Raw genomic sequence first — 115,343 nt, forward strand, 5'->3', positions numbered from 1 at the left:
TTGTTATTATAGGCCAAACGTTTGTGAGCACTTGCAAATAAAGCATATTCGGGAGCGTCAACGGCTTCGAGGTTTACATATGCAGCTTTATCTGACAGCTGTACACAAGAGGTATTGACATTCATACCAACATAATTGTCTTTTCCACCAATAGAAGTCAACATAGCATACTTCTCAGCGTTAGCATCAGAAATGAACGTGAATGATAAAGCAGACTTCGATTTAGAAAATTTCAGACTATCTGATTGAGCAGTTATCGTATCACTGTTAAACAAACCCTTCAGTTTATAAGAAATAACGAAAAGCTCATCTCCCAGTGTTGTTGCACCACCAGCAAGAACTGTATCGCTCGGAATCAGTTTAAAGATTGCTGCATCTTTAGCATCACCGGCTTTACCTTTTAAAATAGAATCTGTAGTATAAGCATAAATGTCACTTACTCCTGTTGTTCCTGAAACCAAGTTCAGCACATAACCGTTAGCATTCAATTCGTCTTCAGTAAAGTAGAGAGATCCTAAATATTTGTCTTTCAAATTGACAGCCTGCCAAGAAATCTTCACAGAGTCTTTACCAAACAAATAAGTATTTTCTTTTCCCTGTACAGCAAACACTTCACTATCTATGATCATCTTAGAATTTGATTGACGATCAACAACAGAATATTTACCGTTATTTTCCTTAATATACCACTGACCTCTCGCCAAATTAAGAGAAGGAACACTATCACCTCCCATAAAGGTATTCTCAGTCACATAATATTTACCATTATCAGCACCGGTACTTACCTTTTGCAAGAAGTAGACACCAGTACCAGTCGGGATTGTAACAGGAGTACCCTTTGATACTTTAATCAAAGGAAGTTTACCCTGCAATGGCTGAGCATCTGCGTCAAACTTAGAAACTGTTAAAACTTTTGTGCTACCGGTTTGAGCATAAACAACACGAACAGTATCACCCGCTGCTGTATTAACGTCTAAATTGTCATCAAAATCAGGGGCACCTGCTACAAACATCGCAATTGAATCATTCTGCAAATTGACAACAAACTTGAAATGCTGGCAAAGTTCATTCGGACGTAAAACTTTACGAGTCGAATCTAATGCAAATCCAGCGCCAAATACATTCTGCTGATTGTTAATCGTTGTTTTGAGCGTATCAACACCTAAAAACTTCTTAACCCCATTCGGATATGCTTCATCACCTTTAACCTGCAAAGTCATAAAACCTTTATCTCCAACAGAATTGGCAATTAGATCTTCACCTGTAAAGATATTTCCTTCATATTTCTCGCCGAAATTTAACTGAAAAGTACTGAAACCATCGCCAAGATCTTGTGGAGTCATCGTCATTGTATCAGGCTTAGTCACCGTTAGTTTCAATACTGAACCACCTTTAAATACAATACCTTTATCTGTATCTAAAGCCAATGTCATCGTTTTATCACCGTCTATAGAAGCACTTAAACTTTCACCATCAGTAAACTTCCATTTATTGATACCAGAAGCTAAAACAGGAGTTGTTTCCTGAGAAGCAGCAAAAGACAGAACTGCATTTGTCTTTTTATTCTTAAATTGATAAACTGTTCCAGCAGTTTCTGTTATCCCCGTAATTTCCCAAAGAGCAGAATCACGAGCTGCTTTATCTACTTTTTCAAACGAAGTGATTTCTTTCACTATTACAGAATCAGCCTTGTTTCCATCCAGAGACAAGTAATTATCGCCAGTCTTCAAGTAATAATAATTACCTGCAGTCCAATCTTTACTCGGAACATCACCTGCCGCACTTGCCGCAGTAAAAGTTCCTACCGTCATTAAGGCCGCAGCCAAAAGTGTAAATTTTTTATTCATATGCAAATTGTTTAATTATTCAATTCTTTAACAGAGGCAAAGATAGAAAAGTTCAGTTTTACAAAGTTATAATCTAATATAAAAGATACTTACATCCGGGCTTAATGTACAAAAACGTCACTATCCATGCCATAATAAAAAAGGCTCGCCACCAAAGTGACGAGCCGGGAATCATTTTCTCTTATAATCAAATAATAATACTAAAGTAATGAAATAAAGTTCTTAATATCTTATACTTATATCTTCCTTATTAATTATTATAATAATTGACAAAGATAAATCTTTTTGTTTAAAGTTCTATCCTTCAAAAGGACTCCTAACAAAACCTGTCGATTATTGAACGAATCCTTTTCTTTTCAGGACAAATCAGTTATCAGCCCGATGCACAGTAAGTTGCGGGAACGGGAAGTTGATGCCTTTTTCATTAAATGTAGCATAAACAGCCTGATTTATTCCGAAATAGACATCCCAATAATCCGAGCTTTCCACCCATACACGGACGACAACATTCACACTGCTGTCCGCCAATGCATGTAAGGCAATGAAAGGAGCCGGATCAGCCAAAATGCGGGAGTCACGGGCAAGGATCGTTTCGATCACCGCCTTTACCTTATCATAGTCTTCGCCATAATCGACACCGAACGTCCAGTCCACGCGGCGGGTAGCCTGCCGGCTGAAGTTCGTAACCGCTCCGCTACTCAACGATCCGTTCGGGATATACACCATTTTATTATCGGGTGTCGCCAGAATCGTGTGGAAAATCTGGATTTCCTTCACCGTACCGCCTGTGCCCTGTGCCTCAATATAGTCACCAACCTTGAAAGGCTTAAACAACAGGATGATCAATCCGCCCGCAAAGTTCGCCAGGTTGCCGCTCAAAGCCATACCGACAGCGACACCGGCAGAAGCGAGCAGAGCGGCAAACGAAGTGGTCTGCACACCCAGTGCACCGACAACCGAGATGATCAATAAAATAGTCAGGACAACATTTACCAAACTTCCGACAAAGGTCTTCACCGAAGGTTCGATATCCCGTTTCAGCAAAACCCGTTTTATCAGTTTGTTCACCAAGTTAATCAGGAGACGCCCGACTATAAAAACCAAAAACGCCTTGATAAGCGTCCATCCCAATGCCGCCCCTTGCGTCATCAGGGAATTAAAAATACCTTCCAAACCATGTGAAAAGTCTATTGCTGCTACAATCATAATTATTTGTATTTATGGAAATTCATACTTATTACATAACAGTCATTCTTTCTAAAAGTATTAGAAATTGTAGCAAAGGTATAAAGTTTTTTTATTCTAATAAAGAACCGATTTTATTATGTAGTTTTGCAATCGGTCAGATAACAGATATAAACGATAGAGAATGAGGACTTTCTTGATTATTATAGGTTTGTTCCTATTTATAGGGAATAGCTTTGCGCAATCATACGAAGAATTAATAGAGAAAAGCTACGACTTCGTAGATAAAGGCGACTTAGTGTCCGCAGAGGAGAGCCTGAAAACGGCCATGCGCAAAGAACCGGCCAACCCGCTGAACTATGCCCTGCTCACGAACCTCGGAACCATACAGCGCCGGCAGGGGAAGTTGCAGGACGCGCTCATCTCCTACACTTCCGCGTTGAGCGGCCATACCAAGAACATCACCATTCTCGAAAACCGGGCTTCCCTTTACACCGAACTGGGAGAAACGGAAAAAGCGTTGAACGATTATAACACGCTACTGATAGAAGATCCGGAACATCAAGAGGCGCTTTATTGTCGCGGGCTGCTCTATATACAGTTACAAAATTATATGTGGGCGGAACAGGACTTCGACAAGATCTTGGAAGTAAACGAGAAATCAGTCCGTGCCCGCCTCGGCCATGCCATCCTGGAAAAGATGCGCGGGAACTTTGACGAAAGCGAACGGATATTCAACTACCTCATCAGCGAAATGCCCCGCGACTGGGTGCTCTACGAAGGGCGTGCAGACCTGTATTTCATGATGGGCAAGAACGCACGCGCCATGGCGGATATAGAGAAAGTCTTTACCGAAAGCAAACCGACAGCCAACCTCTATGTACTGAGAGGCAAGATCAAACTGGCACAATACGAAAAAGAACGGGCAGCCATCGATTTCAAGAAAGCCGAATCGATGGGATATAATAAGGAAGTAATCAAGGAGTTGATGAAACTGGCCCAATAATAAGCAAACAAATATTTTCTAACAAACTTAAATCATCTTACTTATTATGCAGAAAGACGCTAAACGCAATTTTGCGCTCGATGTACTGCGGGTTCTGGCCTGCTACATGGTAATCCAGGTACACACCGGAGAGTTTTATTATATCGGTCCGGTCGGGGATGTGATAAAAGGGGAGAATGCTTTTTGGGTAGACCTTTATAACTCGGTCTGCCGTTCGGCTGTCCCTCTGTTCGTAATGCTGACCGGCTATTTCCTCCTTCCCGTAAAAGACGAACCGGCGCAATTCTTCCGCAGACGCTTCACCCGCGTAGTCATACCTTTTATATTCTGGTGCATCGCTTATTCATTCTATCAGTTCTTCCGGGGACAGGTCGACTTTGCAACCGCCTGTGTAAACATCCTCAAAATCCCTGTAAACTTCGGGACACAGGTGGGACATCTCTGGTACGTCTATATGCTGATGGGGTTGTATCTCTTCGCCCCTATCATTTCGCCCTGGTTAAAGACGGCTTCGCGAAAGAGCATCGAGCTGTATCTCGGTATATGGGCGTTTTCTTTGTGTGTGCCTTACATCCATCTGGTATTCCCGGAAGTATTAGGAGAATGTTTCTGGAACGGGACTCCGATGTTATATTACTTCTCCGGCCTGTTGGGATATATGATACTGGCTTATTACTTGCGGGTATACGCTTCCGAACGGAAAAGCTGGAACCTGCCGGTCGGCATCGCTTTGCTGGCAGTGGGTTATTTCATTACCTGGTACGGTTTCCACGAACGGTTATCGACAGCCGAATATGTCCCGCAGCTGGAAATCACCTGGGGATACGAGACTATTAATGTCGCAATGGTGGCAACGGGGATTTTCCTGTTGATTAAGAACATCCGGATCAAGAACCCGGATTCATCCTGCGGAAGGTTGGTTACGGATATATCGATTAAGAGTTACGGGATTTATCTGGTACATATCATGTTGCTGAATCTGTTTTATGACCTGTTGAACAGCCTGTTCGACAGCGCCATGATCAAGATACCGTTAATCGCGATCTGCACTTTCATCACTTCTTATTTAGTTATTAAGGCCCTTTCTTATCTGCCGAAGAGCAAATACATAATCGGATAAATATCTTTAGGCACGGATTTCACAGAGTTAGTAATCCGTGCCTAAATTATGTCAATTAGCAAGCGGGATTTAGTCTTGTCCCCTTACTTCTTCCCGATATAGTCGACAATCCATGCGCCGACCTCTTTCGTGCCATATTTTGCACCGCCTTCCACCTGGATTTCGGGAGTACGCACATTAGCGTCCAGCGAAGCATCCACAGCCTCGCGGATCAAAGCGCCCTCCGCCTTGCAACCGAAATACTCGAACAACATGGCTACCGAAAGGATCTGTGCCAACGGGTTGGCGATATTCAGTCCTTTAGCCTGCGGCCATGAGCCATGAATCGGTTCGAATACCGGAGTGCTTTCGCCTGTCGAAGCAGAAGGGAGCAAGCCCATGGAACCACTGATGCAAGAGCCTTCGTCGGTAAGGATATCGCCAAACGTATTCTCCGTCACCATGACATCGAAGAATTTGGGTTCCTGGATCATACGCATAGCCGCATTGTCGACATACATATAGTCGGTCTGAACCTCCGGATATAAGGGAGCCATCTCCTGCGCAATCTGGCGCCACAGGCGTGAAGAGGCCAGGACGTTCGCCTTATCGACCACTGTCAGATGTTTCTTACGCTGCATGGCATATTCGAAACCGACTTTCAAGATGCGCTCGATCTCTGGGCGAGTGTACATATTGGTATCGTAAGCCTTATCGTTATCCTGATATTTTTCTCCGAAATACATCCCCCCGGTCAGTTCACGGATGCACAAGAAATCCGCCCCGTCCACCAAGTCGGCCCGAAGCGGTGATTTGTGCAGCAGGCACTTAAAGGTTTGTACGGGCCGGATATTGGCAAACAAGCCCAGTTTCTTACGCATAGCCAACAATCCCTGTTCGGGACGCACTTTGGCTGTCGGATCGTTATCGAACTTCGGATCACCTACAGCAGAGAACAGCACGGCATCGGCCTTTTCACAAATCCGGTACGTTTCTTCCGGGAAAGGGTCGCCCACCTTGTCGATCGCATCAGCCCCGCAAAGAGCATATTCATAACGGACTTCGTGTCCGAATTTCTTACAAACGGCACTCATCACATCCACACCTTGTGCAGATATTTCAGGACCGATCCCGTCGCCGGGAAGTACTGCAATATTCAATTTCATATTCGTTTGTTATGTTATTAATCTCTTTTAAAATAGACATATTTAGGTTCTGTCGGGACGTAGTTCTCATCATCCCACAGCGAACTTGTAATCATCAGGTCGGCGCTATACCGATTACAAGCGATAGGCACGTTATGGACACGGCATTGGCGAAGCAACATCTGAATGTCGGCCTCGTGCGGTTGCGGGTTCAGGTCATCGATCAGGAATACGGCAAGGTCTATTTCCTTCCGCACGACCATCGCAGCGATTTCAGCATCTCCACCCAGCGGGCCGGAGTGCATGCAGGTGATATCCGCCGGAACCCCCTTTTCTTCCATTGCCTGGCGAACGAGGTTTCCGGTTGTTCCGGTACATACAATGTGATGATGGGAAAGAAATTCAGCATTGTGAACCGCCCATTCTACCATGTCAGCCTTCCGGTTGTCGTGCGCTACAAGCGCAATTGTTAACTTCTTCATAACTTCAATATTTAATAATTTGCCAATGTGCCAATGTACCGATGTGCTGATGTAGCAATTTTTCTTTCATTGGCACATTAGCAAATTGGCACATTATTATTGTTCTATCTTGTTCAGCATCTTCAAAGTCGCCTTGATGGCAGCTTCCGTCTGGTCCGCATCGAGGCCGCGGGTCTTAAAGTCCACTCCTGCATAATTCCAGCTGATGATGGTCTGCACGAAAGCATCGGTTCGTCCGCCGGGGGGTATGGAAACGGAGTAGTTGGTCAGCATCGGGAAAGGACGGCCCAGATCGGTATAGATCTTCCGGAGGGCACGCACGAAAGCATCGTACTGTCCGTCACCGGAAGCCGATTCCTGATAGGCTTCGCCGTTGATCTCTATCTTCAGGGTGGCGACCGGTTTCAGCCCCTGCGCCAAAGACAGGGAATAATTCAAGATGCGGATGCGCTGGTCGGCCATCGTATCGTGATGGAGCACATCGCTGATAATATACGGAAGATCTTCCGTCGTAACCATTTCTTTCTTATCACCCAGCTCGATGATCCGCTCGGTCACTTTACGCATGGAGTTCTCGTCGATGTCGATCCCCAGCGATTCGAGGTTCTTGCGGATATTCGCCTTGCCGGAGGTTTTGCCGAGTGCATATTCGCGGACACGGCCGAAACGTTCGGGCAGGAGGTCGTTGCAATACAAGTTGTTCTTGCTGTCTCCGTCGGCATGGACACCGGCGCATTGCGTAAAGACATGTTCGCCGATAATCGGTTTGTTAGGCGGGATATGGACACCGGAGAAGGTTTCCACAAGGCGGCTGGCGTAATTAATCCGCTCTTCCCTGAGCGTCGTCTCCATTCCCAACTGGTCTTTCAATACGGCAAGCACGCTGCTGAGCGGGGCATTTCCGGCGCGTTCACCGAGTCCGTTCAACGTGGTATGAAGGCCTTCTATGCCGGCACGGACGGCGGAGTAAACGTTCGCAACCGCCAGGTCGTAGTCGTTATGGGCATGGAAATCGAACTTCAGGTCCGGATAGCGTGTAACCATTGCCTTGCAATACTCGTAGGTGTTGCCGGGGTTCAGGATGCCGAGCGTATCGGGCAACATGAAACGGCTGATCGGCAGGTCGCGGAGCGAATCGACGAACTGATAAACATATTCGGGCGAGTTCTTGATACCGTTCGACCAGTCTTCCAGATAGACGTTCACGGCGATTCCCCGTTCGGTAGCCAGGTTGATGACGGAGCGAATATCGGCGAAATGCTGTTCGGGAGTCTTACGGAGCTGCTCAGTCACATGCTTGTAAGAGCCTTTGCAAAGCAGGTTTACCACACGGCATCCGGCCGCTTCGATCCAGTCGAGCGAGACGTTGCCATCCACAAAGCCGAGCACTTCGAGCTTCTGAATGTTCCCGGTACGTTCCGCCCAGGAAGCCACGCGCTTCACGGCCTCGAACTCGCCGTCCGAGACACGCGCAGAGGCGATCTCCAGACGGTTCACGCCCAGGTCGAGCAATGCCTGTGCAATGCTCAGCTTCTCATGCGCCGCAAAAGAAACGCCCGATGTCTGTTCCCCGTCGCGCAGGGTGGTATCCATTATTTCTATCATAATTCTTTATTACTGCGTTCCCTTTCGAATGCTTCGATCTTCGCTTTATTGGATAACAAGTAGTCGATGTCGTCGAGGCCGTTCACCAAGCAGTCTTTTTTATAGGCATTGATGTCGAAGTGCTCGCTCTTACCGGTCGCCTTATTGGTGATGGTTTGGGCGGGCAGATTGACTTCGACTTCTGTTTTCGGATCGGCAAAAATCGATTCGAAAAGTTCGGCTAAGAACGGTTCGCTAACCACTACAGGAAGAACAAAATTGTTCAATTCATTGTTTTTGTGGATATCCGCAAAGAAGCTGGACACGACAACCCGGAACCCGTAATCAGCAATCGCCCATGCCGCGTGCTCACGGCTGGAGCCCGAACCGAAGTTCTTCCCTGCCACTAAGATCTGTCCGCCGTAGGTCGGATCGTTCAGGACAAACGATTCGATTTTGTTACCCTGCTTGTCGTACCGCCAGTCGCGGAACAGGTTTTCACCGAACCCCTTCTTGTCGGTAGCCTTCAGGAAGCGGGCAGGAATGATCTGGTCCGTATCCACATTCTCAAGGGGAAGAGGGACGCAGGTCGATGTTATGATGTTGAATTTCTGTTTCATTTCTCTTTATCAATTTTATTGTTTTACTATTTCGTTTCGGACAAATCCTCTGTGCCGGGTTACACAGGGTGTCTGTGTAACGTTACCCTCGAGGCATGTGTAACGTTACCCACGATGCATGTGTAGCGTTACACAGGGCGTCGGTGTAGCACGGTACATCCGGCCTTATCCAATCAAGGTCCTCGGATCGGTGATTTCCCCTGTCACCGCTGCTGCCGCTGCCACTAACGGACCGGCCAGGATCGTACGGGCACCCGGTCCCTGGCGTCCTTCGAAGTTACGATTGCTTGTCGAGACGGCATATTTTCCTGCCGGGATCTTATCATCGTTCATCGCCAGGCAAGCCGAACATCCCGGTTGGCGGAGTTGGAAGCCAGCCTCTTCAAATATCTTGTCCAACCCCTCTTCGCGAATCTGCGCATCTACCATCCAGGAGCCGGGAACCAGCCAGGCGATCACATGATCGGCTTTCTTCCGTCCCTTTACAATAGAAGCGAAAGCGCGGAAATCTTCGATACGTCCATTGGTGCAAGAACCTAAGAACACATAATCGATCTTCTTGCCGAGCAACGATTCACCCGGTTCGAAGCCCATATATCCCATCGATTTCATAAAAGACGTTTTAGCCACCTCGTTCATGCCTTCGACAGTCGGGATCGTTTGCGTGACGCCCATGCCCATACCCGGATTGGTTCCATAGGTCACCATCGGCTCGATATCGGCCGCATTAAACAGGATTTCTTTGTCAAACACGGCATCATCGCCGCTCTTCAACGTTTTCCAATAGGCAACCGCCTTGTCCCATTCTTCGCCTACCGGAGCATTTTCACGTCCTTTGAGATAGGCAAAGGTTGTTTCATCGGGCGCGATCATCCCGCCGCGTGCCCCCATTTCGATAGACAGGTTGCACAAAGTCAGACGGCCTTCCATCGTCAGGCTGCGGATCGCCGATCCGCCATATTCGATGAAATATCCGGTGGCGCCGCTGGTCGTCACTTTCGACATGATATAGAGAGCGACATCCTTTGCCGTCACCCCTTTTCCAAGATTACCTTCCACACGGATACGCATGGTTTTCGGCTTTGCCTGCAAGATACACTGTGAAGCCATCACCATTTCCACTTCACTGGTCCCGATACCGAAAGCGACCGCTCCGACCGCTCCGTGGGTAGAGGTGTGCGAGTCGCCGCAAACGATCGTCATCCCCGGCAAGGTCAGTCCGCGTTCCGGACCTACCACGTGGATGATGCCGTTGCGTTCATCCATCATCCCATAATGCGTCAACCCGAATTCGAAAGCATTCTTAGCCAACGTATCGACCTGATTCTTCGAAACAGGATCTTCGATCGGTTTGTCCTGATCGTGTGTCGGCGTGTTATGGTCCGGCATACAATAGATACGTTCCGGACGGAGCGGTTTCAAACCACGTGCACGCATACCGGCAAAGGCTTGCGGACTGGTTACTTCATGACAGTACAACCTGTCGATGTAAAGCTGTGTGGGTCCCTCTTCGATCGTTGTCACCACGTGGGAATCCCAGATTTTGTCGAATAATGTATTCATATTTATCAGTTCATTTTACAAATTTATTAATTGCATCGATAAATGCCTCAACAGAAGCGGCAATAATATCGGTATTGGCAGCAAAACCGTAATAACGGTTTCCTTCGTATTCGACCTGCATGTGTACCTTACCCATGTCGTCGCTGCCTTTGTTGATCGCCTGGATCAGGAATTCCTGGATCGTCATCGTACGGTGGATAATGGATTTCACCGCCTTGATGGCCGCATCGACAGGGCCGTTACCGGAAGCGGCCGCTTCGAACTTCTCGCCTGCGATATTCAGGCAGACGCTGGCCACGGATTGCAGGCCGACACCCGAAGTCACTTGCAGATACTCCAGCTTGATGCGATGCATAGCCGTACGATCCTTGCCGGCAAGCATCAATACGTCGTCGTCGTTGATATCTTTCTTGCGGTCGGCCAGTTTCAGGAATTCGTCATAGACCTTATCCAACTTTTCCTGCGACAGCTCGACGCCCAATACCTGTAAGCGGTGCTTCAGCGCTGCCCGTCCGCTACGGGCAGTCAGCACGATCGCGTTATCGTCGATTCCCACATCCTTCGGGTCGATAATTTCATAACTTTCACGGTTCTTCAGAACGCCGTCCTGGTGGATACCGGAAGAATGGGCGAACGCGTTACGTCCGACAATCGCCTTGTTCGGCTGGATCGGCATGTTCATCAGGCTGGACACCATGCGGCTGACACCGTATATCTTGGTCGTATTGATATTAGTGATAATGCCGCGTTCTTTATGGCTTTTGAAGATCATCGCTATTTCTTCCAGAGACGTATTACCGGCACGTTCACCGATACCGTTCATGGTGACTTCCACCTGGCGCGCTCCGTTCAAGACGCCCTGCACAGTGTTGGCAGTCGCCATCCCCAGGTCGTTATGGCAATGGGTCGAAAGGATCGCGTTTTCGATACCGTTCACATGTTCCATCAGATATTTGATTTTCGCACCATACTCGTCCGGCAGGCAATAACCGGTCGTATCGGGGATATTCACCACCGTAGCCCCTGCTTTGATGACAGCTTCTACCACACGTGCCAGGTATTCGTTGTCCGTACGTCCGGCATCCTCACAGTAGAACTCGATATCTTCCACATATCTCTTGGCGTATTTGGTAGCTGCAATGGCACGTTCCAGAATTTCTTCGCGGTTGGAATTGAATTTGTATTTGATATGTGAATCAGAAGTCCCGATCCCGGTATGGATACGTCCGTGCTTCGCATATTTCAGGGCTTCGGCAGCCACATCGATGTCTTTTTCCACCGCGCGGGTAAGCGCACAGATCGTAGGCCAGGTTACGGCTTTCGATATTTCGACAACGCTATTGAAATCGCCCGGGCTCGATACGGGGAAGCCGGCTTCTATCACGTCTACCCCCAGTTCTTCCAATGCTCTGGCAACCTGAATCTTTTCAATACTGTTCAACTGGCAACCCGGCACTTGCTCACCGTCGCGCAATGTCGTGTCGAAAATAAATAATCTGTCTGACATAGTTCTTATCGTCTTAAATTTGTTAATACCTTTTCGTAAGTTGGTTGAATAAAAAAAGCCTCTCTCACAAGGAAGTGAGAAAGGCTTTTTCATATCTTAATGCCCAGCAAAGCATACACAGTCTCACTTCCTATCCCGTTCCCAGAGTAGAATAATGTTTAGAGAAATAATGAGACTATTTAGCATTGCCTGTTTCATGTTGTCCTTTTAACTTGTTTTTGTTTGAACGCTGCAAAGATACAGCCTTTTTTCAAACCGCCAAATATAATTCGAAGTTTTTTAATGATATTTTCTTATAAAACGTAAGGCGAATACATGCAGGCAACTTCAATTCATAACCTAAACCGACTTATCGAGCCGCACCTGCTATTCTTTAAGGCTTCTTTATATCACTGCCGTACATATACGGAAGCCTTAATGCCAAATGACGCTTTTTTATAGTCATCCAACGATACCGACCGGTGCAGACTGCTGGTGGAGTAGAGCGGGAAGATAAGTTTCCCGTCTCCGTCGACGCGAACAATTTCAAACCCTACCCGGATGTTTCCCGCCGGTATCAGGGGAGGCGTATCGTAGGTAAACAGTATCTTCTCTTTCTTATCCGTTTTCCGGATAGTCCGGTAAAGGGGTTGTACGGGCAATCGCTCCGGATTCAACTCATCAGAAAGAAGATACAGATTCACGCGTACCAGAACGCTGTCATACGTGCATTGGGAAATGGGTAGCCGTATTTGTTCCAGCAACCCGTCTTTTCCGAGCTTAACAGAAATGCCTATTTCTTCCCCCAGACTGCCGGCCTTATCGGTAGTCATGACACCACCGGGCACACGCATTCCCTTATTACTGACCCATTTCCCTTTCATAGGAGAGATATTCACTTCCGGGAGCGTCAACAAACTATCTTCCAATACGATGTTCAGAGGGGAAGATGCAACTTTGCGGATCCCGCAGGCATACTTTTTATAGGCAATGTGCGATATGGTCAACTGTTCGTTCAGCAGAGAGTCCGGCACAAGCAAACGGAACGTTCCGGCATCGTCAGTCATCCCTCCGAAACCTTTCCCCATCACGCCTATATTCACAAAAGCGACAGGTATTCCCTTCGAATCCTTCACCGTTCCGCTTATCTCGGTCTTATGTTCCTGCGCGCTTACCAGAGGCAAAGACAGCAACAGGAATAATAAAAAACTTCTCATGATATTATTTTTTTATGGAGAATTGATCCAACACTTTCCCGTCCACATCCACAACCTGCATCTTCAGTTCTTTCGGATCGGCAGTTGCTTTCAGGACAGCCGTGTTGGAGTTGATAATGATCGGGAACGGAGTCTTGGCATTCGCATCCTGATGGATGAAACGGTGCAGGTGACCACAAAGCATCACGTCCGGCTTGGCTTCACGCAGTAACGGCATGAATTTATTTTCCACTTCCAGATTTCCATGCCAGCCACCTATCGGCGGAATATGGGCGACAATGACTTTAAAAGGAGCTTCCTGATATTCTTTGCTATTCAATACCTGGCGCAACCATTCCGCCTGTTCTGTCCGGTATTCGTCATAAACCGTTATGCCGGCATATTCGATGTCGGAATCCGGTTTATCCTCTCCCGTATCCAGGATAACGAAACAGATCGGACCTTGCCGGAAAGTATAGTAGATATTTTCCTCTTTCGGAGAAAAGTAGCGTTGGAATTCGGTTGCAAAAGCGCCGCGTGTTTCGTGGTTACCCCGCGTATAGTACATCGGGATCTCGGAGGCAAACAGTTTGGTCGCCGTGTCCATGAAACCGTCGAAGATATGGTTTTCTTCGTTGAAGACGGAAACCATATCGCCGTTAAAGAGGAAGAAGTCCGTCTTCTTCAGATCGCATTTGGAAACAAGGTTCGCCAGCACGTCGTTCTTACCATGTATGTCGTTCACCATCGCGAATGAGACGGTTTTGTCTGCAGGATCGCTAGTCTTGAAGACTAACGGCTTACGGGAGTAGACATCCGTAGAGGCATAATTCCCATAGATGACCTTATGCCCGACATGGCTCAACACTTCCTGTGCGAAAACGCGGTAGCGGTAGTTTGTACCCGGTTTCAATCCTTTAATCTTCACGGTATGGATTGTCGATGTATTCTTTACCCCGTTACGGGCGTCATAATATTTGGGACGTTCGGCAGCATAAAAGTTCGTATCATCATCCGGCGCCAGTTCCACCCAACCGACAGACGGCTTATCCGACAACCAAACGATCGTCACTTCATCAGGCCCCAGATTCTGCAAATAAGGGCCATGCACTAATTGAATCTTTGATTCTACCGCTCCTGCCAAACAAACTGACAACCAGAGAAACACCATTAAAACCTGAAATCTTTTCATGATATAATAAATTAAGTTATTCAGACTGCGAAGATACCGCTTCCTGCCCATAGCCACTTTACAAAAATGATACTTTTCCTTCAATAAAAGGGAAACAAAAAGCTACCCGTTCAAAAGTAGCAAAAAAACAAACACAGATATACAAGGCAAGGATGAATTCAACCCTTATAGCCTTATATATCTGTGTCTAAATTTATCCGGGAAGTGTAATCTTCCCGTTACTTATCAATTGTTTTCCGGACGCAATTTACGAACGACTGCACCTGCACGCCACATTTCGCTTTCGCGTAATGCCGCCAGTTCTTTTTCCAATCCTTCGCGATAATCCGGTTTGCTGTTCGTATCGATAGAACGCTGTGCTTCGTTGCCACAGGCGACCTCCCGGTATAATTTCTCAAACACAGGCTTGACAGCATCGTGGAACGGGCCCATCCAATCCAAAGCGCCGCGCTGTGCAGTTGTCGAACAGTTTGCATACATCCAGTCCATGCCGTTTTCTGCGAACAGCGGCATCAAAGACTGTGTCAGTTCTTCCACTGTTTCGTTGAACGCTTCGGAAGGTTCGTGGCCGTTTTCACGCAATGTTTCGTATTGAGCCAACAACAAACCCTGGATAGCACCCATCAAAGTACCGCGTTCGCCGGTCAAGTCGGAATACACTTCCTTTTTGAATGTCGTTTCGAACAGATAACCGGAACCGACACCGATACCCAGTGCGATTACCCGATCCCATGCTTTACCCGTTGCATCCTGGAAGATTGCGTAGCTGGAGTTCAAGCCACGTCCCTGCAGGAACATACGGCGCAATGAAGTGCCCGAACCTTTCGGAGCGATCAGGATCACGTCTACATCAGCAGGAGGGATGATGTTGGTACGTTCCTTGTAAGTGATAGCGAAACCGTGGGAGAAATACAACGCCTTGCCCGGAGTCAGGTATTTCTTGATGCGCGGCCAGCATTCGATCTGAGCGGCGTCGGAAAGCAGGACCTGTATGATGGTTGCTTTTTCGCAAGCTTCTTCGATACCGAACAATGTTTCGCCCGGCACCCAACCGTCGGCAACAGCCTTGTCGTACGTCTTGCCCGGACGTTGTCCTACGATCACATTGAAACCGTTGTCACGCAAGTTCAAACTCTGTCCAGGACCCTGAACACCGTAACCGATCACTGCGATTACTTCATCTTTCAACACTTCTCTTGCTTTTTCCAACGGAAATTCTTCGCGGGTTACTACGTTTTCGTCAACACCGCCAAAATTCATTACTGCCATTTTCTTTTTATTTTAAAATGTATTTAATATAGTTGTTTCTATTTCCACGTAACGGCGGCGCGGCAGATCGCTTTGCCTTCGTTACTGATTGCCATATCGTATTTTCCGGTATCTGCCTCTTTCTTGTGCAACCTGAGTTCCATCCCATACTTGCCTTCGGACTGGTAAGCGATTTCGAAACGTTTGATATCATTTGTTTTAAACAGGTCCAGATCGAACAAGTCAAGCAGATGCTCCATATACTTAATGCTGTTCAGATGACCATTGATGTCGAGGTCGCTGTATTTGATGATATAAGGGATTCCTTCCGTATCATTCTCCACGGCCGCAATCTTTCCCGGCTTTTCGATCGGGCAGGGACGGTCGGTGACGTAGGCGCTCAGCCCGGCGACGTCCAGCAAGGTCGGCCGACGTGTCTCCACATCGATAGCCGCCCAGATGGAGCGGGCGTAACCGAATGTCTTCCCGTTACTGTCCACCAGCTCGAAACAACGGCTGGTAAAGAGGCGACCGACTTCGTCCACCCAAGTATAGAGAGTTATGGGTTCGGACATGGCGGGATATTCGATCATTTCGATCGCCAGGCGGGAAAGTACCCAGGCCGTATGCCGCTCCGACATATCGTTGAAGCCGAACCCGCGCTCGGCGGCATGGGCGGAGGCGACATGGATCAGGTAGTTCCCGATCATCGGGATCGTGACACGTCCACGGAAATCCAACAAGTACGGTTCTGTGACGAAATGAAATTCTCCCACTTTGTTTTTGTCCATAATTCTATCGTTTATGGGGGCGGGCAGACCCCGCCCCTACGTTATTATTGTCTGTTTTGTTTTTCCTGTAACTTGCGTTCCATTTCGGCCAGCATGTCGCTCAGGCGTTCCACACGGCTCTTGGTGATCGCAACGCGGCCGGAACGGATGAACTGGAGGACACCGATCGATTCGCTCAACTCTTTGAACAGCGCTTGCGTCTCGTCGTAGTGCCCGCTCTTTTCCAAGACGACACAGGTTTCGTTCATTTCCAGAATACGGGCGTTATACTTACGGATCAGATCCTCGACCGTACCCATCTTGATGAACAATTCGGTACTCAGCTTATAGAGGGCGATCTCCTGGAAAACCAGGTCCTCATCCGTATTGTAATAGGCCTTCAGGATGTCCACACGCTTGTCGATCTGCTTCACGACTTTGTCGATCATATCTTCGTCGGCAAATGTGGTGATCGTAAACTTGTGTATGCCCTGTATGGCAGAAGGTGAAACGGAAAGCGTCTCGATGTTCAACTGCCGGCGCGTAAAGATAATCGTAATCTGGTTCAGAAGACCTACTGTATTCTCTGAAAAGATAATAACGGTATATAATTTTTTTGTTGTCATAGCTTCGCCTCCTTACTTATCTCCTAATATCATGTTTGTCACGCTTGCCCCTGCTGGAACCATCGGATATACCATGCCGCACGTCTCCACGTTGGCAACCAGCACATACGCCCCGTCGTGGTTCAACATCTCGGCGATTGCCTCATCCAGTTCCTCCCGTTTTTCCACGGCGCGGCTGGCAATGCCGTACGCTTTCGCGATCGCAACGAAATCGGGATTCTCCATGATCGTATTCGAGTAGCGTTCGTGGAAGAACAGTTCCTGCCACTGGCGTACCATCCCTAAGAAGTTATTATTGAGGATAATGATTTTCACATCCAGTTTTTCCTGCATGATGGTTCCCAGCTCCTGGATCGTCATCTGCATCCCGCCGTCGCCGGTAAAGAAGCAGACCGTACGGTCGGGCGCACCGAACTTGGCTCCCATGGCGGCGGGAAGGCCAAAGCCCATCGTCCCCAGGCCGCCCGAAGTAACTACGCTGCGGGTCCGTTTATATTTGAAGTAGCGGACGCCCATCATCTGGTTCTGTCCGACATCCGTCACTAAGATGGCATCGTTGCCGGTTGCTTCGGATACTTTCCGGACGACTTCGCCCATTTTCAACTGTCCGCCGGCCGGACACAATTCCTTTTCGATCACCTTTTCATACTCTTCCTGTGCATCCGGTTCGAACTCGGCATTCCACTCCGGGCGTTTCCGTTCTTCCAGCAAGGCTGTTATCATCGGGATGGTATGTTTGGCATTTCCGAGGACCTTCACATCGACCGGCACGTTCTTCCCGATCTCCGAGTTATCGATATCCAGATGAATCACTTTCGCCTGCTTGGCATATGTCTTCAGATCACCGGTCACACGGTCGTCGAAACGCATCCCGATAGCGATCAGCACGTCGCATTCGTTGGTTTTCCTGTTCGGGCCTACATTACCGTGCATACCGAGCATACCTTTATTCAAAGGAAAATCGGTTGGCAACGCCGACAGTCCGAGAACGGTCGAGCCGGCAGGGATGTCATTCTTCAACAGGAATGCCTTCAGCTCCTCTTCGGCGCCTCCCAGCAGGACACCTTGTCCGACTAAGCAGAACGGTTTCTCCGCTTTATTAATCAGTGCGGCAGCCGTTTTGATGCGATCCCGGTTGATGTCCGGTTCCGGTTGGTAGCTGCGTACGAAATCCACCTTCTTATATTCGTAGTCCACCAATCCCACCTGGGCATCCTTTGCCAGGTCGAGCACGACAGGTCCCGGACGTCCGGTAGAAGCGATATAGAAAGCACGCGAAACAGCCCACGCAATCTCTTCCGGTTTGCGGATCTGATATGCCCATTTGGTGATCGGTTGCGTAATACCGATCACATCGACTTCCTGGAAAGCGTCGGTTCCGAGCAATGGAGAAGGAACCTGGCCGGCGATGACCACCATAGGCGTGCTGTCCATCAACGCATCGGCAATACCGGTGATGGTATTCGTCGCACCGGGACCTGAAGTAACCAACGTCACCCCTACTTTGCCCGACACGCGGGCATATCCCTGTGCAGCATGCGTCGCCCCTTGTTCATGACGCACCAAAACATGTTTCAATTTATCCCTGTAGTCATACAAACTGTCGTAAATAGGGATCGCCTGTCCGCCGGGGTAACCGAAGATCGTATCTACGCCTTCAGCTATCAGTGACTTTAACAAAGCCTCCGAACCGGTTATCATCTGTTTCTCCATATCTCTTTATTTTAGTCTTGTGTTTAATCTTCTACTATCCTCACTCCACCCTTATCGGCCGAACTGACCATCTTGCCGTAGGCTCTCAAGGCTTTCGAGACGACTCGCTGGCGATGAGGAGGCGTAAAGGCTTTTGTGCCGCGGGCCTCTTCCGCTTTACGGCGCTCTGCCAGTTCTTCATCGCTAACCTTCACGTTAATCGTACGTTCGGGGATATCGATTTCGATTATATCGCCGTCTTTCACCAGACCGATCGCTCCGCCTGCCGCAGCTTCGGGAGAGACGTGGCCGATGGAAAGGCCGGAAGTACCGCCGCTGAAACGGCCGTCTGTGATCAGCGCACATTCCTTGCCTAAATGGCGGCTCTTTATATAAGAGGTAGGATAAAGCATTTCCTGCATGCCCGGACCGCCCTTCGGCCCTTCGTGTGTGATCACCACCACATCGCCCGAGACGACTTTTCCGCCGAGGATGCCTTCGCAAGCCGCATCCTGCGAATCGAATACTTTTGCTGGGCCAGCAAACTTCCAGATGCTTTCATCCACACCGGCGGTCTTGACCACACATCCGTCTAATGCGATATTCCCTTTCAGGACGGCCAGGCCGCCGTCTTTGGAATAGGCATGTTCGATGTCACGGATACATCCGACGGCACGGTCGGTATCCAGTTCTTTATAATAGGTCTCCTGCGATCCCATCTGAATACTGAAACGGTGGGCAGGGGCACTCTTATATTTCTTAACCGCCTCGTCCGTTACATTCGGGGAGGTGATGGCAAATTTATCTACGGCTTCGGCAAGTGTCATGCCGTCCACACGTTTCACATTTCCGTCCACCAAGCCCCCTTTCAGCAGTTCGTTCATGATCCCCATGATGCCACCGGCGCGGTTTACATCCTGGACATGATACGTATGTGTGTTGGGAGCGACCTTGCAAAGGCAGGGAGTCTTGCGGGAGAGCATATCGATATCGTCCATCGTGAAGTCCGCTTCCGCCTCCTGTGCAACTGCGAGCAGGTGGAGAACCGTATTGGTGGAACCACCCATTGCAATATCCAATGACATGGCATTCAGGAAAGCCTGACGGGTGGCGATACTGCGGGGAAGAACCGATTCATCGCCATCACGATAGTATTTATAGGCATTTTCTACAATCTGCCGGGCAGCATCGCGGAACAGTTGCGTACGGCCCACATGCGTGGCGACAATCGTCCCGTTGCCCGGAAGTGCCAGGCCGATCGCTTCGTTCAGGCAGTTCATCGAATTGGCCGTAAACATACCGGAACAGCAACCGCATCCCGGACAGGCATTCCGTTCCACCTGCGCGATCCGTTCATCGCTAACCGAAGTATCGGCCGATTCGATCATGGCATCGATCAAATCCAGATGGCGGTTATCCAGCTCGCCGGCTTCCATCGGACCGCCGGAAACAAAGATAGTCGGGATATTGAGCCGCATGGATGCCATCAGCATACCCGGAGTGATCTTGTCGCAATTGCTGATGCAAACCATTGCATCGGCTTTGTGGGCATTCACCATATACTCGACGCTGTCTGCAATAATATCACGTGAAGGGAGCGAATAGAGCATTCCGTCGTGTCCCATAGCGATACCGTCGTCAATAGCAATCGTATTGAACTCGGCAGCAAAGCAACCCAGCTTTTCGATCTCCGCTTTTACCTGCTGCCCGATCTCATGCAAATGGACATGACCGGGTACAAACTGGGTAAATGAATTCACAATGGCTATAATCGGTTTGCCGAACTGCTCTTCTTTCAGGCCGTTGGCGCGCCACAAAGCACGGGCTCCGGCCATGCGTCTGCCCTCTGTGCTGTATGAACTTCTTAACGGATTCTTCATCATATTATTTGTTATTTTCGAACGGCTCACAAACCGCTCCTATATTTACTTTCTTACATTATATATATTAAAAAAGCCCTTCTCTGTAAGGAGAAAGGCTTAAGAAATATCTTTATACGACTTCACAACTTCTTGCACACCTTTCTCCTTACCTGCTAATGACTAGAAGGACCACCACGAGAATAATATGCAATACGTTGTTCATCATCTTTTCTTACGTCTTTATTTTTGTTTGACGCTGCAAATGTAGAACAATAATTCGTATCACCAAAGAAATTAAAAGAAAAATATCATTTTATCTTACATTTATCAAGCAAAGAAAGGAGATAGGCTTGCAGTTTAATACTTTCAAGTAATCTTCTATGATCATATTTCATCTTAATTCATTTGGATGCTTTTGATAGTTTTCATTCAGATAGCATCCTTATTGCTTCTTTGATTTTATTGGGAATTCGCTGTTCATCTGTCTTCTCTAAATGAAAAGCATGATAAACATTTTCACTTTCTCTTTTGAATTCGATATAATGATTATAATTCGTATCGTAAAAATACAATGTCTTTAAGTCTTCGCCTATCGCCTTCTTTAATAAGTTACTCGCTTCACCCCTGCTACACATTAAGACAGATACTTTTTCACCTTTATTTGAAGGATGAGCCCCTTTACCCAACTCACCATGTTTAGGATTTAATCTAAAACATCTTTGGGGAATCCGATTGCTTTCAAACCATTGGGCAATAGACTTGATTTCAGCTTTCCTGACTTCAATCTCAAAATCATCATCATTACATTTTGTCCTAATCCTATCTTCATAGCAAGAAAACGCTTCTTGATTGATCAACAGAAACGCACATTCATCACCAGAATCCTTTTTACGTTTTGTCAATTCACAGAGGGTATCATCTTTTATTTCCATATGATAATAATAATACTTTTCCGTATCACTTTGTTTCCTATCATTACGCCAATTCTCACCCCATTGTTTCATCATTACACGAAAACGAGTTTGCATATTCGGATAATAATCTTCGGCTATTTCTAATGGACATAAAAATGCTTGTACATTCTTTCCATCGTAATAACCATCATAATTCTCATTCTGAAAAAAACAAATTATTTCCTCCAGACGACTAACCATTTTACTGAGTTCTTCCACAGACATTACATCTACGGATTTTATATAATGCGGCTTCTCCTCTACTTCTTCATAAGAAGGAAACATTATAAAAAGTTCGCTATGCCCCATTTTAGAATCCTGTCAAAGTTTTCAAATCAATATCTATCTGATCAAAGAAACCTTTTGGAGGGCGTTTGATATGACCTTTTTTTGAAATCTCTAACGGGTAAGAAATAGCCACATGCAGATGCTCCTCTCTATTAAAATAATAAATTGATAAGGACTCAGGACTAATCAGCCCCTTATTCACAGCTACAAGACTACCATTGATAATATGATCACTATGTGACTCCAAGATAATTTGTATACCATTAGCAACCGCTTTTGCCATCAGTTCCATCAATATAGCTTGGCCTTTGGGATGAATATGGGCTTCCGGATTTTCTATAAGGATGATAGAATCTTTACGTGCACTAAGTATAGCAACTAAAATTGGTAATACATAAGTAACACCAAAACCAGTATTTAATGCAGTTATATCTTCCGTAATCGTATTTTCTTCTCGATTGAACTTATATTTTAGTTTGAAATCTTCACCCGACTGTTCGATATTAATCTTTATATTAGGAGAAATCATACGTAGCCATCGCTCTACTTGTACGACTAATCTAAAGTCCGGCGTTATATCATTTTCATCTGTTATCGCTAATTCTTTGACTGGAATATCCGTATTCTTATATTGCTCCAAAAAATGAACAGCATACTCACACTGCCCCATAATTTTGGAAATCTGTTTTTTACTTACCACTAAAGAGGTATCCCGATTATAACTTTTTTGAGGACCAAATCGGAAAGCACTTAAATATTGGAAATATTCATTGAATAATGAATACTTCAATAAAACATTTTTATCTGTAACATTGCTTTTTACCCCCGGCAACAACGTATCCATTATATTTTCCGGATAATCAAAAACATATATCAAATCATCTTGCTGCGAAAACTTCAATTCAATCCTTAATGAATGTTCATCTGATGATTGGCAAGCCAATTCTCCGGATATTCCTGCATCACACAAATCTCCTTTCAAATTGAGACCTGCATCCAAATCATTCATCAAAAATGATTGACGCAATAAAATCAATGACTGTATAACAGTTGATTTTCCCATCCCGTTCATACCTGTCAGGATAGTTAGTCCCTTTACATCGAGCTGTGTCTGTTTATGCAGTTTAAAGTTATGAATATTTAAATTCGTAATCATGATTCGATTATTTTTTTGATTAATTCTTTTACTCGTGTAAAACGCAACTCTACACTTGATTTTTTACCTGTACCTGCGGAACTTGCAAAGTTAAATGATTTATCATTAAATAGTTTCATCATGCCTTCTTTGAATATATCCGCCTTAGCTACTAATTTATTTCTTTCTTCATCTGTCAGCCAAGCTACATTCACGCTCAACGTATCATATACAGCTTTAGAAATTGGCTTTCTGGAATCCTCCTTGTTGAGTCTTCTTCTAAACGAATCATCACCGAAAATTTGATAGCAACATACCATTGATTTATCAAAAGCTTGCCGTATGGATTCTCTTTGTTCCTGACTCATTCTATTCAGTTCACCCATCTGATCGTTTAAGAATGCATCCAATTCTCCATTGTACCCTTCATAACCCATATAGAAGGCAATAAAGCGATTGGCAAAATCACGGTCTTCCATCCTTTTTGTTTTTACCGAATGCTTGGTCGCTTTTATAAAAGAATCCATTTCAGCCAGTTCCTTTATAAACGAAGCCGCATCTCCTTGATTTAAAGCATGACGCATCTCTTGCTGCGTCAACGGTTCCCCTGCGGTATTGACACGTTGGAATATAATAAACTTTACTTCGTTGGGTGTAGTCTTACGAAGTACATTCATAGTTATCTTCAATGCTTTTATACGTCTTATATCGGGGCGTTCCAGTTCCGAGTAAGTTTTCCCCTCAAAGTTTTTCAAGAATTGCAAATTCTGTAACACCAAAGGATTCTCATCTTTAGATTTTAGGATAAAATCACGAATGGCACACAGACGCTGTAATCCATCGATGACGGATAACTTTTTAGTCACAGCATCCTCACTAAAATAAAAAGAAGGTAAAGGTAATCCCAATAAGATAGATTCTATCAATCGACTTTTCTTTGTGTTATCCCACACATCGGTTGCACGTTGGAAATCAGGCTGAAAATCTATTTCTTCATTTTCCAACTGTTCTATAACAGAACCAAGATTGACCGTAGCAATATCTACATCAATATCATCAGGTTTAAATGGCTTGGTTATAACATCAACATCCACTTCCCCATTTATGTCTTCTTTCTCTACATCATCAATATCTAATTGATTTAGTATAATATTTTTTTTACCTTTCATATTCTATTTCTTTTTTATTTCAGTTTTACCAATACATCCCCAACTTAGCACAATTCACCACTACGCCATAGTCAACATCAAGCAGGATGGTTTGTTCAGCAACTACCATCAAACGGTCGTGATATTTACGACACTTTTTGAGCGTCTTGTTCAACATACAAGTTTATTACGTTTAACAGTGCTAAAATCAGTGGTACGGGTGATGATCCCAACAATCTTTCGCCTCTGCATTTCTAAATTCTCTCTTTTACAAAATAGTGATTTCATCCAAAGTGCATCAAGCACAAATTTCATGTACAACATTACACCTCTTGCAAATTTAATAGAATTCTTTGGTCGAACCACGAATTTGCGTCTCTTTTTTTATGCGATATGTATATCATCTCCCGAGCCCAAAAAGTGGTTATACTTTCCACTTTCTCCAATACATCATGGGGATCGGCATATTACCACATATCGATTTTGACAATAAGCCCCCTTCTTTCCCTGTTTTTTCTATTTCGGATAAAAAAAGAAACCGCTTCGGGCTGACATTTATCCACAAGAACGGCTTTTTATATAACTATCCGGTGAACCATCCGCCGATGCCGGAAAAATGATCTGTCGTTTGTCAATCTATTTTCCAGTATTTGCGACATTCGGGAAAAGCCGAACTCCCGGAGAATCGAATATTTGAGAAGATATAGGGGATGATACAGGAATGCGGCAAGGAATTAAAGGGCTTTTTTTGAATATCCGGCACTTCGCTCTCATGACGACCGTCTTCATCGCCGCAACGACCGTCTTCATTGCTCCGAGCTGCCGAGTTCACCCTATACGAAGACGGTCGTCGTGGCAATGAAGACGGTCGTCACGGAAATTTTCTGCGCAACTCACGGCAACAATCGTTTTTTTTCTTTATTTTCCGACTTGAAAACCGTTAACCCCAAAAGGAATAACAGGGGTTTTCCGTGATTTTTTATCCGATTTATACAATAAGTACCTTTGTTGGATTATCAATCCGGGGATCTTACAGTCTTGTTTCGACTTACTAATACTATTTGTTTCCTTTAAGGGAAGCCGTTCAAGCAATCTAATAGGTTCACATTTTCCTCAAAACGAACCTTATTGTCATTCCCGGCTTATTGTACAATTTCCCCAATTATCCGTTGGTCCAAATCGAAACAGTAGCGCATCTAATTTGATTTTCTACCCCATATATTTCAAATTACACTTGCGAGTAATATTTTTTAAGAAACTCTCAATAATGTAAATTGCTAAATAATAAGCAAATATAAACATCTCCTATTTTAGGAGACTTATTGTGCGATTTAACATATCAAAAGACAAATTTACCTTAGTAAGAAATGAGTTTTTTGATGTAGGTTGCCCTGATAACCGATAGGGAGTTATTTTAAATCAAGAAAGTAACAAAACTGTCGATTTTTGAATTACTATGGCTCTGCCTATTCCCAACAAAGGAGCAATGGCACTTAGGAACAGAACTAAAAGTCCGGTAGTATATTAAAGGAGATAAACAAGCTTTTACAGGCAATAACTAGCTAAAAAAAATCGAAGCAGTTTCTAAATATAATTCGTATCTTTGGCCCCTATCAATAGACAGAACTTATAGATAATGAAACAATACAACTTTGACGAGATCATCGAGCGCAGGGGTACGAACTGTGTCAAGTTCGACAACCTGAAAGAACGTTTCGGAAATGAAGACCTTACTCCACTTTGGGTAGCCGATATGGATTTCCGGACACCGGACTTTATTGTCAATGCAATCAAGAAACGTTGTGAACATGAGATTTTCGGGTACACATACGATTCGGACTCTTATTATAATAGTATCATCGAGTGGGTACATTATAAACATAACTGGAAAATCCAGCGTGAATGGCTTAGCTACATTCCCGGTATTGTAAAGGGAATCGGTTTCGTTCTGCAATGTTTTACCAAACCGGGCGACAAAGTAATTATACAGCCACCGGTTTACCATCCCTTCCGCATCGTTCCGGAAAGCATGCATCGCGAGGTTGTTTACAATCCGCTTAAAATGGTAGACGGCGTTTACGAGATGGATTTTGAAAATCTCGAATCGGTTATCGATGAACATTGTAAGGTCCTGATCCTTTGCAACCCTCATAATCCGGGCGGTATTGTCTGGAAAAAAGACACATTGGTCAAGCTGGCGGAGGTTTGCGCCCAACATGATATACTCGTCATCTCGGATGAAATCCATGCAGAGATGGCTTATCCGCAATATACGCATCATCCGTTTGCGACCGTTTCGGAAACGGCGGCAAATTGCAGCATTACTTTTATGGCTCCGAGCAAGACATTCAACATTGCCGGTATCGTCACCTCCTATTCGATCATCCCCAATGCGGAAATACGCGAGAAATTCTATTCCTTCATGGAAGCGGGAGAATTCAATGCCGGAACGATCTTTGCCTATACAGCGACAGAAGCAGCCTATACGTACGGAGCCGAATGGCTGCAACAGATGCGGATGTATATCACGGAAAATGTCCGCTTCGTGGATGACTATTGCAAATCCAAACTACCGAAGATCAAGGTCTATCCACCACAAGCTTCATTCCTTGTATGGTTGGATTGCCGCGACCTGAAACTGAGCCAAGCTGATTTGGTGAGCCTGTTCCAGGATAAAGCCGGTTTGCTGCTGAATGACGGAAGTATGTTCGGCCCCGGAGGTGAAGGGCACATGCGTTTGAACATCGGTTGCCCGCGTTCTGTCCTCTCTTCGGCATTAGACGCATTAAAGAAAGCTATAGATAAGAAATAAAGCTGTTTGCCTATTTAATTATTGAGATTAGGCAGACAAGTCGGAAATTATACGTAAATTTGTCATCGTTTTATTTATCACAAATACAATTACAAATGAAAATTACAGCAAATAAGTTCGTTGCAGTTACTTACGATCTGAACGTAGGCGAAGGCGAAGAACGCGAATTGATGGAAAGAGCAACAGCCGAGACACCTCTGAAATTCATCTTTGGTACAGGCGCAATGCTCCCCGCTTTTGAAGACGCTCTGAAAGGACTGGAAGTAGGCGACAAATTTAACTTCTCTATAGCTCCGGCTGATGCATACGGCGAGTATGTGGAGGAACACGTACTGGATCTTCCGAAAAATATTTTCGAGGTAGAAGGAAAGTTCGACTCGGAAATGATCAAAGAAGGTAACACGGTTCCGATGATGGATTCGAACGGCAACCGTATGAACGGTTCTGTCCTGGAAGTAAAAGATGATGTAGTCGTTATGGACTTCAACCATCCGTTGGCTGGTGAAATGTTGCATTTCAGCGGTGAAGTTATTGACGTACACGAACCGACAGCTGAAGAAATCGCAGCTCTTTCTGCTCCGGCAGGCGGATGCAATTGCGGATGTGACGACTGCGGTAGCGATTGCGGCGACCACAAACACGAAGGTGGATGCGGATGCGGAAGCTGCCACTAAATAATTGAAAATTGATAATTGAAAATGGAAAATTATCTGTAACAGGATGCTTTTCCATTTTTTATATTATTGGTTTTCTTCTCTTTCATTTTCTATTCTCAACTTTCAATTTTCAATTCTCATAGTGAATACATTCGGAAACATATACAGACTGACCTCTTTCGGTGAATCGCATGGTCCCGGAATCGGAGGCGTAATAGACGGATGCCCTGCCGGTATCGAATTGGATACGGCTTTTATCCAGAGTGAACTGAACCGCCGTAAACCGGGACAATCCAAAATCACAACCCCACGCAAGGAGGACGACGAAGTACAGTTCCTTTCCGGTATTTACGAAGGAAAGACGACAGGTACTCCGATCGGTTTTATCATCTGGAACAAGAACCAGCACTCGTCGGACTATGACAATATGAAGAGTGTCTACCGTCCTTCCCATGCCGACTTCACCTATCAGACCAAATACGGAATACGCGACCCGCGCGGTGGTGGACGTTCGTCTGCCCGTGAAACGATCGCCCGTTGCGTAGCCGGGGCTATTGCTAAGTTAGCCCTTCGCCAGAAAGGTATCCGGATCCAGGCATTTACCTCGCAGGTTGGGAATATCAAACTAAACGGCTCCTATACGGATTACGATTTAAGCAAGGTGGAAGACACAGCCGTACGTTGTCCGGACCCGGCCGTAGCCGCAGAAATGGAAGCTTTGATTGCCGAAGTGAAATCCAAAGGAGATACGATCGGTGGCGTGATCACCTGTGTAGCACAGGGGGTTCCCGTAGGGTTGGGCGAACCGGTATTCGGGAAGCTGCATGCGGCATTGGGACATGCGATGCTGACAATCAATGCAGTAAAAGGTTTCGAATATGGCGACGGCTTCGAAGCTGCCTTATATCGTGGCTCGGAGCGGAACGACCGTTTCTTCAATGACAACGGGCACATCAACACCCATACGAATCATTCCGGTGGCATACAGGGAGGCATCTCGAACGGACAGGATATTTATTTCCGTGTCGCCTTCAAATCGGTTGCCACCATCCTGATGGAACAGGAAACCGTCAATATGGAAGGCGAAGACACGATCCTGAAAGCCCGCGGCCGTCATGACCCGTGTGTTTTACCGCGCGCCGTCCCTATCGTCGAATCGATGACGGCGATGACACTGCTTGATTACTTGCTGATACAAAAAACAAGAGAATAAATAATGTGCCAATTGTTCAATATTGGCACATTATTCATGATGATACGGTTCGTTATTCAGGATCGTCATCGCCCGGTAGATCTGTTCGATAAAGATCAGCCGGATCATCTGGTGGGAGAAAGTCATTTTGCTTAAGGATATTTTCTCGGCGGCGGCTTTATAAACCGCATCGCTGAAACCGTACGGGCCTCCGACAACAAAAACTAAGCGTTTCGGGACCGTATGCGTCTTCCTTTCTATATAAGTAGAAAACTGCATCGAGGTGAATTCTTTTCCTTTCTCATCCAACAAAACCAAATAGTCGCCCGGCTGTAATGTTTTCAAAATCAATTCACCTTCTTTCTCTTTCTGCTGCGATTCGGAAAGGTTCCTGACGTTCTTAATGTCAGGGATCACTTCCATTTCAAAAGGGATATAATGGACCAGGCGGTTCTTGTATTCATTGATCGCTTCCACAAAATAACCGGCATCCGTCTTGCCGATCACAACCAGTGCAATTTTCATTCGTTTACATTTTAGAGATTGAGGACGCTAAATTACAGGAAAAAATACATACCTTTGCATGATAATACTCACAAAAAGAGGAGAAAGCTTATGAAACGATTATTTCTTACGTTGGCATTGGTTCTCTCGGTACTGAGTGTAATGGCTGCCGATATAGTTCCTATATCGAACGCTTTTAAAGGAGGTAACGCCTCGTCGCTCAGCGGATCAATGGACAAAGAAGTCGACATGGCCCTACCGGGCTCATCCAAAAAGTGCAACGCAAACGACGCTGTTTCAATGCTGAATGCCTTCTTCGGAGGGAACAAACCGACAGGATTCACAGTCGTCCACCATGCTGATAAAAAAGAGAACGGTTTCTTTGTCGGCAAACTGCCTACTTCGACCGGCGAATATCGCGTAAACGTGACATACCGCGCAGAAGGAAGCAAAGCGGTTATACAGTCTATCAGAATTGAATAAACAAAAGATATGAACGTAAAAGAAACAAAAGAACAACTGATTGCGGAACTGATCCGCCTGGCATTTGCAGAAGACATAGGCGATGGCGACCATACGACTTTATGTTGCATCCCGGCAACGGAGATGGGTAAGAGCCAGCTGATCGTGAAGGAAGACGGCGTACTGGCCGGCGTCGAAATGGCCGAACGTATTTTCCATACATTCGACCCGGATCTGAAAATGACGACATTTATCCATGACGGAGCCGAAGTGAAAAAAGGCGATATCGCTTTCGTTGTCGAAGGCAAGGTACAGTCGTTGTTACAGACGGAACGCCTGATGCTCAATGTTATGCAGCGCATGAGCGGTATTGCAACCACAACACGCAAATATGTCAAGGCTCTGGAAGGGACGAAAACGCGCGTGCTGGATACACGTAAAACGACTCCGGGCTTGCGTATGGTCGAGAAAGAAGCGGTAAAAATCGGCGGCGGCGTCAACCATCGTATCGGGTTGTTCGATATGATCCTGCTGAAGGACAACCATGTGGACTTTGCCGGCGGCATCGAAGCAGCCATCACACGTTGCCATCAGTATCTGAAAGAGAATAACAAGGATCTGAAGATTGAAATCGAAGTCCGTAACTTCGACGAATTGCAGGAAGCGATGCGTGTCGGGGGTATCGACCGTATCATGCTGGACAACTTCAATACAGAGAATACAAAGAAAGCTGTCGAAATGGTTGCCGGACGTTATGAGCTGGAATCTTCAGGTGGCATCACATTTGCCACGCTTCGCGATTATGCGGAATGCGGTGTGGATTATATCTCGGTCGGGGCACTGACACACTCTGTCAAGGGACTGGATATGAGCTTTAAGGCTTGCTAAAGATATTTATTCCGATAAAGTAGATGGCGTAAGGATTTTTACTTATCTTTACGCCATTATTAACATCTAATCAGAACAACTATGAAACAATTGCAGAAAAATTCGTATTCTTACAGGAAGAAGCATCCGAAAGAGATCTCTCCCAAAGTACTAAAAGCGATTTACTTAGAAATGAGTAAATATTCTTTGGATCTTTCAAAACTAACCTTCGGCGGGATAATATTAACAATGATCACAAATGCAGATATGAATAGAATCATTACATTTGCAATTGGATGTATATCTATTATAGTATTAACAATAATAGGATTTGTCCTATACAAAAAAGGAAAGGAATAATTATGATAGAAAGTTATTTATTAGCAGGTCTATTCGGAGTTATCTCTTTAGCAGGGATTATTTTCCTCATCTTTATCCGGACTCCGAAAGGAAAGAGATGGTTCAACGGGGAATATTAAACCTTCATCATACATATTCCGGGGCAAGCGGACCTCGCCCCTACGAAATACGCGTTACGACGTCACCCTCTAATTGGTATTGCTGATTGCTCTCCGGGCATGTGGCGATACCTTTTTCATTGAAGGATAGGCGATGCCCGTATTCGCTTACCCAACCGATCCGGCGGGAGGGGTTGCCGACAACCAGAGCATAGGGCGGGATGTCTTTGGTGACAACGGCTCCTGCACCGATCATGGCATATTCGCCGATCGTATGGCCGCAAACGATCGTTGCGTTCGCACCGACAGTAGCCCCTTTGCCGACATACGTTTTCAGGTACTGGTCTTTGCGGGAAACGGCACTGCGTGGATTGACCACGTTGGTAAAGACACAACCGGGTCCCAGAAAGACATCATCCCCGCAAGTCACGCCGGTATAGACGGAGACATTGTTCTGTACCTTCACATTATTTCCCAGAACCACCTCCGGGGAAATCACTACATTCTGCCCGATATTGCAGCCCCGTCCGATCGTACATCCCGGCATGATATGGGAAAAATGCCAGATACGGGTACCGTCGCCGATCGTACATCCGGGATCGATAACGGCTGTTTCGTGTGCCTGATAGGTTGCCATTTATTTATAGATTAAGAAGATTGTCGGTTTCTTGCTCAGATCGGGGATCTTGCCGGCCCATTCCTTGACGGGGCGGGTGCGGATATATTCGTCTTCGCAGGTGATATTCGAAGCGATGCACAATTTGGTCGAAGGGCGGCACGTGCGGACCAGCTCCTCCGCCAACTTATTATTGCGGTAAGGCGTTTCGATGAACAACTGCGTCTGGTTCTCGGAATAGATGCGGCCCTCTAACTTTTTGATCGTATTCGTACGTTCCGAAGCATCGATCGGCAGATAGCCATGAAAGGCGAAACTCTGCCCGTTAAAACCGGAGCCCATCACCGACATCAGGATCGAAGAAGGGCCGACCAGCGGGACCACCTTGTAGTTTTTACGCTGTGCGATCGCCACCACATCCGCACCCGGATCGGCAACAGCCGGACAACCGGCCTCCGAGATCACGCCAACCGGTTCGCCTTTCGCCAAAGGAGCCAGATAACCGGCGACTTCTTCTGGCGACGTATGCTTGTTCAATTCATAAAAGACAAGATCGTCTATCACGATGGAAAATTCCGTCTTTTTCAGGAAACGGCGTGCCGTTCGCACATTTTCGACAATGAAATGACGGATGGAAAGGATGACTTCCCGGTTGTATTCGGGAAGCACCCGGCGATGTTCGACGTCGCCAAGCGTGACGGGGATAAGGTAGAGAGCGGACATGAATTTATGATTTATGATTTATGATTTATGATTTATGATTTATGATAAAAAGGGCGACATGGCCATAAATCATAAATCATAAATCATAAATCTTACGCAAAAGTAGTATTTTTGCCGGAAACAAGTAAAAAAAGATGGCACTTCCGATAGATTTTATCACACGTACCCGTGCATTGCTGGGAAATGAGTTCGACAGTTTCGAAGCGGCGTTGCAGGCCGACGTCCCCGTCAGTATCCGTATCAACGAGAAGAAAGGGACGCCTGCTCCATGTGCCGGACAACCGGACAGCCGGGTTGCCTGGTGCGGGACAGGCTATTATCTGCCCGAAAGGCTTTCGTTTACCTTCGACCCACTGTTCCACGCCGGGGCCTACTATGTGCAGGAAGCATCGTCCATGTTTCTCGAACAGGCGATCCGCAGGTATGTGGAGAAGCCTGTCCGCTGCCTCGACCTTTGTGCCGCGCCGGGGGGCAAATCGACCCACCTCAGCAGCCTCTTGCCGGAAGGCAGCCTGCTTGTCAGCAACGAGGTGATCCGCAGCCGCAGTAATATACTGGCCGAGAATATCGCCAAATGGGGAAATCCGAACTGCATCGTGACGGGCAACGATCCGGAAGAGATCGGCCGCCTCACGCACCTCTTCGACGTGGTCGTGGCTGATGTGCCCTGTTCCGGCGAAGGTATGTTCCGCAAAGACACCGACAGCACAGGCGAATGGAGCATCGCCAACGTCGAACTCTGTGCCGGACGCGGACGCCGCATCATCCACGACATCTGGAACGCACTGAAACCCGGCGGCCTGTTGATCTACAGCACCTGCACCTACAACACGGAGGAAGACGAAGAGAACATTCATTATATCATAGAAGAATTAGGAGCCGAAGCATTGCCCATTCCGGTCGAGGACGAATGGCAGATCACCGGCCCGCTCAAATATGACCATCCGGCCTATCGCTTTTTCCCGCACAAGACAAAGGGTGAAGGCTTCTTCCTGGCCGTCCTGCGCAAGGCGAACACCGAAACAGAGGAGCTCCGGTTCAAAAGCAAGAACAAGAAAGAAAAGGGGAAAGCAGCGCCGACCATCCCGGAAACGGTCAAATCCTATCTGTCGGATGCGCCCTCTTTTTCTCCCGAATGGACCGGGAATATCCTCCGGATGCACCCCGAACCGGTCCGGGAGGTTTATCCTTTGCTTCGCGAGCACCTGCGCATTCTTTCGGCCGGGATCTGTATCGGCGAGGTGAAAGGGAAAGATTTTATCCCCGCCGAGGAGCTGGCGCTCAGCACGGCGTTGCGCCCGGATGCTTTCCCTGTGGCAGATTTAGATTGGAACGATGCTATCCGGTATCTGAAAAAAGAAGCCCTTCTCCTGCCTGCCGGCACTGAGAAAGGCTACGTATTAATCCGTTACAAAGGATTTCCGCTCGGTTTCGTCAAACATCTCGGCAACCGCGCCAACAATCTTTATCCGCAAGAATGGCGCATCCGCACAGGGTATGTGCCGGAACGGGTGAGGACCATTCTATCTCCCTTATAAAGAAAGGATCACCTCTTTGCTCAGTCCGGTACTATTTACGATAGTAGCAATATCCATGCCCATACGTTTCAGATTGGCTGCGACTTGGCACAAACCTTTTTCTATACCTTCTTTCATGCCTTTCTCCATTCCGTCTTCAAAACTGGTGTCGAGGGCGGCAGAGAGATCGCGTTCGACGGAAAGGCTCAACTCGTATTCCAGGCGCTGATCGGGAGTCATACGCTCTACCTCCACGATGCTTTTCAGCTTCCGGAATATCTGATTGTTCAGTTCTTTAGGTAATCGTTCCATGATCTCGATGTTGTTTAAGACATATAACCACTTCTTATAAAGCGTATCACACTCATGCAAAGGTAATACAAATTTCGGCATTTCAAGATAGATTTCATTGAGCGTTTCACTAAAAGGAATCTTCAACTCACGATCCATGCGGACGATGTCCCAACGGTATTTGTCTGGCAACGACGGTTCCATGACGTAATTCAAGATACAGACAACGTACACCTTGCTGATCTGGTAGTTCCAGCGCCTACGGATCGTCTCGTCGGATTCCTTCTCCAACTTTTCCTTTACGATCATAGACTGTTGCTGGATAGCGAATGAGGCATAATATAACACTCTGTCGGAAAAATACTTCTGACGGCTTTTCTGCATCTCGCAAATAAAGACTTCGCCTTTTTCGTTTTCACAGAAAATATCAAAAACAGCCCGACGCTGATCCTGTTTCAGACCGAGCATCTCCACATTGCGAAACGTTATATCAACGATTACTTCCTGCTGAATGACTTCATTAAGAAAACTGATGATAAGATCTTTGCTCACTTCACTGCCGAAAATTTTCTTCCAGCCGTAATCCGAGAAGGGATTGACAAATTTGTTCATAATTAAATGTTTTAGTTATGCCTAATGGCAGGCATCCCCCAAATGTAGGCATTTATATTTAGATGAAGTGCATATTGGATAGGTTTGTTTCACATTTTGGCAGAGGTGAATCACAAATAATGATTTGCCGATATATTTAAGGTGTCGCTGTAGGGGCGGGTTCTAAACCCGCCCGATTGCAACATGTCTATTTGTCGATATCGGGCAGGTTTAGAACCTGCCCCGACAGAACGACAATCATTTCGACAACGATGTCATTCCATTACACCCATAAATCATCATTTAATTGGCTCATTATTTCCCCGTTTTGAATGCGAGTCATGTATGTTAAAAAAGAATGCCTACCCCTATCCAAAAAGGTCGGCACTTCTTCCGAAAAAGGTTAGCGCCTTTTGGGAGACGGCCTATAACCTTTTTACCAATAGGATATAGGCTGTAATTTTTACCCTTTAGGCCATATTTTACAGGTCGGGAGCCAATAATTACCGGATACCTCCCATTATCAGAAAAAACAAATGGGGTTCACCCTCCCGTAAAACGATAAATTTCAAGAGTTTGCAGTGAAGGAAAAAAAATAGAGCTGCTCAGAACTATTTTTCCCGGAAAAACGAACGGCATTCACAGCATTCACTGTAAAACAAAGATTTAACCGGACTTACAATAGTGTGAACCCAATCCTGCCATGACAAAGACACCACATACAGATAAAAATCCTTACCAAACCCCGAAAATAATTAATCCAGCCGTAACATTCTTTTTGTAAACTCCATCAAATATTCTATCTTTGCCATCGTTACCGAAGAGAAATGCGGTAATTGTTATAGGACATTTAATTATCTAAGAGTAAAACTGGAAATTTTAGGCAACTGATATTTAAATGTTCGTGCTCTGCTTATGTAATTTTTGTTACGATAAGCGGGGGTACGGACATTTTATGTATTCTCAGTTGTCGGGTGTTCCAGTACCTACTCTTAGGGTTTATGTATATGTTACGTGCCCCTTTTTTATGCGGTCGCGGAACATATCTAACTTAAAAAAACAGTAGGATATGGAAAAAAGCCTTGAATCTCTACGTTGCATTGCTAACCTCATCCCGGAACAATGTGCATGCGAGATCGTAGCGTCTCTTCGCCCCGCTCTTGACGAGTGGGAAATTATTTGTTTCGGCGGTTGCCTGATATTCGCGATGGATGATGATCCCGACCTCGTCATACCGTTGGCCACCATACACGGGACATATATCACAAACGATACCTTTTACATCCTTTGCCGGAACAGGGCTTTGCACTATTTTGACCGCGAAAAGCACCTCCACAAAGTCAAATTCCTCGACGATACCGACGAAGATATCTTTTGCAGGATGTGGAATTGATGCGCAGTGCTTTTCAAAAAGTTTATTCACTCTTCACCACTTCGGCCGGATTGCTGTTGGCCGCCCTCAACACTTGCCCCAGGACGGTGAGAAGCACCACTGCGACCACTCCCGTTATCACTCCTGCCAACAACCATACGGGGATATCCGTGCGATAGGCGTACCCTTGCAGCCAACGGCTCATGGCTATGTAAGCCAACGGGAGGGCTACCACGCCGGCAAGCATCACTTGCACCGTATATTCACGGAAGAACATACGGACGATATCGCCCACTTTGGCCCCTACGACTTTACGGACAGCTATTTCCTTGCGCCGGCGCTGCGTGGCGGCGGAGGCCACGGCATAAATACCGAACAACGAAATCAGCAGGCAAACGACCGCCAGAACGGAAAACATTTTCAGGCCGGCTTGCTCCGAGCGGTTGAGGTCGTCGTACAGGTCGCCTATGGGTGTCAGGCGGGCATCAGCCAACGTAACATCGACTTCGGGAAGGATAGCTGTGATCCGCTGCATGGCTTCCTGTTCCTGGCCGGGTACAACGTGGATATACAGAATGTTGTCTGTCACAATCTCATTCTGCGAATCCGGTTGCCTGAAGATAGTCGGCAAGATTTGGCTACGGAGTGACAACGTATGAAAATCTTTAACTACGCCTACGACCTTGTATTCTTCTATATAATCAGGATCTCCCATAAAGACAGACATCCGGATGGTGGTACCTACCGGTTCGCCGAGTCCCATGACCCGGACAGCCTCCTCGTTGAGAACGATTTTATGATCCCCGCCCTCATCTATCCATTTCCCCTTAAGCATATTCAACTTGAATGCTTCGGCAAAATAGTTGTCAGCCGGGATAACATTGAAGGCGGGCTTTTCGCCGGCCGGTTTACCCGCCCATTCCACCAATGTGACCATCTCATCGAGTTTGGCATCGTGGCGGGGTTCAAAAGTGGTAGTCGTGACATCTACAACTTGCGGTATCGTTTTCAGTCTATCGATCAGAGCGGTCCGTACAGTCTTCTTGATATGGGGAAGCAAACCGGACAACTGGATGATACAATTGCGGTCGAACCCTAAATCTTTGTGATTGACAAAATGCATTTGCATCATCACGACTAAGGCAGAAATAATAAACACCATACTGACGGCAAGCTGCATGGTGACGGCCATACGCCGCAAGACAGGCTGCCCCGTCGCCTTCTTTTCCGCACCGGCGCGCATGGCCAAATGGCTCAACCGCCAGAACAGCATAAAACCGACGAACAATATCAACACCATCATCCCTATTCCACAAACAACAAACAACAGCATCAACCGGGACAATTCCATCTCGATATCCAACAACCCGGAGAATGCAGGGCGAGCGGCAAAAACAAAATAGCAGGCCGGCAACAGCGCCAGAAAGATTGCACAAGACAATTCGAACAGCATCTGCCGGATAAGCTGGCCGCCCGAAGCACCGTGAACCGCACGTAAACGCAATTCCCGCAGACGCTGACGGAAAAGGTCGAGATACAAGTTCAGAAAGTTGAACAGGGCACTGAACAGCAACAGTATTCCGAAAGCGACAAACAAGCGGATAAAATTCAACGTAAACATCAAATTGGTGTTCAACTGGTGGCGGACATCGCCCACGGGTAATATACGCAACTCGATATTGTCGTTCACACCCAGCCGGGAAATATAATCACGCAACTGTTCCCCCAACTCGCCGATATCTGTTTGAGGGTGTAACTTCACATAGGCTTGTGTGTTAAAAAGAGTCCAGAACATCTTATTCGTGTCACCGGGTGCCAGATCATAGAAAATGAGAGCATCAAACGGCAAATTGGTGTTGGCTGGCGGATCTTTTACTACGGCAGTGACAGTGTAAGGCGGATAAAAGAAATAATACAGGCTTTGTATCTGCTGCCCAATGGCTTTCTCTGCATCACCGAACAAACGGATGGCCATCGACTCCGTAAGGATTATATTATACATAACAGCCAACGGATGTTCGGAATTACCGCAAACAAATTCCTGCGGAAAGACACCGAAAAAAGTACGATTGGTAAGCAACGTACGCAAGCGGATATAGGGCATCCCCTCGGTGCTGCAAATATTCGTTTCGGGATAAAAACCGGTGGAGGCTTCGGTTGCCGGAAACTCTTCGCGAAGTTTCGACACCAACGGTTCCTGAACCATTTCATTCACCTTGCCCGATTGCTTTTCCACAGCATAGACACGGTAAATATCCTTGGCACCGGGATAAAAGCTGTCGTAAGTCGTTTCATAACGCATCCAATAGAGTGCCGGCACGAAACAGGCAAGACTAAACGCCAAACTGAAAATTCCTGTCAGCGACTGCGTTCTGTATTTCCACATATTGCGGAAAGCGATTTTCAGATAAAGTGCAAGCATGATACTATCAAATTAAAATTACGACTTTAGAAATAAAAGCAAAAAGGATGATACAGCCTCTTGCCTATTCACTCTTCACCACCTCGGCCGGATTACCGTTGGCCGCCCTCAACACTTGCCCCAAGACGGTGAGCAGCACCACTGCGATCACTCCCGTGAGTACTCCCGCCAACAACCATCCGGGGATATCCGTGCGATAGGCGTACCCTTGCAGCCAGTTGTTCATGGTAAAATAGGCCAGCGGAAGTGCAAAGACACCGGCAATGACCACCTGTAGCGTATATTCGCGGAAGAACATACGAACGATCGTTCCCGCTTCGGCACCGACCACCTTGCGGATTGCAATCTCTTTACGGCGACGGCGGGAAGCGGCGGAGGCCACGGCATAGATACCGAACAACGAAATCAGCAGGCAAACGACCGCCAGGACGGAAAACATTTTCAGGCCGGCTTGCTCCGAGCGGTTGAGGCGGTCGAACAGGTCGCCTATGGGTGTCAGGCGGGCATCGGCCAACGTAACATCGACTTCGGGAAGGATTTCCATAACCCGGCGGATCACCTCCATCTCCTGTCCGGGAACAATACGCAAATACAAGACATTACACAACCGTGACGAAGGGAAGAAAAGGGCAGGCTGGATACGGTTGCGAAGCGACAACAAATGGAAGTCTTTTACCACACCCGCCACTTCATAATCGGCAACGGAATCCTCTTCGAACAGAGGCATACGGATAACCGTCCCCACCGGGTCACGAAGCCCCATCACCCGGACCGCCTCCTCGTTGAGGACCACCTTTCGCATCTGTCCTTCCTCCCACCACTTTCCATGAAGCAGTTTCAAACGGAACGTCGAAGCAAAACGCTCGTCTGCGGGAACCAGATAAAAAGAGCTGTTCGCAGATGATTGCTCCCCTGGCCATTCCACCCGGTTCGACAGATGATAGGGAGGCACCTCATGGCGAGGTTCAAAATAAGCATCGGTCAGCGTTTCGACCTGGGGAACAGCCTTCAACTTCTCTATCAAGGCGGCTTCCACTTTTCCTGAATAATCCTGAAACCCGGACAACTGTATGACTCCGTTACGATCAAACCCCAAATCTTTGTGATTGACAAAACGCATCTGCATCATTACGACGGATGCGGCAAGGATAAACACGACACTGACAGCAAGTTGCAAGGTGACAGCCATACGCCTCAACACCGGCTGCCTCGTATTCTCCCTTTCCGACACCGGCAGCATGGTCAAACGGCTTAATCGCCAAAAAGCAACAATACCGACAAGGAGTATCGAAGCCAGCAATACGGCACTACAAGCCAGGAAGAACAAAACCAATTGCGACACCCCTATTTCAATGTCCAACAACCCTGAAAAGGCAGGACGGACAAGTATTACCAGAAGACATGCCAACAATAAGGCGATCAGAGTCGAACAAGCCAGTTCGAAAAGCATCTGCCGGATCAGCTGGCCACCCGTAGCTCCGTTCACCCTGCGCAAATACAACTCCCGGAGACGCTGGCGGAAAAAGTCGAGATGCAAGTTCAGGAAATTGAATACCGTCGATAACAACAACAATATCCCGGAAGCGACAAACAGACCTATGAAATTCAGCGTAAAGGGCGCATCCGAGTTCAGGTGGTGACGGATATCGCCGATGGGCAACATCCGCAACTCGACATTGGCGTTAGTTCCCAACCGGGAAGTCAGATCACGCACTTGCCCTGCCAGTGCACCGGCATCTGCATGTGGATTCAGTTTCACATACAAATCAAAGAAGAAAAGGCCCCACTGTTGTTTTTCATCTATTTCAGCAAATTGCTTGACCATATTGCTGTAAATAATCGCGTCGAACGAGAAATTCGAGTTGGCCGGCGGGTCTTCCACCACTGCCGTGACCGTATAGGGCGGCCAATCCGCCCTTATCGTATTCTGCACCTGTTGCCCGATCGCCTTTTCCGGATCGCCGAACAAGCGGGTAGCCATCGTTTCCGTAAGCACGATATTATCTATCACTTGCAGCGGACGTTCGGCATCGCCGCAAATAAACTTCTGCGGAAAAACATCGAAGAAAGCGTTCTCGGCATAAAGCATGCTCAACCGGACATACGGGATGTTATCGGTACGGCAGTTCTCCTCCTGCCCGGTTATGCAAACGGCAGAGGCTTCTACTGCCGGAAACTGCTCACACAATGTCTTCTCATAAACTTTCGAAAGGCTTTTGTTGACATTGCCGGACTGTTTATCTACGCCATAAATACGGTAGATATTCTCCGCTTCCGGGTAAGAACTGTCGTAAGACGTTTCGTAATACATCCAATAAAGGGCGGGGACGAAACAGGCAAGGCCAAATGCCAAACCAAAGATACCGGTCAGCGACTGCGTCCTGTATTTCCACATATTGCGAAAAGCGATTTTCAGATAAAGTGCCAACATAATACGATCAAATTTAAAGTATAAACAATTCAATTCATGCAAAACGTATGAAGCGCCGCCTCCGCGCGCCGGATCAGTTTCGCCTTCTTTGTGTTCGGGGCATAGACGAAAGTTTCGGCTACGACAACCCGCTGGTTCTTTTTGTCAAGATGGGCGTGGCTGACAAAGGGACCGCCCATCATATCGCCTTCCATCTCCCACAATCCCCTTACGACGCCGCAATATTCCCCGTTCTTCGAAATAGCTTCATAAGAGGGGGTGAAACGTTTTTCGGTCGTCATATAAGAGCCTGGAAATGCACCCGGTATATGTTCTCCCAAAATGGAATCCCGCATCGCGACTAAGTAATCCAATGTAAACGCGCGCTCGCTGACATAAGGGAAACTATATACGACCATATCGATCCGTCCCCGCAAACCATGATCGGTCACCCAAAAGAAGTCCGTCGTATCTTTATAAGAACACATCTCTTCCGGAGCGTACAACTGCGCATTGAAGCGGGCCTTTACTTTGTCATTCACCCAGGCGCTATGCGAACCCGCTAAATAAGCAGCTTGCCGTTCCCGCTCTTTCTCTCCTAACCAGGCGACCAATGCCGTCCCCTGCTTTGCTAAATATTCAGTCAGAAGTTGGGAGGAAGGTGCATTGATCGTGATCACTTCCTGCCCGGTCGCCCACAGGTCTTTTTCCTTATGTACGGACACCTTCGTGTAAAGGGATTCATCTACCCGGACATTAATAATGTTGCGGACATAATGCAGCAGGCCGTCAAACTGTCCGGGCTCGGCGTAGGTCACCCGCATGGTCGGCTCGTTCTGGGGCAATCCCGGAATTGGAGCCGTCAACTGGCCGTACAACAGCCGGCCTGCTTCCCCTTCCCACATATTTTTGTCCATTACCACCAACACTTCATAAGTAAAACCGGTCGCCCGTTTCATAAAGATGGACTGTTTAGCCGTCTTGGAAGACCGGTTGCAGGCTGTCCCTCCTACCAGAACGACCAGCATCAAAAGTAATAAAAATCGTGTTCTCATACCATTCTACGATTAGATTTCTTAAAAACTAAATTCACACGAAGCAAAGGTAGGGAGGAGGGAAGAATAGAGAAAGGAATGATGCCGGACAAATAAAACTATTCCTAACAGACTAAATTACAAAAAGATAAATAAGAAGAACAACCGCTAATAAGCAATTAAGCGGACAATCCGCCTCTTTCCTTCCGTTAATAAAGGCGGATAAATTGATCCAAATCGACCTTTTCATCCAACCCGAGCTTCTTCTTCAACCGGTTTTTCGATTTGGTCAGAGCCTCGGATGTATTATTGAAGACGGCCAACTGCTCCTTCCGCGAGAAGTCCCATTTTACCAGGCAACAGATTTCCTGTTCATGGCGGGTGATTCCTTGCTTCTCCTTCATGCCGGAAAGGATATGATTGAAAAGGATATCGGTCAGATGGAACAGGTCATTCCATTCCTCGCGGGTGAGGTTCGTATGAAGCGGGTCTTCTTTCAGCTGGATCAGCATAGACAACACATTGGCATCGGACAGGTCCGTGTTTTCGGCGGATAAAGAGGCAATCGTCCGCTCACTCTCGCGCAGCTTCTGGCGATAGAATTCCAAATCGGAGAGCCGTTCCCGGTACTGTCCGGATTCGGATGCGAGGTGCAGCAGCTCTTCTTCCAGTTGTTTCACCTGCCTGGCATATTCGTAACGTTCCTTTTGCTGCCTGCACATCGTCGCCTTGTTCCGTTTCAGCTTCTCCTTTACCTGGCGGAAGCGTTCCTGCCTGCCGCCCGTACGATAGCCAATGCCGAATCCGAGCAGAGCACCTGCTATCAGTGCGACAAAGCCCAGGCTGAATAGTACGAATGTCCAGGAAGAAGGAAGTTCCATACGGCTTACATTTTGTTTTTCAGATATTCATAAATAGCTAATTGCGCCCGGACCTTCACCGGGTTGTCGTCCCGCTTGAAGTTGTTATGCAAGTGTTCGTCGAGCAAGCAGGCTTTCACGTTGTCCTGCAACTGGATGTTCAGGATGTCGATAATACTTTGCTTGATCTCCGCATTCAGGATCGGGAAAGCCGTCTCTATCCGGCGGTTCAGGTTCCGGCGCATCCAATCGGCGGAGGTCAGGAACAAATCTTCGTTGCCGTCATTATAAAAATACCAGATACGGGAATGTTCCAGAAACATATCCACGATACGGGTAACCCGGATATTCGCACTGAACGGCCGGTTGGGAACCAGGCAACAAATGCCCCGGACAATCAGGTCGATCTCTACGCCGTTCTCGCTCGCATAATATAGTTCGTTGATCATATTCTGGTCATGCAGGCCGTTCATCTTCAAAACAATGCGGCCTTTACGCCCGGCCTTCGCATGCTCGACCTCCCGATGGATCATACGCGTCAGTTCAGGAACCATATTAAAACGGGCGACTAATAGATGGCGGAACGTCGGTTCGTTCATCTTTCCTTCCAATACAGCAAACACCTTGTTGATGTCGGTTATCAGTTCGGCATTCGAAGTCAACAGCGCCATATCCGAATAGATACGCGCCGTCTTCTCATTGAAGTTACCGGTGCTCAGATAGGCAAAGTCCCGCCGCTTGGCACCCTCTTCCGTATCTTTCCGCAAGATAACCGCCACCTTGGCATGCACTTTCAAGCCGGGGATGCTATAGATGATGCGGATTCCAGCCTGCTCCATCCGTTCGGCGGTACTCATATTGTTCTCTTCGTCGAAGCGGGCTTTCAGCTCGACAAAGACCGTCACCTTCTTCCCGTTCTGCGCCGCACTGATCAGCGTGTTGATCACGGCCGAGTTTTCCGCCACCCGGTATTGCGTAATCTTGATTTCATCCACTTTCGGATCAAAAGCCGCCTCCATCAGGAAACGGATCAGGTAGTCGAAAGACTGGTACGGGAAATGCAACAGGATATCCCGCTTCTTCACCGCCCGGAAGACGGAACCCGTCTCGTCGAGGAAGGGCACACGCATAGGAGACGGGATTTGCTGCTCCAACTCTTTTCCTTTCGGATTCGGCAGCTTGGCCAGGTCCTGCAGGTTATTATACCGCCCGCCCAGTACCAGATCGTCTGTGGTGATGCCAAAAGCATTGCATACAAACGCCAGGAAATCATCGGGCATATTGCTGTCATACATAAAACGGCTCAAGGCGCCGATCTTGCGCTTCTTTACTTTCTTGCGGATATTCTCGACGATATTCCCGCCTTTCTCGTCATCCAAATAGATATCGGCATCGCGCGAGATCTTGATGCTGTAACAGCTCTCCACCACATAACCGGGAAAGATGCTGGACAGGTTGGCCCGGATAATATCGTCGATAAACATAATATAGTGTTTCCCTTCGTGCGTAGGCAACTCGATAAAACGGGGTACTTTGGCATACGGGATCTTCATCAAGGCATAATAATACTCCGGCACATAATCCGGCTCCGCCATCCGTTTGCTCTTCTTCATCATCCGGATTACCAAATAGAGGCGGCGGTCCCGTATGAACGTACGGATATCCCCCGCCTGTATCATGACTGGCGAAAGGAAAGGGAACACCTCTTCATTGAAGAAATTATGCACAAACTCTTCGTGAAAGGGTTCGGGCCGGCTGTCCTGGTAGAGGTAGATGTCCTGCCGGTTCAATTCCTGCAACACTTTGGAGAATATACGATAATATTCGCGTTGCTGCCGGTTCACCTCTTCCGTGATCTCGGCAAGCGTCTCTTCCGCCTCCGCCCCGCTCTCTTCGGTGAAATTCTTTTTCATGATCACCCCCCGGTGCTCGGCAACCCTTATTTCGTAAAACTCTTCGAGATTGGACGAATAGATCGAAAGAAACTTGATACGCTCATAGATAGGGAGCGTTTCATCCTCCGCCTCCAGCAAAACGCGATAGTTGAAGGACAACCAGCTAATATCGCGCTTAAAGTATTTATGTGAATTCTCCATCGTATTATTATCTTCGGTCGGTAAATATAAATACTTTTGCGGGATAAAAGAAATTGTTATGCTTAAAATAGGACTTCTTTCAGATACCCACGCCTGGTGGGACGACAAGTATGCAGAATATTTCTCCGAATGTGACGAAATCTGGCATGCAGGCGATATCGGTTCGGACGGACTGGCGGCACGGCTGGCAGCCTTGAAACCGTTCCGCGCCGTATATGGCAACATTGACGGGCAATCGCTTCGCCTGCAATATCCACAGGTCGCACACTTCAAAGCCGAGGAAGTAAACGTGATGATGACGCATATAGGAGGCTATCCCGGACGCTACAACCCGCTTATCCGGAAAGAGTTGTACGACACCCGGCCCAATCTTTTCATTGCCGGGCATTCACATATCCTGAAAGTTGCGTTCGATAGAAGTTTAAATTGCTTGTATATGAATCCGGGAGCAGCCGGTAAGAGCGGGTTTCATCAGATAAGGACACTGGTACGCTTCATAATAGACGGGAAACAAATTAAAGATTTGGAAGTTATTGAATTAGGCAATCGGTAAGAGTGCAAACGTTTGCACCCTTACCGATTTTAACAATCAGCACAGCAGAAATTTTCTGCCAGCAGAACCGTGTTTTGCAAATAAGCAAATTCCTGTTCGAAGTACTCGCTGAAAACACCTGAACTCAGATTTTCTTCAATCTGTTTGGAGGTCCAGAGTTTCCCGCCAGGTTGCTTAATCTGATTCATAACCTCTTCTGAGCGCACACACATCACATACAAGTTCACCAAATGTTTCACCTTGTCGTTTTCAAATGTGTACCGAATCAGGAAGCGGGGCATGACATCTTCTTTTTCACCTAAATCGCCCATTGTTTCACGTACCGTACTTTCTATACTATGGCGGAACAAAACATAGCTGTAAAACGGATAATCGATCGCATCAGGAGATACAAAAGATTTTTTACTTCTGCTTACCAGATAAAGCATTCCCTGGTAAATAACAGCTACACGTACGACCGGATGATAATACTTCTTTGGTAACGAACGGCTTACGGAACGAGCTATACACCCGATCACTTTCCCTCCATCATTCAATACTGGCAACCACATTTCCTTGCGAAGGCTGCCTTGCATCATCGAGATTCTTATCTGCTCATACAGAATCAGAAATACTCCGATAACGATCCCAAGCTCCCTGTATAAAAAACGTTCTATACGCACACTCTGCATTGTTTCGGGCAGAATACTGTATACCAAAATGATAAACAGATGCAATGTATAGAGGTTCTGGATGAGCTGGGCAACAAAAAAGAATTCATTTAACGTAGTACGCATCAATGTCCGCTTGTAGGTCGGATGCTGAGAGGTCCGGATTCGTCGTAATATTGTCCGTTTGGCAAACCCCAAAAACGCCAATACAACTACCAGTAAAACTTCTGTTATCAACGGAGAATAAATGAACAACACCGGCTCGAGCCGAAGGCAAAGAAAAATCGAATAAAGAACTAATGTTGTCGCAGCCGGTAATAACAAAAATTGATAAACCTTATCCTTACTCAGGATCTGAAACAAAAAAATACAAACGAAACAAAAGGTAACGCCGATTATGAAGGACAACAAATACGAAAAATAATTATCCAAAAACATAAACAGCAACAACGGCACTAAGCCAATGGCCTGATTATCCAAGCCTCTCTTCACTTTGTTCATACCCTTTCCCCCTTTTTTCCCTTTATAACATAACAAACAGCACAGAGAAATGTTCTCGCCCTCATACGTGTTTTTCAGCGTGATAAGAGGAGCGGACCAGCGGAGCACTCTCCACCTTCTTGAACCCTTTTTGTAAAGCAATTGATTTATAAGACTCAAACTGCCCGGGTGTAACATATTCCTTCACCGGAATATTTTTGCGGCTGGGTTGCAAATATTGTCCTATTGTCAGGACGGAAACGCCGGCAGCCCGCACGTCATCCATTAATTCACAAACCTCCCCGACCGTTTCGCCCAGCCCTACCATAATGCCGGTTTTAGCGACAACGCCTTGTTCTGCGATGCGTGCAAGCACAGAAAGGCTTACATCGTATTTCGCGGCACTGCGCACTTCGGGACTGATGCGGCGTACGGTTTCCATATTATGGGATATAATCTCGGGAGCGGCTGCCACCACTTTGTCTACCAGTTCAAGCCGTCCCTGAAAGTCGGGGATCAGAACCTCGACCGTCGTTTCAGGATTGACCGTTTTTATCGTACGAATCGTATCGACCCAATGCTGCGCACCCAGATCAGGCAAATCATCCCGGTCGACAGAGGTTATAACCGCATGTTTCAGCTTCATCAGCCGGATGCTTTCCGCTACATTCGCCGGTTCTTTCGGGTCTAACGGGAGCGGCTTACCGGTCAACGTATTGCAGAAACGGCAGGAGCGCGTACAGATATCTCCGGCAATCATAAAGGTAGCTGTTCCCCTACTCCAGCATTCTCCCATATTCGGACATTTCCCGCTGGTGCAGATCGTATGCAGGCAGTGGGATTCAACGATGCTCTTTGTCCGTGTGAACTGTTCGTTCCCACCCAGCCGGATCTTTAACCAATCCGGCTTTCTCAAATGTTCTGACATTATAAGTTACAAATTATCAAATAAAAAGTTAGACATTCTGGTATACAGGTGATAGCGGGTATTTCCACCATAGATGCTATGGTTACGGTCTTTGTAAACCTGCATTTCAAACTGTTTACCGGCTTGTACCAAGCTTTCAGCATAATCCATTGTCTGCTGGAAATGCACATTATCGTCGGCTGTGCCGTGAATCAGCAACAGCTTTCCTTGCAGGTCCTTTGCCAGACGGATCGGTGAAGTAGCGGCATAGCCTTCAAAATTTTCTTTTGGCGTACGCATAAAGCGTTCCGTATAAACTGAATCGTAATATTTCCAATCGGTAGGAGGTGCAACAGCGATACCGGCTTTAAAAGTACCGTTACCGACACTCATGGACATCAGCGTATTGTAACCGCCGAAGCTCCATCCCCAGATAGCCATACGGTTCTTATCGACAAACGGCAACTTGCCTAAAGCCTGTGCCGCTTCCACCTGGTCCTTAGATTCCAGTTCACCCATCCGCAGATACGTGCATTTACGAAAAGCTTCTCCACGGGCACCTGTTCCACGTCCGTCCACACAGACCGTTATGATTCCGTTAGCTGCCAAATATTGTTCCCAGTCAAAACCGTATTTATCCAGCACTTGCTGGGAGTTCGGACCGCTGTACTGGAACATCAGAACCGGATACTTCTTCGATTCATCGAAGTCGGCAGGTTTCACAATCCAGGCATTCAACTCATAATCAGAGGCTGTACGCACCTTGATAAACTCTTTCTTGGCGTACGAATAGCCTGCCAACTTGTCGATCAACCGGGCGTTATCCTGCAGGACACGCAACACTTTATTCGACTTCGTCTCGTTCACGGTAATCTTTACCGGTGTATTCGCATTTGAATACTGATTTACATAATAAGCGAAGTTTTCGCTGAACGTAGCATTGTTCGTTCCTTCTTGCGACGATAGTTTAGTCTTTACCCCTTTCGCATCGATCTTATATATGGCGCGGCGGATCGGGCTTTCTTCAGCCGATTCATAATAAACCGTCTTTGTAGCTTCGTCATAACCCAAGAAAGCCGTCACATCCCAATTGCCTTTCGTCACCTGACGCTGCATGACGCCTGTAGGAGAATACAGGTAAATGTGTGCATAGCCATCCTGTTCATTTACATACGAAAAACTGTTCGCATAGAACCGGATAGAGTTCAACCACTCCGAATCGACATACGCCTTGTTCTCATCACGCAGGATCAAACGGAAAACGCCGCTTTTCGGATTCGCATAATACATATTGAAAACATTCTGATGACGGTTCAAAGTCATAACAGCCAGCTGATCGTCATTATTGGTGAAAACGATCCGCGGAATATAGCTGTCCGCTTCCACCGGAACTTTTAATTCTTTCGTATCTTTCGTCGCCACGTCATACGCATGCAACGTGACTTTCGAATTCTTCTCGCCGGCCTTCGGATATTTATAATTATAATAGCCGGGGTATAATCCCTCTCCGAACATCTGCATCGAATATTCGGGCACTTCCGATTCATCGAAACGCACAAATGCCAACTGCTCGCTGTTCGGCGACCAGGCCATCAGGTTGGTTACGGCAAACTCTTCTTCATATACCCAATCGGTAATACCGTTCAGGATTTTATTCAGCTCCCCGTCTTTCGTTACCTGGACTTCCGTATCGTAATCGAATTTACGGATCCAGATATTATTGTCGCTCACATAAGCGACCATCCTTCCATCCGGTGAGAAAGTCGGGATCATCTGCTTGCTTTTCGAATCGGAAATAGGTTTCACGTAATTGCGACGCACGTCATAGTCGTACACATTCGCCTTGAACGAACGGCGGTAGATCGGTTCCACATCGCGCCATACGAGAATATGGTGCCCCGTGCTGCTGATCGTATATCCGTCGAACTTGTCAAACGTACATTCACGCGCTTTCCCTGTGTAGAACAGGGTATCGACCGGATTTCCGGTACGATAGGAATATTTTATAATCATGTTACGGGCATCGTTCATCGCCGTATAATGCTCGCCGTCAGGCATAGAACGCATTTCCCCTATGTTAGTCACCTGGCGGAACTGGCCATCTGTAATTTCCTTTAAATCGACGCGTTTGCTCCCATTCTGTGCTGCCAGGCTCCCAACCAGCAGGAACGAAAGTAAAGCACCAAACCCTAATCGTTTCATGTATGATTCTATTTTTATCTTAATAATTCAGTTAGAACGGATTGCAAAGTTACTACATTCTTGCCGTATTTGGCAGAAAAACGTCAATGATTAAAGGATATTTGTGTAGAATAAAGGCATCCGGATATCATTTTATCAAATTATTAACCACCGGACATTGCCCTTTAACCATTATAAATTACCTTTGCCCGCATGGAAAACAGCAAACCATATCGTGATTTCGGAGATTTCCTGCGGGAAGTATTCCCTTATAAAGTACAAAAGATATCGATCAACGCCGGTTTCACCTGTCCGAACCGGGACGGGACGAAAGGTTTCGGCGGTTGTACCTACTGCAACAACCAGACATTCAGCCCGGAATATTGCCATACCGAAAAAAGCGTGACGGAACAACTGGAGGAAGGCGTCCGCTTCTTCTCACGCAAATATCCGGAGATGAAATATCTGGCCTATTTCCAGGCATATACAAACACGTATGACGAACCGGATTCACTGATTGCGAAATATGAGGAAGCCCTCGCCTATCCGGGCGTCGTCGGGCTGATCGTCGGGACACGGCCGGACTGTATGCCGGACGCGCTATTAGATTATTTCGCTGCTTTGTCCAAAGTAAAGTTCGTCATGATCGAATACGGCTTGGAGAGTACGCTGGACCGCACCTTAACCCGTATCAACCGCGGACATACGCATGCCGAATCGGAAGAGGCCGTTCGTCGCACGGCTTCCCAAAACATCTACACGGGAGTCCACTTGATCTTAGGCCTTCCCGGAGAAAGCCGGGAAGAAATACTGCACCATGCCGACATCCTGTCTACCCTTCCGATCACGACGCTGAAGCTCCACCAGTTGCAGCTTATCCGAGGGACACGCATGGCCAGGGAACAGGCGGAACACCCCGAACAGTTCCATCTCTATACCGCCGATGAATACATCGATCTGGTCATAGACTTCATTGAACGACTAAACCCCTCTATTGTCGTAGAGAGGTTTGTATCGCAATCCCCAAAAGAGCTGCTGATTGCACCGGATTGGGGACTTAAGAATTTTGAATTTACGGCTAAGGTAAATAAACGAATTTCCGAACGAAATGCGCGGCAGGGGCGTCTGTTCAATCCTCCTTCTTCGGAGCCAGTTCTCCCTGGTATGTGATATTCTGTCTATTAGTCGGCGTTACGCTTATGATCGCGGAACCATTTGAAAATACTTGCACATCGAAACGGAAAGTATCTTCTTTGGTACGAGCTACGAATTTAATTCGAGCGGTTCCCTTCTTATCGAAGGTTGATTGATAATCGGTAATTGATTCTTCAAAACGCATCCCGTCACCTCCTCCATACGGCAAAGAATAGGCCCTACCGAAATAAGGCAGATAAGAAATCGCCGAGTCACCGCGCATTTCAAGAGAATAAGGAGTAGTCAGATTAACCGTACGTCCTCCCATTGGCAACGCCCGATCCACATCTATGGTGAACCGGCCGTCTTCTATCATTTCTTTTATCTCTTTTGCTTTTTGTTCTTTCCTTTCCTTCTTACTTTGAGAATAAAGGGATTGCCCTCCAATAAGAAGGACAATCCCCATCAAAAAGAATAACCTAATGTTCCTCATATAACCTTAAATAACTAAACACTATTATTTGCCTTTGTATATATAAGACAGTTCATCGCCTCAAAAAGTTTATTCCAACAATATTAAAATACATTAAAGCGGCCCTTTTTAGTAATAAGTATAAACCATAGTCTACCGCTTTTACAGATCAGACCCCAAGTAGACAACCAAAATCATTAAACTACACTACAGGCAATGACTTTTCTCATTAGCATGAGAAAAATTTCCCACGTGGATGAGAATTTATTCTCACCATGTTGAGAATTTTTTCTCACAACTAAAAGAATAGTGAGAAAAACAAACGAATTATTCGTAACGCAGGTTAAACCGTAGGACTAACCGCCTTATTTCAAACATTAACACCTTGTATTTGTATATGTCCCATAACTTTGCGTAATTTGTTCCCTCAATTTTCTGAAACAGATTAATAAATTTATGGAGAAAAAACATCAGTATCAAGGATTAACCAAACAAGAAGTTGAAGAAAGTAGGCGCCTTCACGGCGAAAATATCCTCACACCTCCCGAGAAAGCCTCTCTGTGGAGCCAATTCCTCGAAAAATTCAACGATCCGATTATCAAGATTCTGTTGGTAGCATGGTTCTTGTCCATGATTATCGCGGGTGTACATTGCTGGGGGCCGGAGGCTAAAGGCTTCACCGCCTTCCTCGAACCGATCGGCATATTCTTTGCAATCATGCTGGCATCTTGTGTCGGCTTCTTTTTCGAAGTCAAGGCGAACAGGGCTTTTGACGTACTGAATACGGTCAACGACGATATATTCGTGAAGGTGATCCGCGCAGGGAATATCTGCCAGATTCCACGAAAAGAAGTCGTTGTCGGCGACATCGTCGTGCTGGAAACAGGAGAAGAAGTCCCAGCCGACGGACATTTATTGGAAGCGATCTCCCTGCAAATCAATGAATCGACACTGACCGGCGAGCCTATTATCAGTAAGACGACGAACGAGGCTGACTTCGATGAAGAAGCGACCTACCCTTCCAACGTAGTCATGCGCGGGACGACTGTCGTCGACGGACATGGCGTGATGGCTGTGGAAAAAGTCGGCGACGAGACCGGATATGGAAAGGTGTATGAAGGCTCGCAGATAGAAAACAATATCGACACGCCGTTGCAGATGCAGCTGGCCGGGCTGGCCAAGGTGATCAGCAAAGCCGGCTATGCGATTGCCGCCATCACATTCATCGCACTGCTGACAAAAGTATTGTTGTCTTCATCCGGAATGCCGGTCATGGATCTGATCTCCCATATCCTGAATATTTTTATGGTAGCGGTTACGCTGATCGTCGTATCCGTACCGGAAGGGCTGCCGATGAGTGTGACTCTCAGCCTTGCACTCAGCATGAACCGTATGCTGAAAACAAATAACCTGGTCCGCAAAATGCATGCCTGCGAAACAATGGGCGCCACCACCGTTATCTGTACCGACAAGACCGGGACGCTTACACAAAACCAGATGCAGGTGTACCAAACGAACTTTTACAACCTGAAAGACCAGAAATTAGGAGATGACGAAATCAGTAACCTGATAAAAGAAGGGATATCGGTCAATTCGACCGCTTTCCTCGATTTCTCCGAAGAGAAGATAAAAACATTAGGGAACCCGACGGAAGCAGCTCTGTTGCTATGGTTGAACAGCCAACATCAGAATTATCTGGAAATACGGGAAAACGACCGGATACTGGACCAGCTGACATTCTCCACCGAACGGAAATATATGGCGACAGTCGTACAATCTTCCTTACTGGGCAAACGTGTGCTCTATGTCAAAGGCGCCCCGGAAATCGTATTGGCAAACAGCAAGCGGGTTGCAATCGACGGGAGCTATAAACCGGTAGAGGAGTGCAAAGCAGGCATCGAAAAACAACTGCTGGACTACCAGAATCAGGCCATGCGTACGTTGGGATTCGCCTACCAGATACTGGAAGACGGGCAGGATGCTGCGTTCTTTGTGAACGGGCGGCTGCACAACACGGATCTCACCTTCTTAGGTATCGTCGCCATCTCCGACCCTGTACGTGCCGATGTTCCGGCAGCCGTCCAGAGCTGCCTGGATGCCGGTATCGACATCAAGATCGTGACCGGCGACACTCCGGGAACGGCCAAAGAGATCGGACGGCAGATCGGGATCTGGAAAGCCGGAGACACCGAACGCAACATCATCACCGGACCGGGCTTCGAGGCCTTGACAGACGAGGAAGCGCTGGACCGTGTGCTCGACCTGAAGATCATGTGCCGCGCCCGTCCGACCGACAAGCAACGCCTGGTACAGTTGTTACAGCAAAAAGGTTCCGTAGTTGCCGTAACAGGTGACGGGACCAACGATGCACCCGCCCTGAAAGCGGCACAAGTCGGCCTGTCTATGGGAGACGGAACCTCCGTGGCTAAAGAGGCAAGCGACATCACGATTATAGACAACTCGTTCAGCAGCATCACCCGTGCGGTGATGTGGGGACGCTCGCTGTACCGGAACATCCAGAAATTCCTGTTGTTCCAGTTGACGATCAATGTGGCGGCCTGCCTGATCGTATTGTTAGGTTCCTTGTTGGGCACCGAATCTCCGCTTACGATCACACAGATGCTTTGGGTGAACCTGATCATGGACACATTTGCCGCCGGGGCACTGGCTTCGCTGCCGCCTAACGAACGGGTGATGAAAGACAAACCCCGCCGAAGCGGCAAGGATGGCGATTTTATCATTACCCGCCCGATGGCGTACAACATTTTCGGTGTCGGCCTCGCATTCGTGATCGTTTTGATGGGGTTATTGCTCCACTTTCATGCGCAGGACGGACTGACGCCGCACGACTTATCCTGGTTCTTCAGTTTCTTCGTGATGCTTCAGTTCTGGAATATGTTCAATGCAAAAGCGTTCATGGAAGGACGTTCGGCATTCGCCAACCTGAAAGGTAGCAAGAGCTTCTTGCTGGTTGCTTTGCTTATCATCGTCGGACAGTACCTGATCGTGACGTTCGGCGGCGAGATGTTCAGTGTCATCCCGTTATCCTGGAAGGACTGGGGAATCATCATCGGCTCGACTTCGCTGGTTCTCTGGATCGGAGAGATCGGGCGGCTGATCGGAAGGTTGAGAAAATAAGAAAAAAGAAAAGCGCTGTCAAAATCGACAGCGCTTTTCTTTTTTCTTATTTTCCTCTTCCTCCTATTCTTTTCTCAATTCATAGTTCCGAATCAAAAGTACAATAATAAGGCCAGAGGTTTCATCATACTTTTTTATCTTCTTTATGTTCAATCCGATACTTATAGATAAGAAGTGCAATCAAGCCAATCGTACTACCTATAGCCAAACTTCCAAATAAAACTACTGCAGGTTCCATACTCTTTACTTTTTATGTTTTAAATTATAAATAACAAATCCAGTGGCCACAAACATAACAGTAGACCAAACTCCTACAAACAACACAAACCCTTTACTTTCCGCCATATCCAACAGCGTACTTAGCACTACACCCACAAAGATAAATGAAATATTCGTACCGATAACACAAATCGTCACAAATAACTTGCTCACGTAAAGGATTATCTATACTTTTGCTTGAATGAAAATCAGAATAGAAAACAGATTATGAAGATAACAATAGAAAACGGAAAAGAGACCGTCATCAGTCTTTCCGGGCAGTTAGATACGTTAACCTCCATCGACCTCGAAAAAGAGATCGTTCCCATCCTCCAGGGAGAAGCGCAAACGGTAGTGCTCGACGGAGCAGAGCTGACCTACATCAGCAGTGCCGGACTCCGCCTGCTCCTTACGCTGCAAAAAGGGATGAAGGGTAAAGGAGGTTCCTTCCGGCTGAAGAATATCCAGAGCGAGATCATGGAAATTTTGAATATCACCGGATTCTCCCACATCCTCACGATCGAATAACAAGCGTCCTTATCCCGGCAGATGACAAATACGCTATATATAAAAAACGAACTGGAACAGTTAACCCGTCTATACGCGTTTCTGGAACAGCAAGCCGGTGTTTACAAACTGGAAGAACTACAGTCGATGCAGATCAAACTGGCACTCGAAGAAGCCGTGACCAACGTCATCCTGTATGCCTATCCCGACAAGAAAGATCAGGACATCCGCATCGACATGAGCTATGAGGACAAACGGCTGACAATCGTCATAACCGATACCGGCCTGGACTTCAACCCGCTTGAACGGCAGGAACCGGATCTGACACTTTCGCTGGAAGAGCGCCCTGTCGGCGGACTCGGAATCTATCTGGTCAAACAACTGATGACGGAAGTCACCTACAAACGTTCAGCCGGAAAAAATATACTCACAATGACAAAAGACATTCTTTGATATGGCAGACTTCGACATTAAAGATATAGCAGCACTCAAAGTGAAGCTGCAAATCATAGAGAAGCTCGTATTAGCCGACTGGATCCTGATTATCCTATCGATGTATTACGACTGGGGAGGGTGGATCGCCAGCCTGATCATCGCCCAAATCATCCTGTATATCTACAAGGCGAAGCTGCGCAAGCAACTGAAACAGAAAGAATACCTCGCCAAAGTGGTGGAAGAGCGGACGATCGAACTCCGCATCCAGCGCGACCAGGTGCTGAATGAATCCAAGAAACTGTCCGACGCCCTTGACGCCCTGGCGAAAGCACAGGACGAACTGGTCCGCAAGGAGAAGCTGGCAACAGTCGGACAATTGACGCAGGGCCTGGTCGACCGCATCCTGAACCCGATCAACTACATCAACAATTTCGCCGGCCTTTCCGTCAACCTGATCAATGACCTGAAGGACAATATCACAGACGAGCAGGCGATCATGTCAAAAGAGAACTATGCCGACAGCATCGAGATTCTCGATATGATCAACAGCAACCTCCAGAAGATAAACGAGCACGGCTGCAACACCGTCCGGATCGTCAAAGCGATGGAAGAGCTGTTGAAAGACCGTCATGGCGACGTCACTCCGACCGACATCTGCAACCTCTGCAAGGTGAACGTGGACGTGATCCGCAAGCAGTTCAAAGATGATATCGAGAACAAGCAGATACAGATCAAAATCGACTGTCCGGAAGAACCCGCAACCGCAGAGATCAACATCGAGCAGATGAACAAAGTGATGCTCAGCCTGCTCAAGAACAGTGTCTATGCGTTGCTGAAGAAGTTACAGAAAGAGGACTTCACACCAGTCATCAACATCCACGTGGAAAAGAGGCTGAACGGAACGGTTTTCCTCAGCATCCGCGACAACGGCATCGGCATTGAGGACAGCATAAAAGCCAAGATATTCGAACCGTTCTTCACCACCAAGCCCACTGCCGAGGCAGCCGGCGTCGGGCTGTACCTCTGTCGCGAGGTGATCCTGAACCACCAGGGTTCCATCATCGTAAAGAGCGAGAAAGACAATTTTACCGAGTTTATGATTACGATTCCTATTTATCAAAAAAGCAACAACAATGAATGATGACAGCATGAAAGAGTTAGAACGTCTGAGAAAACAGATCAGCCAGCAGGAAAAGATGGCTTCACTCGGACTGTTGAGCGCCGGTATCGCACATGAGATACAGAACCCGCTCAACTTCGTGATCAACTTCAGCAAACTATCGTGCAAGTTGCTGCAAGATATGGAAGACGTATTGGACGAACTGGAAAACAAACTCCCTGCCGATACGGACGAGGAAATCCGGGAGATCATGGACGACCTGAAAGGCAACATGAGCAAGATCGAGGAAAACGGGAACCGCGCGTCGAGCATCGTCCGCGGCATCCTGCTCTATTCCCGCGGCAAGGACGACGAATATATCCCGTCCGACCTCTGCCAGTTGACAAAAGAATACGTGTGGCTTTCCTACCACGCCGTCCGCGCCAATAACAAGAGCTTCAACGTCTCGATCATCGAGGAATACGATGAGACGCTCCCGCTGGTCAAAGTGATCCCGCAGGATTTCAGCCGCGCCGTCCTCAACCTGATGAATAACGCCTGCTATGCCGTCTTCAACAAGTCAAAAGGCATCACCGAAAGCCCTTATAAACCGACGATCAAGGTCAGTCTGACGAAAGACGGCGACCGGGTACGGTTAGTTATCGAAGACAACGGTTCAGGGATCACGAAGGAAGTCGAAGAGAAACTCTATACGCCGTTCTTCACCACCAAGCCGGTAGGCGAAGGAACCGGACTGGGCCTCTCCATCACTAAATCGATCATCGAACAAAAACATAACGGAACGATCGAAATGGAATCCGAGCCGAACGAGTTCACCCGTTTCACCATCACCATTCCGATTCAATAATTAGAGAAACAACGCTACTATGGCTATAAAAATATTAAGTGTAGACGACGAACTGGACCTGGAAATACTGTTGACTCAATATTTCCGGCGCAAGATAAAGAAAGGCGAATATGAATTCCATTTCGCCCACAACGGGCTGGAAGCGCTCCAGATGATGCTTGCCATGCCGGACTTCGACGTGATCCTGAGCGACATCAACATGCCGGAGATGGACGGGTTGACACTGCTCACGAAGATCAACGAAATGCGCAACCCGGCACTCAAATGCATCATGGTATCGGCTTACGGCGATATGGAGAATATCCGCAGCGCCATGAACCAGGGGGCTTTCGACTTCACGACCAAGCCGATCAACCTCGAAGACCTCGAGCGAACCATCGAAAAGGCGGCCGAACAAATCGCCTTCATCAAGCAGGCACAAAAGGAACACACGCAGCTCGAATCCATCCAAAACGACCTGCACGTCGCCCAGGAGATCCAGCAAACGATCCTGCCCAAGACATTCCCTCCGTTCCCGGAGCTGCAATCGTTCGACCTGTATGCATACATGAATGCGGCCAAATATGTGGGAGGCGACTTCTACGATTTCTTCCGCATCGGCCATGACCGCTTAGGCTTCGTCATTGCCGACGTATCGGGCAAAGGCGTTCCCGCCGCCATCTTCATGGCGATCAGCCGGACGGTGATACGGGCTATCGCGCTGACCGAAAACTCGGCTTCGATGTGTATGCAACGTTCCAACAACATCCTCTGCCAGGAAAGTGTGAATGACATGTTCGTGACCGTATTCTACGGAATCCTGAATATCCATACGGGCGTAGTCACCTATTGCAATGCGGGTCACAACCCGCCTGTCCTGATGAAAAAGGACGGTTCCGTTTCCAAAGTACCGACCACAGGCGATATGATACTGGGAGCAATCAACGATGCCAGCTACCACGAAAAGGAATTGAAGCTGTCGCCTGGCGATAACCTCTTTCTCTATACCGACGGGGTGACGGAGGCGATGAACACGAAACATGAGCTGTACAGCGAACAACGGCTGCTCGAAAACTGCCGCGCGCTGGCCGGCAAAAACCCGAAAGAGGTGGTGGAAAAGATTACCGAAACGGTTGGCGAGTTTGTCGTCGGCGCTGTCCAATCGGACGATATTACATTGCTTTCGATCAGCTACAAAGGGTGACGGAAGGGAGTCGCCCAACCCGAAACCGGGAGTTGCCCAACTCGAAGTCGTGAGTTGCCCAACTCAGAGAGGCGAGTTGCCCAACCGGGAAAAGCGGGTTGCCCAACCCCCATAAATAAGTAGCCCGGCTTCCTTTTGGAGGCCGGGCTACTTATTATATTAATGTATAGAGAATCTTATTTCAACAAAGCATCACGGATACCCATGATCTCTGCATTCGCTTCACGGGCGCTCTGGATGGAAGTAACCTTTTCTTTCAGCGGAGCGATTGTTTCGCCTAACTGTTTCAAGTCAGGATAGTAAGCAGCCAGATCGGCAACCACTTCTTCCAACATGCTGACGCGTTTTTCCATATTAGCAGAAAGACCTGCAGATGTGGCATCACCCTTGACAACCAATGTCGGGTTGGCAACGAGGCAAGCATATTCGGCAGATGCAGCACCCAACATTTCCACTTCAGCATCCATCTTGTTCTCGGCAGCCATCTTTTCGATGATCTTGTCTTCCTGTGCATTCAGGAATGCCTGCAACTGTTCCTTAGTAGCATCTTTCGGAGCCTGTTCTTTCAGGATATCCAAAACGAACGATACATTGAGGTCTGTAGCCAACTTGGCGATTACACCTTCCACTTCGGCTGTCGGCTGACCGATCGCTTTCAGTACGTTATAATCGGCCATGTACATGCCCAATGCGCGGGCTTTCTGTGTCGGAGTGCTCAGTTCGGCAGCCTTACTGACCGGAACCATGTATTTGACATCACCGACATTTACTTTTACTTCACCTGTGGAAAGACGGTAAGGGATATCGGAATCCGGCATATCCTTCAACAATTGAATTGTCTCTTGTTTCAACTCCTCTGTCAACAGATCTTTCGGGGCCTTACCTGCTATAACAGCAGCTTCTTCAGTCTTTTCGGCTTCTTCGCTTGTTTTCTTGGCTCCGTTGCAGGAAGTCATTCCAAACACTAATGCTGCTACGGCGAGCATGCTTAATACACTCTTTTTCATATTGTATAATTTAATAATTTATTATTTCGGACCTCAAAATTCGTCCCTTTTCAGGAAACGTCCCGGAAACTCTGCGAATATAGCGATAATCGCCAATAATGCAAAGAAACCTATAACCAATAAATTAAATTTATAAGTAGAAATATGATATCCGGCCCAATTTTTCTCATGACTGTAGAAAGCGGCACGTCCCAGACAGTTGTCGGGCTCCACATAGATCTGCCCGATCGCCGGGTAGATACGATGGTTCGCCACCTTATACAGATGGCGCGCTCCGGTCCCCATAACCAAGTCTTCGATCGCCGTATTGTGATGGGCTTTCTTCATTTCCGTCAATTGTCCGGCTCCTTCTTTCCGGCTGCGTTCCTGCTGGACCTGGTCGAGATAGGCCGTGAAGTTGTGCGCCCGCTCGTGCAGGGCGGCATCCACTTTGTCGAGATACGCCAGGTAGCTCTCTCCCTCCGTGCGGGGAGCGATGCGGGCGGCACGGCTCAATACGGCCAGTTCGTTCTCGACTGTTTTCCGTTTATCGGGATCGTCTTTTGCCGTGACCTGCTCTGCCAGGTTGCGCACTTCCGGGGAATGCACGTTCTCATAATATTGCGCCAGATATTTTTCTTTCTCGATCGGGAAATACGGACTATTATAAGCATTATCCCGAAATTGCTCCACCATCAACGCCTCGAAGGCCCAACGCGACGGGATCACCTCGCCGATCAGCGGCACGATGTTCTCGTCCGAAGCCCGCATATTCAGGTCGTCAAACTTGATGACCAGGCCGCAAAGCAATATCTGGGGAATCAGCAGAAGCGGGATCGTAATATAGATGGAGACAACCGAACTCATCGTCTGCGAAAGCATCAACCCGGTCAGGTTCGCCAGGAACGACGTAGCCCACAGGATGCTCCACCACGTGCCGAACATTTCGCTCCCCACCCCGATGATGGCGTTACCCACCCCGATGAACAGAAGCGATTGCAACCCCGACACAGCCAACAGATACACCATCTTGGAGGTCAGATAGCTGCTCCTGCTCAACCGGAGGAAATGTTCGCGCTTCAGGATCGTCCGGTCCTTTATGATCTCCTCGGCACTGATGCTCAACCCCATAAAGGTGACAACGATAACCGACATAAAGATATAAGACACAAAGTTCTTGTTGGCAAGCAACGTATATTCATCCCCGTCCATGTAGCGGGTCAAGAGGGCGACGATGAGCGCGAGCAAGGGGGCTTCCAGCAGGGTGATAGCCAAATATTGCTTGTTCGTCAGCTTCGTGCGTATATTTCTTTCCAGGAAAATCAGGAATTGTTTGAACCAGGAAGGTTTCTTCTGCTGGTTCTCCGGCAATGCTTCCTCCCCGACGGGCGGGAAAGCGGGACGGGAAGCGAGGTATTCGGCATGCCATTCCTCCGGCGTGAACTTCCGGATGTTCGTCTGGTTACCGGAATCGTCGATCTTTTTGGAGTCGATGATGTTCAGGATCAGTTCGGGATTCACATTACCACAGACGCTGCACACGCTGATATCGGGGTCGGTGTACTTGGCGGCCTGCTTGAAGTAGGTAATCGCCTCTATCGGGTTCCCGTCATAGATCGGATAGCCTCCCCGGTCAAGCAGCCACAGACGGTCGAACAGTTTATAGATTTCGGACGAAGGTTGGTGTATGTTCACCACCACCAGTTTCCCCCGGTGGGTTTGTTCTTTCAAAAGCATGATCACCTTTTCGGAGTCGGACGACGATAAGCCCGACGTCGGTTCGTCGAGATACAGGATAGCCGGCTCACGTATCAGTTCGAGAGCGATATTCAGGCGCTTCCGCTGCCCTCCGCTGATCGTCTTACGGATAGGGGAACCGACTTCGAGGTCTTTGATCTCTTCCAGGTCCAACTCCTTCAATACCTTTTCCACGCGCTGCCCGATCTCCTCGTCCGTCAGACGGGCGAAGCAAAGCCGCGCCGTGTACAAAAGGTTCTGATAGACGGTCAATTCCTCGATCAGCAAATCATCCTGCGGGACAAAGCCGATCAACTGGCGCGCCTCCGGAGAGTCGAGCGGATGACCGTTAACGGTAATCATCCCCTTGTCCGGGCGGATATTGCCGTTCATGATACCCAGCAAGGTCGACTTCCCTACTCCGCTACCGCCCATGATGGCTACAAGTTGTCCGGATTCGAGGTTGAAAGAGAAGTTATGCAGTCCGTTATGGCTATTCTTAAATGTAAAATCAATATCACGCCCGGCCAGATGGATGACCTCCTTGCGTTCGTTCTTATTAAAAACGGCCAGCAGGTTGCTGTAATAGACCGGCAGGAACAAAGGTCCCTTCAACACGCTGCTATGCTGCCAGGCATAAAACATATCCGACGAGAGCGGAATATCGTTCATAAAGACCTGCCCGCTTCCATGATAAGTAAAAATATGCTTGTCGAACCGACGGATATAGAACACACGGATGAGACCTTCCATCCCCTTCCGCGTAATGTGGTTGGCCTCCTCTTCCTCCTCCCCGCTGATCGTCAGCAAGGACGGAGAAGGTTTTCCCGTGATAAAGGCAAGCGCATCGTCAAACTCTTCCCGGGGAATCGAAAAGATATCGGCCACCAGGCGGAACAGGTCCAGGTGTTGGTCCGCCTCCTCGCTGTTCGTATAGGCAAACTCCACGAAGCGGATCAGCAAGAGCAACTGCTCTTCAGCCCGCAACTTCACTTTCATCTGTTCGCAGATATTCCGGACAATCTGTTCTTTGTCGAGCACAAAGAGCGAATCGTCGTACATCTCGCGCAACGCATTGTAGAGTTCGATATATTCTTTATGGGAACGTACCCCGAAGTGACTGGAGAGATAGGAATGAACGGCACGACTTGCCTGCACCCTTTCGATCCGTACGGAGGAAGCGAAAATAGCAAATAGATTTAATAAGCCGTTTAGTATGGTCTCATTCATTTATTTTGTCGGTGTAAGATGAATTACCTGCAAAGATAGTAAAGATTCAAAGGAATATTTCATTGTTTTGCATCTAAACGATTACTTTCTTCCGTCAAAAAAGGTAAGATTCGATAATTATCACACGTGCCTTCACCCTTCACACTTATGTGTATAGAATGTAATTCAAGGCATACAGGGTGAAGGCTCATACAAAGACAGGGTTCACCTTATATCACCTATATTTCAAGGTGTACATAGGAATGTGAAGGGTGAAGGCTATTTATAAAAAACGATTCCCATCCGGAAATTTATTGCTCTTATCCCGCATTTTACGGCTCCCGTCCGGCAAAGCCTTATCCTTATAAGGGGAAGGGTACACGCTTTCCGGAAAAAGGATGCATGCTATTCGTTAAGAGCATACGTCCTCTCTAAAAAAAGGTGCTATACTTTCACGTGGAAGTATAGCACCTTTCGGAACAAAGACTATTGCCTCTGATCGCGAAAGCTATTGCTTCTGAAAGCAAACACTATTACTTTCTATAGCGATGCCTGTTGCTTTCGGAAACAATAACCGGTAACGTTCCTACATGGCCATCACATCATTGACAAATTCTTCTGTTGTATACACTTTTTCCGCCAGTAAAGTAAAGTTGATGATTGTTTTTGGTTCTCCCTAAGTCGGAACCGCCCTGATGCAGGGCTTATTGGAAAAGATTGTAATCCGTTCTGCAACGCTTATTAATAATTCAATCACATCTTCTCCAGTCGAAAACATAACTTTCCCCCAATAAAAAAGACAGCCACTAAAAAGCGACTGCCTCTTCCTTTCCAGAGCCGAAAGCCGGACTTGAACCGGCGACCTACGCATTACGAATGCGTTGCTCTACCAACTGAGCTATTTCGGCAACATTTACTTCCTGAATGCGGGCGCAAAGATAATAACTCTATTCGACATCTGAAAGAAGTTTTGCCAAAAAATCATCCAAATCTGCATCCAAATCTTTCAACAAAGGATCATCCAAACGCAGATTTTCATCATCCACGAATAGAAGTTCCTCTATAACAGCGAAATCCTCATCCGTCAAGCTTACCGAGAACGGTTTCAGAAAACAAGGGTTATCAAACACTTTTTTCGTAACCAGAACAGCAAGCACGGCTTTCAAAGTTGCAGAAACCTGCTGAATGAACTGATCGTCATCACATGTCGTATTCACCCAATCGAAAATGATAGTCTTTTCTACCAGCGCATCCCCTTCGTCATAAATAAGCAACTCCCCGCTCTCGGCATCCACCTGCACGTATAAATCGCTGTAACAGTTGCCTGCTTCGTTCGCTGCAAGTTTATTGATGGCCGAATTGAAAGTAGTTTCTATGACAGCCTGAACCTTTGCATTATTTGCACTCATATCTTATTATTTATTCTTTATTCGAAACGTCTGCCAAAAGTAATAATAATTCAGAGAATATAAGATTATTATTCTCCAAATTGCTTATTTAGTTTTTGGTCCGAACGAATACGCTTGCCAAGAGCCTCTACATACATCCGTTGCATTTTCGTATAATTGTATTCGTCTCCCTTCTTACTTTTAAATATCTCATAGGATTTAGCAGCCCAATTGTAGGCCTCCTTCAACTGAGTATTCATTTCGTAGTATAAAGCCAGATTGGATGCTGCTTTTGCCCGTGCCTTCCAACTCGAAGAATTTTCATACACATGTTTCCAACGCGAAGCCGCTTCCTCCCATTTATCAGACAAGGCATAGGCGGTCGCTTCTTTCCAACGTGCCCCCTCTCCTTTGTAAAACCAGCGGCTTTCATTGTCCCAGTGAGGAACAAAGTTCGGAGTAACTTTCGTACCGATAAACTGCCCGGCAGCCCGCAAGGCCTCATCCGGCGACGGCAGGTAAAGTTTCAGTTGTTCCATATTATCCGCACTTTCCGACCAGAAAACGCTATCCTGCACATAAACGGTAGCCAACGGCTTGTCGCGTCCGGGAAGATAACTGCGGACAACTCCCGTAATCTCGACATCGACACCCCCTACCACAAAACCTTCTGCAAAAGCGACAACATTCTTTTCCATCCGGAACAACAGGCGATCAAACGAAATAATCGCATCCGTCCCCGTCTCCCGACATAATTCTTTCACCGCTTCGGGTGTCAACTTTTCATCCACCAAATATTTCGTATCCTGACGGGTGCCATCATGATAAAGAAGGACATCATTGAAAAAAGAAACATCCACTATCGATTTGCCCATGGAACGGCAAGCATCATACAAGGCGCTATCCGCACGGGCGCGGGCCGTATCTTGTACAGTTCCAAACAGATTATAGGTATAGCCGACATCGTCGGGCTGGGGAATGGCGTTATTAACAATCAAAATCTTGTCGACATTCTTCGGGAAAGTAATCTCGGCAGGATTATAAGTTTCTATTCCGATATATTCAACGGTGCTGCACGCCGAAAGCAGGCAGACCATTAACAGGTACAACGTTGTTCTCATCTTTACATTTATGATTTATAATTTATGAATTATGTTTCACAACTTGTGCTTCATAAATCATAAATCACAAATCATAAATCATAACTCTTATCATGCCAGATCACTAACGGCTTTGAAATAGCCTATAGACTCTGCGATTCCGAGGAAAGGATCTTTCATATCCTTCTCGAATTCAAGACTACACATTCCTGTATAGTTCACTTCGCGCATCATACGAATCAATGCGGGGAAGTCTATCTTTCCGCGTCCGATCTCGATACCGCGTCCAGCCTTGGAAGAATCCGTCACATCCTTAATGTGCATATCGAACACACGGGTATGATATTTCTTCAAGTCGGCAACAGGATCGCAACCATTACGCAGGTCGTGACCAACATCCAGACACATGCCGATACGCGGATCCAGATCTTTCGTATGTTCCCAAACATCCGTTGCATCCGGATATGTCTTGATATCGGGTCCGTGCAAGTGGATTGCATAATTGAAGTCGTACTCTTTTACTTTCTTGTCCACATAAGGCAAAAGCTCGTAATTCGGTACGCCGACAATCGTTTTCACTCCTACCCGCTTCGCATATTCAAAACCACGATCGATTTCAGCCTCGCTCTTCATATAGATAGGACCGACAGCATATCCGGTCACACCGTAAGAAGCGCATTTGTCATGGAAAGCCTTGATCTGTTCGTCATTGCTATCCAACGGCAGGTGGAAATCCTTGATACAAAGATAATGAATATCCAGACGCTGCAAAGTTTTTAACGTAGTTTCCAAGTCAAAGTTTACAAATGTATACCCGGCCACACCCAAATGAAAAGGATTTACGGCCTTGGCAGCCTTAGGCTTCACGGGATCGGGCAATCCGGCCTTAGCCACGCTTGCCGCGCCCAGCAGGATAGCTCCTGCCAGCCCTTTTTTAAAAAAGGATCTTCTTGATTTCTCCATGATATTAAATTAAAATATGTGTTTGTTTATATGACAGCAAATATAATCTTTTTTTGGTGTGTTCGATAACATTTGAAAAGAAAATAGAAAACTTTGCTATAATTCATATTATACACGGGGCAACTTTACATAAAAGACAGAACCTTCACCGACTTTCGAAGTCACACGGATGGATCCGTTCATTTTCTCAAGCAAGCCTTTACAAATGGCCAAGCCGAGCCCGACACCCTTGCTCCAGTCGTCAAGCTGGACAAAACGGCTGAATATCTGATCCTGCTGTTCTTCCGGAATCCCTTCTCCCGTATCTTGCACAAAGAAACAGACTTCGGATTCCGCCACTTCATAACCGAAACGGATAAAGCCGGCTTTCGTGTGTTTAATCGCATTCGTCAATAAGTTTGTCAGTACTTGTGTCAGGCGGTTACGGTCAGTATACAGCATACAGGGAGGGCTATCCGCCCGTTGCAGTTCCACCCCTTCAGGCATCCTGAGCAGGATGACATTATAAATCTCACTCATCAGGACAGACAGGTCGGATTCAGCATAATGAAGCGATATCGTGTTCGATTCGATCTTCGAAATATCCAACACATCCGAAATCAATCGTTGTAACAAATCATTGTTGCTTTGGATAATATCAGCAAACTGCTTGCGTGCCTCCTGGTCTTCCTCATCGATCAACACTTGGGAAAAACCGACAATTGCATTCAATGGCGTACGAATCTCGTGGTTCATATTAGCCAGGAAAGCAGATTTCAGCCGATCCGACTCCTCGGCTTTTTCTTTCGCCTTTTTCAATTGCATACTATGCCGACGGTGCAGATACACAAGAAAAAACAACAGGCAACAGACGAACACAAGAGCGATCACACCGGTCCAAAGATAAAACATCTGGGTACGGTCGCGCAACGCTTCCAACTCCAGTTTCCGGTTAGCCAGTTCCAATTGGTCGACATTGTGCCGGGTTCGCATATTAGCCAACTCCTTGTAGTAGTTAGCGGTAGACAATGAGTCATTCTTCATCGCATATAACCGGAAGACCTCCGCCGCCTCCTGAAAACGCCGGGCTTTAACCAGCAAGTCCCCTTTACTGTTCAGTAAATTAATATAAGCAGACGTTCTGTTCAGATGCTCATAGCACTGCAATAATTCATCGTACAAGGCTATCGACTTATCCAGTTCCCCGATGTTTTTATAATACACGGCATAGATCGTTTTTATCTCCAACTGCCTATTGGCTATATTATACTCTTTCAGCAGGGCTTCGGCCCGTTTTAAATATTTCAGAGCCAGATCATTCTTGCCCAGATGGAGATAGGTCATGGCAAATCCGCGATTCATCGTATATTTAAGAGTGCTGACCGGATTCTCGTCATCCAGTTTTACGATACCATCCCGGTCGCACTGATCGAGATACTTTTTCAACAATCCTAAATATTCCAGTTTCTTTTCCTCTCCCGGCGCTTTATTCAGAAGCTGGCGGATAATATTGATACGTTTGACAAGTGGAGCGTTTTTCTTTTCCATTCCGGTCAGGATATCTTCATACAAAGCCAGCCCCTCCTGCTTCAAATTGTTGGACATATAGTAATCGGCCAGTGCCTGGTTAGCCATATCTATTCCATCCGGATAATCGAGTTCCAAAGCCAACCGCTTCAGAGAATTGATGCTATCCAGCGCCGCCTTATTGTTTTTTCCTCTTGTCAAGGCATAAACGTACCAGGCTTTCATGCGGAAAAGTTCTTCCAATCTGTTTTGCCTATATAATAAAGGTATAGCTTGTTGTATGTAATAAACCATGCTATCGACTTCACCGCTGTAATAATATTTCGCAAGCAGGAAAAGGGCTGTTCCTTCATAATAGGTATTCCGACGCTTACGGGACTCGTCCAGCAACCTCTTGAAAAGCACTTGACTGTCGCTTTTATCCTGTTTACTCATAACGGTGTCACACAATTGTCGCAAAAACAACGAATCCGCACCCAATTGACGACCTACAGACTGAGCCTTACAAGTACAACAATAGCTCCATGATAATAATAAAATTACCCTCAATAATAGTCTTTTCATCCACTACTTATTTTCCAAAATCACACTTATGCTTTCTGAATGGGTAAAGTAACGTAAAAGACAGAGCCAACTCCCAATCTGGAAGTCACGGCAATCGTACCCCCCATTTTTGAAATCAACCCCTTACAGATAGCAAGTCCCAGCCCGACTCCTTTGCTCCAGTCACTCAACTGTACAAAGCGGCTGAAAATACTTTCCAACTTATCCTCCGGTATGCCCTCGCCCGTATCTTCGACAAAGAACTTAATCTCCGTCTCCAATACATCATACCCAAAACGGATAAAACCTTTTTCCGTATGCTTTATCGCATTGTTCAGCAAGTTAGTAATAATTTGCGTAAGGCGTATACGATCTGTATAAAAATTTATCGCGGGACATTCTTTTAACTCCAAAACGACCTTTTCAGGCATACGAAGCTGCGTCGAACGATAAATCTCATCCATCATTTCCGGCAAATAGATATTGAAAAAGGAGAACGTCATCGAGTTGGATTCGATCTTCGATAAATCCAACACATCATTTACCAACCGTTGCAACAGTTCATTGTTGTTCTGGATAATCTTCAAGTATTCCTGTCGTACCTCCATATCCTCTTCATCGACCAGCACCTGGGAAAAGCCGACTATGGCGTTCAGAGGTGTCCGTATCTCATGGTTCATATTGGCAAGGAAAGCAGACTTCATCCGATCGGCTTCTTCCGCTTTCTCCTTAGCTACCTGTAACTGCTTGCTGTATTTATGCCGGGAGTAGGAAATAAAGCCAAGCGTACTGCAGGCCAACAACAAAAGAATCAGTCCGCCCCCCATTATCAAGATCTGCGAATGTGTCTCCGAGGCTTCCAGCTCCATCTGCTTATTTTTCAGTTCCAACTTATCCACATCGTGCTGAGTACGCAGATTTGCCAGCTCGTCATAGTATTTGGCCGAGGTAAACGAATCTTTCAAAGCGACAAACTGCTGGTAAGTTCCGGCGGAAGCCATCCCGTTACCCATCAGGTAATACAATTTGGCTTTTTGTTCCATGATGTTCAAAACCCCAGCAAACTTGTTCGCTTTCTGCATACATTGCAACAACTCATCCGCAACAGCCAGAGCCTCCGCATATCGTCCGGTCAGTTGAAAATAATAGAATTTGATATTATCAATTGTTATCTTTTCCCTGATCCAATTATGTTTTTTCACAAGATATTCAGCTTGCTCCAGGTTCTCTTTTGCCTCTTTTGCATTTTTGTCGCTACATGCATCCGCAGCCCTTGTACGGAAATAAACATACCAACCGTAATCAAGACTTGTCTCGGCATCCAACTCGGCCACCCCTTTTTCCTCACATTCCAACAGACAAGCCTTCAGTAACTCCAGTGCGCGATCGTGGTCTCCTTCCGAAATACTGGCATTCACCAATTGCCGAAGAATATTAAAACGCTTGATAACAGGTGCATTCCTCCGTTCCATCCGGGAGAGGACTTCTTCGTACAAAGCAACACCCTCTTTCTTCAAGCCATGTTTCAAATAGAAATTAGCCAAAGCCTGGTTCGCCATCTCCTCTCCTTCCGGAAAGTCGATCTTCTTTGCCAGCTGCACCAGCTCACGAGCCGAAGGCAACACAGCATCCTGTTTTCCTTCCGCCGAAAGCGAATAAATATTCCAAGCCTTCATCCGACACAAATCTTCATATCGTCCCTCAGACAAGAACAAAGGCTCCGATTCCTTTATATAATAACGCATACTATCGGGATTCGTCCCGTAATAATGCCTGACAAGCAGATATAACGCATCCGACTTGTATTTGTCGCCCTTACCGTCAAAAGCCTCCCGATAAAACCATTTCGGATAAAACCCATTTTCGTCATCGAGCCGCCTCAAAGCCAACTCACTCAACCGCTCCATTCTTTCCTCGGCAGGAAGAGCCACTAAAACAGAACGCAAACTATCTGTCTCGTTACTTGCGTTCAACGAGACAGTAGTTTGCGTCAATAATAATAAGGTTAACCAGAAGATACACTTCATCTGATTCTATTTTTTGAAGCCTACTTCTTCAAAGCAGCGATACTTTCTTCGATAGACTTGATTTTACTTTCTGCATCAGCCTGTTTCTTGCGTTCCATTTCAATGACTTTGGCCGGAGCTTTGCTTACAAAACTTTCGTTACTTAGTTTTTTCATGACAGAAGTCAGGAAGCCTTGCTGGTATTTCAGTTCATCCTGAAGCTTCGCCAACTCTTCTTCCACGTTGATCATGCTACCCAACGGAACGGCATATTCTGTCGTACGCACCAGGAAAGAAGCGGAACCGGCTGCTTTTTCTTCCGTACGGACAATAGACGACAAGCTACACATCTTGGCAATTACGGCATTGAAATGGTCGTTGTGTTCACCCAATACCTGCAATTCCAGTGTTTCTTTGTTCGGTATATTTTTCTGGAGACGTATCGTACGCACTCCACCCACAATTTCTTTTGCAATTTCGAAGTTCTCCAAATATGCGTTATCAACAGGAGCGACCTCCGGTAACAAGGCTACCATCAAGCTCTCGCCTTCCTTACGCGGTTCCAATGCCTGCCACAACTCTTCTGTTATAAAAGGCATAAACGGATGAAGCAGGCGAAGCAGGGCATCGAAGAAGCCAAGTGTTGATAAGTAGGTCGACTTATCAACAGGTTGTTGATAACCCGGTTTAACCATCTCCAGATACCAGGAAGAGAATTCATCCCAGAAGAGTTTGTAAACAGCCATCATCGCTTCGCTGAGGCGGTATTTGCCGAACAGATCGTCCATTTCGGCAATCGTCTTGTCCAGCTGCATCTTAAACCACTTAACAGCTATAGCTGCAGCTTCGGGCTGTTCGATAGTTGAATCGACCGTCCATCCCTTGATCAGGCGGAAGGCGTTCCATATCTTATTGTTGAAGTTACGACCCTGTTCGCACAACGCATCGTCGAAAGGAATATCGTTTCCGGCAGGCGCCGCCATCATCAATCCCATACGCACACCGTCAGCACCGTACTGTTCGATAAGTTGCAACGGATCGGGAGAGTTTCCTAATGATTTGGACATCTTACGGCCCAGTTTGTCGCGCACGATACCGGTGAAATATACATTCTTGAACGGCATCTTTCCGCGATATTCGTATCCGGCCATAATCATACGGGCTACCCAGAAGAAGATAATATCCGGACCGGTCACCAGATCGCTCGTCGGATAGTAATAGTTGATCTCCTCATTATCCGGATCGTTAATACCATTGAACAAAGAGATCGGCCATAACCAAGAAGAGAACCAAGTATCCAGCACATCCTCGTCCTGACGCAGATCGGCCATCGTCAGAGAAGCGTTACCGGTCTTTTCCTTGGCCATTTCCAAAGCTTTCTCTGCCGTTTCGGCTACAACATAACCGCCTTCGGGCAGAAAATAAGCCGGAATACGGTGTCCCCACCACAACTGGCGGCTGATGCACCAGTCCTTGATGTTTTCCATCCAATGGCGATAGGTATTCTTGAACTTCGGAGGATAGAACTTGATGTCGTCCTTCATCACCGGTTCCAAGGCAATCTGTGCGAGGTGTTCCATCTTCAGGAACCATTGCATAGACAACTTCGGTTCGATAGGCACATTGGTGCGTTCGGAGAAACCGACTTTATTTTCATAAGCTTCCACCTTTTCCATCAGGCCGGCAGCTTCCAAGTCTTTTTCGATCTGCTTGCGGACGTCGAAACGGTCCATACCGACATACAAACCGCCGGCTTCGCTGATCGTACCGTTATCATTGAAGATGTCGATAGAAGGCAAGTTATATTTCTCGCCCAACATATAGTCGTTCACATCGTGTGCCGGAGTAACTTTCAGGCAACCGGTACCGAACTCGATATCCACATAATCGTCTTCAATCACGGGAATCACGCGGTTCACCAACGGAACAATCACTTTCTTCCCTTTCAACCAGGTGTTCTTCGGGTCGTTCGGATTGATACACATGGCCGTATCTCCCATGATCGTTTCGGGACGGGTTGTTGCGACAACCGCATAACGGCCTTCCGGATCACCTTCCACCTTATAACGAAGATAATACAGTTTGCTGTGCTCTTCCTTATATATAACTTCTTCGTCGGACAGGGCAGTCAGTGCTTTCGGGTCCCAGTTCACCATACGGACACCGCGATAGATCAGTCCTTTCTCATAGAGATCGACAAAAACCTTGATCACACTTTCGGAACGCAGTTCGTCCATCGTGAAAGCCGTACGGTCCCAGTCACAAGACGCTCCCAACTTACGCAACTGTTTAAGGATGATACCTCCGTGCTCTTCCTTCCATTCCCAAGCATGTTTCAGGAAGTCTTCGCGTGTCAGGTCTGTCTTCTTAATTCCCTGCTGTGCAAGGCGATTCACGACTTTTGCTTCGGTTGCAATAGAAGCATGGTCCGTTCCCGGCACCCAGCAAGCGTTCTTCCCCTGCATACGGGCACGGCGGATCAGAATATCCTGAATGGTATTGTTAAGCATGTGTCCCATATGAAGCACGCCGGTTACGTTTGGGGGCGGAATGACGATCGTATACGGCTCACGGCCGTCGGGTTTCGACTTGAAAAAGCCGTTATCCAACCAATACTGATACCACTTACCCTCAACTTCTGCGGGGTTGTACTTACTTGCAATTTCCATATTGTTTCGTTATAATTATATCTATGTTCGGCACAAACAAACAAAGTCCGCCATTTTTCAGACGCAAAAGTACAAAAATATAATCACAAATAGCAAGTCACCTCCAATTTGTGCCAGATAAACCTTATCAGTTATATGTTTTTACACATAAATACCAAAATACGATCCTTACAAATTTTGATCTTGTATAAAAAAAGCATATCATTGCGCAATCTTATTCTAAATCTAAAAACATGCTCTATCTAAATCAAACATACGAGTTGTTAACCGGCGGATGTTATTCAGGGGATTCATCATGGAACAAAAAACATTCAGACATAGACAACTGCTTCAAATTATATCAACTAACAGAAGGAGATGTTTTTGTCTGTGATAATATACAAACCTTCAAACTACAGAAAAGCCATCTGTATTTTATCAACGGGAATAAACTCAACAGGCAATATTGCACTTTTTCTTTTTCAACGCATTGGCTGCATTTTATTCCTAAAGATTTAATTATTCATCAAGGATTGCTTACCCTACCTACTGTCGTTGAACTTCCAACAGATATAATTAATCTGCCGGATGCAATGCCTCACCTGCGAACCTTACTCAATTCAACAACAACTTCGAGTTGGGAATATGCATTGAATATTCTCAATATACAAACATTATTACAAACAATCATATTAGAATTATTCAGGCAATACCCAACCAACCTGCAATCCATTTCTTTCGAAGTAAATAGGATAGAGCCTGCCATGCGCTATATGAACCAACATTACAAAGATTCGATTAAATTGGAACAATTAGCCGACCAATGCTGTATCTCCCCCAACTACTTTCATAAAATATTCAAAAACGCACTGAATATGACTCCGGCTAATTACTTGACCCTCCTACGTATGAACGCTGCTTTACAATTGCTGACAAACAAAGATCAGACAATAAAAAGCATCGCCTATGAATTAGGATTCTCGGACGATGCCCATTTTTGCAGATCTTTCAAAAAATATTATGGAGTAGCTCCTGGAGAATATCAGAAAAAAAGAGGTGATATCCTTTTATAAAAAGTTACTTCCCTCCATAGACAGAGCAAGAGATCGGAGTTTTTACATTCTGGGACAACTCTATTTTTATAAACTTAGCTTCTTTACCATCCAGCAGAGCCCCTTTTACATAAGATGTAATAGGTATGATGCTTGTTTTTCTCGATAGAGCAACAGAAGTCAGTGTTTCCCATTGCTTTCCGCCTTTCCACTATTTAGTTTTCTGATGCTGTTTCACCAATCTTCCAACCTCTTTCAACGTCTTAACATCAATATCTCTAATCTTTCCCTTATAATCAGGACCGATATTAACTGAAAAAATATTTCCATATTTAACAGCTCCCTTATAATCCTCAAACAATTTATCAGCCGAATGACACAAACCATCATGCTTTGGCAAAGAATAGAACCAGCTTGCTCCCCCTTTATGAGGAGGCAAGATCGGATAGGTAAATTCAGCGACCAAATATCCTTTATAACTACTTTCATGCTCTTTATTATATTGGGTTGCTTCCGAATCTCCCAATCTACCAGATTTTCCCATTTCGCGCAGGCAAAGACGTCCTGACGGCTGACCATGGTTATATCCAACAAAGCAATTTGGCTGGAACTGATGTACCCAACGGGTTGTTTCTTCATGTGACAAACCGCCATCCCCTACCGCATGATCAAACCAAATGAGTTCTATAGGACCATATTGAGTCAACAACTCTTTCAGTTGCGCCTTTTTCACTTCTGGATTGCAACCTCCAGCGTCATGTCCACGACCACCTTTACCACGTGTAGCTCCCGGCCAATTCCAATCTCCTTCCGAGAAATAAATACCCAATTTAATACCATATTTATCACACGATTTACGTAACATTTTCAATACATCTTTTTTTAAAGGAGAGTTCGTTACTTTCAAATCAGTCGTTTTAGTATCCCACAAACAGAAACCATCATGATGTTTCGTCAGGAAATAAATATATTTCATTCCGGCATCTCTGGCAACTTTTGCCCACTGATCCGTATCACATTCTGTTGCCCGAAAAAAATCAACCGGCAGTTCTTCTCCCGTCCATTCTTTACCGGAAAAGGTACTGAACGACCAGCAAATAAACATACCGAATCGCATATCAGCAATTTCTTTCGCCCTGACTTCATCTGGTACTCTTTGAAGATTTATGCCATTTTTTTTCTGAGACACTACAGCCTGAGAGCAGAACAGGCACAAACATAAAAGAATAAAGGTATTAAATTTCATAGATTGCAACTTTTATCATTAACATAACAAAAAACTACTTTTACTAAATGCAAAAGTAGTTTTTATAAATAAGATTACATTGAACAAATAAAATAGGATCTTGTAAAATCTTACTTTTCGTATTCTCCATATTACACTTTTATATCTCATTATTTTCCTTTATCGCTCGGTCAGCCTCTTCTCCCATACGGATCATATCTCTGACCAGATCTGGATATTGAGTTGCTATGTTGTTTGATTCTTTGAGATCCTTTCTCAAGTCATACAACTCGACAGGAAGATGTTTCCCCTGTCGGTCTGTCTTTGAGATAATCAGTTTCCAATGCAGATAACGCACACTTTCAATACCTCCACGAGGGCGGAAACCAAAAACGGCCTTATGAGGCGATTTAGCTTTTTTGTCGCCCTTCATCAATGGTAATATATTCTTTCCATCGATAGGACGGTCAGATGGAATTTCAGCTCCTGCAACGACTGCCATAGTTGTAAACAGATCCATTCCGGTAGTCAATTCCCTACACTCTTGACCAGCAGGTATCACTCCAGGCCAAGTAAAAATACAAGACACACGGATTCCACCATCATACTTTTCCTGGTATTTTCCCCCTCGTAACAAATGTTCACGATTCGGATCGGTTTCACCAAAACGACCGTAACAATTTTCCAATTCTTCGTCTTTATGAATCAACGGACCATTATCAGAGGTGATAATGATCCAAGTATTGTCTTCTATTTTCATGCGTCGTACCATATCCATGATGATCCCCACCGTATTATCCAGATACTCCACTGCATCGCCAAAAGCTCCTGCACGGCTTTTCCCCTCAAATCCACGCGGAATAAAATAAGGGGTATGCGTTTCGATATTGGAATATTGAAGATAAAACGGCTTGTCGGCCTTCACGGAGTTATAGATAAACTTACAGGCTTCGCGCCGGAACAGATTCGGAAGTTCGCCCAAATCGTCATTATCACACTCTTTGACGATCTGTGCCTGACGGATCAGTGGGATCGCAGGATCGCTAATCCCACTGGGACGGACACCGGTCCCGCCCAAACGCTCCGGACCGTGATCGTTCGGATAGGGTATTCCGACAAACTCATCGAAACCATGTACTACGGGAAGATACTGAGGCAAATGCCCCAAATGCCATTTACCAAACAACCCCGTCCTGTATCCCTGCTTCTTCAATAATTCTGTAATACAAACCTCTTCTTCATCTTCCAAACCATTAGAGGTATGGGGAAATAAAACAGAAAGACCGGTTCCATTATTTACACGCGGAGCATACCGTCCAGTGAGAAGCGCAGCGCGAGAGGGTGTACTGGTGCCATGTGGCGCATAAAAATCGGTAAACTTCATTCCCCTCTCTGCCAAAGCATCGATATTCGGTGTCTTGATATCTGGACTCCCGAAACAACTTAAATCATCATAACCGACATCATCCATCAGAATATGGATGATATTCGGACGCTTCACTTCATCTTGAGCCGACACAGTAACGCTGGACAACACAGCTAACCCAAGAATACTTCTACAAATCTGTTTCATGATATTTTCACATTATTATCTTTCCTCTTCCGAAGCTTTGTAAAACCCTATTTCTGCTATTTGAGGCAAATCACGCGATTCAATCACAACAACACGTACTTTCTCCACTTCTACCGGATCAAAACGAAGAATACGTTTATAACCTACGGTTGTTCCCTCTGCCATACATTTCCATCCATTATCAATCCAACCTTCCAATATGAATTTTTCTATCCGCTGCCCTTCTGTTATATTTTCTTGCAATACTAAACGATCAAACAATTTCTTTCCTTCAAAGGAGATTTCAATCATATCGTTTTCTGATTTTCCCTGCCAATATGTTTCCAACAGACCATCAGTAAAAATATCCGTATCAACTGAAGAATTTTTTGCTGACAACAACAAGTTATGGCGGAAAGTATCATCCAATATACGCTTCATCTCTTTTAAGGAATGAATATCGTTCTCATGAATAAGCCCTCGTTTATCCGGAGGCAAGTTTAGCAACAACAATGAGTTTTTACCAATCGAGCTATAATAAATATCTATCAATTTTTGAGGAGACTTTACCTGTGAATCCTCTTTTTCATGATAATACCATCCCGGACGAATAGAAACATCCACTTCCGACGGATACCACATCACCCCTTTTGCATCAGCCAACAAGGCACGACTACCCAAATCATCGTTCACCATATCACCAGAAGGTAGAAACGTTCCGCTTCCCGCTTCCTGCTGAGAAGATTCTGCAATGTCCGACAAATTGGTTGCCGAAGCAGGCAAAACACTCCATTCCGTATCACGCCCGTAACCGCTTTCCGTACCAACCCATCTCACATCCGGTCCCATAACGGCTATAACCGCCTCTGGTTGTAAACGACGAATCACCTCATAATAACGTTTGAAATCGTATTCCTGCTTCTTCCCATTGGGTCCCTCTCCACAAGCACCATCAAACCAAACTTCATCTACACGACCATATTGCGTCAACAACTCCGTCAATTGATTGACAAAATAATCATTATACCGCTCTGTTCCATAATCTGGATGATTCATATCCCAAGGAGACAAATAGACAGCAAATTTCAAACCATACTCTTTACAAGCATCTGCCACCTCACGGACCAAATCACCCTTTCCTTCTTTCCAAGGGGTTGATTTTACCGAAAATTCGGTATAACGGGAAGGCCACAGACAGAAGCCGTCATGATGTTTACAAGTCAGTAATATCATTTTCATACCTGCATCTTTAGCAGTTTTCGCCCATTGCTTGGCATCCAAATTTGTGGGATTGAAAAGAGACGGATCTTCACCGCCGGTCCCCCATTCCTTGTCTGTAAACGTATTTATCCCATAACAGATAAAACTTGTAAATTCCATCTTTTGCCACTCCAACTGCCTTTCGGAAGGTACGACATGAGCGGCCTTTTTTACTTTTTCCACAACAGTCAACCCTTCCGGGAATGAATAAGAGCCAACATATTTTTCCTTCGGATTATCACTGCATGACAGAAACGCGCAAAAGACAATCCCTAACAATAAATAATTGATAAAAAAAACTTTCATATTCATATCTAAAACCTACATTATCATCCATTGACGAAAAGGCTCATTACAAGACAGTAAATCAACAAGTTACTGCCTTGCAACAAACCTAATCAACACCTTATCACTAAACCTACCTTCATTTGCTCAATAACCGAACCATCATATTCTTAATATGACAAATAAGTAACAAGCCTCTTTTTTTGTGGGCTCTGTTACACCTGTTGAACCATTACAAGTACAAAAATACTCTTTATGCTTGTCTGGAGATTGAATGAATCACATATATTCTTGTAAAATCTTATCCTTTTTTAAGGACACAAAATTTTCACCAGACAGAAACACATTATCTTACACCATAATGATTATACTTTCCACCCGGCACGATCACAGGCGCAATCCTCTTGCTGTTCCTGTCACCGACATAAAGCAATGCAGTCTCTCCTTTCTTCAGATAAAGCCGGACGTGCTTGTCATCTATTTTTTTATATTTAACGCCCTCCACAATGAACTTATCCTTGAAGTTATGTTCCACCACACAAGGCTCGCCGGCCAAACTATGTATATTGATCCAATCTGTCGCACCATCTTTTCGTCCGGCAGAAACCATAAAGCCACCTTCTGCCCTCAATTGGTGGAATACTGCCTCTTTCCATTGCCGGCTGACACCGGGGAAAATCCGGATTTTATCTCCCCAACTCTGAATCAACATATCTTGAAGCATACGGCTCAAACCTCCGTATGTCTCCGAGCAAGGATTCTTATTTTCCGTATGCGATATATTGGCAGACAAATTACGAGTTTTCAACGTCAGTTCCATATGTTTCAACGCCTCTTCTCCATTTTGCAGATAAGAGTACATAGAACTGATCACAGCCTGCGTCCAAGTATTAGGAATAGAAGGAGTTCCCCAATGTTTCAACGAACGATTCATGAGTGCATGGTTTTCCGGTTGATCATAATTCACCAAGGCATACGGGTACATTTGAAAAAGATGACACCAATGGCGATGTCCCAAAGGAGCTTTCTCATGAGCAGACGCCATATATCCGTTCTCATCAGTCGGATAGGGAGTCAATTTCTTCAAAACACGTTTCCATTCCGAACGTTGTTTATCGCCAATATGCAATCGGCCATCAATGGACAGCAATGTCTGGCATGCCCAACGCAAGGAGGAGAGGTCATAATTAGTATCCGTATCAAAAATCGCTTCCGGTGAATGGCTTTCAGGGATATGAATCACTCCGTTTTCATCTGTTGTCACCACATTTAATACAAAATTGGCAGCACGCTTCAAAAGTGGGAAAAACTGTTCTTCCAGATATTGATCATCCATTGAAACACGATAGTGCTCCCACATGTAGTACATCAGATAAATCAAATTAGAACGCTCCGGATACTCCGCATTCGGCCATTCAAATACCGGATCAATCTGATCCTTTCCGGTACAACGCACCAGACCGGCTGCATTATGACGCCACTGTTCCGGCACACTGTTTATCAAATTCTTCTCATTGGCATAAATGAAATCATTTAACGTAGAGACTAACTCCATCTGATTGGAGATATGCAAGGAACTAAACAACATTTGAGTATTCAAGTTGAACCATATTCCGGGCCATGCCGTCCATTTATACCACGGTCCCATCAGATCGCACAAAGGAGCTCCTTTACGCATCATAGATGCCAGGCGATATTGCAACCCCCAATACAATGACTCCATCTGCGGATGCGGAATAGAGACAAAACTGGCTGTGTAATAATTGTTCCACCATGCTATATGTTTTTTCACTTCCTCATCTATAACACGCTCTGGAAGAGAAGAGTTGATCAGACGAACCGCCTTAGTTGTCGCTGACTCATCCGGGTAACTATCCTGAATGGTTATCAACAGCCGCTTTCTTCCGTCAGACAGTTTCATTTCCTTCCAAGCTGTCACGTAACATCCACCCGCATCACGTTTTTGGATAGCCACATTGACTCCCTCTACCGCCTTCATTTCTGCAATCGGATTCAAATGATTGCTTCCTTTCAATGGTGGACGAGGCACGATTGAGGCTGCCGGCCGAAAAATCCAATGTCCATCAACATCCGAAGGAAGACTATATTCAAGAACGATCAGATCCTTTCCACGTAATGTTTTTAAATTAAGATCTAAAATCTGCTTCCTTTGTGTCTGCAAATGAAATTGCACTTGGGCATTGTAAAGATCCAAACGCCCTGTCGCTTTATTCACTTCATAAGTTGAAGCAAACTCGAAATATCCCACCGGCAGACGACCGTTATCTACGATACTGCGAGCTTCAGAATTCCGTCGTTCCACCACTTCCGTACTTCCCACATCCAAACGTAGAAGTTCACCTTCCGGTTGGTACAGCATAGCTCCCAACAAGCCGTTGCCCACAAAAGGAGAGTCAAAGAAACTTCGCGGAGTCTTTTCCCATATCAAATCATGGCGAGACAAAAAGCCTTTCCAGTCTACTAAATCATCCACACGGCACGACTCGGGCACATTATCCCCTTTGCACACAGCAGACAAACAACATAAAAACAACAATAACAAACTATTTTTCATTTAATCACTTTTTAAAATAGATAAAAACAAATTCCAACACTATACAACTGTGAGTGTACAAAAATCCATCAATCATTGATACCAACCCCGAACTGTGTCTGTTGTCTTTCCACTTCTTTCACTTTCAGTTGGTTCAACTCTTTACGCAAACGCTCGTTTTCTCTCTCCAATTCGCTCTTATTCACAACGCGCTCCGTAGCAGACTGCACCTTACCGGCATGCTGCAACTCCTTCTGTGAAAAGACTTCTTTCTGGTCACCAGCTACCGTCTCAAATTCCAAGACACCTTCCAAAGGACGGGACTGTCCCGGATTTTGCATGGATACGACCACCTTCACCTTACCCGGTTTTGTTGTCGATTGTATCAAGGCAGGAGCCGATCCCCAAAGCACCGGAGCCGGATTCACACCCACAGTGGCATCTCCCAACAGCCGCCCTTCTCCCTGTACTTCAAAATGGAGATAGGAATTGTTTAACCGCTTCACCGTTCCACGCTTGTCCACCACTTCGGCAATGACAGCCACCACATCGGATCCATCCGCTTTCAAAGAGACTTTCTCATCATCTACGCGGACAATCAGATGATCGGCTTGTCCCGAAGGATACCGCTTATGGCTGACCACCACTTTTCCGCCTATCAAACCTTCTGCCAACAGATAGGCTTCATCCTGCTTTCTTCCACGTGCCATCGCTTTCCACTCCATAAAATGGAAAACATCTTTGAAGGTGATGATCGGTGAAGGCATTCCTTTATGGTTCGGATCTTTCTTATAGACATATTCTTTTCCCCCTTTGAAGACGGTCAGACGAACCTCTTCGCAATTTGAATAGACCGTCACGTCCTTCGGCGAGAAAGGAGTAAGTTCATGAGCGATATGAATCATCGGCCCGTTGTCGGCAATCAGATCGCTCTTTTCCGGAGAACGTTGCGCCATGAACATATAATAAGAACTTTTCGGCTGGCGGAAGGCATCCATCATCCCTCCATAAAAAGGATCTGCATGATACCCGCGCTGATGGTCGAAAGAGTGCCAGAAACAAGCACCGACAATTTGCTTCGGCTTGTTGCATATCGTCTCATAACATAGAATCGGGTGTTCCTTTATATAGGACGGATTCGCATAATGCTCCGCCTGGATCAACATCGGCACTTCTCCCCAACCACGTGCCACACGGCTGTCGGAATTCTGCGCATTCCAATCATCGACGTTATCTCCCCATTCACGAATGAAATAGGTTTTATCCGGTTGCAATTTTGATTCGATCGGTCGCAACAGCAAAGAATAATACTGATCGCCGGAAGCCCCATGGTCGCAAGCCGCAATGCTGTAAGGATAAGGATATTCCTCTTCACAGATTTCCAACGCATTCTTGGCAAAATCATCCGGATAATGCGTTTCGTTCAAGATCGGCTCCCAGAAAAACAACGAAGCATGGTTACGATGAATACGGATCATATTGCGGATATCCGAATAAACACGTTCGCCAAAGATCGGCTCTTTGTTCCAAAACTGCCAACCGGGCACCTCTACCAATGCAAACAACCCCAATTCGTCACAAGCATCCATAAAGGCCGGATCGATCACATAATGCGTGCGGATCACCTTCATGCCTGCATCGCGCAGCTTTTTGGCATCTCTCCACTGCATGGAGTTCGGCAAAGCATTTCCCAACACGGCGAAATCCTGATGCCGATTCGTCCCCATCAGTTTCCCTTCGTAGGGTTTACCGTTTATCCACAGTCCTTCCGTCTGCTTAAACTCGATGCTGCGGATACCAACCCTCTGGCGATAGCCATCGACCACCGTTCCGGCGTCAGTCGTCACCATCACATCCAAGTTGTATAAATAAGGAGTTTCCGGACTCCATAAAGAAGGCGAATCGACCCCGATGGAAGCAACGGCATATCCGGCCTTTCCCTTTCTGACCGACACTTTCTTAGAAACCTGCTTAACGACTTCACCCGACTTCTTTTTCAAGTTAAAAGTGACTGTCACCCGTTCGTTCTTCTCCGAAAGATTGCGGACATGCGCTTTTAAATTCACAATCGCGCTTTTTTCCGAAACATCAGCAAATGAGACAAACAGTCCTCCTCCGGCAACCTCATTTTCATAATTTGCGTTTGTGATAAACACCTTGTTATGCGCCACCAACCAACAATCCCGGTAGATACCTCCAAAATAGGTAAAGTCCAACAGGTTTTGCGGTTTTCCGACAGGATAAGAGGGATCGTCGCTATTATCAGCCTTTACCGCAATCACATTCTCCCCATCCCAGTCCAGTTCATTCGTCACATCCAGGATGACGGGCAAATATCCCCCATACTGTTTTTTCAGCAACTTGCCGTTTACATACACCTCGCTTTTTCCCATGATGGCTTCAAAATGGATAAACAACTGCTTCCCTTTCAGCCGGGGATCCGGTGTAAAACGCTTTCTATACCAGGCAACACCCTGATAGTTCGCACAGCCACTTGCCTCTACCGGCAAATATTCCAGACCATGCGGTATGGCTACCACCTCCCATCCGGAATCGTCAAAATCCACGGCATACGGTGTTCCTTCCACATCCCCTTTTATGAATCTCCAAGCCAAATTCATAGAATAGGCTTCACGCCCCGTATTCGGCAACTCATAAAATCCGGCTGTAGAAAACTTGGGTTGTTCAATCGCAAAAAGACAATCTACCCACATCAACAATACAATATAAATCAAAAAATGCTTCATATTTTTATTAAATATTTTCCTGATTAAAATGTTATCCGCTTATGAATAATAATTATTTCTTTCCACAAATACATATAGAATCTTTTATTTGACAATAAATTTTTCAACAGTTCCATCCATGCTGTTTTTACCAACAAAAACTTCGAACTCTCCGTCTCCGATCTCTTCCTCAAATCTTTCGTTCAAAAACGACATATTCTTGCCCGTCAACGTAAAAGTCACCCTCCGAGTTTCACCTACAGGAATGAACACCCGTTGAAAACCTTGCAATTTCTTTTGTGGCTGAGAGATCCGACAATATAAATCTGTTAAATACAATTGAACTATTTCATCACCTTCCATATACCCTTCATTCGTAATATCAACACTGACAACAATTTCATCTCCTTTTTGAATCTCCTTTTTTGACAATTTCAAACCGGAATATCTAAAAGATGTGTAAGACAATCCATAACCAAACGGATAAAGGGGATAATAGCGATTGTGCTTAGCAATGACCGGATCGGAACGTTTAATAGACGGAAACTCAGCAAAACTGCTTTCGCGACCGTGTGGACGGCTTAATAACGGCATCGGCAATTGTCCCGTATAGCGCGGAATCGTAACAGTCAACTTTCCAGACGGATTTACCTTTCCGGACAACACTTCCCCCAAAGCATTACCACCTTCCTCACCCGCATAGAACATCATCACAACCCCATCTACTTCGTCAATCCAGTCCATCATCGTTACTGGACGACCATCCACCAACACAACAACGACCGGTTTCCCCAAAGCAGACACACGCTTTATCAATTCTTCCTGTACCCCCATTAGATCCAGGTCAATCCGGTCTTGGGTTTCCCCACCGGTAACACCATTACGTCCCCCCATGACTAAAACTGTAACATCTGCTTGTCCGGCAATAGAAAGAGCTTCATCAAAACCAGAGCAATCGTTCTGCGTCAATCCGCACCCTTTGGCATAAAGAATTTCCGATGCGCCTTCAAAAGCCGCCCTGATTCCTTGCAAAGGTGTATTACCTTTAACTCCTACAGCAGAATAACCACCAAGTTGCAACACATCTGCATTCGGTCCGACAACTGCAATCTTCTTATAATTCAACGGTAGTACTTGATTTTCATTCTTTAACAAAACAATACTTTGCCGTGCAGCCTTTCGTGCCAAACGACGTAACTCAGGAGCATCCTGCAATCTGACAGCATCCTTCTCCTCCACATACGGATTCTCAAAAAGTCCTAATTCAAATTTCACACGCAAGATACGCCTTACATTTACATCAATATCACTTTCCTTGATCTTTCCCGATTTTATCGCTTCAGTCAATTGTTTATATGACCGAATACGTGGTAAGTCCACATCCAACCCTGCTTTAGAACAAAGCACAGCCGACTCTTCCCACGAAGATGCGATCCGATGATATCCATGTGTATGATTCACCCCACTCCAATCAGAAACAGTAAATCCAGTAAACCCCCAATCATCCCGAAGTACATCTGTCAATAACCATCGATTAGCATGACAAGGTACACCATCTATTGCATTATAAGCAGCCATTAAAGACTTCACTCCGGCTTGTTTAACAGCCGCCTCATACGGAACCAAATGAATTTCCCTTAACTCTCTTTCACTCAAAGCAATATTTCCAGCTTCACGTCCACCGGGAGCTACAAAATTGGCTATAAAATGCTTCGGAGAGCAAACAACTCCTTGCCCCTGTACACCTTTGATAAATTCTACTCCAAAAAGAGCCACCAACCCTGGATCTTCCCCATACGTTTCTTCCATTCTACCATGGCGCGGATCGCGTGCCAAATCTAATGTCGGTGACAAGACTTGTGTAATTCCACGGCTATGAGCTTCTCTACCTATGGCATCAGCCACCTCCCTCATTAAAGGGAGATTCCACGTTGAAGATAAAGCAATAGATTGTGGATAACTCGTCGCACCTCTCCCTTTTATACCATGTAAAGCTTCGTCATTCACCAACACAGGAATCCCCAAACGAGTTTCCTCAACTGCTACACGCTGAATTTCATTGATGATCTTAGCTGAATGCTCAGCAACACGATCTGTAGTAGGACAACTCACATTACCTATTCCGTGTTCTCCAAACTCTTTCCTAATAAGATCAATCGTATATTCCCCACTTGTTCTAAAGATTTCATCTCCTTCCCCCAAACGAAGCGCGCACATCTGATAGACCTTTTCTTCTACAGTCATCCGTTTCAACAAATCGTCCACCCGTTGTTCGATTGAAAATTTGGGGTTTTTATAAGGATATATTTCTCTAACACTCTTTTTTGCATTCGTCAGACCAACAGACAGCAACAAAGTTGATAATAGATAAATCAATTTCATATTTAGTACATTAATATAAAGAAGGTGTTACAATAAGTTACTTTGCAACACCTTCTTGCCTTTAACACAACATTATATTTTTACCACCCTTCATTTTGTGGTAACAAGTTTGGATTATTATCTACAGCTTCCTGTGGAACCGGGAACAAATACATCTTTTCTTCCCAGAAACGTTCCTCCACATATTTATGGTCCATGTTTTCACTAATCGCTTTCAGGCGTGCACCATACACTTTTCCTTTTTTCACCTGATCACCGATCTTCCAACGGATAATGTCAAAATAGCGCAAACCTTCAAAGGCTGTTTCAATTCTTCTTTCATGACGAAGTTTTTCACGCAAGACAGTCTGTGAAGCGACTTCAATAGCCGGCATATTGACACGCGCACGGATCTGGTTAATCAGCGCAACAGCCTCCGGCAGATTCTGGTTCAACTCGATCAATGCCTCAGCACGCATCAGGAGCACATCACCATAACGCAAAATCGTCATATCCTTATCTGCACGGGTACGATCGGCATTTTCACCTCGCATATCAATCCATTTTTGGCAAATATACCCGGTCGCGTGCGTTTCCTTCTGCGCGTAATCTCCTGTGTTTGGATCATCCACACCATAATAACAACGCACAACTCCATCCACAATCCATTCCTTAAACGGCCAAACAATTGTTGCGTCCAAGCGAGGATCACGGAAATCAAATTCTCCACGATGTTTATCAGTCTCAGCATCAATACGTTTTTGATGATACTCACACTTCAATGCCTCACAATCAGCAACAGAGTGGCCATTCAAACATTCATATTCTTCCACCAATTCATTCAATGCCAACACGTGCGACCAACCTTTATAAACACCAGAAGAATACGAAAGATTACGGTTCAATTCATGCATAACCAAAGGAGCTTTATACTGACGTTCAAAGATAACCTCCTTATTCGCACCATCAGACTGCGGACGGAACAACTCGTCATAATCTGTATGCAATTCGTAATTACCCGATTTGATTACCTTGTCTGTATATTCCAATACCTTTTCATAATTCTTCTCAAACAGATAGATACGTGAAAGGAATGCATTCGCCACCTGTTCATTCACACGTCCGCTCTCTTTGACTTCAATGGCATTAATATTCGGAAGAACATAGTTTTCCAATTCATCCAAAACAAAGGCCAACACTTCTGCACGGGGCTGGCGGGAGGTTTCACGAGATTCAGATACTGTCAATGTTTTCTTGATCAACGGGATATCGCCAAAAAAGAATACCATGTTATAATAAGTGAATGCACGAATGAAACGAACTTCCGATGTATAACGCAAATACTCTGCTTCAGTAAGATTCCCCTTTGCCTTTTCCAGACCTTCCAAAACATAATTGAGTTTAGCTATCTCATCATACTTCCACTGATCTTTTATGAGCCCACTCTGAGTTGTATGTGTCCCATTACCCACTTGCTTGTATTTTCCTTCCCGATGAATTGCATTGTCACTGATACAATCCCACAAGGCAACCTCACCCGGACCGGAAATATAATCATACGTTCCTCTCACCATCATTTCTGCTTGGCTCTTGTCATTCCACCACAGTTCTTCTGAAATCTGATCCAACGGTGGAGTCGTCAAGAAACTGTCACATGAAGCCAAACCTAAAGAACAAGCAATCACACATATATATTTCTTTACTGTTTTCATCTTTCTTTACTTTTAAAATTGAACATTCAAACCAAATGAATAAGTACGGGCAAACGGATAAGCCCATGCACTGGATGCTTCCGGATCCATACCCGGTACGAAATCAGAAATGGTAAATAGGTTGTTTGTCGTAAAATAAACACGTACACGGTTGAAACCGGTTGAAGACAACACCTTGCTCGGGATCGTATAGCCCAGCGTCAAGTTCTTCATACGCAAATAGCCGGCATTGATCATCCAATAATCAGATTGCTCATAATTATGGCTACCGTCACCTTTATTCAAGATACGCGGGTATTTGGCATCCGTATTCTGTGGTGTCCAATAATCCAACTGATGTTCAAAAATCGTTGCATCATACAACGGACGGACAAAATTATCTTTCACAATCCGGTCTTGCTGCCCGATACCCTGGAAAAACATTCCCAAGTCAAAGTTCTTATAATCAAATGAAAGATTCAAACCATAAAGGAAATGCGGATTCGGGTCTCCTAAAACGACACGGTCGTTTGCGTCAATTTTGTTATCACCGTTCTGATTTTTGTAGCGAATATCACCTGCTCCTGTTTTTGAATTTTGGAACGGGGCTTCTGCCACTTCTTCATCCGATTGGAACAAGCCCATCGATTCATATCCATAGATTGAATTGAACGGCAAACCTACTTCAGTATATGTCGTAGAGTTTTTCCAAGGTCCGGTATCACCTAAATCAACCACTTCATTCCGGTTATCGGACAAGTTGGCAGAGATGCTATACCCGAAGTCATTCACTCGATCACTCCAACCTAAAGACAATTCCCAACCTTTATTCCGTACCTGTCCGATATTCATATTCGGCTTACCAAAACCATATTCCAACGGAACGGGAACAGCCAACAAGATGTCTTTCGTATTCTTGACATAATATTCACCTGTGAAGTTCAACCGGCTGTTCAACAACTTGGCATCCAAACCGATGTTAAACATTTCCGAACGTTCCCAACTCAAATCATGGTTGCCGATCGATTTCAATTGAGCAATCTGTTGATATGAATTGTTCAAGATCAAACCACCGGTAGAGACCAATGTATAGCTCGGATACAAGCCCAAGCCATTTGCATTACCGGTCTGCCCCCAAGAGGCACGAATTTTCAAATCGTCCAAATAATCCTTTGTCCCTTCCATAAAGGACTCCTGAGACATTCTCCATGCTACAGCAACAGACGGGAACGAAGACCAACGACTGCCTTTGGCAAAACGGGAAGAGGCATCCGAACGCATACTCAACGACAAGATATATTTGTTGTCATAGTCATAGTTGATACGTCCGATGAAAGAGGCCAATGCCCAATGTTCTCCATTACCATCATTACTCCAATTGTCTTTCGGTCCCGGGTTCAGTTCCCAAATCAGATCCGTCGGATAACCGGAACGGGCTCCTTTCAGCCAATCACTGTCCTCACATTCCTGCTGATAACCAGCTAAGATATCCAAGTTATGAACTCCGAAACTTTTCTTATAATTCAACAAAGCCTGCAAGTTGTAATAGTTATTCTGATCCCGACGATCTGAGAATGAGTTTTCGCCTTTTTCAAAAACGTCCTGTGTAAAGAAGCTCTTATAAAACAACTTATGCTCCCTCGACTCTTCCCCTTTAAACGTATATTTCACGTTAGCAATCCCAGTAAAAGTCAAACCTTCAATGATTTCATAATTCAACTTAAACAAACCAGACGCTTCATGGCGGTTCGTGAACTTCTGCCCACCTTCATACAATGCAACCAATGGGTTGGTAAAGAAACCGGCATTGTAACCATACGTTCCATCTGTATAATAAGCAACCATCGTTGGATCAGCCCCGATAATCTGCTTATAAATATCTTTCTGATCATTCAATCCTTCCATATCCCGCAATTGGTAACGGATATCAAAAGATACATCAAACTTCTTGCTGATCTGAATATCCGTACTTGAACGGACATTAAACACATTCTGTTGCGTCATTGGGAAAATACCGGTCTGGTGGTCCACTCCGGCACTCACCAAGTACTTCACCTTTTCAGTTCCGCCGGAAGCCTCAATGCCATGACGAGTCGTCACACTGTTCTGGATAGCCAAATCCAGCCAGTCTGTGTTCGGATAGCGGTTTGGATCCTCTCCTTTTTCATAATTGGCAATCTGTTCATCCGTATAAACCGGAGCTTGATTCATATTACCCACAGCCTCATTCATAATCCGTGTATATTGTGCCGAACTGATCGTTTCCGGCATGTGCATCGGAGTATTCACACCGACAGAACCATTGTATCGGAAGGTCGGTTTCCCCTCTTTTCCGCGTTTGGTGGTGATCAACAAAACACCATTGGCAGCCCGAGAACCGTAAATAGCAGATGAAGCGGCATCTTTCAAGACATTGATACTTTCAATATCTTCCGGATTCAAGAAGTTGAAGTCAGCTGGAACACCATCCACCAAAATCAGCGGAGCCGTTGAATTATCAGCTTTCAAAACCGAAGAGCCACGCAATTGAAGCGAAGGCGACTCGCCCGGAGCACCCTTTCCTGTTACTCGCAAACCCGGAACCTGTCCCTGCAAGGCTTCGCCCACCGTCTGAACAGGACGGTTCTGCAATGTTTCGGCCTTGACTGTCGTTACGGCCGTTGCAATATTTCCTTTACGCTGCGTACCATATCCGACAACCACCACTTCGTCCAAGCTTTGAGAGTCTTCCTTCAACACAATCGCCCAGTTTTTTTGTTTTTTCACCGGAATCTGTTGCTCCATATAACCAATATAGGAAACAACCAAAATAGCGTCGTCAGAAGGAACTTCTATCGAGAACTTGCCATCGACATCTGTTACCGTACCGATAGTCGTACCTTTCACGACCACATTCGCACCGATTACCGACAAACCGGTTTCGTCCGTAATGACTCCATTGATGATTTTTCCGGATTGCTGGGCAACGGGATTCTCCTTTGCTTGCGCACGTTTTGTCAAGACAATGTAGTCGTCTTCAAAAACATAGGTAACACCTGAGTCTTCAAATATCTGACTCAGACAATTTACTACCGTATTTCTCCCTTTCGGCAAAAAGACCGTTTTATTTGCATCGATCTCTCCTTTATTATAAACAAACATATAACCCGTTTCCTTTTCAACTTTCTTAATGAAAGTCCCGATAGTCATACGATCGTTCGTAATATTCACTTTTGCTGTCTGGGAACTTGCATTCGAGGCATAAGATGCAAAAATGCAGACAAACAACAACAATGTAGATATTCTCATAACATTAAAAAACTTGTTAAAGCGTTTTCTTTGACATAATAAGACTGACAAAGTATATTTTTCCATACCTTTGTATAATTAAATGTTTAATACTTTTTTCGACTAAGAGTGTTAGATATTTCGGCTGGTTGGTGCGGGAACACCAACCAGCTTTTTATATAAAAAGCTTTTCAAATTCTAAATCATAGGCATTTTGTTTTTAAGGTTATACATGTTTTTCCTGTATTTATAAAGTTAAACCCTTCATGCTTCAAATACCACTATGGAAAACGTCTTATTTAACATTCGTTAGCAACATTCATTTTATCGCATGGTCAGCTTCCACCCGTTTTCCGCTCCAAGCCTTTTTACTTGTCCAGTCGGCATAAGGCAAAGACCAAAAGCCATCTGTTTCAGGAAGCCCCAACGGGAGAAAACCGGAAGCACACAAATAAACGCTTCCCGTATTGATATAATATTCAGAAATCCGAATCTGATCTCCGCCATTAAAACCTACGCGAAGCCAACCTTGCTTATCGAAGTTAGCGGAAGAAGCGAACATATTACGGATAACAGCCGTCAGGGCACAACGCACTTGTGCGGCTTGCATAGGAGAAGGCAATATATGCATCAGCGCGGCTTGCCCCAAAGCATGAAAAGCCCCCGTACGATAAACAATAGAACGACCTACAATAGGGAAAGTTCCTTCCGGAGAAATAAAACGTTCAAGTTGAGCAGCATAACGACCGTGGCGCAGTAATTGTTCATCCAAAAAATCAGCCCCATCCAAATTATGTTTCTTCATAACAATCAAGACATCCGTCAGCATAGGATGGATCACAAAGCTATTATAATAGTCCATGTGGAACTTGGGGCCGTCACCATAAAGCGCATCCCCTTTATACCACTGATCACGAAACTTAAACACTCCATACGTCAACCGTTGCATATCACACTCGCCGGTAAACTCCAATAATGCGGCTTCGACCATAGAGGCAAACAGCAACCAGTTGTTCTCGTTAGGCTTTATATTCCGGCTCCGCTTCAACTCCGTCACCATGCGCCCGCGAGTCATCTCATCCATATTTCCCCACAATTGTCGAGGAGCGCGCAACAAACCTTGCGCCAGAAATGCAGCATCAACCAAAGGCTGATGAGGTTCACCAAAAATCAAATAATCCGGGGATTTCGGATCGACTGCATTCTTTAGTCCTCTCAGGGTCAAATCAATGTACTTTCCACGCAGTTGTCCTTCCGGAGTTCCATCCTGCCCCAACTCCAACCAAGAAGACATACCACAGACCAAGCGACCGACAGCCTCCAAATGAGAATATTTTCCACGCCCTTTATCTAATGATTCATAAGGCATATTCTGCCTCAACGTCCCTTCGGCCAAATTATTCAAAACAGGATCGGCGATCTTCGTCAGGACTTCAATCCAAAACTGACGATCTTCATGTCCGGAAGAAACCCTCTTCTTTTCTTGTGCCCGTAAAACAACTGTATGGCAGACCGCAAACAGGAATAAATATAATACGATCTTTTTCATTAGGCACCTCTTTTTTCATTCAACAATTTTTTCATACGCATCAATGCCTCCACATAGTAATAGTCTGCATAAGTAAGCGGCACATCCACTTCGATATTTCCTCTAAAATGGCCTGTAGAATGCATCAATGCGAAATTACAATTGCTGCCCTTCTCTGCCAAGTAAGCAGGCGAAGTGAGCGAACGTATCTGTTGTTCTGCAATATCAAGACACTTCTTTCCAAAATCATCTTGATTAATCGTACTCAATTCTATAAAGGAAGATGCCATAATGGCGGCTGCGGAAGCATCGCGAGTTGTATTCGGAATTTCCGGCATATCAAAATCCCAGTAGGGTACTTTGTCTTCCGGCATATTCGGATGGTTTATCAAATAGGAAGCGATATTATTGGCCTGGTCAAGATATTCTTTTTTGCCAGTCTCACGATACATCATAGTATATCCATACAAAGCCCAAGCCTGTCCTCTTGACCACGAAGATTCGTCAGCCCATCCCTGATGCGTCTGTTTTATATGTGGCAGTCCGGTAATCGTATCATACGAGACAACATGGTAGCAACTGTAATCAGGACGAAAATGATGCTCCATTGTCTTATCTGCATGATTAACGGCTATTTGCGAAAACTGTTTGTCGCCTGTCATACGAGACACAACAGTCAGGAACTCCAAATTCATCATATTATCGATAATAACCGGATATTGCCACTTCTGCTTGTTGAAATCCCAAGAACGGATAGCACCGATATGTTCTTTATAACGGGTAATCAAAGAATGAGCACCTGTAACCATAACGTCCTTGTATTCGGGATTTTGAGTCAACCTATAGCCATTGCCAAAACTGCAATTCAGCATAAAGCCGACATCATGGTTGCTCGTTACATTCTTTGCGGGTTCTACACGGTCGGTATACAATTCTGCATATCGCTTCAGTTCCGGTGTAGGTGTATTTTCATACAAATACCAAAGTTCGCCAGGATAAAACCCTGAGCACCACCAACTATAACCACTCATTTCCAAGTTTCCATCTTTAATCGATTTTGGCAATTTCCCTTCCTTTGCTTCCAGTTCTTTTGCCATCAACAGAGCTTGTTCAGTCGCTCTTTCCAAACCTTTTTCTATAACATCTTCGAGAGGTTCGACTCGTGGCTCACAAGAAGTAAAAAAGGCCACACCAATTAGTGTCACTGCAGATGTAGCAACACGACCATACCAGTTTTTCATGTTTCTATTTATTTATTGCAAGATTATTAAATTCTTATCATCATCCTTCGTATACCTGAACGGATATACGATCTGAAGCTTCCGTAAAACGCTCTCCACTCCATCCCGTTGCCTGAATTTACCGGTATAGCGGAAGTTACCGAGCTTCGTGCTTTTCACTACGATCGACACATCATAATAGAGTTCCAACTTCTTAATAATATCCGTCAGCAACATATCGTCAAAGATAAATACACCCTCCTTCCATGCCATAAAATCGGTATTTTCGAATGGGGAGACTTTGGAAGAATGGTCCGAGACAACAATCTGTTGCCGTGGAAGCAGGGCGTAACTACTGCTCCTGTCATGCGCACAAGAAACAGAGACAGCTCCTTCGACCAATGAAGTGACAAAGTATTCTTCTGCATCGTAAGCATTCACATTGAACTTCGTCCCGGTGACCTTTATGTCCATTTTGTTCGTTTTGACCACGAAAGGTTTTCCGGCTGCTTTTTCCACTTCGAAGAAGGCTTCTCCATGCAGTTCGACTTCCCGCCTTTTCGGATCGAAACGTTCGGGATAACGCAACGTGGAATTGGCGTTTAACCAGACTTCGGTTCCATCGGCAAGCAAAACTTTGGCACGCTGACCGGCCGGAGTCGAAAACTCCTGATAGCGGACAAGTTCATCCTCCTTATCGCCAGCATAATTCATCAACAGATAAGTCGACAGGACGGAAAAGATCATGATCGCAGCATAGCCTGCCACTTTACGTAGACTGAAAAGCAACGTACGTTTCTTCCGCATGCTGACGAACGAACGGTATTGCCTGTCCGAAGCCTCTCTCTCTTCATTCGCCATAGAAACAAGCGCCGACAGATTTTGTATCCCGGCAGCCTCTTTCCTTAGCTCTTCATCTTCTTTCAGCTGCTGGAAAAGTATTCGTTTTTCTTCCGCTGAAATATCACCTGCCAAATATTTTGATAACAGATCGTACATACTTCCTTTTGTCATTATATAAGTTAAACCCTCATCGTGGAATGTACCACTATGACCCAATCCGAAATAAACATTAATTAACCAAAAACAAAAGTAACGGCAAATAGTCCTTCAGTGCCACACGCAACTTCTTTAATGCTGTCACCATCTGATTCTCAACCGTATTCACCGAGATTCCAAGTTCTTCCGATATTTCTTTGTATTTGAGTCCTTCGATGCGGCTTTTGATAAAAACTTCGCGGCAACGTTCCGGCAAGGTGTCAAGAGCACGCCGGATAATCTCCTGTAACTCCTCTTCCGACTGGTAGGAATAGTCGAACGCCTCCAAAGCATACAGCTTGAATCCAAGCTCCTCTTTCATCTGGCTGTTATATTCTTCTTCGATCAACTTGTGGCGCAGGAAATTCAAACAGCGGTTTTTCACCAGCGTAAACAAATAAGTCGTAAGCGTAAAAGATATCTCGATCTCCTCCTTTCTTTCCCAGAGCGTAAGAAACACATCCTGTACTATATTCTCCGCATCTTCGTTTGCCGGAACGTAGTTTTTGGCAAAAGCGAACATCTTCGGATAATACAGCTTATATAGTTTCTCAAAATCTCCTTTAAGGTATAACATAACAGTCCAATAAATCTTTTCCCCAAAAGAAGCAAATATACGAATTTATTTCCAGCACACTATCCTTCGGGAGGACATCTTTTCAATAATCCTGATTTGTCGTCCCTTAAGCAGTTCACACTCACAAACGATTTATTTTATTTGCCTAGGGCAACCGCACCAAATCCAGCAGTAACAATTCTTTATTTCCATGGAGAGAAAAAACCGTTTTTGTCCCGAATAATTCTTTCTTAAGTGCCTGCCAATTCTGTAATCGGTGTCAGTGATTTCATAATCAGTGGTTGTGATTATATAATTGCTGACACTGATTTTATAATCACTGGCACTGATTACAGAATTGATAGGCACTCCGATGTTTTTTTATGCCTATGTAGATAAGTTTTCTTGTAGCAGGGATAGATTATTCCTTATATTATGTAGTCCATAAGATCGTATCGCTTAAAAATGAATTTGGTACGGTCGCCCTATATTTGCCCGCATCTCCTTGCAGCATTGCGCAAAAGCCAGTATCTTTGTAAACTATATATAATTAGGAATATGGCAAGACGCTCAGAATACAGAGGCACAGATAGATCCAGAGGCCCTCGCGGACGTAAAGTAACAGTGAAAGAGGAGAATACGTTGCTTCCTTTCCTGTTCGGTCTTTTAAACGAACAAAGTAAAAGTTCCGTCAAGGCACTACTCGCCCACGGACAGATTTCAGTCAATGGTACGGTAACCTCCCAGTTCGACACGCCGCTCGCACCGGGCGACGAAGTGTTGATTAGCTACGAACGGGGCAAAGTCGAGTTCAACAATCCGCTGCTCACGATTGTTTGGGAAGATGACGACCTGATAGTCGTAAACAAAAAAGAAGGCTTGCTTTCGGTCTCCAGCACACGCGTGAAGGAACGAACTGCTTTCCACCTGCTTAGCGAATACGTCAAGAAGACGGACCCGCGCAATAAGATATTCGTGCTCCATCGTCTGGACCGAGATACTTCGGGGCTGATGATGTTCGCCAAGAACCAGCAAGTGCAAAAAGCGCTTCAATCGGACTGGAACACAGCTATCACGGCACGCACCTATGTCGCCGTAGTGGAAGGACGCCCGGAGAAAGATTCCGACCTGATCGTTTCCAACCTGACCGAAAATGCCAGAATGCAGGTTTACGTGACGGCCGAAGGCGACGGGAAAGAGGCAATCACCCGCTACCGCCTGCTGCACAGCAACGGGGCCTACTCGTTGTTGGAACTCGACCTGGAGACAGGACGCAAGAATCAGATCCGCGCACAGATGCAATCCATCGGCCACTCCATCGCCGGAGATTACAAGTATGGTGCGGAGACTGATCCTACCGGACGGCTGATGCTTCACGCCCGACGGCTTTTCTTCATCCATCCGGTAACGGGTGAGGAAATGCGTTTTGAGACACACATACCTGATAAGTTTACCTCATTAGCTAAATAAATAAAAATAGAAATAATATGAAGAAGCTCTTTAGTACCTTGATACTGGTGCTCGTCGCACTGACTGTTCAGGCACAAATTCTCCAACCTGTGAAATGGAAGATCCAACTGAATGATTCCGGTTCCGCAGAAAAGGAGATCGTGTTTACCGCTACCGCCGATAAAGGCTGGCATTTATATGACCAGGACCTGCCGGAAGGCGGCCCTGTCTCCACTTCATTTACATTCGAAACGCTGAAAGGAGCCGAGCTGGTTGGCAAACCGACCCCGTCGGTCAAACCGACTACCGTGTACGACGAACTGTTCGCCATGAACCTGCGTTGGTATCCGGGAACCGTTTCGTTCACCCAAAAGATTAAAGTGACCGATCCGGCCAAGTTCAAAGCGGAAGGAGAAGTGGAGTTTATGGCTTGCAACGACGAGACTTGTTTGCCGCCCGACCGCATCAGCTTCTCGTTCGACAAAAAGAATATAAAGATGACGGCTGCCACCGAAACAGTTGCCGAAACGCCCGAAGTCGATCAGGACGATGTGACGATCGTACAGCCTGATACAGAAAAGGTTGTGGAAGAAGCTGCCGAACTGACGACTCCCGATCCGGATGCCAACAAGGGCAAGACAGAGAATAAACCGGCCCAAGTATCCAACGAGCTGACGGACAACGCCGCTCTCTGGACTCCTGTTATCGATAAGTTGAAAGCCTTTGGCGATACGACGGTTTCCGCGACCGATACATCCTGGTTGTTTATCTTCTTTGCCGGTTTCTTAGGTGGATTGATCGCCCTGCTGACACCGTGCGTGTGGCCGATGATCCCGATGACGGTCAGCTTCTTCCTCAAACGGACGAAGGACCGCAAGAAGGCGATACGCGATGCGGTAACGTACGGGCTTTCGATCATTGTGATTTACTTAGTGATGGGATTGCTGATTACGGGTATATTCGGGGCAAGTGCGCTGAATGACTTGTCGACGAATGCGGTCTTCAATATCATATTCTTCCTGCTTTTGGTCGTCTTCGCCGTCTCTTTCTTCGGGGCGTTCGAAATGGTGTTGCCTTCGTCCTGGACGAATAAGTTGGACACGAAAGCGGATTCGACGACGGGTATTATCAGTATTTTCTTTATGTCGTTTACGCTGGTACTGGTTTCCTTCTCTTGCACGGGTCCGATCATCGGGACTTTACTGGTGCAGGCAGCTTCGATGGGAACGGCCGTAGGACCGGCTATCGGTATGTTTGGTTTCGCTTTGGCTCTGTCTATCCCGTTCAGCCTTTTCGCAATCTTCCCGAATATGTTGCAGAGTATGCCGAAATCCGGCGGCTGGCTCAATTCGGTCAAGGTGGTATTGGGCTTCCTTGAACTGGCCTTGGCGTTGAAGTTTCTCTCCGTTGCCGACCTGGCCTACGGATGGCGCTTGCTGGACCGCGAGGTGTTTATCGTGCTTTGGATCGTGATCTTTATCATGTTGGGAGCTTACCTGTTGGGCAAGATCAAGTTCAGCCACGACAGCGACCTGCCGTATGTATCCGTACCGCGCCTGTTCATGGCGATCATTTCTTTCTCTTTTGCCGTTTATATGGTTCCCGGACTCTGGGGAGCTCCGCTGAAAGCAATCAGCGCCTTCGCTCCGCCTTTGAACACACAAGACTTCAGCTTATATAAAAATGGCGTACATGCGACTTACGACGATTACGAAACCGGTATGGCTTATGCCAAGAGGGTAAACAAGCCGGTTATGATCGACTTCTCCGGTTTCGGTTGTGTAAACTGCCGTAAGATGGAAGCATCCGTCTGGACCGACCCGAAAGTAAAACAGATATTGGAAAATGATTATGTCCTGATCACCCTGATGGTCGACGACAAGACGAAGCTGCCTGAGCCGATCACAATCGAAGAGCATGGCAAGACCCGCAAGCTGAAAACAATCGGCGACAAATGGAGTTACTTACAGCGCAGCAAGTTCGGCGCAAACGCCCAGCCGTTCTACATCCTGCTGAACGACCAAGGCGAACCGCTCGGCCCGTCGTACGCTTTCAACGAAAGTGTCCCCGACTATATCAAATTCCTGGAAAACGGGTTGAAAGTATTTAAGGAACAAGGGAAATAATTTGCCAATAGATCAATGTGCCAATATGCCAATAAAAAGGAACACATTCCAATTGGCACATTGGCATATTGCATATTAACACATTAACACATTATCCATAATGGCTACAAAACAAGAAAAGATGGAAGCCTTCGGACAGTTGCTCGACATTCTGGACGAGCTTCGCGTCAAATGTCCGTGGGACCGTAAACAAACAAACGAAAGCCTTCGTACGAATACAATCGAAGAAACTTACGAGTTGTGCGATGCCATCATGAAAGATGACAACAATAACATTAAAAAAGAATTGGGCGACCTGCTCCTGCATATCGTCTTCTATGCCAAGATCGGTGAAGAAAAGGCCGCGTTCGACATCAAAGATGTATGCGACAGCCTTTGCCAGAAACTGATCTACCGCCATCCGCACGTTTTCGGAAGTGCGCAAGCCGATACCGCCGGCAAAGTGGAACAGAGCTGGGAGCAACTCAAACTAAAGGAAAAAGGCGGCAACAAGACCGTTCTCGAAGGTGTCCCCGCTTCCTTGCCCTCCGTTGTCAAAGCCCACCGCATCCAAGACAAAGCCCGTAACGTCGGTTTCGACTGGGAACAACGCGACCAGGTTTGGGATAAAGTGCACGAAGAGTTTACCGAACTGAAGACCGAAATCGATAAGATGGATGCAGACAAGATGGAAGCTGAGTTCGGAGATCTGTTCTTCAGCCTGATCAACGCTGCCCGCCTCTATAAGATCAATCCGGACAACGCTTTGGAACGCACGAACCAGAAGTTCACCCGCCGTTTCAACTATCTGGAAGAACATACCATCAAAGAAGGCAAGTCATTAAAAGAAATGTCTTTGGAAGAAATGGACCGGATCTGGAACGAAGCAAAAGCAAAAGGGTTATAAAAAAACAAAAGGGGAACCGACATCACGTCGCCACCCCTCCCTTAACTTAAACGCCAAAACTAAATCTAAACAAAAAACACAAATAATGATAATATTTTATTTCTTTTCATTCTCTTCTTTTTTGTCTCCTCCCTTCATAAACTCCCGCACAAACTTTCCTTCTGCACGTCTGTATTTATAAAGTTTCTTTGGAGATAATATCTTTTTAAACTTTTCATAATACTCCTTTTCCAACTGTGCCTGTTTCATGTTCACACTCACACACTCATCAATTACTTTTAAGTAGTCAGCATCGGTTGCACTTTCATTGTGCTTTAAATCTTTGGATAGTTTACGACATTCACGACCGGCCTCAAACATCTTTTCTTGCAGTTCGTTACAAAGAGGTATAAATGATGCAGCCTCTTCAGGGGTCAACCCCATTTCTGCCGTAATAAAAGCATTCTTCTTAGCAAGGAACGCTTCTCTATCAAAATTACGATGCTGTTTCCCACCTTGAGCGTGAGCACTGAATGAGAACACAACTGAACACGCCACAAATGTAATAAAAAATATTTTATTCATACAAGTATTCTTTCAAAAATATTTCGTCAAACTTAATTTTTTTTCAATTTATTCGGTTTCCCCTATTTCTTCTGCCAATATATAACCGGCATACTGCTCTTCCAAGTACTCCAGGTATTCTTCGTCTTCGGCCGCTTGCAGAGCGGAAACTGAAGCATGAGACACCTCTGTTTTTACGAGTAAGGAGTCTGTTTTTGCAGCTTTTTCTTCGGGTCCGACCAAAACTTTAAAAAACAACCCCAATCCGGCAAAAACGGCTGCCATATATAACCAGGGACGAACACGATCCATCAAAGAAACCTTTTTCGCTTCCTTTTCTAGCTCTCTTTCGGGAAGCTGACTCATAATATTTGCCGTCAACCCTTTCATATACCCTTCGGGCACAGTAAAAGGATTTTTCCCTTTAAGACGGTCCAGATTGTTTTGTTCTGTTTTCATATCATCTCTCTTTTATGCTCTTTTGACAAATGGTAACACGAAAGGTTTAAATGTCTTTTGTTAAAAACTCCTCTACTTTCTTCACCGCATGATGATAGGAGGCTTTTAACGCGCCTACGGAAGTCCCGAAAATCTCAGACATATCTTCATATTTCATATCGTCAAAATATTTCATATTAAAAACGGCACGTTGTTTCTCCGGCAAGGTCAGGATAGCTTCCTGCAACTTCATCTGGGCGGCATCCCCATCGAAATATTCGTCTCCTTTCAGGCGCTCCAGCAAAAACACATCCGTATCATCGATCGAGACGTTGTTTTGTGCACGCTGGCGGTTCAGAAAAGTTATGCATTCGTTTACCGCAATCTTATACAACCAGGTCGACAGTTTCGCCTCTCCCCGGAAATAATCGATATTCGTCCAGGCTTTCAGGAATGTATTTTGCAATAAGTCGTTGGCATCGTCATGGTTCAAGACCATCTTTCGTATCTGCCAATACAACTTCTCTCCATAGAAATTGACAACCTGCGCGAAAGCATCACGTTGATGTGCCGGATCACGTAATTGTTTTACTATCTCTTCTTCTATATATTGTTGCATTCCTACTCACTAATTTGGGGTAAATATAAGAAAATAATCATTATCTACTTCCGTTTCCCTCCAATAACAGACGGAAATAATGGCTCAAAGTTTAATCATACCTTATAACAGGATATAAAAAAAGCGGACAACTTATATAAGTCATCCGCTTTTGAAGTGCCCAGAACAGGACTCGAACCTGCATGCCTCTCGACACACGCACCTGAAACGTGCGCGTCTACCAATTCCGCCACCTGGGCAATTCAGCACTTTTCAGTGAAGCAATCTCTCTCGATTGCGGTTGCAAAGGTAGCAACATTTTCGAAACTGCCAAACAGTAATCATACTTTTTTCATCAAAAAAACGACCACCTCCCTTTCGGGAAGCAGCCGTTTCTGATTTTATGCTTTATGGGAAGAATTACATCATACCGCCCATGCCACCCATACCCGGGTTCATAGCAGGAGCTGCCGGAGCTTCTTCTTTCTTTTCAGCGATCACACATTCCGTAGTCAGGAACATACCAGCGATAGAAGCAGCATTTTCCAAAGCAACACGTGTTACCTTCGTCGGGTCGATTACACCGGCAGCACACAAGTTTTCATACTTGTCTGTACGAGCGTTATAACCGAAGTCACCCTTACCTTCTTTCACTTTCTGAACAACCACTGCACCTTCTTTACCTGCATTGGCAACGATCTGACGCAACGGTTCTTCGATAGCACGTTTAACGATTTCGATACCAGTTGTTTCGTCTTCGTTTTCGCCCTTCATACCTTCCAATGTTTCGATAGCACGGATGTAAGCTACACCACCACCAGGAACAGTACCTTCTTCAATAGCAGCACGAGTTGCATGCAAAGCATCATCAACACGGTCTTTCTTTTCTTTCATTTCAACTTCAGAAGGAGCACCTACATACAATACAGCAACACCACCAGCCATTTTAGCCAAACGTTCCTGCAGTTTTTCTTTATCGTAGTCAGAAGTTGTATTTTCTATCTGAGTCTTGATCTGACCGATACGAGCCTGGATAGCAGCTTTGTCGCCTGCACCGTTTACGATAGTAGTAGTATCTTTATCTACCGTAATCTTTTCAGCAGTACCCAGCATATCCATTGTAGCACCTTCCAACTTCAAACCTTTTTCTTCAGAGATCACTACACCACCTGTCAGAACAGCGATATCTTCCAGCATAGCCTTACGACGGTCACCGAAGCCCGGAGCCTTAACAGCACAGATCTTCAAAGAACCACGCAGACGGTTTACAACCAAAGTTGCCAATGCTTCGCTATCGATATCTTCAGCGATGATCAACAGAGGACGACCACTCTGAACTGCCGGTTCGAGGATAGGCAGAAGGTCTTTCAATACGGAGATCTTCTTATCGTAAATCAGGATATACGGATTTTCCATCTGGCATTCCATCTTTTCCGTATCTGTTACGAAATACGGAGAAATATAACCACGGTCGAACTGCATACCTTCTACTACATCTACTGTAGTTTCAGTACCCTTAGCTTCTTCCACAGTAATAACACCTTCAGTTTTTACTCTCTGCATAGCTTCAGCGATCAGTTTACCGATAGCTTCATCACCATTAGCGGAAATCTTGGCAACGTGTTCGATCTTTTCAAACTGGCTACCTACTGCTTCAGACTGTGCAGCGAGGCTTTCTACGACTTTAGCGACCGCTTTGTCGATACCGCGTTTCAGGTCCATCGGATTAGCACCTGCTGTTACGTTCTTCAAACCAACGCCAATAATAGATTGTGCCAGAACTGTAGCAGTTGTCGTACCGTCACCGGCATTGTCGTTAGTCTTGGAAGCAACTTCTTTAACCAACTGTGCACCCATGTTTTCGAACGGGCAACTCAATTCGACTTCTTTAGCTACTGTCACACCGTCCTTTGTGATATGAGGAGCACCGAATTTCTTTTCGATGATCACATTACGTCCCTTCGGGCCCAGTGTTACTTTTACTGCGTTAGCCAGTTCATCCACGCCTTTCTTCAGAAGGTCGCGGGCATCCATATCGTATTTAATATCTTTTGCCATAGTAATATATATCTTATATTTTTATTGTTTTTAATAATGAATTAGATAATAGCCAAAATATCAGCCTGACGCATGATAAGATATTTCTCACCATCCAGTTCGATTTCTGTACCTGCATACTTACCGTACAGTACAGTATCACCATTCTTCACAACCATTTCTTCATCCTTTGTTCCGTTACCTACGGCAACAACTTCACCTTTTAAAGGTTTTTCTTTTGCTGAATCCGGAATAATGATTCCGCCAAGTGTTTTTTCTTCTGCTGCAGCCGGCTTAATCAGCACTCTGTCTGCTAATGGTCTAATGTTCATCGTTGTATATTTTTTAGTTGTTAATAATATTACGTTAATCTTGTGCTTTCTTATCGCACGTAAATGCCTATGCGAATATTGTGCCAAAATTATTGTCAGGGAAAAGACTGACAATTTTGCACTCCGGAGAGGCAAACAATGCAAATATGTCTGACAGGATGACCTTCCTGCCATAAAAGAACTTCCCCATTACAACAAGAGAGCGAACGAGGATGTTCAACTATCAGTCTATTAAAATAGTAGAAACGGACTGTGCCGGAAGCAACGGTTGATACACGCGGTTTCCGATACGGATTGAAACTGTACGGCTGTCATGTCCTTCGTTCGCCAGTACGATCACGATACTTTTATCCGGATTGACAAAAGCAAGCAGATCGGTAAACGTACCGTCTGTTTCCACCTTACGGGCACCGGGCTGGACATAATGGCTCAAATGCTTCATTATATAATATTCGGGAGTAAAAGAATAAGTTTTTTCAACAGGGTCTACAACTACCAACGAGTTCTGCGCCCACCCCCAACGGCTGATTCCTCCTTTTTCGAGGGAGATATTCCAATACATATAAGCAGAAGCTCCATTGTCAAAGTAATGTCGCATCAGGTTCCAGGAATAGACCGCACCTTTCCAGTCGTTCAAACCGTTGCCACACTCCTGCTCCGTTTGGTAAAGTTTCAAATCCGGATAGTGTTCATGTATTCCTTTTATCGCTCCTTTGCCGGCCCATTGGAAACCGGCACCTTTTATATAGCCACGACAGGCGGAATCTGACAGGATCGTATCGACCAACGCTTCATTTTTACGCTCGACAGTTCCAAACATGACCTCTACCTGCTGTTCCGCCATTACCGGACCTAAATAGTTTCCAATAAAGTTAGCCAGCGAGGCCGCCGTCCAGCAACAACTGGGAAAGATTTGGGCAGAATTAAATTCATTCTGTGGCATAACGGCAAATATATTTATTCCCTGTTCCTTATAGGCCCGGATGAATTTTGAGAAATATAAAGCGTACGCTTGCAAATAAAGCGAATCCTGAATAAACATATCCTCCCCTTCATGCCCGACTTTATCTGCCGCCAAGCCGTTCCGGTATTTTTCATCATAAGCCTCTCCTGTATAAGCCGAAGCATAGTGCTTGTTATATTTCATCCAGGAAGGAGGACACCAGGGAGACGCCCAGATACGCAAGTTCGAATTTTTTTTCATCGCATTCCGGATAAATGGGATCAAAGTCTGCTGGTCATTGGCGATAGTGAAATTCTTCATTTCAAAATCACCGTCCGTTTCATTATAAGAATACCAGTCACGTGAAAAGTCATTTGCCCCGACCGGCATACGGCAGATTGTGAAATTAGCCCCGTATTCCGGGAAGAAAAGTTCTTCCATTATGTTTTCGCGATCAGCCGGATTCAGGCGACTCAAAGAAATCCAGCCTAATTCGTTAAAGCAAGCACCGAACCCATCTATCTTTTGCAGGAGATTATCCTTATATACAGTCACATCGATTGTCCGGACAGTATCAGCCGAAGCAGAAAGCAAATCGGGTTGCTCCTGCCAGAAAGCCTCTTCCGTAGTCGTCACCCAGGAGGCGCGGGGTTGGAAAGTACAAGATGACAGATATAAAGCTATCGAGAGAATCAGACAAGGCATTTTCATAAGGATATGTATATAAAAAAGAAATGCCGCAATAGAATCGCAGCATTTCCTTTACTTTTTTTATTAGAATCTTTCGATCAGTTCTTCTACCGTGACAAGAGCCTGTTCGCCTGTCGACATATTTTTCAGATTGATCTTACCTTCGTTTATTTCGTTCTCACCGACAATCGCTACAAACGGGATTTTCTTTGTATCAGCATACCCCATCTGTTTCTTCATTTTGGCAGACTCAGGGTATAACTCCGTACGGATACCGGCGGCACGTACTTTAGCTATCAGCGGAAGCAGATAGTTTTCTTCCTTTTCACCGAAGTTTACGAACAACAGTTGCGTAGTCTTCAAAGAATCAGCCGGGTAAAGTTCCAACTGATTCAGGACATCGAAGATACGATCGGCACCGAACGAAATTCCGACACCTGAAACGCCGTCCATACCGAACACTCCGGTCAAATTGTCATAGCGTCCGCCACCCGTGATACTTCCGATCTGGACATCCAATGCCTTCACTTCAAAGATAGCTCCTGTATAGTAGTTCAGGCCGCGCGCCAACGTCAGATCCAGTTCCAGTTCCGCATGCAGTTCCAACTTCTCGATACGGTCCAGGATAAATTCCATTTCGGCAATACCTTTCATTGCGATTTCCGACGCTGCCAGTTCCTTTTTCAGAACGGCCAGCTTTTCACGGTTCGTACCTTTCAACATAATGATAGGCTGCAAACGGGCTATCGCATCTTCAGACAATTCCTTGGAACGTAACTCTTCATTCACATTATCCAGACCGATCTTATCCAACTTGTCGATAGCGACCGTGATATCAACAATCTTGTCGGCTTCACCGATTATCTCGGCAATACCGGAAAGGATTTTACGGTTATTCATCTTAATGCAGACACGAATGCCGAAACGGCGGAATACTTCATCCATAATCTGGATCAGCTCGACTTCGTTCACCAGCGAATCAGAACCTACGACGTCGCCGTCACACTGGTAAAACTCGCGGTAACGTCCTTTCTGCGGACGATCGGCACGCCATACCGGTTGTATCTGGTAACGCTTGAACGGGAAAGTAATATCATTACGGTGCTGTACCACGTAACGGGCAAAAGGGACTGTCAGGTCATAGCGCAAGCCTTTTTCACAGGCTTTTACCCCGAATCTCACGGCATTGCGCTCCAACAACTCTTCATCCGTTATTCCGGAAAAGCAGTCACCGGAATTTAATATCTTGAAAAGCAACTTATCACCTTCCTCTCCATATTTCCCCATCAGTGTAGACAGGTTTTCCATGGCCGGTGTTTCAATCTGCTGAAATCCGTACAGATGGTATACTTGGCGAATAGTATTGAATATATAATTACGCTTCGCCATTTCTTCAGGCGAAAAATCTCTTGTTCCTTTAGGGATAGACGGCTTTTGCATGATTCTCTAATTTATTATTCAGACTGCAAAGGTAATGCATCCTATTTAATCCCGGCTTCTTCCACCGAGGAAAATCATGATATAATATAATAATGTAGCAAGCGAGCCCAGAGCAGCCACTACATACGTATAAGCGGCAGAACGTAAGGCATCTTCAGCCTTGTCATGCGTATAAACATTCGTAATGCCGGCATTACTTAACCAAGCCAAAGCTCGCTGGCTTGCATTAATCTCGACCGGCAGTGTAATAAAACTGAACAAAGTAGTCGAAGCAAACAGGATAATACCGAAAAGCAACAACTGAGGAAAGCTATTTATCAACAGCATACCCCCCAACAGCACCCATGTCATAATGTTGGAAGCAAAGCTGACGACCGGAACCAAAGCCGAACGCATCCGAAGAGGCGCATAAGCCGTAGCATGCTGGACAGCATGCCCGCATTCATGAGCCGCAACAGCAGCGGCAGCAATACTATTACTGTAATAAACCGATTCGCTCAGATTGACGGTTTGGTTGGCCGGATTATAATGATCCGTCAAATGTCCGGGAGTAGAAATAACCTTTACATCATAAATACCGTTATCATGCAACATCTTTTCTGCCACATCTTTACCTGTCATGCCATTCGGCATAGGAATCTTGGAATATTTCTCAAACTTGTTCTGGAGTCTGGAAGAAACCAGCCAGCTAAGAAGGGCAAAACCGATAAATATAATCCAATACATGCTCATATTCTTCTAATTTATATAGTTATACTAAATTATAAACGACAAAAAGTCTGCCAAAAACAAAAATGGCAGAAGATCATCCTTCCGGGATGTGGTCTTCTGCCATTTTGTATTATTTTCAGGTTTTATTCTTCGGTATATCTGACAATTGTTTGCTCACGGTCAGGACCGACAGAAACAATCTTGATCGGAACTTCCAGTTCTTCTTCAAGGAAGGAGATGTAGGCATTGAACTCTTCCGGGAATTCGTCTTCGCTCTGCATCTTCGTCATGTCGACATTCCAACCCGGCATTTCCACATATACAGGTTCGATACCTTCGTTGATTTCAAACGGGAACTCTGTTGTTTCCTCACCATCGATCTTATAAGCGACGCATGCTTTTACTGTTTCAAAACCATCCAGCACATCGCTCTTCATCATGATTAGTTTCGTCACGCCATTGATCATGATCGCATATTTCAATGCAACCAAGTCAATCCATCCACAACGGCGTTCGCGTCCGGTTACGGCACCATATTCGTGACCGATCTGGCGGATCTTGCTACCAGTCTCATCAAACAATTCCGTCGGGAACGGACCGCTGCCGACACGTGTACAATAGGCTTTGAAGATACCATATACTTCGCCGATGTTACGCGGAGAAACCCCCAAACCGGTGCAGCAGCCTGCACAAATCGTATTCGAAGAAGTCACAAAAGGATAAGAACCGAAATCGATATCCAGCATCGTACCCTGTGCACCTTCTGCCAAAACAGACTTACCTTCTTTCAAATAGTTATTGATCACATGTTCGCTATCGATCAGGCGAAACTGTTTCAGATATTCCAGGGCCTTGAACCACTGTGCTTCCAGTTCGGTAATATCATATTCATAATTCAGAGAACGCAGAATAGCTTCATGTCTTGCTTTCGCAGCAGCATACTTTTCGTCGAAGTCATGTAACAAGTCACCTACGCGCAGGCCGTTACGGCTGATCTTGTCCGTATAAGTCGGACCGATACCTTTACCGGTCGTACCGATTTTGCCCGAACCTTTCGCAGCCTCGTAAGCAGCATCCAATATACGGTGAGTAGGCAAGATCAAATGAGCTTTCTTAGAGATACACAGTTGTTTGGTCAGGTCGTGTCCGCTGGCAGCGAGCGCTTCCGCTTCCTGCTGGAACAACAGCGGATCCAGTACGACACCGTTACCGATAACGTTTACCTTTCCTCCCTGAAAAATACCGGAAGGGATAGAACGTAATACATACTTTTCACCGTTAAATTCCAAAGTATGTCCTGCATTGGGACCTCCCTGAAAACGAGTTATCACATCGTAATTCGGAGTCAAAACGTCGACAACTTTTCCTTTGCCTTCGTCACCCCACTGCAATCCTAATAAAACATCTACTTTCATCTTTTTATATTATAGGCTGTTAATATTCTTATTTCTTCCGCTGAAGCCGGTACTTACATTTACTGCACAAGCCATAAATGTAAAGCGCATGATATTCAGGAGTGAAACGAGATATCTTCAACGCACTGATATCTTTTTTCAATGTCATATCCTTCAACTCCCGCATCGCCCCGCATTTCGTACAGATCAGATGCGAATGTGTTTCTGCCAGCATCCGTAATTCATACTGCACAGACTGGTTCATGAGTTGATGCCGCACAATCAGATCACTATCTACCAACACTTCAAGCGTATTATAAATAGTGGCCCGGCTGACATGAAAATTCATTTCCTCCAGTTTCTGATGCAGCAAACACATATCGAAATGACCGGGGAAACTGCATATACATTCCAATATGGCATACCGTTCCTCTGTCTTCCGTAGTTTTTTCTCTGCAAGATATCTGTTGAACAGGTCTTGCATCTCTATGTACTTTTTTGCATCCATCTTCAAGTTGCGACTCCACGCGACCGACAAAGTTAGCGCATTTATTTTAAACGCAAAGCCTTAACGGCAATATTCAAATTCAAATTTTAAATCATTATATATTTCTTGTCCCTCAGTTGTCTTCATGAATTCAGGAAATTCGTCAAATCCGCCCAACATTTGCCGCGCCCTTTCAGCCGACTGCCTTCCATAAAACTTCATAGCCTTTACTGCAGCCTGCTTTTCCTTGAAAGACGCCCCGAAATCAGGCCAGGCAATCGTCCGCATACATTCCACGATAAATGCGGCTCTCACCGGTGCAATCAAGTCCTTTCCTTCCTTAAACAGTTCGGCCCAGACAAGAAAAGCTACCGTACGGGCATATTCGTCTTGCACGTTAAAAACCGCCCCAAGCAGCAAATCCTCCACATCCGACAACTTATAAAACAAATTATGACTGCACTGCTCCGCGATTTCCAAATAAGGAATATCCTTCACCCATTGCTCCGCCTTTTGAGCCGAAAATTCATCCACCGGTTGCAAAAGAGAAGCTAATATCTTGAATTCACGAATATCTTCTTTCCACAAGGCGGCAGCCAGCCCGGAATCCGGTTTATGCGTGGCGGCAATCTGTTTGATTTCAGGCAGAGGCACACCGAAATTCAATTTATAGACGATACCTTTCTCGCGCATACTGGCAGAGATCACACCATTCATCGCCAGGCGAAGCTGGGTCCGTATTTCTTTTAATTCATCCTGTAACATATGCTTTATTATTCATTATAAGACGGTAAAAACGAATATTCCTTGCTGTAACGCAGCATCTGGTCGGCATATCCTTCGGTATAGTCCAGTACAATGTCCGTTACTTCTCCCTTATCATTCCTGACTTCCTTCATCACCGGATTCACAAATCCCTTATACGGAGCCAGGTTCAGCTTGGCATAACGCTCAAGCACTTCGGCATGAAGAGCCGTATCGACTTTTACGCCATATTCTTCCACCAGTTTCTTTCCGGCGGCAAAATCGCCTTCGCTCTTGATACGCTGCACTTCCGCCAGCAAAGTTCCGAACAGTTCACGCAGCTTCGCATAGTCGCCCACAACCACGTAGGTCTTGCCACCCCGCCGTTTCAGTTCAATTACGTTGCCGGCCTTCCCTTTTTCATATACCCATTTAGCGATCAGCTGACGGTTACGCATATGGGCTTCTTCAACATTCTTGCCTTGCTCGATCCGGACCAACTGTGTCATCAGGCCATTCATTATATATTTATAGTATTCTGTCTTATAAGCCTCCGCATCCGGCACAAGTCCCAGTTCCACCAGCTTGGCATCTCCGAGATAGTACAAACCGAAGAGGTCGGCACGCGCCTCTTCCAACGTGGAGCTGTATGCCTTCAAAGCATCCGGATCAGTATCGGGAAGCAATTTACCGGAACCATGTCCCAGGCATTCATGCAAATCGGTATGCAGGTTGTCGGTGATGAATCCGTATTTCTTCAATCCCTCGCGCTCCTTGTCGCTCCAGACAAATTCTTCATTGAAACCATTGCCCTGCGACGCTTTATCGTATGCTTCGGTGATATTCTCGATCGTAACGGATTTCGAACCATGATCGCCGCGGATCCAGTCGGCATTCGGCAGGTTTATACCGATCGGCGTTGCCGGATAGCAATCGCCTCCCAACATGGAAACCGTAATCACTTTGGCACTGACGCCTTTTACCTTTTCTTTCTTAAACCGTTTATCTACCGGAGAATGATCTTCGAACCATTGTGCATTGTCGCTGATCACTTTTGTCCGCTTTGTCGCCTCCTCGTTTATAAAGTTCACGGTCGATTCCCAGCTTGCTTTCATCCCTAACGGATCGCCGTATGTTTCGATAAAGCCGTTTACAAAGTCAACATCCGAGGCCGTATCTTCCACCCACAGGATCGAATAGGCATCAAAAGTTTTCAGGTCTCCAGTCTGGTAATATTCGATTAGTTTCCCGATAATTGCTTTCTGCACATCATTCTCAGCAAAAGCCATGGATTTCTGTAATTCGGACACGATCTTTTCGATTGCCGGAGAATACAGGCCGCCTACTTTCCATACCTTTTCGACAAGCTTACCGTTTTCTTTTACCAGACGGCTGTTCAAGCCGTACGAGATCGGAGAAATCGTATCTTTCCCGACTTTCATCCGGGTATAGAAATCCTCTACTTCTTCCTGGGTAACTCCTTCACCATAATAATTATTGGCCGAAGCCTGGATCAGGTCGACATCGCCACTCTGCACCGTACGCTTCGCCATCACAGCCGGATCAAAGATCACGGGGCTGATCTCGGCGACAAACTGTTCCACCGTCTGCCCTTCACGCAGCGGTAGTGCAGAAGCCTCAACCTGCGACACGCAACTCCGGAAGAATTCAGGAGTAAAACCGGGGACAAATTTATCTTCCGCATAATGGTGATGGATGCCGTTGGCAAACCAAACCCGTTTCAGATAGGTTTCCAAAGCTATAAACTGCGGATCTTTACGATCACCTTTATAGCTGGTATAAACAGCCTCCAGCGTGCGGCGGACCGGCAGGTTATACCGGCAGTTCTGATCGAACAGGATATCCCGTCCCATCTGGGCAGCTTCCGACAAATGATATAATAATTGTTTCTGCTTCAAAGAAAGGGATTCAAATCCCGGAACTTGATAACGCAGTATCTGAAGATCAGCAAACTGATCCACGACATAATTGAAATTATCCTGAGTAGCTTCCGCCATCTCAGCCTTCTGCCCCGTACAGGCAGTCATAGCCATTGCAGTCATAAGCGATAACATTATATTTCTCATATACTTACTTTTAGCTTTTCCTATGTTATTATTTTAAAGGTCGTTTCGCAAAGGTACAGATATTTCGGGAATTGAGCTAATCAATTCTTCTTACGCGATCCTTATTTCTATATTTTACTAATCTCGTCACCCGATCTGGCATCCGTCTTCCAACAAACAAGAATTTACAAACAGACCTTTGACAATCAAAACAATGTATCGGACTATTTCATATATTCGCGCAAAGGAAGTTGCCTGTCGACAATTGTCGACAAGCTTGCCGACAGTTGTCAACAAACCTGCCGACAATTGTCAACAAGCCTGCTGACGATTGTCGGCAAACGATTACATGGAAACTAAAGTAAGCATCCGCCCCGGTACATCATCCTTATCCAAATCAGTAGGATCCTGGGCTATAACTTCGCTTGTAAAGACTATATGTATAAAAGCAGCAAGAGTTGCCGCCTGAACCAAGCGACAACCCATCCTACCAATTTTCATAATTAAAGTTTCAAACGTGTACGTGTTTATTTGTGCCCAAAACGTGAAAGAATTCGTCTTTACATATAAACCGCCACCAGTCACCCCTTGATGTTCCCATCGGACAACGTTGCAAAGGAACGCATTTATAACCAGCCATCCTATATTTTAGACGATTATTACTTGCCGTTTTACATGTTTGAGAGCATAAGAAGCAGTGCCTTGGTCTGGTCATGGGAGGGATTACGCTTCTTTCCAGTTGAAAGGCAGCAGGCTCGAGTAGTCGTTAGCCACTGCCAGGCGTTCGTCTTTCACCCTGATGAGCGCGTCCTGCATCCATTTTTCGGGATTGACATTGTTCTCTTTGCAGCAACCGATCAGTGTGAAAAAAATGGCGGCGGCATGGGCGGCTTCGTGGGAACCTGAAAAAAGGGTATTCTTACGGTTCAGGGTTAGGGGACGGATGCTTCTTTCCACTGCGTTGGAGTCGATATGGAAGTCGGCATTAGTCACGTATAGCGATAATTGCTCCATACGGGCATAAGTGTATTGCATGGCTTTGTCCATCGGACTGCCACTTTTCACCTGCCCTATGTTACTCTTGATCCATGCCTCTATTTCCTGCAATACCGGATAAGCCTCCGCCTGGCGGTAAGCCGTTTTCGCATTTCCTTCAAGCTCTTTTTCCCTGATTTCGGATTCGGTTTTGTAAAGTTTTCCGATCAGGGAAAGTATTTCCCCCGCCCGGGGAGGATCGCTGTTCTCGGCTTCTTTGAACTTCCGGCGGGCATGTGCCCAGCAGCACAGATGCAGGTAACCGGGCAGGTCGTCAAAGATGTCGTATACCTGATAACCGTCGCTTTGGACTGCTTTCCCACCCTCCAGCAACAGCCCGATGCAACTTGCCCCCCTTCCCTTATGATACTCGAAAAAAGGGCTCTTCACCTCCGGGCAGTAGAAATTCCACATGTAGCCCTGGTGTAAGCTCCCCTTACGGTCACTTCCCTGGACTTTGTAAGGAGTTTCGTCGGCTATGACATAGCGTGAGGAACGGACTTTTTCACGTAATTCGTTGTAGATTGGTTCCAGTTCCTGGGCTGTGGACAGGCACCAGTCGCTTACCGTCGAGGCCGGCAGGTGAAGGCCGATGCGCGAGAAGATATCTATTTGACGGTACAGAGGCAGGTGGTCGCCATATTTGCCCACTGCGATATGGGATAACACGCTGGCGCCTGCCTTGGCGTGGGCTATGGCTTGGACCGGCAGGGGCGCTATCAGGATACGTCCATCCGGGGTTTTGTATTTGTTGCGGATGATTTGACGGACATACACATTCTTTTCTATCTCCAGTTTTTCCGTGATTTCCTGTCCTATATGGCGACAAGACGACAAGTCCCCTGCCGGGTCCAGAATCTCCTGCCGCCGAGGAATATCCAGGGGGAAAGGCTTACGGATATTTCCTTTATGTTTCTTCTTTTTGAACCCGTCGCGATCATGCAAGTAGTTTTTCTCTTCCTTTTCTACTTCCCCACGTGCTTCTTCACGCACGGTTTCCACCGGAGCCGAGTCTACCGGCGTTTCCCAGCAGATATTCAACTGGGAGGGATCCCGGGGAAGTCTTTTTTCGCTTTTGGGACTCCAAAGGCGGCGTTTGAGGTCGTAAATCTCCCACACATACTGTTGGTTCAGGTCCAATAAGCGCTGACGTTCGAGTAGCCATTGCATCCGCTCCTCCTCTAACGCCTTGCGTCGGGCAAGCAGCGCTTGGTAATCGGCCAGCGGGACCTTGACTTCGGGGACTTTATTTGCCGTCTTTGTTTTCATCTCTTTCACGTAATAAAGATACGAATAATATTTGATATTATGGCACTGATTTATAAATATATTACTTGCTTTTACGCCTTTTTTTCGGACAATCGAGCAACCGGACGAGAGAGGTACGGTTTACCTGTTCGTAAGATTGTTTTTCAAATTGCCGGGGAAGGTCATAAGTCCCTTCCGAAAGATGGTAAAGGTAAACCCGTTCCTGGTTAGGGGACAGGTAATATACTTTAAGCTGCTTGTGTCCGCCGTTGATGAAGACATAGATTTCCCCCTCTTTCGGATAATGTCCCAAACGGCTGTTCACGATGCCGCTAAGGCACGGGATGCCGGCATGGAAATTCTTCAGGGGAAACAAATAGACACGGTCCGTTGAGGGAAGGCCATAATGCCGGTCTTCTTTACTTTTGACAAGATCGGATACGTTATAAATGCCCAAGCTCTCCGGAGAAAAGCGGTAATGGTGAATCCTGAAGCGGACCGCACCGCCCGATTGGTAACGCAGGTACTCGAAGGTTATTTCATTCAGTTCACCCGGTTCTGACAACATTGATAACAATTGGGCGTTTTCAAAGATTTCTTTTTCACGATTTTTCATCTGAGTCCTTTTTTTTGTTTTTTCGGAACAAAGATAAAGAGCACATATAATTAGAGGAGGATGTACTGGGGCGGATGCTTACAAACTAAATTCTATTTAAACAACATCGGATCGAACTCCGGTCACAACCCAATTGTCTCCTTTTAAAAATAAATGAAAGTTTTTCTCCTTTTATTTGGTTTATATTATAAACCATTTTATATTTGCAGTGTGTAAGTGAGAAATGCGCAGCTCCTTGCACTTTTTTAATCCATATATGGTTTACAATATAAACTTATTTACAT

87 protein-coding genes and 2 tRNA genes (1 of these 89 running past the window's edge) are annotated in these 115,343 nt (G+C 45.8%); 22 read left to right on the plus strand and 67 right to left on the minus strand.

Annotated elements, in window-relative coordinates; all coding sequences use genetic code 11:
* Both ACPYIV_RS11310 and ACPYIV_RS11315 read right to left on the minus strand, forming a co-directional pair.
* Positions 1-1,847 carry the 5' portion of a DUF6383 domain-containing protein gene (locus tag ACPYIV_RS11310; protein WP_425883054.1) on the minus strand. Its footprint begins 682 nt before the window's first position, so only the first 1,847 of its 2,529 coding nucleotides appear in the window; it begins with the start codon at positions 1,845-1,847; the stop codon falls past the left edge of the window.
* A gap of 366 nt (positions 1,848-2,213) precedes the next feature.
* On the minus strand, positions 2,214-3,053 hold the full coding sequence (locus ACPYIV_RS11315; RefSeq protein ID WP_370648526.1) for a mechanosensitive ion channel family protein: 840 nt from the start codon (positions 3,051-3,053) through the stop codon (positions 2,214-2,216).
* A gap of 163 nt (positions 3,054-3,216) precedes the next feature.
* Here ACPYIV_RS11315 and ACPYIV_RS11320 point away from each other — a divergent pair, with 163 nt between their 5' ends.
* Both ACPYIV_RS11320 and ACPYIV_RS11325 read left to right on the plus strand, forming a co-directional pair.
* Entirely contained in the window at positions 3,217-4,038 is an 822-nt protein-coding gene (locus ACPYIV_RS11320; RefSeq protein WP_293731756.1) for a tetratricopeptide repeat protein, read from the plus strand.
* Between the two features lie 46 nt (positions 4,039-4,084).
* Positions 4,085-5,158 (plus strand): acyltransferase, encoded by a 1,074-nt coding sequence (locus ACPYIV_RS11325; protein ID WP_293731755.1) that lies wholly within the window; start codon positions 4,085-4,087, stop codon positions 5,156-5,158.
* A gap of 83 nt (positions 5,159-5,241) precedes the next feature.
* Here ACPYIV_RS11325 and leuB read toward each other — a convergent pair whose 3' ends face one another.
* From leuB to ACPYIV_RS11405, 16 genes are all read right to left on the minus strand, one after another.
* The gene (leuB, locus tag ACPYIV_RS11330) at positions 5,242-6,303 is read right to left on the minus strand and encodes a 3-isopropylmalate dehydrogenase (RefSeq protein ID WP_293731754.1); all 1,062 of its coding nucleotides are present in this window, start codon (positions 6,301-6,303) and stop codon (positions 5,242-5,244) included.
* A 17-nt stretch (positions 6,304-6,320) separates the two neighbouring features.
* On the minus strand, positions 6,321-6,764 hold the full coding sequence (locus ACPYIV_RS11335) for a methylglyoxal synthase (RefSeq protein ID WP_293731753.1): 444 nt from the start codon (positions 6,762-6,764) through the stop codon (positions 6,321-6,323).
* 96 nt (positions 6,765-6,860) lie between these two features.
* Positions 6,861-8,369 (minus strand): alpha-isopropylmalate synthase regulatory domain-containing protein, encoded by a 1,509-nt coding sequence (locus ACPYIV_RS11340; protein WP_293731752.1) that lies wholly within the window; start codon positions 8,367-8,369, stop codon positions 6,861-6,863.
* Complete coding sequence (leuD, locus tag ACPYIV_RS11345; protein WP_293731751.1) at positions 8,366-8,968, minus strand: 3-isopropylmalate dehydratase small subunit; 603 nt, start codon at positions 8,966-8,968, stop codon at positions 8,366-8,368. The genes ACPYIV_RS11340 and leuD overlap by 4 nt, the downstream gene beginning before the upstream one ends.
* 165 nt (positions 8,969-9,133) lie before the next feature.
* The gene (leuC, locus tag ACPYIV_RS11350) at positions 9,134-10,531 is read right to left on the minus strand and encodes a 3-isopropylmalate dehydratase large subunit (RefSeq protein WP_293731750.1); all 1,398 of its coding nucleotides are present in this window, start codon (positions 10,529-10,531) and stop codon (positions 9,134-9,136) included.
* Positions 10,532-10,541: 10 nt separating this feature from the next.
* On the minus strand, positions 10,542-12,038 hold the full coding sequence (locus ACPYIV_RS11355) for a 2-isopropylmalate synthase (RefSeq protein WP_293731749.1): 1,497 nt from the start codon (positions 12,036-12,038) through the stop codon (positions 10,542-10,544).
* Between the two features lie 389 nt (positions 12,039-12,427).
* On the minus strand, positions 12,428-13,234 hold the full coding sequence (locus ACPYIV_RS11360; RefSeq protein WP_425883059.1) for a carboxypeptidase-like regulatory domain-containing protein: 807 nt from the start codon (positions 13,232-13,234) through the stop codon (positions 12,428-12,430).
* Positions 13,235-13,238: 4 nt separating this feature from the next.
* On the minus strand, positions 13,239-14,405 hold the full coding sequence (locus ACPYIV_RS11365) for a metallophosphoesterase (protein WP_425883061.1): 1,167 nt from the start codon (positions 14,403-14,405) through the stop codon (positions 13,239-13,241).
* Positions 14,406-14,630: 225 nt separating this feature from the next.
* Positions 14,631-15,674: a ketol-acid reductoisomerase gene (gene ilvC / locus ACPYIV_RS11370; RefSeq protein ID WP_008149840.1), complete on the minus strand. Its 1,044-nt coding sequence runs from the start codon at positions 15,672-15,674 to the stop codon at positions 14,631-14,633.
* Between the two features lie 38 nt (positions 15,675-15,712).
* Positions 15,713-16,444 (minus strand): acyl-[acyl-carrier-protein] thioesterase, encoded by a 732-nt coding sequence (locus ACPYIV_RS11375; RefSeq protein ID WP_425883063.1) that lies wholly within the window; start codon positions 16,442-16,444, stop codon positions 15,713-15,715.
* A 44-nt stretch (positions 16,445-16,488) separates the two neighbouring features.
* The gene (ilvN, locus tag ACPYIV_RS11380) at positions 16,489-17,049 is read right to left on the minus strand and encodes an acetolactate synthase small subunit (protein WP_293731746.1); all 561 of its coding nucleotides are present in this window, start codon (positions 17,047-17,049) and stop codon (positions 16,489-16,491) included.
* A 12-nt stretch (positions 17,050-17,061) separates the two neighbouring features.
* On the minus strand, positions 17,062-18,762 hold the full coding sequence (gene ilvB / locus ACPYIV_RS11385; RefSeq protein WP_293731745.1) for a biosynthetic-type acetolactate synthase large subunit: 1,701 nt from the start codon (positions 18,760-18,762) through the stop codon (positions 17,062-17,064).
* 23 nt (positions 18,763-18,785) lie between these two features.
* Positions 18,786-20,621 carry a dihydroxy-acid dehydratase gene (gene ilvD / locus ACPYIV_RS11390; protein ID WP_425886519.1) on the minus strand — a complete coding sequence of 612 codons (1,836 nt, stop codon included), beginning with the start codon at positions 20,619-20,621 and terminating at the stop codon, positions 18,786-18,788.
* A 407-nt stretch (positions 20,622-21,028) separates the two neighbouring features.
* Positions 21,029-21,865: a hypothetical protein gene (locus ACPYIV_RS11395; protein WP_425883066.1), complete on the minus strand. Its 837-nt coding sequence runs from the start codon at positions 21,863-21,865 to the stop codon at positions 21,029-21,031.
* 1 nt (position 21,866) lies between these two features.
* The gene (locus ACPYIV_RS11400) at positions 21,867-23,000 is read right to left on the minus strand and encodes an AAA family ATPase (protein ID WP_301705423.1); all 1,134 of its coding nucleotides are present in this window, start codon (positions 22,998-23,000) and stop codon (positions 21,867-21,869) included.
* Positions 22,997-24,148 (minus strand): DUF262 domain-containing protein, encoded by a 1,152-nt coding sequence (locus ACPYIV_RS11405; RefSeq protein WP_301705424.1) that lies wholly within the window; start codon positions 24,146-24,148, stop codon positions 22,997-22,999. Before ACPYIV_RS11405 ends, ACPYIV_RS11400 begins: the two co-directional genes overlap by 4 nt.
* Positions 24,149-25,763: 1,615 nt before the next feature.
* Between ACPYIV_RS11405 and ACPYIV_RS11410 the strand changes: the two genes are divergently transcribed.
* The 3 genes from ACPYIV_RS11410 (at position 25,764) to aroC (ending at position 28,808) form a co-directional block, all read left to right on the plus strand.
* Positions 25,764-26,939: a MalY/PatB family protein gene (locus tag ACPYIV_RS11410; RefSeq protein ID WP_293734411.1), complete on the plus strand. Its 1,176-nt coding sequence runs from the start codon at positions 25,764-25,766 to the stop codon at positions 26,937-26,939.
* Positions 26,940-27,034: 95 nt separating this feature from the next.
* Positions 27,035-27,613 (plus strand): FKBP-type peptidyl-prolyl cis-trans isomerase, encoded by a 579-nt coding sequence (locus tag ACPYIV_RS11415; protein WP_293734412.1) that lies wholly within the window; start codon positions 27,035-27,037, stop codon positions 27,611-27,613.
* A gap of 124 nt (positions 27,614-27,737) precedes the next feature.
* Positions 27,738-28,808 carry a chorismate synthase gene (gene aroC, locus ACPYIV_RS11420; protein ID WP_293734413.1) on the plus strand — a complete coding sequence of 357 codons (1,071 nt, stop codon included), beginning with the start codon at positions 27,738-27,740 and terminating at the stop codon, positions 28,806-28,808.
* A 30-nt stretch (positions 28,809-28,838) separates the two neighbouring features.
* Here aroC and rlmH read toward each other — a convergent pair whose 3' ends face one another.
* The gene (gene rlmH / locus ACPYIV_RS11425; protein WP_293734414.1) at positions 28,839-29,312 is read right to left on the minus strand and encodes a 23S rRNA (pseudouridine(1915)-N(3))-methyltransferase RlmH; all 474 of its coding nucleotides are present in this window, start codon (positions 29,310-29,312) and stop codon (positions 28,839-28,841) included.
* 90 nt (positions 29,313-29,402) lie between these two features.
* Between rlmH and ACPYIV_RS11430 the strand changes: the two genes are divergently transcribed.
* From ACPYIV_RS11430 to ACPYIV_RS11440, 3 genes are all read left to right on the plus strand, one after another.
* The gene (locus ACPYIV_RS11430; RefSeq protein ID WP_293734415.1) at positions 29,403-29,774 is read left to right on the plus strand and encodes a DUF4783 domain-containing protein; all 372 of its coding nucleotides are present in this window, start codon (positions 29,403-29,405) and stop codon (positions 29,772-29,774) included.
* Positions 29,775-29,783: 9 nt separating this feature from the next.
* Positions 29,784-30,641: a carboxylating nicotinate-nucleotide diphosphorylase gene (gene nadC, locus ACPYIV_RS11435; protein WP_293734416.1), complete on the plus strand. Its 858-nt coding sequence runs from the start codon at positions 29,784-29,786 to the stop codon at positions 30,639-30,641.
* A gap of 81 nt (positions 30,642-30,722) precedes the next feature.
* On the plus strand, positions 30,723-30,980 hold the full coding sequence (locus ACPYIV_RS11440) for a DUF6722 family protein (protein ID WP_425883071.1): 258 nt from the start codon (positions 30,723-30,725) through the stop codon (positions 30,978-30,980).
* Positions 30,981-31,139: 159 nt separating this feature from the next.
* Here ACPYIV_RS11440 and ACPYIV_RS11445 read toward each other — a convergent pair whose 3' ends face one another.
* The gene (locus tag ACPYIV_RS11445; protein ID WP_293734418.1) at positions 31,140-31,715 is read right to left on the minus strand and encodes an acyltransferase; all 576 of its coding nucleotides are present in this window, start codon (positions 31,713-31,715) and stop codon (positions 31,140-31,142) included.
* Positions 31,716-32,417 carry an SAM-dependent methyltransferase gene (locus ACPYIV_RS11450; protein WP_425883073.1) on the minus strand — a complete coding sequence of 234 codons (702 nt, stop codon included), beginning with the start codon at positions 32,415-32,417 and terminating at the stop codon, positions 31,716-31,718. It lies immediately after the preceding gene.
* 134 nt (positions 32,418-32,551) lie between these two features.
* On the opposite strand from ACPYIV_RS11450, the gene ACPYIV_RS11455 reads away from it, so the two are divergent.
* On the plus strand, positions 32,552-33,955 hold the full coding sequence (locus ACPYIV_RS11455) for a methyltransferase RsmF C-terminal domain-like protein (RefSeq protein WP_425883075.1): 1,404 nt from the start codon (positions 32,552-32,554) through the stop codon (positions 33,953-33,955).
* On the opposite strand, the gene ACPYIV_RS11460 is transcribed toward ACPYIV_RS11455, so the two are convergent.
* Entirely contained in the window at positions 33,950-34,837 is an 888-nt protein-coding gene (locus ACPYIV_RS11460; protein WP_425883077.1) for an Rpn family recombination-promoting nuclease/putative transposase, read from the minus strand. The genes ACPYIV_RS11455 and ACPYIV_RS11460 overlap by 6 nt on opposite strands.
* Before the next feature lie 1,048 nt (positions 34,838-35,885).
* On the opposite strand from ACPYIV_RS11460, the gene ACPYIV_RS11465 reads away from it, so the two are divergent.
* The gene (locus ACPYIV_RS11465; RefSeq protein WP_300760854.1) at positions 35,886-36,209 is read left to right on the plus strand and encodes a hypothetical protein; all 324 of its coding nucleotides are present in this window, start codon (positions 35,886-35,888) and stop codon (positions 36,207-36,209) included.
* Positions 36,210-36,231: 22 nt separating this feature from the next.
* On the opposite strand, the gene ACPYIV_RS11470 is transcribed toward ACPYIV_RS11465, so the two are convergent.
* From ACPYIV_RS11470 to ACPYIV_RS11490, 5 genes are all read right to left on the minus strand, one after another.
* On the minus strand, positions 36,232-38,610 hold the full coding sequence (locus ACPYIV_RS11470; RefSeq protein ID WP_425883079.1) for an ABC transporter permease: 2,379 nt from the start codon (positions 38,608-38,610) through the stop codon (positions 36,232-36,234).
* Positions 38,611-38,674: 64 nt separating this feature from the next.
* A complete protein-coding gene (locus ACPYIV_RS11475) occupies positions 38,675-41,041 on the minus strand; it encodes an ABC transporter permease (protein ID WP_425883081.1) in 2,367 nt (788 codons plus the stop codon).
* A 29-nt stretch (positions 41,042-41,070) separates the two neighbouring features.
* A complete protein-coding gene (locus ACPYIV_RS11480) occupies positions 41,071-42,075 on the minus strand; it encodes a DUF4837 family protein (protein ID WP_425883083.1) in 1,005 nt (334 codons plus the stop codon).
* A gap of 188 nt (positions 42,076-42,263) precedes the next feature.
* Positions 42,264-42,935, minus strand: coding sequence for a hypothetical protein (locus ACPYIV_RS11485; RefSeq protein WP_425883085.1), 672 nt, complete (start codon positions 42,933-42,935; stop codon positions 42,264-42,266).
* A gap of 5 nt (positions 42,936-42,940) precedes the next feature.
* The gene (locus tag ACPYIV_RS11490) at positions 42,941-45,010 is read right to left on the minus strand and encodes an RNA degradosome polyphosphate kinase (RefSeq protein ID WP_293733116.1); all 2,070 of its coding nucleotides are present in this window, start codon (positions 45,008-45,010) and stop codon (positions 42,941-42,943) included.
* A gap of 58 nt (positions 45,011-45,068) precedes the next feature.
* Between ACPYIV_RS11490 and ACPYIV_RS11495 the strand changes: the two genes are divergently transcribed.
* Entirely contained in the window at positions 45,069-45,563 is a 495-nt protein-coding gene (locus tag ACPYIV_RS11495; protein WP_293733117.1) for a metallophosphoesterase family protein, read from the plus strand.
* Positions 45,564-45,592: 29 nt separating this feature from the next.
* On the opposite strand, the gene ACPYIV_RS11500 is transcribed toward ACPYIV_RS11495, so the two are convergent.
* From ACPYIV_RS11500 to ACPYIV_RS11510, 3 genes are all read right to left on the minus strand, one after another.
* Positions 45,593-46,714 carry a hypothetical protein gene (locus ACPYIV_RS11500; RefSeq protein WP_308526322.1) on the minus strand — a complete coding sequence of 374 codons (1,122 nt, stop codon included), beginning with the start codon at positions 46,712-46,714 and terminating at the stop codon, positions 45,593-45,595.
* Between the two features lie 61 nt (positions 46,715-46,775).
* Complete coding sequence (lipA, locus tag ACPYIV_RS11505) at positions 46,776-47,621, minus strand: lipoyl synthase (RefSeq protein WP_293733119.1); 846 nt, start codon at positions 47,619-47,621, stop codon at positions 46,776-46,778.
* A 6-nt stretch (positions 47,622-47,627) separates the two neighbouring features.
* Complete coding sequence (locus ACPYIV_RS11510) at positions 47,628-49,802, minus strand: S9 family peptidase (protein ID WP_293733120.1); 2,175 nt, start codon at positions 49,800-49,802, stop codon at positions 47,628-47,630.
* Positions 49,803-49,994: 192 nt separating this feature from the next.
* Between ACPYIV_RS11510 and ACPYIV_RS11515 the strand changes: the two genes are divergently transcribed.
* Positions 49,995-50,951 carry a TIGR01212 family radical SAM protein gene (locus ACPYIV_RS11515; protein ID WP_293740157.1) on the plus strand — a complete coding sequence of 319 codons (957 nt, stop codon included), beginning with the start codon at positions 49,995-49,997 and terminating at the stop codon, positions 50,949-50,951.
* Here the strand turns inward: ACPYIV_RS11515 and ACPYIV_RS11520 are convergent.
* Positions 50,911-51,408, minus strand: a complete 498-nt coding sequence (locus ACPYIV_RS11520) for a DUF4251 domain-containing protein (protein ID WP_293733122.1) — start codon at positions 51,406-51,408, stop codon at positions 50,911-50,913. The two genes, ACPYIV_RS11515 and ACPYIV_RS11520, sit on opposite strands and share 41 nt — an antisense overlap.
* Before the next feature lie 435 nt (positions 51,409-51,843).
* Here ACPYIV_RS11520 and ACPYIV_RS11525 point away from each other — a divergent pair, with 435 nt between their 5' ends.
* From ACPYIV_RS11525 to ACPYIV_RS11550, 6 genes are all read left to right on the plus strand, one after another.
* A complete protein-coding gene (locus tag ACPYIV_RS11525) occupies positions 51,844-54,525 on the plus strand; it encodes a calcium-translocating P-type ATPase, PMCA-type (protein WP_425883089.1) in 2,682 nt (893 codons plus the stop codon).
* Between the two features lie 486 nt (positions 54,526-55,011).
* The gene (locus ACPYIV_RS11530; RefSeq protein WP_293740156.1) at positions 55,012-55,311 is read left to right on the plus strand and encodes an STAS domain-containing protein; all 300 of its coding nucleotides are present in this window, start codon (positions 55,012-55,014) and stop codon (positions 55,309-55,311) included.
* A 21-nt stretch (positions 55,312-55,332) separates the two neighbouring features.
* A complete protein-coding gene (locus ACPYIV_RS11535) occupies positions 55,333-55,743 on the plus strand; it encodes an ATP-binding protein (RefSeq protein WP_293733126.1) in 411 nt (136 codons plus the stop codon).
* 1 nt (position 55,744) lies between these two features.
* Complete coding sequence (locus ACPYIV_RS11540; RefSeq protein WP_301703912.1) at positions 55,745-56,866, plus strand: sensor histidine kinase; 1,122 nt, start codon at positions 55,745-55,747, stop codon at positions 56,864-56,866.
* Positions 56,859-57,692 (plus strand): sensor histidine kinase, encoded by an 834-nt coding sequence (locus ACPYIV_RS11545; RefSeq protein WP_293733128.1) that lies wholly within the window; start codon positions 56,859-56,861, stop codon positions 57,690-57,692. Before ACPYIV_RS11540 ends, ACPYIV_RS11545 begins: the two co-directional genes overlap by 8 nt.
* 19 nt (positions 57,693-57,711) lie before the next feature.
* Positions 57,712-58,875 (plus strand): PP2C family protein-serine/threonine phosphatase, encoded by a 1,164-nt coding sequence (locus tag ACPYIV_RS11550; protein WP_293733129.1) that lies wholly within the window; start codon positions 57,712-57,714, stop codon positions 58,873-58,875.
* Between the two features lie 176 nt (positions 58,876-59,051).
* Here ACPYIV_RS11550 and ACPYIV_RS11555 read toward each other — a convergent pair whose 3' ends face one another.
* The 9 genes from ACPYIV_RS11555 to ACPYIV_RS11595 form a co-directional block, all read right to left on the minus strand.
* Complete coding sequence (locus ACPYIV_RS11555; protein WP_425883093.1) at positions 59,052-59,882, minus strand: hypothetical protein; 831 nt, start codon at positions 59,880-59,882, stop codon at positions 59,052-59,054.
* Between the two features lie 33 nt (positions 59,883-59,915).
* Complete coding sequence (locus tag ACPYIV_RS11560) at positions 59,916-62,828, minus strand: ATP-binding cassette domain-containing protein (protein WP_425883095.1); 2,913 nt, start codon at positions 62,826-62,828, stop codon at positions 59,916-59,918.
* Between the two features lie 814 nt (positions 62,829-63,642).
* A tRNA-Thr gene (locus ACPYIV_RS11565) sits at positions 63,643-63,715 on the minus strand.
* 39 nt (positions 63,716-63,754) lie between these two features.
* The gene (locus ACPYIV_RS11570) at positions 63,755-64,216 is read right to left on the minus strand and encodes a hypothetical protein (protein ID WP_293733132.1); all 462 of its coding nucleotides are present in this window, start codon (positions 64,214-64,216) and stop codon (positions 63,755-63,757) included.
* Positions 64,217-64,284: 68 nt separating this feature from the next.
* Positions 64,285-65,316, minus strand: a complete 1,032-nt coding sequence (locus ACPYIV_RS11575) for a DUF6340 family protein (RefSeq protein ID WP_425883097.1) — start codon at positions 65,314-65,316, stop codon at positions 64,285-64,287.
* A 90-nt stretch (positions 65,317-65,406) separates the two neighbouring features.
* Positions 65,407-66,258, minus strand: a complete 852-nt coding sequence (locus ACPYIV_RS11580; RefSeq protein WP_293733134.1) for a sugar phosphate isomerase/epimerase family protein — start codon at positions 66,256-66,258, stop codon at positions 65,407-65,409.
* Positions 66,259-66,366: 108 nt separating this feature from the next.
* Entirely contained in the window at positions 66,367-68,199 is a 1,833-nt protein-coding gene (locus tag ACPYIV_RS11585; RefSeq protein WP_425883099.1) for an ATP-binding protein, read from the minus strand.
* Positions 68,200-68,354: 155 nt separating this feature from the next.
* Positions 68,355-70,334 (minus strand): tetratricopeptide repeat-containing sensor histidine kinase, encoded by a 1,980-nt coding sequence (locus ACPYIV_RS11590; RefSeq protein ID WP_293740146.1) that lies wholly within the window; start codon positions 70,332-70,334, stop codon positions 68,355-68,357.
* Positions 70,335-70,354: 20 nt separating this feature from the next.
* Positions 70,355-72,982 (minus strand): valine--tRNA ligase, encoded by a 2,628-nt coding sequence (locus ACPYIV_RS11595; RefSeq protein ID WP_293740145.1) that lies wholly within the window; start codon positions 72,980-72,982, stop codon positions 70,355-70,357.
* Positions 72,983-73,215: 233 nt separating this feature from the next.
* Here ACPYIV_RS11595 and ACPYIV_RS11600 point away from each other — a divergent pair, with 233 nt between their 5' ends.
* The gene (locus ACPYIV_RS11600; protein WP_293740144.1) at positions 73,216-74,034 is read left to right on the plus strand and encodes a helix-turn-helix transcriptional regulator; all 819 of its coding nucleotides are present in this window, start codon (positions 73,216-73,218) and stop codon (positions 74,032-74,034) included.
* A gap of 190 nt (positions 74,035-74,224) precedes the next feature.
* Here the strand turns inward: ACPYIV_RS11600 and ACPYIV_RS11605 are convergent, their stop codons facing one another.
* The 12 genes from ACPYIV_RS11605 to ACPYIV_RS11660 form a co-directional block, all read right to left on the minus strand.
* Positions 74,225-75,259 (minus strand): alpha-L-fucosidase, encoded by a 1,035-nt coding sequence (locus ACPYIV_RS11605; protein WP_293740143.1) that lies wholly within the window; start codon positions 75,257-75,259, stop codon positions 74,225-74,227.
* A 139-nt stretch (positions 75,260-75,398) separates the two neighbouring features.
* Positions 75,399-76,811, minus strand: a complete 1,413-nt coding sequence (locus ACPYIV_RS11610; RefSeq protein WP_425883103.1) for a sulfatase family protein — start codon at positions 76,809-76,811, stop codon at positions 75,399-75,401.
* A gap of 15 nt (positions 76,812-76,826) precedes the next feature.
* Positions 76,827-78,362, minus strand: a complete 1,536-nt coding sequence (locus ACPYIV_RS11615; RefSeq protein WP_425883105.1) for an alpha-L-fucosidase — start codon at positions 78,360-78,362, stop codon at positions 76,827-76,829.
* A gap of 319 nt (positions 78,363-78,681) precedes the next feature.
* Positions 78,682-80,910 carry a glycosyl hydrolase family 95 catalytic domain-containing protein gene (locus ACPYIV_RS11620; protein ID WP_425883107.1) on the minus strand — a complete coding sequence of 743 codons (2,229 nt, stop codon included), beginning with the start codon at positions 80,908-80,910 and terminating at the stop codon, positions 78,682-78,684.
* 68 nt (positions 80,911-80,978) lie between these two features.
* Positions 80,979-83,636, minus strand: coding sequence for a sugar-binding domain-containing protein (locus tag ACPYIV_RS11625; protein WP_425883109.1), 2,658 nt, complete (start codon positions 83,634-83,636; stop codon positions 80,979-80,981).
* A gap of 84 nt (positions 83,637-83,720) precedes the next feature.
* Entirely contained in the window at positions 83,721-85,997 is a 2,277-nt protein-coding gene (locus tag ACPYIV_RS11630; RefSeq protein WP_425883111.1) for a glycoside hydrolase family 3 N-terminal domain-containing protein, read from the minus strand.
* 80 nt (positions 85,998-86,077) lie between these two features.
* Complete coding sequence (locus tag ACPYIV_RS11635; protein WP_425883113.1) at positions 86,078-87,688, minus strand: RagB/SusD family nutrient uptake outer membrane protein; 1,611 nt, start codon at positions 87,686-87,688, stop codon at positions 86,078-86,080.
* Between the two features lie 12 nt (positions 87,689-87,700).
* Complete coding sequence (locus tag ACPYIV_RS11640; protein WP_425883115.1) at positions 87,701-90,955, minus strand: SusC/RagA family TonB-linked outer membrane protein; 3,255 nt, start codon at positions 90,953-90,955, stop codon at positions 87,701-87,703.
* A gap of 298 nt (positions 90,956-91,253) precedes the next feature.
* Complete coding sequence (locus ACPYIV_RS11645; RefSeq protein WP_425883117.1) at positions 91,254-92,483, minus strand: DUF2264 domain-containing protein; 1,230 nt, start codon at positions 92,481-92,483, stop codon at positions 91,254-91,256.
* Positions 92,483-93,703, minus strand: coding sequence for a glycoside hydrolase family 88 protein (locus ACPYIV_RS11650; RefSeq protein ID WP_425883119.1), 1,221 nt, complete (start codon positions 93,701-93,703; stop codon positions 92,483-92,485). Before ACPYIV_RS11650 ends, ACPYIV_RS11645 begins: the two co-directional genes overlap by 1 nt.
* Positions 93,704-93,715: 12 nt before the next feature.
* A complete protein-coding gene (locus ACPYIV_RS11655) occupies positions 93,716-94,696 on the minus strand; it encodes a FecR family protein (protein WP_425883121.1) in 981 nt (326 codons plus the stop codon).
* A gap of 58 nt (positions 94,697-94,754) precedes the next feature.
* On the minus strand, positions 94,755-95,297 hold the full coding sequence (locus ACPYIV_RS11660; protein ID WP_293734930.1) for an RNA polymerase sigma-70 factor: 543 nt from the start codon (positions 95,295-95,297) through the stop codon (positions 94,755-94,757).
* A gap of 537 nt (positions 95,298-95,834) precedes the next feature.
* Between ACPYIV_RS11660 and ACPYIV_RS11665 the strand changes: the two genes are divergently transcribed.
* From ACPYIV_RS11665 to mazG, 3 genes are all read left to right on the plus strand, one after another.
* The gene (locus tag ACPYIV_RS11665) at positions 95,835-96,746 is read left to right on the plus strand and encodes an RluA family pseudouridine synthase (protein WP_425883123.1); all 912 of its coding nucleotides are present in this window, start codon (positions 95,835-95,837) and stop codon (positions 96,744-96,746) included.
* Positions 96,747-96,763: 17 nt separating this feature from the next.
* Positions 96,764-98,851, plus strand: a complete 2,088-nt coding sequence (locus ACPYIV_RS11670) for a cytochrome c biogenesis protein CcdA (RefSeq protein WP_425883125.1) — start codon at positions 96,764-96,766, stop codon at positions 98,849-98,851.
* A gap of 100 nt (positions 98,852-98,951) precedes the next feature.
* On the plus strand, positions 98,952-99,737 hold the full coding sequence (mazG, locus tag ACPYIV_RS11675) for a nucleoside triphosphate pyrophosphohydrolase (protein WP_293734863.1): 786 nt from the start codon (positions 98,952-98,954) through the stop codon (positions 99,735-99,737).
* A 96-nt stretch (positions 99,738-99,833) separates the two neighbouring features.
* On the opposite strand, the gene ACPYIV_RS11680 is transcribed toward mazG, so the two are convergent.
* From ACPYIV_RS11680 to tnpB, 15 genes are all read right to left on the minus strand, one after another.
* A complete protein-coding gene (locus ACPYIV_RS11680; protein WP_425883127.1) occupies positions 99,834-100,301 on the minus strand; it encodes a hypothetical protein in 468 nt (155 codons plus the stop codon).
* 48 nt (positions 100,302-100,349) lie between these two features.
* A complete protein-coding gene (locus ACPYIV_RS11685; protein WP_425883129.1) occupies positions 100,350-100,739 on the minus strand; it encodes a hypothetical protein in 390 nt (129 codons plus the stop codon).
* Between the two features lie 46 nt (positions 100,740-100,785).
* Complete coding sequence (locus ACPYIV_RS11690) at positions 100,786-101,337, minus strand: RNA polymerase sigma factor (RefSeq protein ID WP_293734860.1); 552 nt, start codon at positions 101,335-101,337, stop codon at positions 100,786-100,788.
* Positions 101,338-101,494: 157 nt separating this feature from the next.
* Positions 101,495-101,576, minus strand: a tRNA-Leu gene (locus tag ACPYIV_RS11695).
* Between the two features lie 160 nt (positions 101,577-101,736).
* Complete coding sequence (gene groL / locus ACPYIV_RS11700; RefSeq protein WP_293734155.1) at positions 101,737-103,374, minus strand: chaperonin GroEL; 1,638 nt, start codon at positions 103,372-103,374, stop codon at positions 101,737-101,739.
* Positions 103,375-103,415: 41 nt separating this feature from the next.
* Positions 103,416-103,685 carry a co-chaperone GroES gene (locus tag ACPYIV_RS11705; protein WP_186929295.1) on the minus strand — a complete coding sequence of 90 codons (270 nt, stop codon included), beginning with the start codon at positions 103,683-103,685 and terminating at the stop codon, positions 103,416-103,418.
* Positions 103,686-103,908: 223 nt separating this feature from the next.
* Entirely contained in the window at positions 103,909-105,339 is a 1,431-nt protein-coding gene (locus ACPYIV_RS11710) for a glycoside hydrolase family 30 protein (protein WP_301706441.1), read from the minus strand.
* A 63-nt stretch (positions 105,340-105,402) separates the two neighbouring features.
* A complete protein-coding gene (hisS, locus tag ACPYIV_RS11715; RefSeq protein WP_293734153.1) occupies positions 105,403-106,758 on the minus strand; it encodes a histidine--tRNA ligase in 1,356 nt (451 codons plus the stop codon).
* Between the two features lie 45 nt (positions 106,759-106,803).
* Entirely contained in the window at positions 106,804-107,490 is a 687-nt protein-coding gene (locus ACPYIV_RS11720; protein WP_008151428.1) for a zinc metallopeptidase, read from the minus strand.
* Positions 107,491-107,612: 122 nt separating this feature from the next.
* A complete protein-coding gene (locus ACPYIV_RS11725; RefSeq protein ID WP_425883134.1) occupies positions 107,613-108,884 on the minus strand; it encodes an adenylosuccinate synthase in 1,272 nt (423 codons plus the stop codon).
* A gap of 28 nt (positions 108,885-108,912) precedes the next feature.
* Positions 108,913-109,371, minus strand: coding sequence for a Fur family transcriptional regulator (locus ACPYIV_RS11730; protein WP_300761442.1), 459 nt, complete (start codon positions 109,369-109,371; stop codon positions 108,913-108,915).
* Positions 109,372-109,431: 60 nt separating this feature from the next.
* Entirely contained in the window at positions 109,432-110,115 is a 684-nt protein-coding gene (locus ACPYIV_RS11735) for a DNA alkylation repair protein (protein ID WP_293734150.1), read from the minus strand.
* An 8-nt stretch (positions 110,116-110,123) separates the two neighbouring features.
* Positions 110,124-112,181, minus strand: coding sequence for a dipeptidyl-peptidase 3 family protein (locus tag ACPYIV_RS11740; protein WP_425883137.1), 2,058 nt, complete (start codon positions 112,179-112,181; stop codon positions 110,124-110,126).
* Between the two features lie 702 nt (positions 112,182-112,883).
* Positions 112,884-114,464, minus strand: a complete 1,581-nt coding sequence (gene tnpC, locus ACPYIV_RS11745) for an IS66 family transposase (RefSeq protein ID WP_425883139.1) — start codon at positions 114,462-114,464, stop codon at positions 112,884-112,886.
* Positions 114,465-114,525: 61 nt separating this feature from the next.
* On the minus strand, positions 114,526-115,059 hold the full coding sequence (tnpB, locus tag ACPYIV_RS11750) for an IS66 family insertion sequence element accessory protein TnpB (protein WP_336527059.1): 534 nt from the start codon (positions 115,057-115,059) through the stop codon (positions 114,526-114,528).
* Between the last annotated feature and the right edge of the window lie 284 nt (positions 115,060-115,343).

The organism is Parabacteroides vesiculifaciens, from assembly GCF_049860805.1.
Taxonomy (GTDB): domain Bacteria; phylum Bacteroidota; class Bacteroidia; order Bacteroidales; family Tannerellaceae; genus Parabacteroides.

What these genes read in the sequence shown, in the direction of transcription:
- ACPYIV_RS11315 (WP_370648526.1), bottom strand. Translation starts at nt 3,053, where the DNA reads ATGATTGTAGCAGCAATAGACTTTTCACATGGTTTGGAAGGTATTTTT.
- ACPYIV_RS11320 (WP_293731756.1), top strand. Translation starts at nt 3,217, where the DNA reads ATGAGGACTTTCTTGATTATTATAGGTTTGTTCCTATTTATAGGGAAT.
- ACPYIV_RS11325 (WP_293731755.1), top strand. Translation starts at nt 4,085, where the DNA reads ATGCAGAAAGACGCTAAACGCAATTTTGCGCTCGATGTACTGCGGGTT.
- leuB (WP_293731754.1), bottom strand. Translation starts at nt 6,303, where the DNA reads ATGAAATTGAATATTGCAGTACTTCCCGGCGACGGGATCGGTCCTGAA.
- ACPYIV_RS11335 (WP_293731753.1), bottom strand. Translation starts at nt 6,764, where the DNA reads ATGAAGAAGTTAACAATTGCGCTTGTAGCGCACGACAACCGGAAGGCT.
- ACPYIV_RS11340 (WP_293731752.1), bottom strand. Translation starts at nt 8,369, where the DNA reads ATGATAGAAATAATGGATACCACCCTGCGCGACGGGGAACAGACATCG.
- leuD (WP_293731751.1), bottom strand. Translation starts at nt 8,968, where the DNA reads ATGAAACAGAAATTCAACATCATAACATCGACCTGCGTCCCTCTTCCC.
- leuC (WP_293731750.1), bottom strand. Translation starts at nt 10,531, where the DNA reads ATGAATACATTATTCGACAAAATCTGGGATTCCCACGTGGTGACAACG.
- ACPYIV_RS11355 (WP_293731749.1), bottom strand. Translation starts at nt 12,038, where the DNA reads ATGTCAGACAGATTATTTATTTTCGACACGACATTGCGCGACGGTGAG.
- ACPYIV_RS11360 (WP_425883059.1), bottom strand. Translation starts at nt 13,234, where the DNA reads ATGAGAAGTTTTTTATTATTCCTGTTGCTGTCTTTGCCTCTGGTAAGC.
- ACPYIV_RS11365 (WP_425883061.1), bottom strand. Translation starts at nt 14,405, where the DNA reads ATGAAAAGATTTCAGGTTTTAATGGTGTTTCTCTGGTTGTCAGTTTGT.
- ilvC (WP_008149840.1), bottom strand. Translation starts at nt 15,674, where the DNA reads ATGGCAGTAATGAATTTTGGCGGTGTTGACGAAAACGTAGTAACCCGC.
- ACPYIV_RS11375 (WP_425883063.1), bottom strand. Translation starts at nt 16,444, where the DNA reads ATGGACAAAAACAAAGTGGGAGAATTTCATTTCGTCACAGAACCGTAC.
- ilvN (WP_293731746.1), bottom strand. Translation starts at nt 17,049, where the DNA reads ATGACAACAAAAAAATTATATACCGTTATTATCTTTTCAGAGAATACA.
- ilvB (WP_293731745.1), bottom strand. Translation starts at nt 18,762, where the DNA reads ATGGAGAAACAGATGATAACCGGTTCGGAGGCTTTGTTAAAGTCACTG.
- ilvD (WP_425886519.1), bottom strand. Translation starts at nt 20,621, where the DNA reads ATGAAGAATCCGTTAAGAAGTTCATACAGCACAGAGGGCAGACGCATG.
- ACPYIV_RS11395 (WP_425883066.1), bottom strand. Translation starts at nt 21,865, where the DNA reads ATGGGGCATAGCGAACTTTTTATAATGTTTCCTTCTTATGAAGAAGTA.
- ACPYIV_RS11400 (WP_301705423.1), bottom strand. Translation starts at nt 23,000, where the DNA reads ATGATTACGAATTTAAATATTCATAACTTTAAACTGCATAAACAGACA.
- ACPYIV_RS11405 (WP_301705424.1), bottom strand. Translation starts at nt 24,148, where the DNA reads ATGAAAGGTAAAAAAAATATTATACTAAATCAATTAGATATTGATGAT.
- ACPYIV_RS11410 (WP_293734411.1), top strand. Translation starts at nt 25,764, where the DNA reads ATGAAACAATACAACTTTGACGAGATCATCGAGCGCAGGGGTACGAAC.
- ACPYIV_RS11415 (WP_293734412.1), top strand. Translation starts at nt 27,035, where the DNA reads ATGAAAATTACAGCAAATAAGTTCGTTGCAGTTACTTACGATCTGAAC.
- rlmH (WP_293734414.1), bottom strand. Translation starts at nt 29,312, where the DNA reads ATGAAAATTGCACTGGTTGTGATCGGCAAGACGGATGCCGGTTATTTT.
- ACPYIV_RS11430 (WP_293734415.1), top strand. Translation starts at nt 29,403, where the DNA reads ATGAAACGATTATTTCTTACGTTGGCATTGGTTCTCTCGGTACTGAGT.
- nadC (WP_293734416.1), top strand. Translation starts at nt 29,784, where the DNA reads ATGAACGTAAAAGAAACAAAAGAACAACTGATTGCGGAACTGATCCGC.
- ACPYIV_RS11440 (WP_425883071.1), top strand. Translation starts at nt 30,723, where the DNA reads ATGAAACAATTGCAGAAAAATTCGTATTCTTACAGGAAGAAGCATCCG.
- ACPYIV_RS11445 (WP_293734418.1), bottom strand. Translation starts at nt 31,715, where the DNA reads ATGGCAACCTATCAGGCACACGAAACAGCCGTTATCGATCCCGGATGT.
- ACPYIV_RS11450 (WP_425883073.1), bottom strand. Translation starts at nt 32,417, where the DNA reads ATGTCCGCTCTCTACCTTATCCCCGTCACGCTTGGCGACGTCGAACAT.
- ACPYIV_RS11455 (WP_425883075.1), top strand. Translation starts at nt 32,552, where the DNA reads ATGGCACTTCCGATAGATTTTATCACACGTACCCGTGCATTGCTGGGA.
- ACPYIV_RS11460 (WP_425883077.1), bottom strand. Translation starts at nt 34,837, where the DNA reads ATGAACAAATTTGTCAATCCCTTCTCGGATTACGGCTGGAAGAAAATT.
- ACPYIV_RS11465 (WP_300760854.1), top strand. Translation starts at nt 35,886, where the DNA reads ATGGAAAAAAGCCTTGAATCTCTACGTTGCATTGCTAACCTCATCCCG.
- ACPYIV_RS11470 (WP_425883079.1), bottom strand. Translation starts at nt 38,610, where the DNA reads ATGCTTGCACTTTATCTGAAAATCGCTTTCCGCAATATGTGGAAATAC.
- ACPYIV_RS11475 (WP_425883081.1), bottom strand. Translation starts at nt 41,041, where the DNA reads ATGTTGGCACTTTATCTGAAAATCGCTTTTCGCAATATGTGGAAATAC.
- ACPYIV_RS11480 (WP_425883083.1), bottom strand. Translation starts at nt 42,075, where the DNA reads ATGAGAACACGATTTTTATTACTTTTGATGCTGGTCGTTCTGGTAGGA.
- ACPYIV_RS11485 (WP_425883085.1), bottom strand. Translation starts at nt 42,935, where the DNA reads ATGGAACTTCCTTCTTCCTGGACATTCGTACTATTCAGCCTGGGCTTT.
- ACPYIV_RS11490 (WP_293733116.1), bottom strand. Translation starts at nt 45,010, where the DNA reads ATGGAGAATTCACATAAATACTTTAAGCGCGATATTAGCTGGTTGTCC.
- ACPYIV_RS11495 (WP_293733117.1), top strand. Translation starts at nt 45,069, where the DNA reads ATGCTTAAAATAGGACTTCTTTCAGATACCCACGCCTGGTGGGACGAC.
- ACPYIV_RS11500 (WP_308526322.1), bottom strand. Translation starts at nt 46,714, where the DNA reads ATGAACAAAGTGAAGAGAGGCTTGGATAATCAGGCCATTGGCTTAGTG.
- lipA (WP_293733119.1), bottom strand. Translation starts at nt 47,621, where the DNA reads ATGTCAGAACATTTGAGAAAGCCGGATTGGTTAAAGATCCGGCTGGGT.
- ACPYIV_RS11510 (WP_293733120.1), bottom strand. Translation starts at nt 49,802, where the DNA reads ATGAAACGATTAGGGTTTGGTGCTTTACTTTCGTTCCTGCTGGTTGGG.
- ACPYIV_RS11515 (WP_293740157.1), top strand. Translation starts at nt 49,995, where the DNA reads ATGGAAAACAGCAAACCATATCGTGATTTCGGAGATTTCCTGCGGGAA.
- ACPYIV_RS11520 (WP_293733122.1), bottom strand. Translation starts at nt 51,408, where the DNA reads ATGAGGAACATTAGGTTATTCTTTTTGATGGGGATTGTCCTTCTTATT.
- ACPYIV_RS11525 (WP_425883089.1), top strand. Translation starts at nt 51,844, where the DNA reads ATGGAGAAAAAACATCAGTATCAAGGATTAACCAAACAAGAAGTTGAA.
- ACPYIV_RS11530 (WP_293740156.1), top strand. Translation starts at nt 55,012, where the DNA reads ATGAAGATAACAATAGAAAACGGAAAAGAGACCGTCATCAGTCTTTCC.
- ACPYIV_RS11535 (WP_293733126.1), top strand. Translation starts at nt 55,333, where the DNA reads ATGACAAATACGCTATATATAAAAAACGAACTGGAACAGTTAACCCGT.
- ACPYIV_RS11540 (WP_301703912.1), top strand. Translation starts at nt 55,745, where the DNA reads ATGGCAGACTTCGACATTAAAGATATAGCAGCACTCAAAGTGAAGCTG.
- ACPYIV_RS11545 (WP_293733128.1), top strand. Translation starts at nt 56,859, where the DNA reads ATGAATGATGACAGCATGAAAGAGTTAGAACGTCTGAGAAAACAGATC.
- ACPYIV_RS11550 (WP_293733129.1), top strand. Translation starts at nt 57,712, where the DNA reads ATGGCTATAAAAATATTAAGTGTAGACGACGAACTGGACCTGGAAATA.
- ACPYIV_RS11555 (WP_425883093.1), bottom strand. Translation starts at nt 59,882, where the DNA reads ATGAAAAAGAGTGTATTAAGCATGCTCGCCGTAGCAGCATTAGTGTTT.
- ACPYIV_RS11560 (WP_425883095.1), bottom strand. Translation starts at nt 62,828, where the DNA reads ATGAATGAGACCATACTAAACGGCTTATTAAATCTATTTGCTATTTTC.
- ACPYIV_RS11570 (WP_293733132.1), bottom strand. Translation starts at nt 64,216, where the DNA reads ATGAGTGCAAATAATGCAAAGGTTCAGGCTGTCATAGAAACTACTTTC.
- ACPYIV_RS11575 (WP_425883097.1), bottom strand. Translation starts at nt 65,316, where the DNA reads ATGAGAACAACGTTGTACCTGTTAATGGTCTGCCTGCTTTCGGCGTGC.
- ACPYIV_RS11580 (WP_293733134.1), bottom strand. Translation starts at nt 66,258, where the DNA reads ATGGAGAAATCAAGAAGATCCTTTTTTAAAAAAGGGCTGGCAGGAGCT.
- ACPYIV_RS11585 (WP_425883099.1), bottom strand. Translation starts at nt 68,199, where the DNA reads ATGAGTAAACAGGATAAAAGCGACAGTCAAGTGCTTTTCAAGAGGTTG.
- ACPYIV_RS11590 (WP_293740146.1), bottom strand. Translation starts at nt 70,334, where the DNA reads ATGAAGTGTATCTTCTGGTTAACCTTATTATTATTGACGCAAACTACT.
- ACPYIV_RS11595 (WP_293740145.1), bottom strand. Translation starts at nt 72,982, where the DNA reads ATGGAAATTGCAAGTAAGTACAACCCCGCAGAAGTTGAGGGTAAGTGG.
- ACPYIV_RS11600 (WP_293740144.1), top strand. Translation starts at nt 73,216, where the DNA reads ATGCTCTATCTAAATCAAACATACGAGTTGTTAACCGGCGGATGTTAT.
- ACPYIV_RS11605 (WP_293740143.1), bottom strand. Translation starts at nt 75,259, where the DNA reads ATGAAATTTAATACCTTTATTCTTTTATGTTTGTGCCTGTTCTGCTCT.
- ACPYIV_RS11610 (WP_425883103.1), bottom strand. Translation starts at nt 76,811, where the DNA reads ATGAAACAGATTTGTAGAAGTATTCTTGGGTTAGCTGTGTTGTCCAGC.
- ACPYIV_RS11615 (WP_425883105.1), bottom strand. Translation starts at nt 78,362, where the DNA reads ATGAATATGAAAGTTTTTTTTATCAATTATTTATTGTTAGGGATTGTC.
- ACPYIV_RS11620 (WP_425883107.1), bottom strand. Translation starts at nt 80,910, where the DNA reads ATGAAAAATAGTTTGTTATTGTTGTTTTTATGTTGTTTGTCTGCTGTG.
- ACPYIV_RS11625 (WP_425883109.1), bottom strand. Translation starts at nt 83,636, where the DNA reads ATGAAGCATTTTTTGATTTATATTGTATTGTTGATGTGGGTAGATTGT.
- ACPYIV_RS11630 (WP_425883111.1), bottom strand. Translation starts at nt 85,997, where the DNA reads ATGAAATTGATTTATCTATTATCAACTTTGTTGCTGTCTGTTGGTCTG.
- ACPYIV_RS11635 (WP_425883113.1), bottom strand. Translation starts at nt 87,688, where the DNA reads ATGAAAACAGTAAAGAAATATATATGTGTGATTGCTTGTTCTTTAGGT.
- ACPYIV_RS11640 (WP_425883115.1), bottom strand. Translation starts at nt 90,955, where the DNA reads ATGAGAATATCTACATTGTTGTTGTTTGTCTGCATTTTTGCATCTTAT.
- ACPYIV_RS11645 (WP_425883117.1), bottom strand. Translation starts at nt 92,483, where the DNA reads ATGAAAAAGATCGTATTATATTTATTCCTGTTTGCGGTCTGCCATACA.
- ACPYIV_RS11650 (WP_425883119.1), bottom strand. Translation starts at nt 93,703, where the DNA reads ATGAAAAACTGGTATGGTCGTGTTGCTACATCTGCAGTGACACTAATT.
- ACPYIV_RS11655 (WP_425883121.1), bottom strand. Translation starts at nt 94,696, where the DNA reads ATGACAAAAGGAAGTATGTACGATCTGTTATCAAAATATTTGGCAGGT.
- ACPYIV_RS11660 (WP_293734930.1), bottom strand. Translation starts at nt 95,297, where the DNA reads ATGTTATACCTTAAAGGAGATTTTGAGAAACTATATAAGCTGTATTAT.
- ACPYIV_RS11665 (WP_425883123.1), top strand. Translation starts at nt 95,835, where the DNA reads ATGGCAAGACGCTCAGAATACAGAGGCACAGATAGATCCAGAGGCCCT.
- ACPYIV_RS11670 (WP_425883125.1), top strand. Translation starts at nt 96,764, where the DNA reads ATGAAGAAGCTCTTTAGTACCTTGATACTGGTGCTCGTCGCACTGACT.
- mazG (WP_293734863.1), top strand. Translation starts at nt 98,952, where the DNA reads ATGGCTACAAAACAAGAAAAGATGGAAGCCTTCGGACAGTTGCTCGAC.
- ACPYIV_RS11680 (WP_425883127.1), bottom strand. Translation starts at nt 100,301, where the DNA reads ATGAATAAAATATTTTTTATTACATTTGTGGCGTGTTCAGTTGTGTTC.
- ACPYIV_RS11685 (WP_425883129.1), bottom strand. Translation starts at nt 100,739, where the DNA reads ATGAAAACAGAACAAAACAATCTGGACCGTCTTAAAGGGAAAAATCCT.
- ACPYIV_RS11690 (WP_293734860.1), bottom strand. Translation starts at nt 101,337, where the DNA reads ATGCAACAATATATAGAAGAAGAGATAGTAAAACAATTACGTGATCCG.
- groL (WP_293734155.1), bottom strand. Translation starts at nt 103,374, where the DNA reads ATGGCAAAAGATATTAAATACGATATGGATGCCCGCGACCTTCTGAAG.
- ACPYIV_RS11705 (WP_186929295.1), bottom strand. Translation starts at nt 103,685, where the DNA reads ATGAACATTAGACCATTAGCAGACAGAGTGCTGATTAAGCCGGCTGCA.
- ACPYIV_RS11710 (WP_301706441.1), bottom strand. Translation starts at nt 105,339, where the DNA reads ATGAAAATGCCTTGTCTGATTCTCTCGATAGCTTTATATCTGTCATCT.
- hisS (WP_293734153.1), bottom strand. Translation starts at nt 106,758, where the DNA reads ATGCAAAAGCCGTCTATCCCTAAAGGAACAAGAGATTTTTCGCCTGAA.
- ACPYIV_RS11720 (WP_008151428.1), bottom strand. Translation starts at nt 107,490, where the DNA reads ATGAGCATGTATTGGATTATATTTATCGGTTTTGCCCTTCTTAGCTGG.
- ACPYIV_RS11725 (WP_425883134.1), bottom strand. Translation starts at nt 108,884, where the DNA reads ATGAAAGTAGATGTTTTATTAGGATTGCAGTGGGGTGACGAAGGCAAA.
- ACPYIV_RS11730 (WP_300761442.1), bottom strand. Translation starts at nt 109,371, where the DNA reads ATGGATGCAAAAAAGTACATAGAGATGCAAGACCTGTTCAACAGATAT.
- ACPYIV_RS11735 (WP_293734150.1), bottom strand. Translation starts at nt 110,115, where the DNA reads ATGTTACAGGATGAATTAAAAGAAATACGGACCCAGCTTCGCCTGGCG.
- ACPYIV_RS11740 (WP_425883137.1), bottom strand. Translation starts at nt 112,181, where the DNA reads ATGAGAAATATAATGTTATCGCTTATGACTGCAATGGCTATGACTGCC.
- tnpC (WP_425883139.1), bottom strand. Translation starts at nt 114,464, where the DNA reads ATGAAAACAAAGACGGCAAATAAAGTCCCCGAAGTCAAGGTCCCGCTG.
- tnpB (WP_336527059.1), bottom strand. Translation starts at nt 115,059, where the DNA reads ATGAAAAATCGTGAAAAAGAAATCTTTGAAAACGCCCAATTGTTATCA.